Origin of the sequence: Pseudomonas spelaei (assembly GCF_009724245.1) — a bacterium.
GTDB classification, from domain to species: Bacteria; Pseudomonadota; Gammaproteobacteria; order Pseudomonadales; family Pseudomonadaceae; genus Aquipseudomonas; species Aquipseudomonas spelaei.
Genome location: NZ_WNNK01000011.1, coordinates 57,672 through 171,069, shown reverse-complemented (window position 1 = coordinate 171,069; position 113,398 = coordinate 57,672). Strand labels below are relative to the sequence as shown.

The 113,398-nt window shown below is 59.9% G+C and carries 103 protein-coding genes, 2 pseudogenes and 2 riboswitches (1 of these 107 running past the window's edge); of the genes and pseudogenes, 53 read left to right on the top strand and 52 right to left on the bottom strand.

What is annotated here, in order from left to right:
* Positions 1–225: the 5' portion of an Lrp/AsnC family transcriptional regulator gene (locus GNF76_RS15070; protein WP_155583939.1), read on the bottom strand. The gene continues 216 nt to the left of window position 1, outside the view; 225 of the gene's 441 nt are visible here — the first part of the coding sequence; the start codon lies at positions 223–225; its stop codon lies off the left edge, out of view.
* Positions 226–356: 131 nt separating this feature from the next.
* Here GNF76_RS15070 and GNF76_RS15065 point away from each other — a divergent pair, with 131 nt between their 5' ends.
* Both GNF76_RS15065 and glsB read left to right on the top strand, forming a co-directional pair.
* Positions 357–1,250, top strand: coding sequence for a DMT family transporter (locus GNF76_RS15065; RefSeq protein WP_155583938.1), 894 nt, complete (start codon positions 357–359; stop codon positions 1,248–1,250).
* Between the two features lie 69 nt (positions 1,251–1,319).
* Positions 1,320–2,228, top strand: a complete 909-nt coding sequence (gene glsB / locus GNF76_RS15060; RefSeq protein WP_155583937.1) for a glutaminase B — start codon at positions 1,320–1,322, stop codon at positions 2,226–2,228.
* A 53-nt stretch (positions 2,229–2,281) separates the two neighbouring features.
* On the opposite strand, the gene GNF76_RS15055 is transcribed toward glsB, so the two are convergent.
* The 3 genes from GNF76_RS15055 to GNF76_RS15045 all read right to left on the bottom strand — a co-directional run bounded on the left by GNF76_RS15055 (position 2,282) and on the right by GNF76_RS15045 (position 5,526).
* Positions 2,282–2,647: a DUF6124 family protein gene (locus GNF76_RS15055; protein ID WP_155583936.1), complete on the bottom strand. Its 366-nt coding sequence runs from the start codon at positions 2,645–2,647 to the stop codon at positions 2,282–2,284.
* 507 nt (positions 2,648–3,154) lie between these two features.
* Positions 3,155–4,399, bottom strand: a complete 1,245-nt coding sequence (locus tag GNF76_RS15050; RefSeq protein ID WP_155583935.1) for a saccharopine dehydrogenase family protein — start codon at positions 4,397–4,399, stop codon at positions 3,155–3,157.
* Positions 4,400–4,428: 29 nt separating this feature from the next.
* Positions 4,429–5,526 carry a carboxynorspermidine decarboxylase gene (locus GNF76_RS15045; RefSeq protein ID WP_155583934.1) on the bottom strand — a complete coding sequence of 366 codons (1,098 nt, stop codon included), beginning with the start codon at positions 5,524–5,526 and terminating at the stop codon, positions 4,429–4,431.
* 491 nt (positions 5,527–6,017) lie between these two features.
* On the opposite strand from GNF76_RS15045, the gene GNF76_RS15040 reads away from it, so the two are divergent.
* Positions 6,018–6,863 (top strand): LysR substrate-binding domain-containing protein, encoded by an 846-nt coding sequence (locus GNF76_RS15040; RefSeq protein ID WP_246211912.1) that lies wholly within the window; start codon positions 6,018–6,020, stop codon positions 6,861–6,863.
* A gap of 1 nt (position 6,864) precedes the next feature.
* Here GNF76_RS15040 and GNF76_RS29790 read toward each other — a convergent pair whose 3' ends face one another.
* Positions 6,865–6,990 (bottom strand): hypothetical protein, encoded by a 126-nt coding sequence (locus GNF76_RS29790; protein ID WP_281354918.1) that lies wholly within the window; start codon positions 6,988–6,990, stop codon positions 6,865–6,867.
* Between the two features lie 169 nt (positions 6,991–7,159).
* On the opposite strand from GNF76_RS29790, the gene GNF76_RS15035 reads away from it, so the two are divergent.
* The 4 genes from GNF76_RS15035 to GNF76_RS15020 all read left to right on the top strand — a co-directional run bounded on the left by GNF76_RS15035 (position 7,160) and on the right by GNF76_RS15020 (position 12,483).
* Positions 7,160–7,774: a LysE family translocator gene (locus GNF76_RS15035; protein ID WP_155583933.1), complete on the top strand. Its 615-nt coding sequence runs from the start codon at positions 7,160–7,162 to the stop codon at positions 7,772–7,774.
* 106 nt (positions 7,775–7,880) lie between these two features.
* Positions 7,881–10,169, top strand: coding sequence for a 5-methyltetrahydropteroyltriglutamate--homocysteine S-methyltransferase (metE, locus tag GNF76_RS15030; RefSeq protein ID WP_155583932.1), 2,289 nt, complete (start codon positions 7,881–7,883; stop codon positions 10,167–10,169).
* 270 nt (positions 10,170–10,439) lie between these two features.
* On the top strand, positions 10,440–11,822 hold the full coding sequence (locus tag GNF76_RS15025; RefSeq protein WP_155583931.1) for an aspartate aminotransferase family protein: 1,383 nt from the start codon (positions 10,440–10,442) through the stop codon (positions 11,820–11,822).
* A gap of 79 nt (positions 11,823–11,901) precedes the next feature.
* Positions 11,902–12,483, top strand: coding sequence for a DUF924 family protein (locus tag GNF76_RS15020; RefSeq protein WP_155583930.1), 582 nt, complete (start codon positions 11,902–11,904; stop codon positions 12,481–12,483).
* 134 nt (positions 12,484–12,617) lie between these two features.
* Here GNF76_RS15020 and GNF76_RS15015 read toward each other — a convergent pair whose 3' ends face one another.
* Positions 12,618–14,054: an alpha/beta hydrolase family protein gene (locus tag GNF76_RS15015; RefSeq protein WP_155583929.1), complete on the bottom strand. Its 1,437-nt coding sequence runs from the start codon at positions 14,052–14,054 to the stop codon at positions 12,618–12,620.
* Between the two features lie 147 nt (positions 14,055–14,201).
* Between GNF76_RS15015 and yfcF the strand changes: the two genes are divergently transcribed.
* The gene (yfcF, locus tag GNF76_RS15010) at positions 14,202–14,834 is read left to right on the top strand and encodes a glutathione transferase (protein ID WP_178123344.1); all 633 of its coding nucleotides are present in this window, start codon (positions 14,202–14,204) and stop codon (positions 14,832–14,834) included.
* Here yfcF and GNF76_RS15005 read toward each other — a convergent pair.
* A complete protein-coding gene (locus GNF76_RS15005; RefSeq protein WP_155583928.1) occupies positions 14,809–15,078 on the bottom strand; it encodes a hypothetical protein in 270 nt (89 codons plus the stop codon). The genes yfcF and GNF76_RS15005 overlap by 26 nt on opposite strands.
* A gap of 146 nt (positions 15,079–15,224) precedes the next feature.
* Here GNF76_RS15005 and GNF76_RS15000 point away from each other — a divergent pair, with 146 nt between their 5' ends.
* Together GNF76_RS15000 and GNF76_RS14995 are read left to right on the top strand one after the other, a co-directional pair.
* The gene (locus GNF76_RS15000) at positions 15,225–15,866 is read left to right on the top strand and encodes an ATPase (protein WP_155583927.1); all 642 of its coding nucleotides are present in this window, start codon (positions 15,225–15,227) and stop codon (positions 15,864–15,866) included.
* A gap of 30 nt (positions 15,867–15,896) precedes the next feature.
* Entirely contained in the window at positions 15,897–16,238 is a 342-nt protein-coding gene (locus GNF76_RS14995) for a hypothetical protein (RefSeq protein WP_155583926.1), read from the top strand.
* 68 nt (positions 16,239–16,306) lie between these two features.
* Here GNF76_RS14995 and GNF76_RS14990 read toward each other — a convergent pair whose 3' ends face one another.
* Complete coding sequence (locus tag GNF76_RS14990) at positions 16,307–17,056, bottom strand: creatininase family protein (protein WP_155583925.1); 750 nt, start codon at positions 17,054–17,056, stop codon at positions 16,307–16,309.
* Between the two features lie 41 nt (positions 17,057–17,097).
* Positions 17,098–17,796: a murein L,D-transpeptidase catalytic domain family protein gene (locus GNF76_RS14985; protein WP_155583924.1), complete on the bottom strand. Its 699-nt coding sequence runs from the start codon at positions 17,794–17,796 to the stop codon at positions 17,098–17,100.
* Positions 17,797–17,833: 37 nt separating this feature from the next.
* Here GNF76_RS14985 and GNF76_RS14980 point away from each other — a divergent pair, with 37 nt between their 5' ends.
* Positions 17,834–19,405, top strand: coding sequence for a L,D-transpeptidase family protein (locus tag GNF76_RS14980; RefSeq protein WP_155583923.1), 1,572 nt, complete (start codon positions 17,834–17,836; stop codon positions 19,403–19,405).
* Here the strand turns inward: GNF76_RS14980 and GNF76_RS14975 are convergent.
* From GNF76_RS14975 to GNF76_RS14965, 3 genes are read right to left on the bottom strand one after another with little or no spacing between them, the layout of a single operon-like run.
* Positions 19,357–19,911, bottom strand: coding sequence for a P-loop nucleotide/nucleoside kinase family protein (locus tag GNF76_RS14975; RefSeq protein WP_155583922.1), 555 nt, complete (start codon positions 19,909–19,911; stop codon positions 19,357–19,359). The genes GNF76_RS14980 and GNF76_RS14975 overlap by 49 nt on opposite strands.
* A gap of 27 nt (positions 19,912–19,938) precedes the next feature.
* Positions 19,939–20,862 carry a CDF family Co(II)/Ni(II) efflux transporter DmeF gene (dmeF, locus tag GNF76_RS14970; protein ID WP_155583921.1) on the bottom strand — a complete coding sequence of 308 codons (924 nt, stop codon included), beginning with the start codon at positions 20,860–20,862 and terminating at the stop codon, positions 19,939–19,941.
* Between the two features lie 11 nt (positions 20,863–20,873).
* Positions 20,874–21,149, bottom strand: coding sequence for a metal/formaldehyde-sensitive transcriptional repressor (locus GNF76_RS14965; RefSeq protein ID WP_155583920.1), 276 nt, complete (start codon positions 21,147–21,149; stop codon positions 20,874–20,876).
* Between the two features lie 125 nt (positions 21,150–21,274).
* Here GNF76_RS14965 and dapF point away from each other — a divergent pair, with 125 nt between their 5' ends.
* Positions 21,275–22,090, top strand: a complete 816-nt coding sequence (gene dapF, locus GNF76_RS14960; protein WP_155583919.1) for a diaminopimelate epimerase — start codon at positions 21,275–21,277, stop codon at positions 22,088–22,090.
* A 40-nt stretch (positions 22,091–22,130) separates the two neighbouring features.
* A complete protein-coding gene (locus GNF76_RS14955) occupies positions 22,131–23,345 on the top strand; it encodes a TPM domain-containing protein (protein WP_155583972.1) in 1,215 nt (404 codons plus the stop codon).
* Between the two features lie 65 nt (positions 23,346–23,410).
* On the opposite strand, the gene GNF76_RS14950 is transcribed toward GNF76_RS14955, so the two are convergent.
* On the bottom strand, positions 23,411–24,088 hold the full coding sequence (locus tag GNF76_RS14950; RefSeq protein ID WP_155583918.1) for a class I SAM-dependent methyltransferase: 678 nt from the start codon (positions 24,086–24,088) through the stop codon (positions 23,411–23,413).
* 119 nt (positions 24,089–24,207) lie between these two features.
* On the opposite strand from GNF76_RS14950, the gene GNF76_RS14945 reads away from it, so the two are divergent.
* Positions 24,208–24,753 (top strand): GNAT family N-acetyltransferase, encoded by a 546-nt coding sequence (locus GNF76_RS14945; protein WP_155583917.1) that lies wholly within the window; start codon positions 24,208–24,210, stop codon positions 24,751–24,753.
* A gap of 64 nt (positions 24,754–24,817) precedes the next feature.
* On the opposite strand, the gene GNF76_RS14940 is transcribed toward GNF76_RS14945, so the two are convergent.
* A complete protein-coding gene (locus GNF76_RS14940; RefSeq protein ID WP_155583916.1) occupies positions 24,818–25,309 on the bottom strand; it encodes a GNAT family N-acetyltransferase in 492 nt (163 codons plus the stop codon).
* 286 nt (positions 25,310–25,595) lie between these two features.
* Complete coding sequence (locus GNF76_RS14935; protein WP_155583971.1) at positions 25,596–27,011, bottom strand: purine-cytosine permease family protein; 1,416 nt, start codon at positions 27,009–27,011, stop codon at positions 25,596–25,598.
* 251 nt (positions 27,012–27,262) lie between these two features.
* On the opposite strand from GNF76_RS14935, the gene GNF76_RS14930 reads away from it, so the two are divergent.
* Positions 27,263–28,174, top strand: coding sequence for a LysR substrate-binding domain-containing protein (locus GNF76_RS14930; RefSeq protein ID WP_155583915.1), 912 nt, complete (start codon positions 27,263–27,265; stop codon positions 28,172–28,174).
* 136 nt (positions 28,175–28,310) lie between these two features.
* Here the strand turns inward: GNF76_RS14930 and argE are convergent, their stop codons facing one another.
* The 4 genes from argE to GNF76_RS14910 are packed head-to-tail and all read right to left on the bottom strand — an operon-like array spanning position 28,311 to position 31,910.
* Entirely contained in the window at positions 28,311–29,456 is a 1,146-nt protein-coding gene (gene argE / locus GNF76_RS14925; RefSeq protein WP_155583914.1) for an acetylornithine deacetylase, read from the bottom strand.
* Entirely contained in the window at positions 29,453–30,130 is a 678-nt protein-coding gene (locus GNF76_RS14920) for a DUF1028 domain-containing protein (protein ID WP_155583913.1), read from the bottom strand. Before GNF76_RS14920 ends, argE begins: the two co-directional genes overlap by 4 nt.
* Positions 30,131–30,144: 14 nt before the next feature.
* On the bottom strand, positions 30,145–30,555 hold the full coding sequence (locus tag GNF76_RS14915; RefSeq protein WP_155583912.1) for a RidA family protein: 411 nt from the start codon (positions 30,553–30,555) through the stop codon (positions 30,145–30,147).
* 17 nt (positions 30,556–30,572) lie between these two features.
* Positions 30,573–31,910, bottom strand: coding sequence for a flavin-containing monooxygenase (locus GNF76_RS14910; RefSeq protein ID WP_379652566.1), 1,338 nt, complete (start codon positions 31,908–31,910; stop codon positions 30,573–30,575).
* Positions 31,911–32,068: 158 nt separating this feature from the next.
* Here GNF76_RS14910 and GNF76_RS14905 point away from each other — a divergent pair, with 158 nt between their 5' ends.
* Complete coding sequence (locus GNF76_RS14905; protein ID WP_155583910.1) at positions 32,069–32,503, top strand: GNAT family N-acetyltransferase; 435 nt, start codon at positions 32,069–32,071, stop codon at positions 32,501–32,503.
* A gap of 241 nt (positions 32,504–32,744) precedes the next feature.
* Here GNF76_RS14905 and GNF76_RS14900 read toward each other — a convergent pair whose 3' ends face one another.
* The gene (locus tag GNF76_RS14900; protein WP_155583909.1) at positions 32,745–33,221 is read right to left on the bottom strand and encodes a copper chaperone PCu(A)C; all 477 of its coding nucleotides are present in this window, start codon (positions 33,219–33,221) and stop codon (positions 32,745–32,747) included.
* Entirely contained in the window at positions 33,221–33,826 is a 606-nt protein-coding gene (locus GNF76_RS14895; RefSeq protein WP_155583908.1) for an SCO family protein, read from the bottom strand. The genes GNF76_RS14900 and GNF76_RS14895 overlap by 1 nt, the downstream gene beginning before the upstream one ends.
* Positions 33,827–34,006: 180 nt before the next feature.
* On the opposite strand from GNF76_RS14895, the gene GNF76_RS14890 reads away from it, so the two are divergent.
* The 3 genes from GNF76_RS14890 (at position 34,007) to GNF76_RS14880 (ending at position 36,589) form a co-directional block, all read left to right on the top strand.
* Positions 34,007–34,390 (top strand): DUF2946 domain-containing protein, encoded by a 384-nt coding sequence (locus GNF76_RS14890; protein ID WP_155583907.1) that lies wholly within the window; start codon positions 34,007–34,009, stop codon positions 34,388–34,390.
* Between the two features lie 62 nt (positions 34,391–34,452).
* Positions 34,453–35,010 carry a putative natural product biosynthesis protein gene (locus GNF76_RS14885; protein WP_155583906.1) on the top strand — a complete coding sequence of 186 codons (558 nt, stop codon included), beginning with the start codon at positions 34,453–34,455 and terminating at the stop codon, positions 35,008–35,010.
* A 118-nt stretch (positions 35,011–35,128) separates the two neighbouring features.
* Positions 35,129–36,589: a hypothetical protein gene (locus tag GNF76_RS14880; RefSeq protein ID WP_155583905.1), complete on the top strand. Its 1,461-nt coding sequence runs from the start codon at positions 35,129–35,131 to the stop codon at positions 36,587–36,589.
* A gap of 185 nt (positions 36,590–36,774) precedes the next feature.
* Here GNF76_RS14880 and GNF76_RS14875 read toward each other — a convergent pair whose 3' ends face one another.
* Positions 36,775–37,563: a DeoR/GlpR family DNA-binding transcription regulator gene (locus GNF76_RS14875; protein WP_155583904.1), complete on the bottom strand. Its 789-nt coding sequence runs from the start codon at positions 37,561–37,563 to the stop codon at positions 36,775–36,777.
* Positions 37,564–37,724: 161 nt separating this feature from the next.
* Here GNF76_RS14875 and GNF76_RS14870 point away from each other — a divergent pair, with 161 nt between their 5' ends.
* Both GNF76_RS14870 and GNF76_RS14865 read left to right on the top strand, forming a co-directional pair.
* Positions 37,725–42,365, top strand: a complete 4,641-nt coding sequence (locus GNF76_RS14870) for a dermonecrotic toxin domain-containing protein (protein ID WP_155583903.1) — start codon at positions 37,725–37,727, stop codon at positions 42,363–42,365.
* A gap of 7 nt (positions 42,366–42,372) precedes the next feature.
* Positions 42,373–42,535: pseudogene (locus GNF76_RS14865) on the top strand (alpha-hydroxy-acid oxidizing protein); the annotation flags it as partial.
* Positions 42,536–42,723: 188 nt separating this feature from the next.
* On the opposite strand, the gene GNF76_RS14860 reads toward GNF76_RS14865, so the two are convergent.
* Both GNF76_RS14860 and GNF76_RS14855 read right to left on the bottom strand, forming a co-directional pair.
* A complete protein-coding gene (locus GNF76_RS14860) occupies positions 42,724–43,677 on the bottom strand; it encodes an alpha/beta hydrolase (RefSeq protein WP_155583902.1) in 954 nt (317 codons plus the stop codon).
* 98 nt (positions 43,678–43,775) lie between these two features.
* Positions 43,776–44,939 (bottom strand): GGDEF domain-containing protein, encoded by a 1,164-nt coding sequence (locus GNF76_RS14855; RefSeq protein ID WP_155583901.1) that lies wholly within the window; start codon positions 44,937–44,939, stop codon positions 43,776–43,778.
* Between the two features lie 166 nt (positions 44,940–45,105).
* Here GNF76_RS14855 and GNF76_RS14850 point away from each other — a divergent pair, with 166 nt between their 5' ends.
* Entirely contained in the window at positions 45,106–45,696 is a 591-nt protein-coding gene (locus GNF76_RS14850; RefSeq protein ID WP_155583900.1) for an NUDIX domain-containing protein, read from the top strand.
* Positions 45,697–45,730: 34 nt separating this feature from the next.
* On the opposite strand, the gene GNF76_RS14845 is transcribed toward GNF76_RS14850, so the two are convergent.
* The 4 genes from GNF76_RS14845 to GNF76_RS14830 all read right to left on the bottom strand — a co-directional run bounded on the left by GNF76_RS14845 (position 45,731) and on the right by GNF76_RS14830 (position 51,206).
* Complete coding sequence (locus GNF76_RS14845; RefSeq protein ID WP_155583899.1) at positions 45,731–46,540, bottom strand: glycosyltransferase; 810 nt, start codon at positions 46,538–46,540, stop codon at positions 45,731–45,733.
* Positions 46,541–46,971: 431 nt separating this feature from the next.
* Positions 46,972–48,300, bottom strand: a complete 1,329-nt coding sequence (locus GNF76_RS14840; RefSeq protein ID WP_155583898.1) for an OprD family porin — start codon at positions 48,298–48,300, stop codon at positions 46,972–46,974.
* Positions 48,301–48,496: 196 nt separating this feature from the next.
* Entirely contained in the window at positions 48,497–49,846 is a 1,350-nt protein-coding gene (gene gudD, locus GNF76_RS14835; RefSeq protein ID WP_155583897.1) for a glucarate dehydratase, read from the bottom strand.
* A 10-nt stretch (positions 49,847–49,856) separates the two neighbouring features.
* Positions 49,857–51,206 carry an MFS transporter gene (locus GNF76_RS14830; protein WP_178123343.1) on the bottom strand — a complete coding sequence of 450 codons (1,350 nt, stop codon included), beginning with the start codon at positions 51,204–51,206 and terminating at the stop codon, positions 49,857–49,859.
* Positions 51,207–51,479: 273 nt separating this feature from the next.
* Between GNF76_RS14830 and GNF76_RS14825 the strand changes: the two genes are divergently transcribed.
* Positions 51,480–52,190 (top strand): FadR/GntR family transcriptional regulator, encoded by a 711-nt coding sequence (locus GNF76_RS14825; protein ID WP_155583896.1) that lies wholly within the window; start codon positions 51,480–51,482, stop codon positions 52,188–52,190.
* Positions 52,191–52,495: 305 nt separating this feature from the next.
* Positions 52,496–53,083, top strand: coding sequence for a LysE family translocator (locus tag GNF76_RS14820; protein ID WP_155583895.1), 588 nt, complete (start codon positions 52,496–52,498; stop codon positions 53,081–53,083).
* A 1-nt stretch (position 53,084) separates the two neighbouring features.
* On the opposite strand, the gene GNF76_RS14815 is transcribed toward GNF76_RS14820, so the two are convergent.
* The 8 genes from GNF76_RS14815 to gloB all read right to left on the bottom strand — a co-directional run bounded on the left by GNF76_RS14815 (position 53,085) and on the right by gloB (position 63,947).
* Positions 53,085–53,918, bottom strand: coding sequence for an AraC family transcriptional regulator (locus tag GNF76_RS14815; protein WP_155583894.1), 834 nt, complete (start codon positions 53,916–53,918; stop codon positions 53,085–53,087).
* Positions 53,919–54,052: 134 nt separating this feature from the next.
* Entirely contained in the window at positions 54,053–55,660 is a 1,608-nt protein-coding gene (locus GNF76_RS14810) for an ABC transporter ATP-binding protein (RefSeq protein WP_155583893.1), read from the bottom strand.
* A 1-nt stretch (position 55,661) separates the two neighbouring features.
* A complete protein-coding gene (locus GNF76_RS14805; RefSeq protein ID WP_155583892.1) occupies positions 55,662–56,681 on the bottom strand; it encodes an ABC transporter permease in 1,020 nt (339 codons plus the stop codon).
* 1 nt (position 56,682) lies between these two features.
* Positions 56,683–57,756: a microcin C ABC transporter permease YejB gene (locus GNF76_RS14800; RefSeq protein WP_155583891.1), complete on the bottom strand. Its 1,074-nt coding sequence runs from the start codon at positions 57,754–57,756 to the stop codon at positions 56,683–56,685.
* A gap of 1 nt (position 57,757) precedes the next feature.
* Complete coding sequence (locus GNF76_RS14795) at positions 57,758–59,596, bottom strand: extracellular solute-binding protein (protein ID WP_155583890.1); 1,839 nt, start codon at positions 59,594–59,596, stop codon at positions 57,758–57,760.
* Positions 59,593–61,422, bottom strand: coding sequence for an extracellular solute-binding protein (locus GNF76_RS14790; RefSeq protein ID WP_155583889.1), 1,830 nt, complete (start codon positions 61,420–61,422; stop codon positions 59,593–59,595). Before GNF76_RS14790 ends, GNF76_RS14795 begins: the two co-directional genes overlap by 4 nt.
* Before the next feature lie 246 nt (positions 61,423–61,668).
* A complete protein-coding gene (locus tag GNF76_RS14785) occupies positions 61,669–63,081 on the bottom strand; it encodes a lytic transglycosylase domain-containing protein (protein ID WP_155583888.1) in 1,413 nt (470 codons plus the stop codon).
* Between the two features lie 98 nt (positions 63,082–63,179).
* On the bottom strand, positions 63,180–63,947 hold the full coding sequence (gloB, locus tag GNF76_RS14780; protein WP_155583887.1) for a hydroxyacylglutathione hydrolase: 768 nt from the start codon (positions 63,945–63,947) through the stop codon (positions 63,180–63,182).
* A gap of 65 nt (positions 63,948–64,012) precedes the next feature.
* On the opposite strand from gloB, the gene GNF76_RS14775 reads away from it, so the two are divergent.
* Both GNF76_RS14775 and rnhA read left to right on the top strand, forming a co-directional pair.
* The gene (locus tag GNF76_RS14775) at positions 64,013–64,771 is read left to right on the top strand and encodes a class I SAM-dependent methyltransferase (RefSeq protein WP_155583886.1); all 759 of its coding nucleotides are present in this window, start codon (positions 64,013–64,015) and stop codon (positions 64,769–64,771) included.
* 85 nt (positions 64,772–64,856) lie between these two features.
* On the top strand, positions 64,857–65,309 hold the full coding sequence (gene rnhA, locus GNF76_RS14770; RefSeq protein WP_057436798.1) for a ribonuclease HI: 453 nt from the start codon (positions 64,857–64,859) through the stop codon (positions 65,307–65,309).
* Between the two features lie 3 nt (positions 65,310–65,312).
* Here rnhA and GNF76_RS14765 read toward each other — a convergent pair whose 3' ends face one another.
* Positions 65,313–66,263, bottom strand: coding sequence for a glycerophosphodiester phosphodiesterase family protein (locus tag GNF76_RS14765; RefSeq protein WP_155583885.1), 951 nt, complete (start codon positions 66,261–66,263; stop codon positions 65,313–65,315).
* A gap of 135 nt (positions 66,264–66,398) precedes the next feature.
* Here GNF76_RS14765 and GNF76_RS14760 point away from each other — a divergent pair, with 135 nt between their 5' ends.
* Together GNF76_RS14760 and GNF76_RS14755 are read left to right on the top strand one after the other, a co-directional pair.
* On the top strand, positions 66,399–67,313 hold the full coding sequence (locus GNF76_RS14760; RefSeq protein WP_155583884.1) for an AraC family transcriptional regulator: 915 nt from the start codon (positions 66,399–66,401) through the stop codon (positions 67,311–67,313).
* A 200-nt stretch (positions 67,314–67,513) separates the two neighbouring features.
* Positions 67,514–68,086, top strand: coding sequence for a nuclear transport factor 2 family protein (locus tag GNF76_RS14755; protein ID WP_155583883.1), 573 nt, complete (start codon positions 67,514–67,516; stop codon positions 68,084–68,086).
* 10 nt (positions 68,087–68,096) lie between these two features.
* Here the strand turns inward: GNF76_RS14755 and GNF76_RS14750 are convergent, their stop codons facing one another.
* A complete protein-coding gene (locus GNF76_RS14750) occupies positions 68,097–68,402 on the bottom strand; it encodes a DUF2388 domain-containing protein (protein WP_155583882.1) in 306 nt (101 codons plus the stop codon).
* Positions 68,403–68,605: 203 nt separating this feature from the next.
* Here GNF76_RS14750 and dnaQ point away from each other — a divergent pair, with 203 nt between their 5' ends.
* The 3 genes from dnaQ (at position 68,606) to GNF76_RS14735 (ending at position 72,392) form a co-directional block, all read left to right on the top strand.
* A complete protein-coding gene (dnaQ, locus tag GNF76_RS14745; RefSeq protein WP_178123348.1) occupies positions 68,606–69,346 on the top strand; it encodes a DNA polymerase III subunit epsilon in 741 nt (246 codons plus the stop codon).
* Between the two features lie 200 nt (positions 69,347–69,546).
* On the top strand, positions 69,547–71,802 hold the full coding sequence (locus GNF76_RS14740; RefSeq protein ID WP_155583880.1) for an Orn/Lys/Arg family decarboxylase: 2,256 nt from the start codon (positions 69,547–69,549) through the stop codon (positions 71,800–71,802).
* Between the two features lie 20 nt (positions 71,803–71,822).
* The gene (locus GNF76_RS14735; protein ID WP_155583879.1) at positions 71,823–72,392 is read left to right on the top strand and encodes a GNAT family N-acetyltransferase; all 570 of its coding nucleotides are present in this window, start codon (positions 71,823–71,825) and stop codon (positions 72,390–72,392) included.
* A gap of 5 nt (positions 72,393–72,397) precedes the next feature.
* Here the strand turns inward: GNF76_RS14735 and GNF76_RS14730 are convergent, their stop codons facing one another.
* Positions 72,398–73,291: a LysR substrate-binding domain-containing protein gene (locus GNF76_RS14730; RefSeq protein ID WP_155583878.1), complete on the bottom strand. Its 894-nt coding sequence runs from the start codon at positions 73,289–73,291 to the stop codon at positions 72,398–72,400.
* A 247-nt stretch (positions 73,292–73,538) separates the two neighbouring features.
* Between GNF76_RS14730 and GNF76_RS29565 the strand changes: the two are divergent.
* Positions 73,539–73,640, top strand: a pseudogene (locus GNF76_RS29565) (type II secretion system major pseudopilin GspG); the annotation flags it as partial.
* A gap of 4 nt (positions 73,641–73,644) precedes the next feature.
* Here the strand turns inward: GNF76_RS29565 and GNF76_RS14720 are convergent.
* A complete protein-coding gene (locus tag GNF76_RS14720; protein WP_155583877.1) occupies positions 73,645–73,881 on the bottom strand; it encodes a hypothetical protein in 237 nt (78 codons plus the stop codon).
* 227 nt (positions 73,882–74,108) lie between these two features.
* On the opposite strand from GNF76_RS14720, the gene GNF76_RS14715 reads away from it, so the two are divergent.
* On the top strand, positions 74,109–74,666 hold the full coding sequence (locus GNF76_RS14715; protein ID WP_155583876.1) for an NADPH-dependent FMN reductase: 558 nt from the start codon (positions 74,109–74,111) through the stop codon (positions 74,664–74,666).
* A gap of 48 nt (positions 74,667–74,714) precedes the next feature.
* On the opposite strand, the gene GNF76_RS14710 is transcribed toward GNF76_RS14715, so the two are convergent.
* Positions 74,715–75,353: an FMN-dependent NADH-azoreductase gene (locus GNF76_RS14710; RefSeq protein WP_155583875.1), complete on the bottom strand. Its 639-nt coding sequence runs from the start codon at positions 75,351–75,353 to the stop codon at positions 74,715–74,717.
* Positions 75,354–75,454: 101 nt separating this feature from the next.
* On the opposite strand from GNF76_RS14710, the gene GNF76_RS14705 reads away from it, so the two are divergent.
* Positions 75,455–76,309, top strand: coding sequence for a LysR family transcriptional regulator (locus GNF76_RS14705; RefSeq protein ID WP_155583874.1), 855 nt, complete (start codon positions 75,455–75,457; stop codon positions 76,307–76,309).
* Between the two features lie 9 nt (positions 76,310–76,318).
* Here GNF76_RS14705 and poxB read toward each other — a convergent pair whose 3' ends face one another.
* Positions 76,319–78,043 carry a ubiquinone-dependent pyruvate dehydrogenase gene (gene poxB / locus GNF76_RS14700; protein WP_155583873.1) on the bottom strand — a complete coding sequence of 575 codons (1,725 nt, stop codon included), beginning with the start codon at positions 78,041–78,043 and terminating at the stop codon, positions 76,319–76,321.
* Positions 78,044–78,128: 85 nt separating this feature from the next.
* Positions 78,129–79,352, bottom strand: coding sequence for an NADH:flavin oxidoreductase/NADH oxidase family protein (locus tag GNF76_RS14695; RefSeq protein ID WP_155583872.1), 1,224 nt, complete (start codon positions 79,350–79,352; stop codon positions 78,129–78,131).
* 79 nt (positions 79,353–79,431) lie between these two features.
* Between GNF76_RS14695 and GNF76_RS14690 the strand changes: the two genes are divergently transcribed.
* A complete protein-coding gene (locus GNF76_RS14690) occupies positions 79,432–79,836 on the top strand; it encodes a MerR family transcriptional regulator (RefSeq protein WP_155583871.1) in 405 nt (134 codons plus the stop codon).
* Between the two features lie 39 nt (positions 79,837–79,875).
* On the opposite strand, the gene GNF76_RS14685 is transcribed toward GNF76_RS14690, so the two are convergent.
* Complete coding sequence (locus tag GNF76_RS14685) at positions 79,876–80,370, bottom strand: DUF934 domain-containing protein (RefSeq protein WP_155583870.1); 495 nt, start codon at positions 80,368–80,370, stop codon at positions 79,876–79,878.
* On the bottom strand, positions 80,354–82,012 hold the full coding sequence (locus GNF76_RS14680; protein ID WP_155583869.1) for a nitrite/sulfite reductase: 1,659 nt from the start codon (positions 82,010–82,012) through the stop codon (positions 80,354–80,356). Before GNF76_RS14680 ends, GNF76_RS14685 begins: the two co-directional genes overlap by 17 nt.
* A gap of 449 nt (positions 82,013–82,461) precedes the next feature.
* Between GNF76_RS14680 and GNF76_RS14675 the strand changes: the two genes are divergently transcribed.
* Positions 82,462–83,541 (top strand): ABC transporter substrate-binding protein, encoded by a 1,080-nt coding sequence (locus GNF76_RS14675; protein ID WP_155583868.1) that lies wholly within the window; start codon positions 82,462–82,464, stop codon positions 83,539–83,541.
* Between the two features lie 6 nt (positions 83,542–83,547).
* Here the strand turns inward: GNF76_RS14675 and GNF76_RS14670 are convergent, their stop codons facing one another.
* A complete protein-coding gene (locus GNF76_RS14670; RefSeq protein ID WP_155583867.1) occupies positions 83,548–83,766 on the bottom strand; it encodes a DUF2970 domain-containing protein in 219 nt (72 codons plus the stop codon).
* Between the two features lie 289 nt (positions 83,767–84,055).
* Positions 84,056–87,766, bottom strand: coding sequence for a methionine synthase (gene metH / locus GNF76_RS14665; protein WP_155583866.1), 3,711 nt, complete (start codon positions 87,764–87,766; stop codon positions 84,056–84,058).
* 165 nt (positions 87,767–87,931) lie between these two features.
* Here metH and GNF76_RS14660 point away from each other — a divergent pair, with 165 nt between their 5' ends.
* Together GNF76_RS14660 and nfuA are read left to right on the top strand one after the other, a co-directional pair.
* Complete coding sequence (locus tag GNF76_RS14660; RefSeq protein ID WP_155583865.1) at positions 87,932–90,223, top strand: fatty acid cis/trans isomerase; 2,292 nt, start codon at positions 87,932–87,934, stop codon at positions 90,221–90,223.
* A 1,091-nt stretch (positions 90,224–91,314) separates the two neighbouring features.
* Complete coding sequence (gene nfuA, locus GNF76_RS14655) at positions 91,315–91,899, top strand: Fe-S biogenesis protein NfuA (protein WP_003173594.1); 585 nt, start codon at positions 91,315–91,317, stop codon at positions 91,897–91,899.
* A 220-nt stretch (positions 91,900–92,119) separates the two neighbouring features.
* Here the strand turns inward: nfuA and cobM are convergent, their stop codons facing one another.
* From cobM to GNF76_RS14635, 4 genes are all read right to left on the bottom strand, one after another.
* The gene (gene cobM / locus GNF76_RS14650) at positions 92,120–92,866 is read right to left on the bottom strand and encodes a precorrin-4 C(11)-methyltransferase (RefSeq protein WP_155583864.1); all 747 of its coding nucleotides are present in this window, start codon (positions 92,864–92,866) and stop codon (positions 92,120–92,122) included.
* 81 nt (positions 92,867–92,947) lie between these two features.
* On the bottom strand, positions 92,948–93,352 hold the full coding sequence (locus GNF76_RS14645; RefSeq protein WP_155583863.1) for a cobalamin biosynthesis protein: 405 nt from the start codon (positions 93,350–93,352) through the stop codon (positions 92,948–92,950).
* On the bottom strand, positions 93,349–94,050 hold the full coding sequence (locus tag GNF76_RS14640; protein ID WP_155583862.1) for a CbtA family protein: 702 nt from the start codon (positions 94,048–94,050) through the stop codon (positions 93,349–93,351). The genes GNF76_RS14645 and GNF76_RS14640 overlap by 4 nt, the downstream gene beginning before the upstream one ends.
* 11 nt (positions 94,051–94,061) lie before the next feature.
* Positions 94,062–94,250, bottom strand: a complete 189-nt coding sequence (locus GNF76_RS14635; protein WP_155583861.1) for a CbtB domain-containing protein — start codon at positions 94,248–94,250, stop codon at positions 94,062–94,064.
* A 96-nt stretch (positions 94,251–94,346) separates the two neighbouring features.
* A riboswitch (cobalamin riboswitch) is annotated at positions 94,347–94,550 on the bottom strand.
* Between the two features lie 144 nt (positions 94,551–94,694).
* A riboswitch (cobalamin riboswitch) is annotated at positions 94,695–94,895 on the top strand.
* A gap of 94 nt (positions 94,896–94,989) precedes the next feature.
* Here GNF76_RS14635 and cobW point away from each other — a divergent pair.
* From cobW to GNF76_RS14615, 4 genes are read left to right on the top strand one after another with little or no spacing between them, the layout of a single operon-like run.
* Positions 94,990–96,051 (top strand): cobalamin biosynthesis protein CobW, encoded by a 1,062-nt coding sequence (gene cobW / locus GNF76_RS14630; protein WP_155583860.1) that lies wholly within the window; start codon positions 94,990–94,992, stop codon positions 96,049–96,051.
* A 3-nt stretch (positions 96,052–96,054) separates the two neighbouring features.
* Positions 96,055–99,828: a cobaltochelatase subunit CobN gene (cobN, locus tag GNF76_RS14625; RefSeq protein ID WP_155583859.1), complete on the top strand. Its 3,774-nt coding sequence runs from the start codon at positions 96,055–96,057 to the stop codon at positions 99,826–99,828.
* Positions 99,828–100,829, top strand: coding sequence for a magnesium chelatase ATPase subunit I (locus GNF76_RS14620; RefSeq protein ID WP_155583858.1), 1,002 nt, complete (start codon positions 99,828–99,830; stop codon positions 100,827–100,829). The genes cobN and GNF76_RS14620 overlap by 1 nt, the downstream gene beginning before the upstream one ends.
* A gap of 53 nt (positions 100,830–100,882) precedes the next feature.
* Positions 100,883–101,485 (top strand): vWA domain-containing protein, encoded by a 603-nt coding sequence (locus GNF76_RS14615; RefSeq protein WP_155583969.1) that lies wholly within the window; start codon positions 100,883–100,885, stop codon positions 101,483–101,485.
* On the opposite strand, the gene GNF76_RS14610 is transcribed toward GNF76_RS14615, so the two are convergent.
* Entirely contained in the window at positions 101,442–102,428 is a 987-nt protein-coding gene (locus tag GNF76_RS14610) for a DUF1853 family protein (RefSeq protein ID WP_155583857.1), read from the bottom strand. The two genes, GNF76_RS14615 and GNF76_RS14610, sit on opposite strands and share 44 nt — an antisense overlap.
* A 195-nt stretch (positions 102,429–102,623) precedes the next feature.
* Between GNF76_RS14610 and GNF76_RS14605 the strand changes: the two genes are divergently transcribed.
* The 11 genes from GNF76_RS14605 (at position 102,624) to zapE (ending at position 113,315) form a co-directional block, all read left to right on the top strand.
* On the top strand, positions 102,624–103,514 hold the full coding sequence (locus GNF76_RS14605; protein ID WP_003217892.1) for an NAD(+) kinase: 891 nt from the start codon (positions 102,624–102,626) through the stop codon (positions 103,512–103,514).
* On the top strand, positions 103,511–104,485 hold the full coding sequence (locus GNF76_RS14600) for a metallophosphoesterase (RefSeq protein ID WP_178123347.1): 975 nt from the start codon (positions 103,511–103,513) through the stop codon (positions 104,483–104,485). The genes GNF76_RS14605 and GNF76_RS14600 overlap by 4 nt, the downstream gene beginning before the upstream one ends.
* Positions 104,482–105,351, top strand: coding sequence for a rhomboid family intramembrane serine protease (locus GNF76_RS14595; protein WP_155583855.1), 870 nt, complete (start codon positions 104,482–104,484; stop codon positions 105,349–105,351). Before GNF76_RS14600 ends, GNF76_RS14595 begins: the two co-directional genes overlap by 4 nt.
* A gap of 27 nt (positions 105,352–105,378) precedes the next feature.
* Positions 105,379–105,639: a YeaC family protein gene (locus tag GNF76_RS14590; RefSeq protein ID WP_124367263.1), complete on the top strand. Its 261-nt coding sequence runs from the start codon at positions 105,379–105,381 to the stop codon at positions 105,637–105,639.
* Complete coding sequence (locus GNF76_RS14585) at positions 105,636–106,466, top strand: DUF2797 domain-containing protein (RefSeq protein ID WP_155583854.1); 831 nt, start codon at positions 105,636–105,638, stop codon at positions 106,464–106,466. The genes GNF76_RS14590 and GNF76_RS14585 overlap by 4 nt, the downstream gene beginning before the upstream one ends.
* Positions 106,467–106,479: 13 nt before the next feature.
* Entirely contained in the window at positions 106,480–109,137 is a 2,658-nt protein-coding gene (gene pepN, locus GNF76_RS14580; protein WP_155583853.1) for an aminopeptidase N, read from the top strand.
* A 171-nt stretch (positions 109,138–109,308) separates the two neighbouring features.
* Entirely contained in the window at positions 109,309–109,797 is a 489-nt protein-coding gene (locus GNF76_RS14575) for a YbjN domain-containing protein (protein ID WP_155583852.1), read from the top strand.
* A 66-nt stretch (positions 109,798–109,863) separates the two neighbouring features.
* Positions 109,864–110,841 (top strand): LysR family transcriptional regulator, encoded by a 978-nt coding sequence (locus GNF76_RS14570; protein WP_155583851.1) that lies wholly within the window; start codon positions 109,864–109,866, stop codon positions 110,839–110,841.
* Between the two features lie 97 nt (positions 110,842–110,938).
* The gene (locus GNF76_RS14565) at positions 110,939–111,655 is read left to right on the top strand and encodes an HTH domain-containing protein (protein ID WP_178123342.1); all 717 of its coding nucleotides are present in this window, start codon (positions 110,939–110,941) and stop codon (positions 111,653–111,655) included.
* A 52-nt stretch (positions 111,656–111,707) separates the two neighbouring features.
* Positions 111,708–112,049: a nuclear transport factor 2 family protein gene (locus GNF76_RS14560; protein ID WP_155583849.1), complete on the top strand. Its 342-nt coding sequence runs from the start codon at positions 111,708–111,710 to the stop codon at positions 112,047–112,049.
* A 138-nt stretch (positions 112,050–112,187) separates the two neighbouring features.
* Complete coding sequence (gene zapE / locus GNF76_RS14555; protein WP_155583848.1) at positions 112,188–113,315, top strand: cell division protein ZapE; 1,128 nt, start codon at positions 112,188–112,190, stop codon at positions 113,313–113,315.
* The last annotated feature ends 83 nt before the right edge of the window (positions 113,316–113,398 follow it).

Here is a 113,398-nt window from a genome sequence, read left to right as displayed (position 1 = left end):
TCCGGGCAGGGGGCGGATACGCACGATGGCTTGCAACAGGTAGCCGAAGTGCTTGGGTTCGATGTCCACCGTGTAGCTTCTTATGATCCCGCGTTCCTCCAAACGGCGCAGGCGTTCGCCGACGCTGGGGGAGGAGAGGCCGCTGATACCCGCCAATGTCTTCAGGGACAGGCGCGAGTCTTCCATCAAGGCAGCGATCAGTTGTTGGTCAATGGTGTCGATCATGGCGGTCTCGCAAGCTGATAGTGAAGTTTTGCCTTATAAATAAAGGCAGTTTTGCCCTTTCACATTTTTTAGACACTGGAAGCGCTGGCGTCGAGATTGCCATAATTTAGCCTCACTTGAGGAGCTCAATCATGGATAAATCCATACGCCGCGGTTCTTGGGAAATGATCGGCGCCATGCTGATTTCCGGCACGATCGGTTGGTTCGTATGGGTGTCCGGGGTGTCGGTGGTTGAGGTGGTGTTCTGGCGCTGCGTGATCGGCGCCTTGACCCTGGCGCTGATCTGCCTGGCGCTGGGCTACTTGCGCTTCGACCTGCTGACCTCACGCATTCTGGCCTTGGCGATGGTGAGCGGGGTTGCCATCGTGGGCAACTGGCTGTTGTTGTTTGAGTCCTACTCCCGCGCTTCCATCTCGATCTCGACGGCGGTGTATAACGTCCAGCCCTTTATGTTGGTGCTGCTGGCGGCGTTGTTTCTTGGCGAGAAAATCACCGTGCAAAAACTCGCGTGGTTGAGCGTGGCCTTTCTCGGCATGCTTGCCATCGTGACGGCCCATGGCAGCCAGCAGAATAGCGGTGACGATTATCTGGCCGGTATCGCGCTGGCCCTGGGTGCAGCGTTTCTGTATGCGATTGCGGCACTGATCATCAAGCGCTTGACCGGTACGCCCCCACACCTGATCGCGCTGATCCAGGTCAGTACCGGCGCCTTGCTGCTGGCGCCCATGATCGGGTGGCAGGACCTGCCGGTTTCGTCTGGTTCCTGGGCCGCGCTCGCGACCATGGGGGTGGTGCATACCGGCCTGATGTATGTGCTGCTCTATGGCGCGATTCAGAAACTGCCGACCGCCATTACCGGAGCGCTATCGTTTGTCTACCCGATTGCCGCGATCTTCGTCGACTGGATTGCCTTCGGTCACCGGCTGGGCTGGCTGCAATGGCTTGGGGTGGCCGCGATCCTGCTGGCGGCAGCGGGGCTGCAGCGCGGCTGGTGGTGGAGGGCGAAAGCAGCGGTGCCGGCTTGATCACGCGGGCGCTTGATGTATCCTCCGCGCCCGCTCACCGACTTTTCCCGAAGAATGACAGAACTCAACATGCAAGCCCTGCTGGAGTCGATCCTCGACGAGGTCCGTCCATTGATCGGCCTTGGCAAGGTCGCTGACTACATCCCCGCCCTGGCCGATGTGCCGGCGCAGCAACTGGGCATCGCGGTGTATGGTAATGACGGCGCTTATTACTGCGCCGGCGATGCCTGCACCCTGTTCTCGGTGCAGAGCATTTCCAAGGTGTTCAGCCTGGTCCAGGCCATCGAACATGGCGGCGAAACCATCTGGGAACGCCTGGGCCACGAGCCTTCGGGGCAACCGTTCAACTCCATGGTGCAGCTGGAGTTCGAGCGCGGCCGGCCCCGCAACCCGTTCATCAACGCCGGCGCGCTGGTGATCTGCGACATCAACCAATCGCGTTTTGCCGTGCCGATTTTGTCGATGCGCGACTTTGTGCGTCGCCTGTCGGGCAACCCGCAGATCCTGGTCAACAGCGTCGTCGCCGAATCGGAAGCCCAACATGGCGCGCGCAACGCGGCCATGGCTTACCTGATGAAGTCCTTTGGCAACTTTCACAACGATGTGGACGCGGTGCTGCACAGTTACTTCAACTACTGCGCGTTGCAGATGAGTTGCCTGGATTTAGCCAGGGCGTTCAGCTTCCTGGCCAACGAAGGCGTGAGTGCCCACAGCGGCGAGCAGATTCTGACCGCACGCCAGACCAAGCAAGTCAACTCGATCATGGCCACCAGCGGGCTGTATGACGAGGCGGGCAACTTTGCCTATCGGGTCGGGCTGCCGGGCAAGAGCGGGGTAGGGGGCGGGATTGTGGCGGTGGTGCCGGGGCAGTTTACGGTGTGCGTGTGGTCGCCTGAGTTGAATGCGGCGGGGAATTCGTTGGCAGGGATGAAGGCGTTGGAGTTGTTGAGTGAGCGGATCGGGTGGTCGGTGTTTTAAGAAAGTGAAGGATCGTTCCCAGGCAGAGCGTGGGAACGATCTGATTCAGGTGATTAGACCGAGCGCGGCCTTGGATTTGCCCCGCCTGTCTCACTCAATGCGCCCTCCACCAGCAATTGCACGCCTTCCAGCATGCGGCAAATGCCCAAGGCGATATCACGTTGCATCCCGTCGATCTCGAAGGCCAAGTGGCTGGCCATGACACTGATCGAGGCCAGGTCCTGGGACGCATTGACCAACAAGGTTTCGGCGTCTAGATCCGTGCGCACGGTGAATAGCCCATCGAGCGGTGATTCAGCGGGCTTGTGTGTTTGGTTTGCTGGATTCAGGTAGTGGCTGATGGCGCGGGAAGCTGCTTCTTGAAGCAGGTTCGAATCGTAGTTTTGATGAGGCGGGGGATTGGGGCTGTGCTTAATCATGGTGAAGCTCCTGGTAGTGGAGCTGCGACCGTTCGCGGTCAAACGAGTAGGGTGGCAGCTGTACGCGGGTTGACCGACCGGAACCAGTGATCCGGCATACCCGAAGGTATCCCGCGCACAGCTGCCGCGACACGATACCTCAGGAATAAAAAAAACGCCTGAAATAGGTCTTGGGTGCTGTAGCGCACTGGTAGAGTCGGACGGTCAAATCCGGCCGCTGAATTGGCAGCGACGGCAGGGAGGTTAGTCAGTGCCTTTCCGAGGGACAACCTGAAACAGGTGTGGGAATAGTCTGAGTGCTTTTCGCGGATTCTGAAGTACCGGCTTTCTGTAGCCGCTGCCGAGGCACGAGGCTGCGATGGGCTGCGAAGCAGACCCCTGGGGCGGCCCTGCGGTCCGCATCGCAGCCTCGTACCTCGGCAGCGGCTACAGGGTTTCAGCGGGTTTTGGGGGTGTGTAACGATCTGAAGTGCGCCCATTCAGACGCACTTTGTTATCGGGCTGCGATCAGGCGATAGCATCCCAGGCACGATCACCGTTCTCGTCTTTGATCCGAGTCGGCAAACCCATCACGTCCAACGCTTTGAGGAATGGCTCCGCCGGCAGTTCCTCGACGTTGGCCATGTGTTTCACATCCCACACGCCACGCGCTACCAGCAGCGCTGCAGCCACGGGCGGTACGCCGGCGGTGTAGGAGATGCCCTGGCTGTCGGTTTCGGCAAAGGCTTCTTCGTGGCAAGCCACGTTGTAGATGAACAGCTCGCGCGGCTGGCCATCCCTGGTGCCCTTGACCAGGTCGCCGATGCAGGTCTTGCCGGTGTAGCCCGGCGCCAGCGAAGATGGGTCAGGCAGTACGGCCTTGACCAGTTTCAGCGGCACGACTTCCAGGCCTTCGGCGGTAGTGACCGGTTTTTCGGAGAGCAGGCCGAGGTTTTTCAGCACGGTGAACACGTTGATGTAGTGTTCGCCGAAACTCATCCAGAAACGCACGTTGGGCACGTCGAGGTTTTTCGACAGCGAGTGCACTTCATCATGGCCGGTCAGGTACAGATTCTGCGAGCCTACAACTGGCAGGTCGTCTGTACGCTTGACCTCGAACATGGTGTTGCTGGTCCACTGGCTGTTCTGCCAGCTCCACACCTGTCCGGTGAATTCGCGGAAGTTGATTTCCGGGTCGAAATTGGTGGCGAAATATTTGCCATGGGAGCCGGCGTTGACGTCGAGAATGTCGATCGAATCAATGCGGTCAAAATGCTTTTGCTGCGCCAGCGCCGCGTAAGCGTTGACGACACCCGGGTCGAAGCCCACGCCGAGGATGGCCGTGATGTTCTTCTGTTTGCACTCTTCCAGGTGGTTCCACTCGTAGTTGCCGTACCACGGCGGCGTCTCACAGACTTTGCCCGGCTCTTCGTGGATGGCGGTGTCGAGGTAGGCCACGCCGGTATCGATGCAGGCACGCAGTACCGACATGTTGAGGAAGGCGGAACCGACGTTGATGACGATCTGCGATTCGGTTTCGCGAATCAGTGCCTTGGTCGCTTCCACGTCCAGGGCGTTCAGCGCAAAGGCTTGGATTTGGGCGGGTACCTTGAGGCTACCCTTGGCCTTGACGCTGTCGATGATGGCCTGGCATTTGGAGATGTTGCGCGACGCGATAGCAATACGACCGAGTTCGTCGTTGTGCTGCGCGCACTTGTGGGCCACCACCTTGGCGACACCTCCTGCACCAATGATAAGAACGTTCTTTTTCAATTGCTTTAGCTCTCCTTTATCTGTCCGCTTTACGAAAGGCTGGACAGGTAGTCTTCGTAACCAAATTCACGAACCACCTCGACTGTACCGTCGAGTTGTTTCACTACGATGGACGGCATTTTCAGGCCGTTGAACCAGTTTTTCTTGACCATGGTGTAGCCTGCGGTGTCGATGAACGACAGCCGATCGCCGATGGTCAGCGGACGATCAAATTGATACTCACCGAAGATGTCTCCAGCCAGGCATGACTTGCCGCACACCATATAGGTGTGTTCACCCTCGCTTGGCGCCAGCTTGGCGTTGAGGCGGTAGATCAGCAGGTCCAGCAAGTGGGCTTCGATGGAGCTGTCTACCACGGCCAGGTTTTTGCCGTTATAGAGGGTGTCGAGCACCGTGACTTCCAGCGAGGCGCTGTTGGTGATCGCCGCTTCACCCGGTTCCAGGTAAACCTGTACGTCGTACTTCTGCGAGAACGCCTTGAGGCGCTGGCAGAAGGCGTCGATGGCATAGCCTTCACCGGTGAAGTGGATGCCGCCGCCGAGGCTGACCCAATTGACCTTGTGCAGCAGCGCGCCGAAGCGTTCTTCGATGGTGCCCAGCATCTGGTCGAACAGGTTGAAGTCGCCGTTCTCGCAGTTGTTGTGGAACATGAAGCCGGAGATCTGTTCGATCACGCCTTCGATCTTCACCGGGTCCCATTCGCCCAGGCGGCTGAATGGGCGCGCCGGGTCGGCCAGCAGGTAGTCGGAGCTGCTCACTTGCGGGTTGACGCGCAGGCCGCGGGTCTTGCCTTCGCTGCGTTCGGCAAAGCGTTGCAGTTGGCTGATGGAGTTGAAGATGATCTTGTCGCAGTGATCGAGCATCTCCTCGATCTCATCGTCGGCCCAGGCCACGCTGTAGGCGTGGGCTTCACCTTCGAACTTCTGGCGACCGAGCTTGAGCTCATAGAGCGACGAAGACGTGGTGCCGTCCATGTATTCCTGCATCAGGTCGAACACCGACCAGGTGGCGAAGCACTTGAGTGCCAGCAGGGCCTTGGCCCCGGACTGTTCGCGCACGTAGGCGATCTTCTGCATGTTGACCAGAAGCTTCTGTTTATCGATGAGGTAGTACGGCGTTTTGATCATTTTCAGAGCCTGCGGCGGTGCCTGCCAAAAAAGGACACGCATTGTGCCCGCACTTGGTTCAGATCGAAAGGTTAGTGAGCGGATTTTGCGGGCTCGGCTATAAGCTCGCCTGTGAATATGACATCTAGTGGATCAACGTGCCCGCGAAAGACATGTTCGCCAGCGCGGCTGAGGAAGGGCTTGTCGCCTGACGTTGAAACACAGAACTATCAGGCAACACCGATCCCTTGTGGGAGCCGTCGAGCTTTAGCGAGGCCGCGAAGGCGTCGGTACTGCCGATAGAGATGTTGCCTGACACACCGCTATCGCGGCCTCGCTAAAGCTCGACGGCTCCCACATTCGACTTGCGCATTTCACAAGGCGCTCGGCCAGGCTTCCAAGGATCTGGCGTGCGTTGCGTGCTCGTCTTGTACCCGCTCAAACCCGCAGCGCAGTACAACGTTTCCCTGCCGTGCTAACGTCACCTCTCAAATCACACGCCAAAACACGCCATGAAAATGCCCGATATAGACGCCATCCAGGCGTTCGTCCTGGTTGCCGAACTCAAGAGTTTTACGCTGGCTGCTGATGCTATTGGTGGTACTCAGGCGGCGATCAGCCTGAAGATCAAGCGCCTGGAAGAAAGCCTTGGCCGAAAGCTGCTGGAACGCACGCCGCGACAGGTCATCTTGTCGGTTCATGGGCAAGCATTCCTCGCCAGTGCCCGGCGCCTGCTGGATAACTATCAAGATGCCCTGAACTGCTTCGGCCAGCAGAAAAGAACCCTGCGAGTCGGCGTCAGCCATCACATCGTCGGGGCCGATCTCACACTGTGGCTACGGCGTTTGGCGAACACGGACCCGGAGGTGATCGTTGCCTTCAGCCTGGGTACGTCTCGCGACATGCTGCTGAACTACGAGCAGGGTAAGTTGGATGTGGCGATGATTCTGCGCCATGACAACCGCCGTCAGGACGGCGAAGTGGTGGGTGTCGAGCGATTTGGCTGGATGGCGGCGCAGGACTTCGAGCTTCAGTCCGACCGGGCGTTGCCGCTGGCAATCCAGCCTGAGCCTTGCGGCATGCGCAGTATGGTGATGGCGGCGCTGCAGGCGCAGAACCGGCCCTGGGAAGAGGCTTTTGTGGGCAGCGGGATTCTGGCCATTGGCGCGGCGGTGACGGCCGGGATTGGTATCGGCGCAATGGTAGGACGCATGGCGCCGAGTGGTTGTGTCGACGTGGAGCAGCATTTCGACCTGCCACCACTGCCCAATCGTGACGTGGTGCTCTATACCGCGCAGCGGGACACCCAGACTCAGGCGTTGATCCGCACTTTGAGCGCCGATATCCCGAGCCTTTGAACTAGAAGATCAAGCGCCCGGCCCAGGCCAGTAGCAGTGCCAGGCTGCCGATGCCCAGGAGGGCGACGAAGAGGGCGGCGACGTGGATGAACAGGGCGGTCTGCGGTGGTATCCGGCAGGGTTCCATGGTGGGCTTCCTTGAGTGGTCGGGAAGCAAAAGTATGGAGAGCGGGCCGGGGCATAAACAGACGCTGCGGGCTATTTCAGTGATAAGCAAAACGTAAACACAATCGTGCAAGCCCGCCTCAGGGTGCCCTGCGTAGACTCCTTTCATTGGTCTACGACAGAGGTAACGGATGGACATTTTTCTCTACGCGTTCAGTGTGATGTACAGCCCCGGCCCGGTGAATTTCATGGCCTTGAATGCCGGATTGACGGGTCAGTTTCGACGCTCGGTTGGCTTTTTCGTCGGCGTGGGTTGCGCGCTGCTGGTGCTGTTTGTGCTCTTTGGCTATACCGGCGAAGCAATCATTTCTCAACGGGTGCTGCCGTACATTTCCCTGGTGGGCGGAGCCTATACGCTCTACCTCGCGTACCAGATCTACACCGCAAGGACTGTGGTGCCTCAGGAGAGGGAGGCACCCTCGGCCACCTCACAGAAAACCCTCACGTTCTGGAACGGCTTTCTGATCCAGCTGCTCAACCCGAAAGGCATCATGGTGGTACTGCCGATCACCAGTGTGATGATGCCGGCAGCCCATATATCTGGCCTTTCCATTGCTGCGGTCTCGGCGCTGCTGGGTATTGCCGGCGGTGGTGCACCGGGGGTTTATTCGCTGCTGGGGGCTGTGGCGGGGAGACGCATTACCCGTGAGTCCTACTTCACGGTGTTCAATCGGCTGATGGGAGTGGCACTGGCGGTGTGTGCCTACTTCATGTTTCACACGTTCTACCTGCACGTCAGAGGTTGATGTTGTCATGAGAAAAACTCGTGATCATCTGGAATAAAATGAGTTTGTCTCACTATCGATCCCTGCCGACAATAGCTCCCATACCTACACATTGGAGTTTTTTGTCATGGCCGTCGCTCATTCCCTTGGATTTCCGCGCATTGGACGCGATCGTGAACTGAAAAAAGCGCAGGAAGCGTTTTGGAAGGGCGAACTGGACGAAGCCGGCCTGCGTGCCGTAGGCCGTGAGCTGCGCAAGACCCATTGGGACTTGCAGAAGAAAGCCGGTATCGAACTGCTGCCCGCCGGTGACTTCGCCTGGTACGACCAGGTGTTGACTCACTCGCTGATGTTCGGTGTCATCCCTGAGCGTTTCCGCCCGGCCGATGGCAAGGCCACCCTGCAAACCCTGTTCGGCATGGCCCGTGGTGTCAGCGACAGTTGCTGCGGCGGTGCTCACGCCCAAGAAATGACCAAGTGGTTCGACACCAACTACCACTATCTGGTCCCTGAGTTCAGCGCCGATCAGCAATTCCAGCTGGGCTGGGATCAACTGTTCGAAGAAGTAAAGGAAGCGCGTGACCTGGGTCACACCGTCAAGCCTGTCGTGATTGGCCCGCTGACGTACCTGTGGCTGGGCAAGGCCAAGGGTGGCGACTTCGACAAGCTTGACCTGCTGGACCGTCTGCTGCCGCTGTACGGCCAGATCTTCCAGCGCCTGGCGGACCTGGGTGTGGAGTGGGTGCAGATCGACGAGCCAATCCTGGTGCTGGACCTGCCGCAGGAGTGGAAAAATGCCTTTGAACGCGCCTACAACCTGATTCAGCGCGACCCGCTGAAGAAGTTGGTTGCCACCTACTTCGGCGGCCTGGAAGAGAACCTCGGCCTGGCAGCGAACCTGCCAGTGGACGGCCTGCACATCGACCTGGTGCGGGCCCCTGAGCAGTACCCGACGATTCTCGACCGCCTGCCGGCCTACAAGATCCTGTCGTTGGGCGTGGTCAATGGCCGTAACGTCTGGCGTTGCGATCTGGAAAAAGCCCTGCAAACCCTGCATCACGCCCATGAGCGGTTGGGTGATCGGTTGTGGGTTGCGCCTTCCTGCTCGCTGCTCCACAGCCCGGTGGACCTGGGGCGTGAAGACAAGCTGGACGCTGAGCTGAAAAGCTGGCTGGCCTTTGCCGTACAGAAGTGCGAAGAGGTGGCGGTATTGGCTCAGGCGGTCAACGCACCTGAAGCGCCCAAGGTACTTGCCGCACTGGCTGAAAGCCGTTCAGTACAGGCGACTCGCGCCGCTTCGCCACGGATTCACAAGCCTGCCGTCCAGGCGCGTGTCGCCGCGATTACGGCCAAGGACAGCCAGCGTGATTCGCTGTTTGCCGCGCGCATCGCGAAGCAACGTGCTGGCCTGAACCTGCCGCTGTTCCCGACCACCACCATCGGTTCGTTCCCGCAAACCGCGTCGATCCGCCTGGCTCGCCAGTCGTTCAAGGCCGGCAAGTTGAGCGAGGCCGAATACGTCGAAGCCATGCACAGCGAGATTCGCCATGCTGTTGAAGTGCAGGAGAACCTTGGCCTGGACGTGCTGGTGCATGGTGAAGCTGAACGTAACGACATGGTCGAATACTTCGCCGAACAACTGGATGGCTATGTGTTCACCCGCTTTGGTTGGGTGCAGAGCTATGGTTCCCGTTGCGTGAAACCGGCGGTGATTTTTGGTGACCTGAGCCGTCCGAAAGCCATGACCGTGGAGTGGATCCGCTACGCACAAGGCCTGACCAACAAGGTGATGAAGGGCATGCTGACCGGCCCTGTGACCATGCTGATGTGGTCGTTCCAGCGCGAGGACGTGAGCCGCGAAGTGCAGGCCCGTCAACTCGCCCTGGCGATTCGTGACGAAGTGGTGGACCTGGAAGCGGCCGGCATCAAGATCGTGCAGATCGACGAAGCCGCCTTCCGTGAAGGCTTGCCGTTGCGCCGCGCACAGTGGCAGCACTACCTGGATTGGGCCACTGAAGTGTTTCGTTTGTGTGCCTGCGGGGTGCGTGATGAAACCCAGATCCACACCCACATGTGCTACAGCGAGTTCAACGACGTGATCGAGTCGATTGCGGCCATGGATGCGGATGTGATCACCATTGAAACCTCACGCTCGGACATGGAGCTGCTGGACGCGTTCGAAGCCTTCGCTTACCCGAACGACATCGGCCCGGGCGTCTACGACATCCACTCGCCACGGGTGCCGGAAGCTTCGGAAATGGCCAACCTGTTGCGCAAGGCGGCCAAACGCATTCCGGCCGAGCGCCTGTGGGTCAACCCGGATTGCGGTTTGAAAACCCGTGGCTGGCCGGAGACTGAGGCGGCGTTGATTCATATGGTCACTGCGGCGCGTCAATTGCGTTCAGAGTTAGCCTGACACCTGACACCTGACACCTGACACCTGACACCCTGTAGCCGCTGCCGAGGCACGAGGCTGCGATGGGCTGCGTAGCGGCCCCAAGGGCGGTCCTGCGGACCGCATCGCAGCCTCGTGCCTCGGCAGCGGCTACAGGGAGCAGTAAGCCAGTAGCTTTTTCCTTTCCAGCGACAATAAAAATCCTAATTTCGCCATTCCCCGCTTCCTAACACTATGCGGTCAACACCTGCTTGCCAGTACTTATAAAACTGATAATCAAGGAGACCTGCAATGAACATCAGACTCGATGCCCCGCGTAGCACGGCTGAGTACCAGGCACTCGACGCTGCCCACCATATCCATGCCTTTGTCGATCAGAAGGCGTTGAATGCAGAAGGTCCGCGCGTGATTGTGCGGGGTGAGGGCCTGGCCTTGTGGGACAGCGATGGCAAGCGCTACCTGGACGGGATGTCGGGTCTGTGGTGCACCAACCTGGGCTACGGACGCAAGGACCTGGCCGCAGCCGCCAGCCATCAACTGGAGCAGTTGCCGTACTACAACCTGTTTTTCCACACCACCCACCCGGCCGTGGTGGAGTTGTCCGAGTTGCTCTTTAGCCTGTTGCCTGACCACTACAGCCACGCGATCTATACCAACTCCGGCTCCGAAGCCAACGAGGTGTTGATCCGTACCGTGCGCCGTTACTGGCAGATCCTGGGCAAGCCGCAAAAGAAGATCATGATCGGGCGCTGGAATGGCTATCACGGCTCGACCCTCGCCGCCACGGCGCTGGGTGGCATGAAGTCGATGCATGAAATGGGCGGGATGATCCCGGACGTTGCGCATATCGACGAGCCGTACTGGTTTGCCCATGAAGGCAACCTGAGCCCCGAGGCGTTTGGCCTGCGGGCTGCTCGACAGCTGGAAGAGAAGATTCTTGAACTGGGCGCTGAAAACGTCGCGGCATTTGTTGCCGAGCCGTTCCAGGGTGCGGGCGGGATGATTTTTCCGCCGGAGAGCTACTGGCCCGAAATCCAGCGTATCTGCCGTCAGTACGATGTGCTGCTGTGCGCTGACGAGGTGATTGGCGGCTTCGGTCGCACGGGGGAATGGTTTGCCCACGAATACTTCGGCTTTGAGCCGGACACGCTGTCCATCGCCAAAGGGCTGACCAGTGGCTATATCCCCATGGGCGGCCTGATTCTGTCCAAACGCATGGCTCAGGTATTGGTAGAACAGGGTGGCGTATTTGCCCACGGCCTGACCTATTCCGGGCACCCGGTGGCAGCGGCAGTGGCGATTGCCAACCTCAAGGCGTTGCGCGATGAGGGCATCGTCACCCAGGTCAAGCAGGAAACCGGGCCTTACTTGCAGCGCTGCCTGCGTGAAGCCTTTGGCGACCATCCGTTGATTGGCGAGATTCAGGGCACCGGCCTGGTCGCTGCGTTGCAGTTCGCAGAAGACAAAACCAGCCGCAAACGGTTTGCCAACGAGAACGAAATGGCCTGGCAATGCCGTACGTTTGGTTTTGAAGAAGGCCTGATTATTCGTTCTACCCTGGGCCGCATGATCATGGCGCCGGCGCTGGTGGCCAGCCACGCCGATATCGACGAACTGGTGGACAAGACCCGCATGGCTGTCGACCGCACGGCACGCGCTTACGGTCGTCTTTGAGGCGGCGCCGGCTCGCACTCGCGAGCCGGCTTTGTGTGGATTCGAGGGGTGCTCTTGCGTCGTTACGGCGTTACAGTAGTTGTCCGCTCCTGATCCCGAGGCCTCAACCGTGCCCAATGTTGCCCATTCAACTCCTCAGTCGGTCATCGATTTCTGGACCCAGGCCGGCCCGGCCAGTTGGTTCAAAAAAGACGACGCGTTCGATCACCAATTTCGCGACACCTTCCATACTGCCCACTTCCAGGCCGCCAGGCGTGAACTGGAGCACTGGATGGACAGCCCGGAAGGGGCGCTGGCTTTGCTTCTGTTGCTGGATCAATACCCGCGCAACTCTTTTCGTGGCACCGCCCACATGTTTGCAACCGACCCGCTGGCGCGCTTTTACGCACGCCAGATGATCGATGCCGGGATGGATCAACAGGTCGATATCTCATTGCGTGCGTTTTGTTATTTGCCGTTGGAGCATTCGGAAAGCGTGGAGGATCAACAGCGGTCGCTGGTGTTGAACAAACAGCTCGACGCTAACACCTACCGGTGGGCCGAGGAGCATGCGGACATCATTGATCGGTTTGGACGCTTTCCTCATCGTAATGAGGTGCTGGCGAGGACGACCACGGATGAGGAGCGTGCGTTTCTGACGGCGGGTGGGTTTTCGGGTTAAGCCCGATGAATGTGGGAGCTGGCTTGCCTGCGATGGCGTCGGCACTGCTAGCATGGATGTTGGCTGACCCACCGTCATCGCAGGCAAGCCAGCTCCCACAGGGTTTCACTGAGCTTGTTGGATCTTCACAGCCATCAGGCTTCAGACTCCGCCAACGCTTCCCTGGCACCCACCGGGCGAAAACGTCGTCCGCCTCTTAGATCGACCGCCCAGCGCAGCGCTTCGGTGGCCGATGGCCGTTCGCCGTTTACGATTGCCGAATCATCCAGTGTCAATCCGTCGAGGTAGCCGCGTTTACCGCCACGCTCGCTCCAATAGTGGGTATGGCTGAGCCAGGACTTGGCCAGAAACCCTTTCCATTTGCCCACGCTCACTGGCAAGTCGAGCACGCCTGCGCCCATCACCGGCATGACTGGCCCGCCGACAATGTCGCCAAACAGGCCGAAGGGGGCAGGGAAGTAGAGGTTGGTCCAGCGGGTGACGGCGAAGGCGGCGGCGTGGTGCAGGTAGAGTGGCGTGAAGGGTTTTTGGCCCAATATCACGGGAGACTGTGCGTTGTAGCCGTAGCCTTTTTCGTCGAGTGTGGGCGGGCAGGCCGGTGCTTCGCAGCGTGCGATGCGTTGCTTGAAGTCACTCACGCTACGGCCCAGCAACAGGCTGGCGTGGGCCATCGGGCTACCGATGGTGACGAGGTCGGTGATGCGCCAGGGGTTGCCGAGGGCGCGTTGTTCCAGGAAGGCTTCGCTTTGCTGCTCACGAAACTTCAGGGTGTTCTGCAGGCGCCCGTCGAGGCTTCTGCCGGCCTTTGGCAACGTGTCTTGAACCACCGGTTGCAGTTTTTCATGGTTGGCATAACGCTCGACGAGCGCCTGGTTCGCCGGGGTTACGTTGCTCAACTGGTCGTAATGTTCGTACCACAGGTAACCGACGATGTCGTAAGCAATCACACTGCCCAGGCTGTGGCCCACGACGATGATGCGGTCGTAGCCTTGCTGGTGCAATCCGCGCAGCAGTTCAACACCGTCGGCGCGGATCTGTTCGCGGATCACCACGTTCTGCGGGTTGGAACTCAGGTAGCGGGCAGCGTCACCGAGGTAGGACAGCGCGGAAAATTTCAGCGCGATACCGACACCGGCGAGCAGCAGCGGGATCAGCGCAAACGGGTTGGCATCGTGATTAAACCGACCGTAAATCGTTGCGAGTGTGCCACTGGCCACCAGCAACACCAATGCCAGCAACGTCCACCGGGTGGCGCGCCAGATCGGTACGATTGCCTGGGGAATATCCCGACGCGGGCGCTTGAACAGGTCCCACAGCCAACTGAGCAGATGACCCACCTTGGTCCCCTGCATCTTGTGCGCCCAGTAGTACTCGTAGAAATCGGTGGTATTGCGGCCGCGGGATTTCAGTACCCGCAGGTCAAAGTTGCGTGACAATCGGTCGGGCTTGCTCCAGTAGGTGGGCGTTCCCTCGGGCGTATCCGCCGGTACCATCGCCTCCACAAAACCGCGCAGGGTGTCCATTGGGCGCTGCTCGCCGATGCCGTGGATGACGACAACTGCTTGTCTCATGATTTGTTCGTTCCTTGAATAAATCGAGTTGCCATAGTATTGCCATTACTCAACGCATTCCAGCGAGGAATGCCCCTATGAGCATCCTGCATTTTATTTGCGAGGGCGGATCTCGTAGGCTGGGTTTTCACCTCTGGAGATCACGCCGTGAATAACCGCCCGTTACGTCTGTACGTCGATGCTCAGTTCACCAGCCCTTATGCGATGTCGGCCTTTGTGGCCCTGCGCGAGAAGGGCCTTGAGTTCGAAGTGCTCACGCTGGATCTGGATGTCAGCGAAAACAACGCGCAAGGCTTTGCCAGCCTGTCCCTGACCCAACGGGTGCCTACGTTGGTGGAGGGCGATTTCGCGTTGTCGGAGTCCTCGGCGATCACCGAGTACCTGGAAGATGTGTTCCCGCAGACACCGCTGTACCCGGCAGAGCCACGTCAGCGGGCGAGGGCGCGGCAAGTGCAGGCCTGGTTGCGCAGCGACTTGTTGTCGATTCGCCAGGAGCGTTCCACGCTGGTGGTGTTTTACGGCGTCAAGTCAGCGCCTTTGTCACCGGCGGCCAAGGTGGCGGCAGGCAAGTTGATCAGCGCTGCGCAAGCGTTGCTGGCGGACAACCGTGAGTACCTGTTTGGCCAGTGGTCGATTGCTGACGTCGACTTGGCCGTGATGCTCAATCGGCTGATCCTCAACGGTGACAACGTGCCCGCCGAGTTGGTGGCCTACGCCCAGCGCCAATGGCAGCGGCCATCGGTGCAGGAATGGGTCAATCAGCAGCGGCCGGCGCTGTAGTCAACCAGGCCTGCACAACCCGGCGGTCGAGATCTTCCCAATCCGCCATGCCCAGCACCCGGGTTGTGTTCAGTCCGCGCAAGTAGCCGCGCAGTTGCTGGGCGCTGGCGTAGGTCAGGTCGGAGTCTGCGGCCGGGCCTTGCAGGACGCTTTCATACTCGACCAGGTAGTCGGCAACTCTCTCGCGAAACTCCGGTAATACGGCTTCGCGGATTCGGTCGAAGGTTTTCTGGTGGGGCTTCATGGCAGGTTCCTTATAATTTTTTGTTGAGCCGTTAGTTCGACACTATTGGTTCAGATAATAGTCACCATCAAGAAATGCAAGTTCTGTTTTTTCGGGAAACGCGGAAAAATGCTTTCACCGAAGAGGCTACTCAAGGAATTTGCGCGATGAGGACGTTCACCCAACTGGTTTTGATGGCCCTGATGCTGGGCACTGTGCTCGCGGCGCCGGTCTATGCCGATGATGCTCAAAGCTGCCATTTGCTGCCCATTGCTGGCAGTACGACCTCCCTGCAACACACGCAAACGGTGGGTGTGCTCTACAGCGAAAATACCCTCGATAACCTGCACTACCTTGAACGCTATCACGCCATGGCCGAGAATGGCGCCCGGAACGCGCTGGATGGAAGGATTCGCCAGGCATTCGTCAACAGTTCCGACCCGGAACTGGCGATCGACTGGTTGATGAGTTCACTGCGCAGTACGTTCCTGTCGGTGACTGCCTACGACAGCCTTGATGCTCTGGTGCAGGCTCACCCGGATGTAGTGGTGATGCTGGACACCCATAACCAGCTGCTGACCCCGCGTAATAGCCAGGTTCAGGCGCGGTTTGTCGCCACGTTCTATGACGCGAATTTGCAATACATCGCTAAGGCAGAGGGCTCGGTAGAGCAGCAGATGGCTTCGGTCTGGGTACATAACAAAGCGGCACCCGAGATCGCTGTGCAAATCGAGCGCCAGCGTGACGTGCAACTGACCGCGTTGAAGCAGTTCGATGCCTCGCTCAAGTCTCTGGTGGCGGCGGGTTGAAGTGCACCTTTTTTATTTTCAGGAAACTTTATGCGTTCTCTATTTGTGCCAGTGATGGCCGTTGCTTCCCTGTTGCTGGCCGGTTGTGCGTCCGCCCCAAATGATCCGACATTGATCCTGCAGACCAGCAAAGCCCCTGATGTTTATGTTCAGTGTGTGGTGCCCAAACTACAGAAAAACGCCCTGACGCCGACAGTGTCGCAGTCGTCGCGCCACGTCAGGGTTGTGGTGACCAGCAAGATTGCTGCTGACAATGTGTTGGAGGCTTATAAGGTTTCCACCGGCGGCAAGGTGTTTTTGTATGAGCGCAAGCCACTGGCGTCGACGTTCAAGCCCTCCCGGTTCGAGCAGGTGGCACAGGAGTGTTTGTAGGCGGGTAACCTTCCTGTGGCAAGCCTCCTCGCCACAGGGTTAGCGTTCGCTCTTGAATTGCAGGCCTTTCAGTCCGGCTTGGGCTCTCGGCTGAAGGTATCGACCGCCTGCACCAGCCCTTTGGCTGCCAGGGCCACCAGCTCACCGCCTTTTTCCGGTGTCGCCAGGGCCGGGTCCGAGCCCATGCGACCGTCCGGGAAGCGTGCGCGGAAGTCTTTGGCTTCGCGGATTGGGCCGGTGTTGGCAATTTGCGGCGAGTAGTGCGCCGACTTGATCGCGTCCGGATAGGCCCATTGCGTGACGGCGATTTCCGACGGCGTGGCATGGCTGCCATGGCCGGTGGGGAATTGCTTGTGCGCCAGTTCGCCAACGCCTTCCAGGTCCCACCAGTTGAACAGTTTCAGCGCGAACCCGGCCGGGCGTCGGGCAAAGCTGGCTTCGGCGTAGAGTTCCGAGAACGCGGCTTCAATCGAGGCGATGTTGCCGCCGTGGCCATTGAGGAACAGGATTTTCTCGAAGCCATGGCCGGCCAGCGAGCGCACCCAATCCCCAATCGCCGCAATAAAGGTCGAAGGGCGCAGGGAAATTGTCCCAGGGAAGCCGAGATGGTGCTGGGCCATGCCGATATTGAAGGTCGGGCCGATCAGGATGTCGGCGTTTTTCTGTGCCTCATGGGCAATGATTTCCGGGCACATCCAATCGGTGCCCAGCAGGCCGGTGGGGCCGTGCTGCTCGTTGGAACCGATGGGAATCACTACGGTGCGGCTGCGCTGCAGGAACTGCTCGATCTCGATCCACGTGGACTGGTGTAAAAGCATGTGAGGTTCTCTCTTATCAGGCTCGGCTGACGGATACTACCTCAACCGGCACTGGCCATCTGCCGTGGCTTGCAGTTGAGATAAGCCGAGGACTTGAGCCAGCGTTGGTCGGGGTACCAGGAGAACATGAACTGGCCATCCTTGAGTTTGTCCACCACCTGGCGCGCCACTTGCGGGCGCACGGCGGGGCAGCCCTGGCTGCGGCCGATCCGGCCTTCGCGCTTGCTCCACAACGGGCTTACATAGTCGGCGGCGTGAATCACAATCGCCCGGTCCCGGGCACGATCATTGAAGCCCGGCTCCAGGCCGTCCATGCGCAGCGAATAGCCGTGAGCACCTTCATAACTTTCCTGAGTACGGAACAACCCCAGGCTGGACTGATAGCTGCCTTCACGGTTGGAGAACTGGGTGGCGAAGTTTTCTCCGGATTTTTGTCCGTGGGCCACCAGGTCTCGCAGAACCAACTTCTTCTGGCGCAGGTCGAAGATCCAAAGGCGACGAGCGGTCGAAGGCATTGAGTAGTCGATCACGGCCAGGCGCTCGGAGCGTTCAATACCATTGCCGACGGCGCATTGCATGGCGTTCAGGGCTCTTTTCAGGACATCGGGATTGAGTTCTGGAGCCGTACGGGCCAGGCTGCTATACAAGGTAGAAGGGTTGTTGTTGCCGGCGAGCGCGGGATTACACAGCGCGAGCAGGGTGGCGGCGATCAAGCCGAGTCGGCAGCAAAAAGTCAGCATGTACAGAGCATCTCCCCGGTGGATTGGAGTAAAGCCATTGTTCAAAAAACACGCATGTTACTTGAGCATTTGCTTGCTCGTTGCACCACTGGTCGCGACGGCCGAAGACGCGGTCGTCGAGCTGCCATCCCCAGTACAGTTGGCTCTTGCACAATTGTCGAGCGTTTGCCCCGGGTTGGCAGGAAAGGTGGATGCCCCGGGCGAGCGTCGATTGCAGCTTTTTTACCAGCAGCAGGGCAACGTTGAGCTCTGGTCTGACAGCGTACGCCGCTCGGCTTTGCATGCCCAATTACAGCTATTGGCCGACGACGGCCTGGACCCTGCTCACTACCCGTTACCCGTGGACGCGGCCACCGGCAACGTGCTCTGCACTGATATCGGCACCAGCCAACAGTACCTGCAAGCCCTGCAAGACCTGCATTATGGTCGCTTGCAACAAGCCCGTTTCGAACCCCTCTGGCATTCCCAACCGCCGACGCGAGACCCGGAAGCCGAGGTGTTGGCGATCGCCGGTGTGGGGCTCCAGGACATGGTCAAGGGGTTCGATCAGGCCCGCCCGGGCGCCGAGTTGTATCGCAGCCTGCGCAAGGCCTATGCCGCGCAACGCCAGCAACCGTTGCCCCATTGGGGCCCTATCGCTGAGGGTCCCTTGTTGCGTCCGGGCATGAATGATGCCCGCGTTTCCGAGTTGGCGAAGCGGTTGTTCAGTGGAGGCTATCTCAGCAGTATCCCCGCCGGCCTCTCGGGGAAATACACGGGGAGCCTGGTCAGTGCCGTCAAACAATTCCAACAGAGCCATTCATTGCAGGCCGATGGCGTCATCGGGCCGGGCACGGTCACCGAGCTGAACGTCAGCCCGGCGGTACGCCGCGAACAACTGCGTATCAACCTCGAACGCTTTCGTTGGCTGGCCCAGGACCTGGAGCCCGAAGGCGTGCTGGTCAATGTGGCGGCTGCCCAGCTGAGTTTTTACCAGGGGGGCGTGCCGGTATGGCAGACCCGCTTGCAAGTGGGGCGCGCCGAACGCCAGACGCCGTTGTTGAAGTCCCGAATCACGCGGCTGACATTGAACCCTACCTGGACCATTCCGCCGACCATCCTGCGCGAAGACAAACTGCCGGCTATCCGCTTGAACCCTGAATACCTGCGTCAACAGAACCTGCAGGTGCTGGACAGCGCAGGTAACCCGCTGTCCCCTGATAAGGTCGACTGGTCTCGCCCCGGCAATATTTTGCTGCGCCAGGGCGCCGGCCCGCGAAACCCGCTGGGCAGGATTGTGCTGCGCTTTCCCAACCCGTACTCGGTCTATCTGCACGATACCCCCAGCCAGCCGCTGTTCTCCAAGGGGCCACGGGCGTTCAGTTCAGGCTGTGTGAGGGTAGAGGAACCGTTGCATCTACGGGACCTGTTGGTCAGCCCGGCCGAGCGCACCCGTACGGACGAGTTGATTGCCACCGGTTTGACCCACGAATTCAGGCTCGCCGCACCGGTCCCGGTATTGCTGGGTTACTGGACGGTACAGGTGGATAGCCAGGGCGCGTTGCTGTATGCGCCGGATATTTATGGGCGCGATCCGGCGTTGTTCAAGGCGATGGGGAGTGTGCTTTGAGGCGCATGGGCTAAACATTCCTGGGTAATCATCGCTACGGCTTCAGGCGCAGAGACTTGCGCCGTGTCGATGATGAACGGGGTATCCAGCCATGGCTCATACTCGTGACTCATGACTGACTGCCAACTGGGTGGCACCAGCCCCGGAATGTCCCCCTTGCGGGTTTCTACCCGTCGCTGGTGTTCCTGCAGGTCTGAGCAAACCACCTCGATATTGACCAAAGACACGCCTGCGCGCTTGGCCACTTCGCTCCAGCCGTTGCGGCTTTCAATCACCGGGTTGACGCAATCGACGACGACCCGGTGACCCAACCCAAGATTGCTCAGCGCCAGCGCATTGGCGACTTTGTAGCCGCTGGTTCCCACGTCCTGCATGAGAACCTGCGCATCCCGGATAGCCTGCTCAATGCTATCGATGCGCAAGTAAACGGCGCCAATCTCGCGGGCCAGCGCTGAAGCGATCGTCGTTTTTCCGGTGCCGGGAAGGCCGCTGAAAACAATGAGCATCGTGGATCCTTCGGTCAGTGAGCCAGGCTAGACACTACGATATTCCACGGTCAAATGGGTCACTTCATGCACCGGCGCCAGCCGCTCGCGAATGGTGTCGGCGGTGATGCTGGCGTCGCCCAGCACACTCACAATAGCTGCCCGAGCCTGGGGGCCTACCCGCCATACATGCAGATCGGTAATTTTTGCACCACCTGAAGCCTCGAGAATCTCACGTATTTCGTCAGCGACGTGGTCATCCGTACGGTCCAGCAGTACACCCGAAGTATCGCGGATCAAGGTCCAGGCCCAGCGAGCAATCACCAGCGCACCGACAATCCCCATCGCCGGATCCAGCCAGACCCAACCCAGATAACGACCCGCCAGCAAGGCGATGATCGCCAGGATGGATGTCACAGCATCGGCCAGCACGTGGACATAGGCCGAGCGCAGGTTGTTGTCGTGCCCGTGGTGACTATGGCCGTGATCGTGCCCATGCTCATGTGGATGATGATCATGGCTGCCAGACAGCAGCAGGGCGCTGACGATGTTTACCAGCAAACCCGCGATTGCAATCAACGTCGCGGTACCGAAGTCGACCTGGGTCGGCTCGAAGAGGCGCATCAGCGATTCGATACCGATGCCAATCGCCACCAACCCCAGCACCAACGCCGAAGCAAATCCGCCCAGATCACCGACTTTGCCGGTACCAAAGCTGTAGCGGGCGCTTGAGGCATGGCGCCTGGCATAAGCGTAAGCCGCCGCCGCGATACCCAATGCGCCGGCGTGGGTTGCCATATGAAACCCGTCTGCCAGCAGCGCCATGGAACCGGTGAGGTAACCGGCGGCGATTTCCCCCACCATCATGACCACTGTCAGCGCAACCACCCATAAGGTGCGCTTGGCGTTTTCATCATGGGAGGCGCCCAGGAACACGTGATCATGGAGGTGACTGGTGTGCGAAGTGTTCATGTCACGGTGTCCTATTTGGCGTAGCGGCGGATGGCTTCGAGTAATTCCTCTACACCTTTGGCCCGCTCTTCATGGCTTAACTCGGGGTTGGCGACATGCTCGCGGGCATGATCCTCGATGATCTGATCCATCAGCCCGTTGATCGCGCCCCGTGTAGCGGCCACCAGATGCAGGGTCTTGGCGCAGTCATCGTCAGACTCCAGGGCACGTTCCACCGCCTGGATTTGCCCGGCAATCCGTTTGACACGTTTGAGCAGGTCGTCCTTGCCCGATTTGATGTGCGACATACCATACCCCCCCACCCTATATTGAAATAGATGGTTACAGGTTGAGATCCATTGTGCAAGGGTGACGGAATACCCGATGTCTCAGTATCCTTGAGCAAGAGTAATTGGCGGGGACAGGACAACGCATGACCTTGAACTTCGTAAAAATGCATGCCCATGGCGATGATTTCGTTGTAATCGACCTGCGCGGCCAAAGCGATCCAATCACCGCTCAAGTCGCCCGCCGCCTGGGGGATCGACATCGTGGTATCGGCTTCAATCAGCTTGCACTGGTGCTGGACTGCGAGGATGCGGCGGCGCGCATACGATTCTGGAATCCCGATGGTTCTGTGCTCGACACCTGTGGCAGCGCCACCCGTGGCGTTGCCGACATGTTGATGCGCGAAGCCGGCACATCCTCCATTGTACTCAGGACCCAGCGGGGCTTGCTGACGTGCGCGCGAGCGTCGGGCCAACAGGTCTCGGTCGACATGGGCCAACCATTGCTCGACTGGCAAGCGATCCCGCTTGCGCAGGCAATGGACACCTATCATTTACCGCTGCCCGGGAGCCCCGCCGCGTGCAGCATGGGCAATCCGCATTGCACGTTTTTCGTCGAGGATCTGGCATCCATCGATGTCGCAGGCATGGGGCCGAAGATCGAGACCGATCCGCTGTTTCCCAGCAAAACCAACGTGCATTTTGTCCAGATTATCGACCGCAACCGTATCCGGCTTCGCATCTGGGAGCGGGGCGGTGGCATTCCGCAAGGGTCGGGGTCGTGCTGTTGTGGCGCGGTGGTCAATGGGATCCGGCGTGGACTGTTGGATGATACCGTCGAGGTGGCATGTGATGGGGGCACAGTGACCGTGCAATGGGACGGGGTCGGTGGAGTGGTGCTGATCGGTTCTGTCGAAGTCACATTGCGGGGCGCGGTCGCGGATCATCTTCTTGGAAGGTAGAGGCGGCGTTTTCAGGATGAATCGTTCGGGTAAACAAGCGATGGTGATATTTCTGCGGCAATGCGCGCTGTGCGTGCTGGTGGCCTTCCTCGCAAGCTGGGGCTTGATGGCCCAAGCCGATAGCGTGCCGTCAGGCCTGGACAAGGTCGTATTGGACCAGCGGGTGATCGACCTCACAAACACCCTCGACTCGACTACCAAGGCCCAGTTGATCGCGCAACTGGCGGCTCTTGAACAGCGCAAGGGCTCGCAGATCGCTGTATTGCTGGTGCCGGGGACCGATGGGGCCAGTATCGAAGAGTTCGCCAATCATTGGTTCCGCGCCTGGAAGCTGGGGCGTAAGGGCATCGATGACGGCATTCTGTTACTGGTGGTCAAGGATGAACGGAAGGTGCGCATCGAGGTTGGCTATGGCCTGGAGGGAGCAGTCACCGACCTGCTGTCGAACCGTATCATCGAGGAGCACATCAAACCGGCGTTTCGTCAGGATGACTACGCAGGTGGCGTGCAACGAGCGGTGAATGACCTGGTCCTGCTGGTGGACGGCGAAACCCTTCCCCAAGACGCCCCATGGTCCTGGACCCCGGAGGCTTACACGCTGTTCCTGGCCCTGATCCTCGGCGCTGTCGGCGGCGTGCTGGTCAGCGCTCGCAAGCTGCATTGGCGGGGAGCGCTGGCCACCCTCGCGCTGGTGACGACGACGTTGACGCTGGTGGCTGTCATCGGCGGCAGGGAGTGGGCGATTTACCCGCTGGCGGTGCCGTTCCTGATGCTGATGAGCGGTGCGCTGTTCGGTGCCTTGTGGCTGGCAAGAACGGTGTTTTACATGGCGCTGGGCCTGCTGTCGTACTCCACAGGTCTGTTGTTGACCGATCACTACGTGAGGGAGTTGTCCTTTATCTATTGGCTGGTGCTGCCGCTGGCAGGGCTGGTGGTGCTGGGCCTGTATCTGCTCCTGTTTGTCTTGATGAAGACTGCCTGGAGCCAGAGCCGCGTGGCGTTTTTTATCCAGTTGGCGGTTGTCGCCGCGGTATACGCGGTGGCGGGTTTTGTGCTCGACGAAGGGCTTATCGGCTGGCTGCTGGCCTTCCCTATGAGTTCCTGTGCGGCACTGGTTATTTTCGGGAATGTCGCAGGCGGTTCAGACTCAGGGGGCAGTGGCAGTTCGGGGTCGAGTTCAAGCTCCAGCTCCGACGGCGGGTTTTCCGGAGGGGGTGGCTCCAGTGGTGGTGGCGGGGCTTCGGGAAGTTGGTGAGACGGGCTTGCCCAATGCCAGGCAGCGACGCTACCTGGCAGGTTTTTAACAGCGTTGAACGTTGATTAAGCCGGCTTGTAAGCGACCCATCCTTTGAAACTGAACCCCGCATAAAACAGTTCGACATCTTCGAATCCTGCGGCCTTCAACAGCGCTTCATCTGCTTCTGGAGCCAGCACCGGTAATTGGGCGCTGATCGCCGTAATCGCACGCTCCGCGTCTGAAGCGGGTACGCCGGAGTCCACCGCATAGGCCGCATAACGTTTCAGCCAGCGAGCTTTTTCGTTGGGCGACTGGGGAAAACTGTGATGGGCGACAACCAGTGGTGCACCGGGCAACAGGCGGCGCCAGATTTCCTTGAGTGTGCGTAGCCGCTCTTCGGCCGGGATGAAGTGCAAGGTCAGTAGGCAGGTGGCGCCATCAAATGGGCCGTCGGGCGCGGTGTCGATGTAGCCTTCATGCAACTCAACCCGCTCTGCCAGCGGGCCCAATGTCGCTTGGGCAAGTTTGAGCATCTCAGCAGACGGATCAACACCGACGAATCGCCACCCGGGCTCGTTGTCGGCAAACCGCTTCAACTCCAGGCCACCGCCCGCGCCAAGCACCAGCACTTTGCCGGCAGGCGGTACGCTTTCGCGAAGCAGCAGCGTTGTCATCCGCTGCAGGGAATCAAAGCCAGGCACTAGCCTCACAGGACCTTCGGCGTAACGAGCGACAGCGTCGGGGTCTGAAAACCAAGTCATGATGGGGCCTGCTCTTGCTGGAAACGGTTAACCCTACTTCGGCCTGGCAATACTGGCAATCGGCGTACGGCACACTGTGATAAAACGGTGCACTCCTTAACCTTGAAACGGGTCCCTGCATGATCTCCAGTCATACTCCCGATATCCTGATTCGTGATGCAGTACCTGATGACGCGTTGTGCCTTGGCGTACTGGGCATGCAGGTATTTCTCGACACCTACGCCACCCAAGGTATTCGCGGCTCAATCGCTGCCGAGGCGCTGCAAGCCTTTTCCCCCGAGGCGCTCTCCAGGCTGATCGCCCAGCCGGGTATATCCATTATCGTTGCCGAATCGAATGACCATCTCGTGGGCTTCGCGCAGGTTGCGCTGGCCGCCCCCCACGAACTGATCTCGACGCCTGAGGTGGCTGAACTGCAGCGGCTCTACATACAGGAGCGATTCACCGGTCTGGGCATCGGCTACAGCTTGCTGCAAGCAGCCGAAAGGCAAGCCTGCTCGGGTGGAGCCTCGTTGCTATGGGCGACGGTGTGGGTGGGCAACGAGCGGGCATTGGCGTTTTACCCTCGGCGGGGTTATGAGCTTGCGGGGTCGCCTTCCTATACCTTCCAGAATGAAACCCATGAGAACCGGCTCTTCACCAAGCGGTTGGACACCCATGACTGAAAGGTCTCAGAGCGTTTTGCTCATGAACACACGGTGAGTACCTCATCCTCGAACGCTGTCTGTTTTAGATATCCATGACCATCTCGTGCCAGGCCATACCGCCATGGTCAGAGGCAGACGGCTGAACGTAGCGATAACCCATCCGCCGGTACAACTCGACATGCTGGTCTTTGCACATCAGGTGAATGGTCTGCTTGCCCATGCCTTTCATGCGCAGGATAAACGCCTCCATCAGTTGTTTTGCGTAGCCTTTGCCCTGGTGAGCCGGGTCCACCACTACCGACATGATCACCACATTGGGCGCGTCGGCCGAATGGCCCACCAGCTCCTTGAACGACTCATCGGACATGACCACTTCATGGGCGCAGCCGCTGTTGATGAAGCCGACTACCTCGCCATCCACTTCCAGAATCAGAAAGCCTTCAGGATAGAGGTCAATGCGGGTGGCGATCTTTTCCAGGGTGGCGGCTTCGTCACCTTCGTAGGCGCCGATTTCTATGTGGTAACAGCGGGTGGCGTCTTCGGAAACGGCGTTGCGAAAGTGCAGGGTGGGCATTGAGGTGACCGGCTTTAGAGGATCGAGAACATGATCCTAGCGGGTTTTGAGTGATTGAAAAGGGGGACAAGCCCCTAATGCCGATCAGTTAAGGAGTGGGGATCCAGCAACCGAAGCAGATTCAGTGTGGGAGCTGGCTTGCCTGCGATGCAGACACCTCGATACTTCAGGTATATCGAGTTGATCCAATCGCAGGCAAGCCAGCTCCCACATTCGTTCTTCTCTGCCTTGAGCACCGCGTTCGCTTAACTGACTGGCATTAGGGCAAGCCCCCCCTTTGCCACACTCAAACGCTGCCCACTAACTTTCCCCCCTCCATCCGGCGCTTATACGCACTGTCCCGACTCGCCAACCAGAAATACAACGGTGACGTCACCAGCAGCCCCACCACCCAGGACAGGTCAGCCCCGTTGATGTGTGCCGAAATCGGGCCGACATACAGTGGTGTGTTCATGAACGGGATCTGCACCGCAATCCCCACTGCATAGGCCAACAGCGCCTGTGGGTTGTAGCGCCCGTAGATCCCGCCATCGACCCGGAAGATCGAGCCAATATCGTATTTGCCCTTATGGATGGCATAGAAGTCGATCAGGTTGATCGCGGTCCACGGCACCAGCACCACCAGCAACACCAGCACCATGTCCACGAAGTGTCCGATAAAGTCCTTCGAGGCAAACACCGCTGCAATCGAGCAGGCTGCCAACACGATGACCGAGATCACCGCACGCGCCTTGGCCGTCGGGATCCAGCGATACGCAAAGGTCTGCACCAGGGTGATCAAGGATAGCACCGCACCGTAAAGGTTAAGGGCGTTGTGGCTGATGACACTCAGCAAAAACAGCAACAGCATCAGCGGCCCAATGGAGCCAGTCGCCAGTTTGACCGCTTCCATGGTGTCCATGCCGACTGGGGTCGCCAAGACCGCCACGGCGCCGAAGATGAACGACAGGCTGGAGCCGAGGACGGTGCCCAGGTAAGTGGTCCAGAAGGTCGACGCGACGGGCACATCAGCCGGCAGATAGCGGGAGTAGTCCGAAACGTAGGGCGCAAAGGCGATCTGCCACAGCGCGGCCAGGGACACGGTGGCCAGCCAGCCTGAAATGTTGAAGCTGCCACGGGTGAAGAAGTCGCTGGTCTGTACGTGGGTGAAGATGTAGCCGAAGCCCAGCACGATGCCGGCGCCCAGCACCCAGGTACCGATGCGGTTAAGCACGTGGATGAAGCGGTAGCCGATGATGCCGATGATCCCCGAGCCGATGGCGCCGATGACGATGCCGACCGGAACCGGGACGCTGTCGACCACGCCGTGCAGGGATTTGCCGGCCAGGACGATGTTGGAGGCGAAGAAACCGATGTACATCACGCCGGCAATCACCACCACCAGCAGGGCGCCGAGGGAGCCGAACTGGGCGCGGCTCTGGATCATTTGTGGGATGCCCATCTGCGGGCCCTGGGCCGAGTGCAGCGCCATCAGCACGCCGCCCACCAGGTGGCCGACGAGGATCGCGACGATGCCCCAGACCAGGTTCAGGTGGAACAGTTGCACGCCCAGGGCGCCGGTGACGATGGGCAGCGGCGCGATGTTGCCGCCGAACCAGAGGGTGAACAGGTCTCTTACCTTTCCGTGGCGATCTTCCGGGGGCACATAGCCAATCGTGTGTTTTTCGATAAGCGGAGTGGAGGATGTTGCAGTGGTGACCATGACGAACTCCAAGGCAAGGTGAGTACGTGGACGTACTTCGCTGTGCGCCGCATGGGCGACGCTTTTTGTTGTTGGAGTGATCATGTGCAATGGTCACAGGCAGGTAAATTAGTAAGTTTGTTGCTTCAGACCTTAAAAAAAATATCTCGCGGTGTTTTTTGCTCCGGTATGTTGCATGGCAATAAAACCACCAAAAAAGCCGCTTTTCTTGCACTTGTTTGGGGCGAAATCCCACGTTTTCCGAGGTGCCCATGGCTGCCTACAATCTGCGCCAACTCAAATATTTTGTAACCACCGCCGAGTGCGGCAGCGTGGCCGAGGCCTCGCGCAAGCTGTACATCGCGCAACCATCAGTGTCGACGGCCATCAAGCACTTGGAAGAGAGCTTTGGCGTGCAGCTGTTTATCCGTCATCACGCCCAGGGGGTGTCGCTGACGCCCAGTGGCGCGCGGTTCTATCGCAAGGCGCTGGAGCTGCTGCGGGTGGCTCATGAATTCGAGCAGAACGCCTTGGCGGACAATGACGTGGTGGCGGGGCAGATCGATATCGGCTGTTTTGAGACGGTAGCGCCGCTGTATTTGCCACGCTTGATTGCCGGGTTCAAGGAACGCTGGCCGGGGGTGGAAATACGCATGCGCGATGGCGAGCAGCAGGAACTGGTCCAGGCGCTGACGGCCGGTAGTATCGATGTGGCCATGTTGTTTGAGCATGACTTGGGCAGCACCATCGAGACGGTGCCGTTGATGCCGCCGCAGCAGCCGTATGCCTTGCTGCCGGCGGATCATCGCTTCGCCCGGCAGGCCAAGGTGTCATTGGCGGACCTGGTGCTGGAGCCGATGATTTTGTTGGACGTGCTACCTAGCCGCACCTACTTCGTGAGCATTTTCGAGGAGCGCGGGCTGACGCCGCACATCGTGTTCAGTTCACCGTCCATCGAAATGGTGCGGGGCATGGTGGGGCGCGGGTTTGGTTTTTCGATCCTGGTGACCAAGCCGTTTTCGGAATACACCTATGACGGGCAGAAGGTCGTGTGCGTGCCGCTGGCGGAGACGGTGACCGGGTCGGGGCTGTCGGCGGTGTGGTTGCGGCGGGCGCCGTTGACCAAACCGGTGCAGTTGTTTGTGGACTACTGCCAGGAGGAGTTGGCGCGGTTGTTGGCGTAGCCGCAGGGCCAATGTGGGAGCGGGCTTGCTCGCGAATGCGGTGGATCAGCCAATACATCTATTGACTGACACATCGCATTCGCGAGCAAGCCCGCTCCCACCTTTGATCTTCAGTGCTCGATGAGTAGCACCAGGCTCAGGTGCGGACTGAGAGCAACATCCGCCGCAGCATCTCATCGCACCGATCCAACTGCGTCACACTGACAAACTCGTCCGGCTTATGCCCCTGGTCCATGCTGCCAGGCCCGCACACCACGGTCGGGATGCCCACCGCATCAAACAGCCCACCTTCAGTGCCAAACGCCACGGTGCCAAACTCCCGCGAGCCGGAAAACGCCGCAATCAGCTCCGCCGCCTGGCTACGTTCATCGGTGACCAGCCCCGGATACGCCGACAGCTCAGTGAAGCGAATCGCACTCTGCTCGCTGACGGCTTGCATGCGCGGCAACACTTGCTGCTCGGCGTAGGCCTTCAACTCATCGGCCACCACTGCCGGATTCTGCGAGGGCAAGGCGCGTACTTCAAAATCGAAGCGGCAATCGGCAGGGACGATATTCAACGCCTTGCCGCCGGAAATGAGCCCGGTTTGCACGGTGGTGAAAGGCGGATCAAACCGCGCATCCTGATGCCCTTTGAGTCGCTGGCCAATCCGCCCCAGCTCACCGATCAGCTCGGCCGCGTACTCGATGGCATTCACCCCGGACGGCGCATAAGCCGAATGACAGGCTTCGCCATGCACATCACAGCGCATCGCCAGCTTGCCCTTGTGACCCAGTACCGGCTTCAACTCGGTGGGCTCGCCAATGATGCACAGCATCGGTTTGACCGGCCGTTGCTCCAGCACCTTGAGCAGCGAACGCACCCCCAGGCAGCCCACTTCCTCGTCATAGGACAGCGTAATATGCACCGGCATCTGCAACGGCGCATTGACCAGTGACGGTACCAAGGCCAACACGCAGGCGATGTAGCCCTTCATGTCCGCCGTGCCCCGGCCATACAACTTGCCGTCGCGCTCGGTCAGCTCGAACGGCGGGACCGTCCATGGCTGGCCATCCACCGGCACCACATCAGTGTGCCCCGAGAGCACGATGCCCGGTCGATCCGCCGGGCCGAAGGTGGCGAACAGATTGGCCTTGCTGCGCTCATCGTTATAGACCAACTCACTGGCGATACCGAACCCTTCGAGGTAATCGCGGACAAACGCGATCAACTGCAGGTTGGACTCGCGGCTGGTGGTATCAAACCCCACCAGCGTCTTGAGCAAATCACGGCGGGTGCTCATCGATCGTCTCCGGCCACGCCGTAGCCCGGGGATTTGTCGGGAGCCAACGCGCGGTCGATGTAGTCCTGGACTTGCGGGCGATAGGTGTCCCACAGCGTTTGCAGTTTGCCAATCGGATCCTGGTCGGCCCAATCCACCCGCAGGTTGATGATTGGCCAGGTCAATTCACCGACCACCACCATGGCGGCCGAATGCACGGGCCCGGCTTCGCCACCGCCGGCGATGGCGGCGTGCATGGCGGCTAACAGGCGGTCTGCCAGTTGACCTTCGCCATTTTCAAAGGCTGCAACCATGGCCTCGATCACCGAACGGTCCGCCAGCATGTTGCCGGCGGCGACGCATTGCTCACCCGACATGGCGTTGTGCGTGCCCAGGGTTTCGCTGCCGCTGAAATGCACGGTGCGCCCAAGGTGATCAATCGCCGTCAACTGCCGGTACTGGCTGTAACCGTTGCGGGTCAGCACCTTGTCCACCGCGTGCTCAGGTGACAACCCCGACTCAAGCTGGTCGAGCACTTCCGGGCCAAGGGCGGGCAGGGTGATGTTCTGGGTCGCGACAGCGCCCACACCGGGCCGCAGCCACGGGCAGCGGGCGCCCACAGCGATACTCGATGAACTGATAGCGATACCGAGCTGGCCGGTTTCGGCGCAACGGGCGACGATTGAAAAGGTCATGTCCTGCCTCCTGTTTACTCGGGGATGACGGCAATCACATCAATTTCCATCAGCCACTGTGGCTGGCCCAGGGCCGATACCACCAGGCCGGTGGAGATCGGGAACACGCCCTTGAGCCACTTGCCGACTTCCTGGTACACCGGCTCGCGGTAGCGTGGGTCGATCAGGTAAGTGGTGGTCTTGACGATGTGGCTGAGGTCGCTGCCGGCTTCTTCCAGCAGTTGCTTGACGTTGCGCATGGCCTGCTCGGCCTGGGCACGCGGGTCGCCAAGGCCGATCAGGTTACCGTCGAAGTCGGTGCCGACCTGGCCGCGAACATAGACAGTGTTGCCGGCACGAACAGCCTGGCACAGGTCGTTGTCCAGGGTCTGGTTCGGGTAGGTTTCCTTGGTGTTGAACATGCGAATACGGGTGTGGGTAGGCATCTTGAATTCCTTGAGTATCAGGCGCTGACAGGGGAGTGAGTGGTTTCGCGACGCTGCGATGCATCCCGGTAATCGAGGTATTTACGTTGGGTGGCGATATGGTCAGCCACGTGCTTGGCGTCATGCCAGACGCCCCAGATAAACGACGAGCCGCGACGGGACTGCCAGGGCAAACCCAGGAAATAAATCCCCGGCTCGCTGGACACGCCGCGCTGGTGCTGAGGCTTGCCGCTGGCGTCGAAGGCGTCGACTTTCAGCCAGCTGTAATCCACTGCAAAGCCGGTGGCCCAGATGATGGTTGTGACACCGGCCTTGGCCAGGTCCAATTCAAGGATTGGCTGGGTGACGCATTCAGGGTCCGGGAACACGCGGCGGGCTTCAGGCTCCTGCGGCAGGTCGAGGCCATTGCGCTCGATATAGGCGTCTGCCGCCTCCAGCAGCGCCAGGTAGTTCTCGTCACCGCGGGTCAGGTTCTCCACCAGGTTTGGCTGAAAAGTCGCCACGGCGCCATCGAAGGAGTGGGTCAACCCCACCAACGTCATGCCGCGATGAGCCAGCTCGCGAAAATCAATAGTCTTGCCGCCATGGGCACCGCTGACCGCAATGGTCACGTGCTCGCGGCCCGGCTTCATCGCCGCCTGGTCCCACTCGCCCAGCACCCCCAGCCACCAGCAGAAGTCGCGGTTGCGGTAGGCACGGGGAGGGCGGTCATGAGCGCCGACCGATAGATAGACCTGCTTGCCGGCACGCTGCAGTTCATCAGCGATCTGCACCCCTGAAGACCCCGCGCCCACTACCAGTACGGCGCCCTCGGGCAACTGCGCAGGGTTGCGGTAGTCGGCGGAGTGAATTTGTGTGAAGGGCACATTCTGCGGCGCAATGGCCGGGATCACCGGCTTCTGGAACGGTCCGGTGGCTGCGACTACCCGGTTGGCTTCGATCACGCCTTCAGACGTGTGCACGGTGAAGCCCGGGCGACCGACATTGCGTTCCACCGATTTGACTTCAACGCCGGTACGGATCGGCGCGTTGAACTTGCGAGCGTAGGCTTCAAAGTAGTCCGCCACGCGTTCTTTCGCGGCAAAGCCGTCCGGGCTGACGTCATCAAATTCAAGGCCTGGAAAACGGTCATGCCAGGCCGGCCCGTTGGCCACCAGCGAATCCCAGCGCCCGGTGCGCCAGCGCTCGGCAATACGGCTACGCTCCAGCACCAGATGCGGCACGCCCTGCTTGCTCAGATGCTCACTCATGGCCACGCCGGCCTGGCCGGCGCCCACCACAAGGGTGTCTATTTTTGTGGTCTCAACAGTCATGTCTCTATCCTTCTGAACAGCGATGGGATTCAGCTCGGGCATGACTTCAAGGCTAGGGGGCGGGCGGTTATTAATAAAATATTATTAAGTTGGGAAGTGAGCATAAATAACTGATGCAGAGCAGTGCGGGGCCATCAACGTGTAAAGCGGATGCTGCTAGGCTGGCAACCCGGAACATTCATCACGCCAGGCTCACTCCAATGTTCAACATCCGCGTCATGACCATGGATGACTACACTGCCGTCATCGACCTTATGTACAACACCCCCGGTATTTCCCTGCGCGATGCCGACTCCCGCGAGTCGACTGCCCGGTACCTGGAGCGCAACCCTGGCATGAGTTTTGTCGCTGAAGCCGATGGCGTGCTCTGCGCTTGCGTGATGTGCGGGCATGACGGACGCCGTGGCTATTTGCAGCATTTGCTGGTGCTGCCTGAGTATCGGCGCCAAGGCATCGCCAACACTCTTGTGGCGCGCTGTCTTTCAGCACTTGAACAGCAGGGCATCCGGAAGTGCCACCTTGATGTGTTCAAGACCAACGACAGTGCAGCCCGATACTGGCAGGGCCAGGGCTGGCACCTGAGGACGGATATCGACCGGTATTCGTTTACCCGATTGGGTAACGAGAACGCTTGAGAGTTAGGGGTATGCCTTCCGCTCAGGGCAGTGAAGATCAACTGTGGGAGATGTCGAGCTTTAGCGAGGCTGCGATGGCGTCGGCACAGCCAACATCGAGGGTGCCTGACCCCACCGCTATCGCAGCCTCGCTAAAGCTCGACAGCTCCCACAAGAGGTTTACATCTCAGACCTTGAAAGGGCTGGTTCTAAGTATGCCGTTTGCCCTCTGTGGCGAGCGGGCAAGCACCATCACCGCACATCAATGCATCTTGCTATGGTCCATGTGGTCCATACCGTTCAAGGCACGGGCCGGGGCCTTGATCTCGAGGGTCTGCTTTTCGCCTTTGGCGTTTTCCACGGTCAGGGTCAGCGGCACCTGGTCGCCTTCCTTGATTTGGCCGGTCAGGTCGATGAGCATCACGTGGTAGCCCTCAGGGTCGAGCTTCACCGCCTTGCCGGCGGGCAACGCGACGAAGTCCACCGGACCCATGCGCATCACGTCGTCCTTCATGCTCATTTCATGGATTTGCACGGTCTTGGCCACGGGTGAGGCGACGCTCAGCAGCTTGCTGTCGCTGTCGGCGGTGACGGTCATGAAGGCACCGCTGGAGGGCTGGCCCGGTACGGTGGCGCGCACCCAGGCGTCGCTGACCTGGGTCTGGGCGCTGGCGTGGGCGGCGAGGCCCAGCAGGGAAAGGCCCAGGGCGATGCGCTTGAGGGTTTGAACGGCAGTCATTAGCAGACCTCCATGACGGTGAGCAGGTCTTCTGCGCACTCTTTGGCGTTAAGGGATGCCGACAGGCCCAGGCGCAGGTTGCCGCGGGTGTCGAACACAAAACTGGTGGCGGTATGGGACAGGGTATAGCTGTCGCCGGCGGGGATCTTTTCATAAAAGATCCCGAACTCTTTGGCGGCCACGGCGATTTCTTCCGGGGTGCCGTACAGCGCTTCGAAGCTGGGGTCGAAGGCTTTGACGTAGGCGTCGAGTACCTTGGGCGTATCGCGCTCCGGGTCCAGCGTGATGAAGATCACTTGCATGATCTTGCCATCGCGACCCATGAGTTTCTTGGCCTGGGCCATCCGGGCAAGCGTCGTCGGGCAGACGGCCGGGCATTGAGTGAAGCCGAAAAACACCACCGGCATCAGGCCACGGAAGGAGCTGAGGGTGACGGACTCGCCCTCGGTGTTCTTGAGCCTGAAGGTACGGCCCATGATCTTGTCGCTAAGATCCTTGCCGTACTTGAAGTTCAGTCTGGGGCTGTTGTCACAGCCGCTCAGCAGGCCCAGGCCCAGCAGGCCCATGCCCTGGATGACTTTGCGGCGGGTGAATAACGTACTCATCAACGGTGCATCCTGTGAAGCGCCTGGGTCCCGCGAAACGTATCAATCAGGCTTTGAAAAGGAGTGAACGAGGAGGGTACTCATTCTACCAACCCTGGCCGCTCTACGTAATCTGCGACGTTCTGCCGCAGGGCAGGCCGGGCTTCATCCGCCTTAAGGTTCGGTGTTAAAGTCGCGGCCATGAAACTGACCCGCCCGGACCGTTCGCTCATTGCCTGGACCTTGTATTTCTGCGTCCTGTTCAATGTGTTCGTCTGCGGTTTGGGTCATGGGCAGATGATGGGCCTGGAGCTCAATGGCCTTGGCGGGCAGTTTTGCTCGGCATTGGGCAGCAAGGCGCCGGCCCCGGACAGCGGCCTTGGCAGTCCGACGGCGAGCAGTTGGTCGAACTTCTTTGCTTGCCCGGTCTGTTCGGCCGTGACCCTGGCGATCGTCTATCTGTTCTGCCTGGCCTGGCTGCTGAGCCTTGGGCAAACGCCGCGCCCGGGCCATGAGCAGCGCAACAAGACACCTCCCCGATACCTCTGGCCCTCGGCCAATCCTCGTGCTTCCCCGGCATTCTGACGTGTGCTTCGGGCTTCCTGTCATCAGGAGGCGTTCCCTCGTCACGAATATGAGTGCGATCCATGAGTTATCTCCTACCTTCTGGTGCTGCCCGCCTGGTCAGCAAGGCGTCCCGTCGTCCGTTACGCGGCGACCTCCAGTTGCCTGCGGCCGAGTATCCCAGCAACTCCCGTTGTTTCGTGCACCTGGATGCGCGGCTACTGCCTTACTGGCACACCCTGTTTGATATCTGCCCGGCGCTGCTCAAGCTGGATCCACCCGATGGCCTGAACCTGTTTCGCAGCTTCATGACCTGGGCCTACCGCAATCAGCTGTCGCGGGGATGGACCTACTACCTGAGTGTTTGCCGCTGGTTGTTGGGCTCACGGTATCGGGGGCAGATCGATGAGGAGTCGATCGAGGTGTTCATGACCGCAGCCGCCGCGCACTGGATTCATACAGACGACAGTCACGCGCAGGGGGTGGTATTGGCCTGGCAAGGCACGTCGGTCAGGGTTTTTGATTGGAAGGATCGCCCGTACAGTGTGGTGGAGGAACAGCTACCGCCAGTGCCTTGGGACTTCGCCTGGTGCCCATTGTCGGAGAAGACACCATTCCAGCGCTGGCTGTCGGTGCCTTGAGGTGCGAGACGCCGACTACTTGTTTCGAGGTAGAGGAGTGCGTAAATTGCCGCGTCGAGCGAAGTAGTGGCAAAACGATATTTCGCTTTAAGCGTGCCTTATCAAAAACAGGGAAGTTATGACAGTCAATCAAGGCGAAGTGCCGGCATCTGATCCACCCAAACAGACCGTATGGTCTGCCTGCAGGCCAATAGTCATGGTAGTGGGGTTAGGCGGTTTGTTCCTCGTTTTCCTGCTCTGGATGATGCTCTATTTGAGATGTGCTCCGCAGTGGTTCCGAACGATGCATCAGGCATTTGCTGTTGCTCAGGACGCCTCCTTTCTTCACACCATGCACTCTGCAGATTACCCCCAAGGGATGACGGTAGAACAGGTACGTGAGCAATCTTCCGCATTGAGCCAGGAGATGACCCGGCGCTATGGTGGCAACGACACAGTATTTGTACTGTCGTCCGATCCGAAGTTGAAGTTTTTCCTCGCCAACTACAGAAATCGAGAAACCGAGACCTTTGGCTATCAGTATCCTGGCGATGGTACTGAACTTATGAAAAAAAACCCGTTTCTCCCTTTGAGCCTGTTTCGTCGGGCTCTGGGGCTCGATCCGGAGGTGTGGAACCAATACATCACCTATTTGCATTTGTCACACAAACAGCTGTCTGCCAGTGCCGCTACCACTGCTGATGATGGTGGAAAACGTGTTGTCTATATAAGGCCCGAATCAGACCAACGGATGTTTGAGGCGCGCTATGTAGAGGGGGCGCCGCCTTACGAGTTCGAGCTGGAGGAGTTTAACCATTGGGCCTATTTTCATGAGTTTGCTCATGCTCAGGACCGGGATGTCTTGGTACGCCTGTATGTACGTGACGACCGTCTGCTTGGAGTCAAGCTGACCCGGGAAGAAGCCGACCTTGTTTCTGAGAGCATCGCTGATCTTTACGTCGCATTGGTCATGCTGCGACAGACACAAAACAATGACACCTATGATTATTTGATAAGACCTTTTCGTACTTCGTCGGTTAATGACCTGATCCATGCGACTCACTTGCTCATTGACGAGCCCTATCGAGGTTTTTCCTTTGAACAGGTCAAGGGCAAGAGCGACTCGCAGCTGTTGGACGTGGCTATCCTGACCGTCAGCGCAGTGGTTCGCTCGCATATGGATACGGTCCGTGACGACATGAGCGTTTTTACGCGCAGGGCCATTCGTTTCGACGAATTGGCAACGCGTTGTGGCAAGCGTCTCGGTACTGGCTGCCCGGCCTTCAAGGCCGAGGCTTCTATCGCGGATCAACGGGAAGACGGTCGGCGTGCCCTTGCAGACGCCATACGTAATCTTGTTTATCAAGGGAAGCTGGAGCAGAAATCTGATGTCCTCCGCCGGGCTATCAGGGCACACGCCGAGGGGTTTGGTGATTACGAGGTCAGAGATGCGTTGGCCGTAGCCAGCGCCGGCGATCATTTCGATACAGTGCTTTTTTCCCGGGAAATGGGCTTCAGTATCGATTGGAGTGCCCATGGTCGCCGTGCTGAAAACGTTCGTCTGATGAAACAGTACTTCGACCAGGCGATGCCTCACTGAGAGGCCATCATGCCTTGCGTTTCTGGTTTGTTTTTTCTACGCCGTCAGCCGCCCAAGGTCGAATATGCCCTGTCAGGCCTGGGCAAGGAACTGCGGGTGCATATGATTGCGCTGTGGACCTGGAGGGTGGAAAACGCCGAAGGGTTCAGGCGTTCTCGGCAGCCGTTTGATCGTGACCAGGACAATCAATCATCCGCTTGCACCACTTCAATCCCCATTTGCTGATAACTCTCAACGCTGCCTGGGGCCACGGATTGTTCGGTGATCAGTGTGTGAATTCGCGTGCAAGGCGCGACGACAAAGGGTTCCGAGGCCCCCAGTTTATCGGCCAGGGTCACGGCCACCACGTGAGAAGCGCTGTCGAGCATCGCTTGTTTCACCGCGACCTCATTGTAGTGCAGCGAACTGATCCCTATCTGTGGGTGCAGGGCGCAGACGCCGGTGAACAATAAGTCCGCCTTGATGCCCTGAATCAGCCGCACGGCTTCATGGCCGGTGGCGGACATGGTCGCCGGGTTGAGCTGACCACCGGCCAGGATCACCGTAATGTGCGGGTGCTCTGCCAGGGCAACCGCGATCAGGGGTGAGCTGGTCACCGCCGTCAAGGTGAGGTTGCGGGGGAGTGACTGGGCGATTTGCAAGGTGGTGGTGCCTGAGTCGAACAGCACTATCTGGCCGTCCTGTGCACGACTGGCCGCGAGCCGTGCCAGGTGCATTTTGATCTCGTTGGTTTCACTGACGCGGGTGAAATAGTCCTTGCCGGTGTCCTTGGGGCGCGGCAAGGCGCCGCCGTGGACCCGTTGCAACAGGCCTGCATTGGCCAGTTCACCGAGGTCGCGACGGATAGTGTCCTGGGACACGGCGAAGTGATCCACCAGTTCAGAAGCCATGACTTTGCCGTCGCGTTCCAGCAATAACAGGATCTTTTGTTTACGCAGGGAAGGAAGGTCGGCGATTTGATGTGTGTTGTGCATTGTTAAGCCTGCTTATGCTTGTTTATGCAAGATTATCGACGTAGTTCGTAAAAAACAATGCGCTTTTATGCGTTATCTGTGCAGGCAGGCCTATTCATCTACCCCAGCGAGTGAGGGCTCCCACGCTATCGTTTGGCGTTCCATGACACCAGGAATGCCTTATGAGCAAGCCCGAGCTAATGTTTGAACAGATTCGCCTGTCCCGTGATCACGTGGCCGAAGTATTCGCGGACCGTCCTCGGTTGGAGGACGTGGCCGAGTCCCTGATCAATGAGTGGATCAAGGACGGGTACCCGGACTCAACGTTGAAGGCCAGTGCATTGTGGATTGGCGTGATGCAGCGTACGGGCGATGTTGTGGCCTACGATCCACTGATGTCCCTCAGTGAGGCCTTGATCCTGCGCTGCATGAGCAAGCGACCGCTGAACTACACGCCAGGCCATCATCAAGTGCTGGTGGGGGCCGTGCGCGACAGTGTGAAACCGGCCGCTACGCTGATGTCGGTGGATGACCTTGAATTCATGCTCAACACGTTGGCATCCGCACTGGTTCCCGGGTTCCAGGCACGGTTGGTGGAGTACTGGAATGGCATTTCCCAGGAGGACCCCATATCGACCCGCTGGCGCGTGGTCAGCGAGCAGCTGCGCAAGTGCCTGAAGACCGCGCGCCAGACTCCACTGCTCAGTGAATCGCAACAGCGGCGGTTGGGCGAGATTTATCCGCTCAAGGCTGATCGACAGCGGTTCGGTGGGCTCCCTGTCTATCAGGTCTATGCGGCCAGTGGCACGCAGCCTGGACAGTGGCTGGCGCTGCTGGTCTTTCAAATAACCGGGGCGGGCGCCGATGCATTCCATGTTTACAGTCCGGTCACGGATCTGTTCAGGGTCGATTCGCAGGAGCAGTTAGGCCGTTTGCTCCCGCGTTATATGAGTCACTACCCGCCCGGAGAACCCATTCAGTGGTCCCTCAAGGAGCCTGAGGGCGATGTTTTCGATAGCCTGGCCCAGAGCCTGCTGGAGAAACAGCTGCGGGATCTGTCGCTGATCGATTGGACGCAGTTTCCACGGGTCGCCAGTTATAAGCAGTTGTTCAGCACGTTGACGTCACCCCTGGCGTGGTTTGACCCCGACGTTGGCCGGGCGCTCAGCGAAGAGCAACTCCCGTTGTGGTTGCAGACAGGCTCAAGCCTTGATCGGCAGACCTACGGTCATTGGCTTGGGCGGTTGGCGGATGTCCAGCAGCGAGCGAGCGGGGCGGGTTTTCTGGATGGCATTGATCCGATCGATGTTTACGCTCGCAAGGCGTTGCAGCGTCAAATGGCACTGGACCATCCTCAGGAGGGGGTGATCAACCCGGATGATTATGTCCTGACGTTTGTGCGTACCCAGGGGGCGACGGTGGGCTGGACAGAAAGCGTGTCGCGGACGCTGACTCAATGGTCCCTGGAGAACCCGTTTGTAACGCCCTATGCACGTCTTGATATCCGCAACCAGGCATCCCCCGATGGCAAGCCTGCCCGGAAGGTCACCGAGGCGTATCTCAAACGCCTCATCCCCACTGTGGACATTGGCAAACACTATCCGCTGCTGATCAAGGACAGCCTGATCCTCGACCCTGTGGAGTCCGCCCGCCGCCGGCGGTTGTTCGTCGAGCAGATGAGCGTGCAACTGCCGATGTTGGCCCTTGAGTCGGTTATACGCGGACTGGGTGGGCTCACCACGTCCGGCTATCGGGTGGTGCAGGCCATGGTGCAACCCACCGCCGCGTTGCGCGTAGTCGACGGCGAGCCGATTGTGGCTCGCCGCCTGGATATTCTTGAGCATTCCGGCGGGAGGGCGCACCGGGCGTCCAACCTGTTTGTGATCGGCCCTCGGGACAATAGCGCCTTGCCACATATTCTTTATCACCCCTCGAGTGTGCAGGCGTTCATTCAATTCAGCAGTCGCCAGGCGTTGCTGGAGGAAGTCCTGCGCTCGGGCAGTGAGCTACAGCGTATTGTCCTCAGCAGTATGTCCGAGCGCAGCCGGGTGCTGTTCGACAATGGCGGTTTTCTCACTCCTCATTCAGGGCGTTTTCTGCAAGGGGATGAGTATGGGCCTATCGCGTCGACGAGCCCTGCGCTACTCAGTGATCTCGTTATGCCGGAGGGATTCCTCGACGAGGTCTTCAAGGAAAATGCCCGCAGCCTGTGGTTACAAGCCGACCGGCAATCGGTTTCCAATGAAGAGCTGCGCTGGACGCTCTTCAAGAATGATCTCTGGCAGTTGTTTAATGTGCTCTTGCCGCTGTTGCGGGGGCCGGTGGCAGTCGCCGGCTGGTTGACACAGGTACTGGCCAGCACTCAAGCCTTTGTGGCCTTACCCCAGGATGCCGATCAGGCTGAGCGCGCGGCAGTGGTGAGTGAACTGATTGCGAGCCTTTCGGGGTTGCTCATGAGCCGTGTGATGGTGCTGGATGAGCGGCTGGGCCTTAGTGAGGCGAAGCCGGGTATCAGCCGTCTTCCAGAAGCGATTCCAAAGCCGGTTGCCGTGAGTTTCCCATGGCGTCGTATTTCAGGTGATGTCACCGAGATGGACTTTTCATGGGCCAATGCCAACCAGCGATTGTCCTCGTCCCAGATGGCGCAGGTCGAGACGTTCAAATGGCGCCCGGAGCCTGGGCAAGCGTGGCCGAATATTCCCGCCAATATTGAAACAACAGGGCCGGCCCGTGGGCTGGTGCGGGTCAATGTCGGGCCGCAGAAGTGGCATCATCATGCCGTCATTCAGGGCGGGTTCTATCCTGTCGACCTCTTTGAAGGTGAATTGAGGGTGGTTGACCTGAAACAACGAGGGCGCTGGGGGCCTTGGCTCAGGCGGGGGCTTAACGATCTATGGGACTTCGACCTTGGCATGCGCTTGCGCGGTGGCGGGCCGAAGAAGTCTACTGCTGCTGCTCACCATGAGAAGAACCGCCGCTTTAGCGTGGAACTCGACAAGCGTTATCAAGACCTGACCACCCGACTGGTCAATGCCGAGCGTGGGGTCACTGCCGCTCTCAACCTCTATGAACGTGCCCATAAATCCCATCAAGAAGAGTTTACCGACCCGCAACGGCAGGCTGTCGCCACGCGTTATCTGAAGGAATTGCAGGATACAAGTCGGGTTCAGTTCGACAAAATGGACGTGCTCAAGGCGAGAAACACCAACAAACCCATGAGCGGCTTCGAAACTGAATTGATCCAGCAGTTTGAGCCGCAGGTGGAGAATTTGCGCGAGCAAATGGCGTTGTTGATTCTGCAGCGCAAGGCGGCCGGCCCGACTGAGGCGCAACGCCAGGCCTGGATTTCGCAGCTCGATGATGACGATCCGGCACAGGCGCAATCCGCGCACGAAGCGATGCATGGTTACCTGGAGAAAGTCGCCGGGTTCAACGATCAGTTGATTGATCTGAGCGTCCTGGAGTTGGCGCGCTTTGGTGAGTTGCTGAATGTGCCGGGATTCGACCTGGCAGCGAGTCCTTTGGCAAATATTCCTGCGTCGCCGTCAACCCCCCTGGACTGGAAGACCATGCAGTTAAAGGTGTACCAGGGGTTGGTCCTGCGTCGACGTCCACAACCGCAAGAGTATGACGACTTCGTGGACCTCAAGCGGCTGGGCGATCAGGTCGTGCTGGCGGCGTGTTCACAGAAGACCTTGCAAACCTCCGATCTCGTTAGCCTGGAGCAGCGAATCCAGGGGCTGGAGGGGCTGGTGCAGGAGTACACGGATGCCCAGGCGTGGCTGCGTTTTTATGGCGATAGTGTGTCCGACCTGATTGACCGGGAGATGATCAGGGGGCTGTATCGCCAGATTGATGGTGTGCGCCAGGAAGCCCAGCATACATTGGCCCTGGCCCTCACGGAGCAGGCTGCCGAGACCGTTCCCAGGCCCGTTCCCGCGCAGCCCCGAGATGCGAGCAGGCGCCTTGTGCGCGACCGCAAGAATCGGCTTTTGGCGGGGCGTGTACGCCCGCAGACGCCTGATGCGTTGGGCGAGATCGTGGACGTCAGCGATCCCGTGGACCATACACCGCTGGCCAGTTTTCGCCAGGGCCCAGGCCCCGACGAATGGGAGCCGGTCGTCGACGCAGCCAGTCCGGTGGTGCGGCCTGCGCGGTCACTGCGCAAGCTGCAAATGGATGCCCGGATGCTGCTGGACAAAGAGGCGGTTGTCAGTCGCCAGGTGAACAAGGAGGCGCAGTCCTCCAATGCGCCGATCAGTGCGCAAGAACAGTTGGCCCACTTGGCCGGCGCCATGGACGATGTGGCCGCAAAAGTGGGTGACACCCTGAGGGCGCAAGGCAAGCAGCCAGATCCATCGGTGGAGCAACTGCTGGCAGCCCTTGAGCAGGCATCTGCACGGTTGATGGAGCAAGGGCGGCAGGTGCGTATCGCGATCATCCTGCGCAACCCTCCTGAAGAATCCAGGATCGATTACCTCAAAAGCCAGGGGCAGATCGATATCCTGTTGGTGGAGGGCCGCATCAAGCTCAAGCACGATAACGATTACCTGCAGGAGTACGTGATCCGGGACAAGACTAAAAGGGTCGTGGCCTATGCGCATTTTCATTACCCGGCGCAGGATACGCCCAACGCGAACTACAGCGCTGCGCATCTCAAATTGCCCGAGCAACGCTACCTGAGCTTTCGCAGCCTGGTGGATATGCCCGAGAGTCGGGTGGTGGCGGTGTACTACGCGCGGATCAGCACCCGGCTGGCCGAGCCACTGTTTCTGAGTGTCACGCAGTCGATTCCTCGCCTGGGCAGGCAGCAATACTGGTGACCTACGGGGTCGCCGGTTGCTCTCTGGGCTCGGTTCAGGGAGAGGCGGGCGTCGTCAAGGCGCAGGACATCATTGCCCGGGAGTTGGACGTGTCGATGGCGTTGTGTGGGTATAACGATATTCGCCAGGTCACGCGGGATATTTTGCTGCCGGGGACGTTCCCGGAATAAAAACAGCGTAAAAACGTGAAAAGAGTTGTCCACGAAAACCGTGGGTATCTCTGTGGATAACCCTGCCGGAGCCCGGCAGGGATGGCGATTTAACGTCAGGTTAATATTTGATCAACTTCTGCTGCGAGCCAGTATGGCGTGGGCTTACGCTTGACAGGTATCGGCAACATTGGTGCCGGAATGCGGGTTTATGAGTCGCCGGTCGGGCCTGTGGAAGATGCGCGCGCGGGCCCGGCCACTTGTGCGGGAGTCTTTGACTTCATCAGGTTATCCAGCGCCTGGCGATAACTGCGACCCGCCAGGCTCATGCTGTTGTTGTGGCTGGCACCGGGCACCAGTAACAGGCGCTTGGGTTCCTGGGCGGCCTTGAACAGTGCTTCGCTGAAACGCGGCGGTACATAGCGGTCATCCAGGCCGTGGACCACCAGCAATGGCATGTGGATATCGGCGATTTTGTCGATGGAATCAAACTTCTGCGACAGCAACCAGCGCACCGGCAGGGAGGTGTTGGCGACCGCCGTGGCAGCATCCGCCAGCGAGGTGAAGGTGGACTCGATGACCAACCCTCGCACCGGGGCCGGCATATGGTTGTCGGCCGCCTGCTTACCCAGCTCGGCCGCCAGGTCGACGGCCACTGCGCCACCCAGGGAGTGACCGTAGATCAGGCGTTTGTTCGGATCGGGTTGCAGCACCTTGAAGCGCTCCCAGGCGATGCGGGCGTCTTCGTAGACACTGGTTTCTGATGGCAGATCGCCGTGGCTCTGGCCGAATCCACGGTAGTCGATGGCCAGCACCGAGAAGCCGAGGGCATGCAGTTGCTCAATACGGAACAACTGACCGGTGAGGTTCCAGCGCACGCCATGCAGGTAAAGCACTGCCGGCGCATTTTTCTGCGCAGCCGGCCACCACCAGCCATGAATATTCTGCCCCGACTTGAAGCTGGCGGGCTTGAGTTCGAATTCCTGCACGTCCCGTGGCAGGCCGCTGTACCAACTGGCGGTGCCGGGCTCAATGCGAAATACCAATTCCCGTTCTTTGTGCTGAAGAACCGCGCAGCCAACTGGCAAGCCAATGATCAAGACGGCCATGCACAGCAAGGGAAACCAGCGAAGGCCGAGGCGGGCCAGAAGGCGTGAGGACATGAAGGCTCCAGGGCGCAAGCGAAGCACGGGTTTTAACAGATGCCCCGGTCATGCAGGAAACATTTCGACAGTCGTCATCCTGCATTGCTTGCAAAGTGTTACAGCCGCAGGGCAGGCAACGCGGCCACCTGTACCCGGTTGCGCCCCTGATCCTTGGCGCAATACAGTGCCTGATCGGCGTGGGAGAGCAGGCGTGACAGGTCATCGTTCGCCGCTGTTGTGGTCACGATACCAATGCTCACGCTCAGGAAGCCCGGCGCCAGCAGGTCGAGGCTGTAGAAAGCCAGGCGTATGCGCTCGGCCACCTCAATCGCGCGGGTTTCATCGGTATCGGCCAGCAGGCACGCAAATTCTTCTCCGCCAATACGGGCCAACAGGTCGTGCTTGCCCAGGGCTTCCCGTGCCACCTGACTGAACGCGATCAACGCCTGATCGCCCATGGGATGGCCGAAGTTGTCGTTCAACCGCTTGAAACGGTCCAGGTCGCAGAGCAGAAGGGCAACGGGTTTGTCCGCGCGGGCCCGGACGGCCAACAGTTGAATACCGTAGAGCATGAAGGCCCGACGGTTACCAATCCCTGTCAGCACGTCGCTGAAGGCGGCGGCCTTGAACCTGAGTTCGGCCCGCTCCTTGACCATCGCCAGGGTGACGTAAGCGATGCCGATGGCATACAACATGGACTCGAACAACATGAAGGAGAAAAACGGCACGCCTTCACCGCCCACGGTATGTTCGCTTTCTATCGGCAGGCCCGGATCGATCACCGTGCGCACACCGTAGAAACCCGTGTGCAGGAGGGTCAGCACCAAGGCCGGCAGGTAGGCGACTTCGAGGGTATGGCGGTTGCGCCACAGCTCCAGTGCCGACAGCACGCCATAGCTGGCCGCTAGCAGCGAATACAGCGTGACCCGGGCAGACATCGAACCGTAGAACGCTGGTGCGAGGCACATCACCAGCCACAGGCCAGGCCCTGCGAGGATCCCGGGCAGACTGGGCTTGCGCTGTACAAACACACGCATGGCCGTCCAGTTCATCGCCGCGCTCAGCAGCAACACCACGTTGCCAAGGATCAGTGCGACGAAATCCATGCCCATACCGCGCACCACGATAAGCAGCGTACCCAGAGAGGCGAGCAGCAGCATTACGCCCAGGTAGCCCAGCGCTGGCTCCCGTACGCGAGTCCAGGCGTGAACGGTCAAGAGCCCCATCAGGCAAAAAACAAACACCGAAACCATGAGTAGCGTCGGAATGTGCAGCATCATTTCCTTGACCCCGCAAAACGCACTGTGAAGTTAGACCCGTTACGACAGGACAATGGCGCGCGATTGTAGCCGTATACGCGGGCCGCCGCCTGCCTGCGCTATCGATAACTTGACGTTGGCGGGCCTGGACCGACATGCTCCCCACCCCACGACCAAAGGCCTGCCCATGGACAACAGCCCCGTTCGCATCACTGCTGAAGAAACCCTCTCCGACAACTGGTATGTGCTGAAAAAATACAGCTTCGACCTGCGCCGCCGTGACGGCAGTTGGCAAGCGCAGACCCGTGAGGTCTACGACCGTGGCAATGGCGCGACGATCCTGTTGTATAACCGCGAGCAGCGCACGGTATTGCTGATCCGCCAGTTCCGCATGCCGACTTTCGTCAACGGTTACGAGGGTTATCTGGTCGAGGCCGCTGCGGGCTTGCTGGACAATGCCAGCCCCGAGGAGCGCATTCGCCTGGAGGCCGAGGAAGAGACGGGCTACCGGGTGAGTCATGTCGAGAAGATCTACTCGGCCTTCATGAGTCCCGGCTCGGTGACTGAGCGAATCCACTTTTTTATCGGTGAATACCGGCCGGGTGATCGGGTGGGAGAGGGTGGCGGACTGGAAGAAGAGGGTGAGGACATCGAAGTGCTGGAGCTGGGGTTTGACCAGGCGATTGCACAGGTGGCCGACGGCACGATTGTCGACGGCAAGACCATCATGTTGCTGCAGTATCTGGAGCTGCGCTTGCTCAAGGGCGACTTCCTGTAAGGCCGGTGGCCCGGCCTGCCTGCCCTTGCGTGCTTCAGTGAACCCAGAACGGTTGTTTGGGTAACGAGGTCAGGGCCGTCAGTCGCTTATACATTCTGCTGCGTCGGTGATTACCGGCATAACCGCCCATGGCCGCTACCGTTCCGCTCTGGATATGGTCCAGGTAACGGAAAAGCGTACGCGGGGACAGCACGTCGATCCGGTAGCCCAAGGCGCTCATACGGTCTTGCAGTTCGTAGCCGGGGTTGCGGTCATCCATTTGAAAGCGCAGCCCGTGCTGTTTCATCAGTCGGACATTCCACAGGGTACAAAAGCTCTTCAAGTGGGTTTCCTGGAAGGGCTTTGGCTCCCTGGCGTTCAGACCCATTGCCCGCAGGCTGCGGCGGGTGTAGTGCTTGAGAAAGCGCGAGCCCAGGCGCCACGCGCTTCGGAGCAAGCCACGGTCGAGTTGTTCCAGGCAGCCGACGGCGGCCACCTCTTTAGCGCCCTTGCAGCGTTCGAGCATTCGAGTGAATACGCTGGGGTCGTAGATGAAGGTGTCGGTGTGCAGCAGGAACACGTACTCGGTCTCAACCTGCTCCAGCGCGCAGTCCAGCGCTTTGCCATGGGCCATGCTGCCTGCTTCCGGGCCCACACTCTTGCGTTCGATCAACCGGATACCTTGGCGGGTGCGCAAGAATTCGGTGCTGGCGTCGCCCGAGTCGTTGTCCACCACAAAAATCGGTACACCGCTGTGTTGCAGGCCTTCTTGCAACAGGTCGAGGCACATCCTGGTCAACTCCAGGGATTTGTAATTGACCAGGGCGATACTGAAATTGGCTTGGGGGGAGAGGGCGCGGGTCATGGTGGGTCGAGCCTCGGGCAGGAATGATTGATAAGCGTGCAGGCCTGCTGGTCGGGGCTTTGACCTCAGGCTTGGGCGCATCCTGGCTGAGGGAGGGTGGCGGTTCGTTCTCCGGTAGATAAACTTTCTGACAGGGTTGTTTCAGGCCTGCGTTGTGGCTCGTTTTTAAACCTTACGAGAGCTGTTGATGCGGTTATCCCGTTTTTTCGGAATGGATGGCGGAGGTCGGGATGTGTGTAGGGGGTAGCTGGCGCGTCACATTTGGCCAGGGTTGAAGACCTGGCCGGCGAAGTGAAATCCCAGTGGGAGCTGTCGAGCCCCGGCGAGGCTGCGATGGCGTCGGCACAGCCAACATCGATGCTGTCTGACCCGCCGCTATCGCAGCCTCGCCGGGGCTCGACAGCTCCTACAGTTGATCTTCTCCAGCCAACTCAGAAAATATTCAACGGATACTCAGTAATCAGGCGCGTCTGCACCAAATGCCCCCCGGTGGAAGCATCGCCATCGTGCCAAGCCTCCCGCAGGTGAAAGGTCAGCTTTTTGGCCGGACCGCTCTGAACCACGTATTTCACCTCGGCATCGGTTTCGTGTTCCTGGTCGTTGGCACCATAAACCCCAGCGTAGGCCGAGTTGCCTGCGGTATGCGTACCGTCGATGCCAGAACCACGAATATGCCGGGCCATGAAGCTCAAGCCAGGGGCGCCGAAGGTGCTCATGTCCAGGTCATAACGCATCTGCCAGGACTTTTCTCCCGGGCCGTTAAAGTCGGAGTACTGCACCGAGTCTGCGAGGTTGATCGAGTTGCCGAAGCGTCCGGCGCCAACTCCTGCGTTGGTATCCCCAAAGCCGACATAGTCGAACGGCTCGTCACCATGGATCTTCTGCCCGGCCAGGGTGAAGGTTTGTGCGCCCAGGGTATAGGCAGCCGATAGCGAGGCGGCGGTGGTGTCGATGGTGCCGGCCTTGGCGCTGCCGTCGTCCAGGGTGCGATAGAGGTTGAAATCCAGCGCGACGGATTGGTCAACGCTCAACGGATGAACGAGGTTCAAGTTGACGTAGTACTGGTTCCAGATGTCCTCCAGGTGCGCGCCGTACAGCGATGCGCTGAACTCCTTGCTGAACTGGTACTTGCCACCCGCGAAGCTGGCCGACGGAGAGGCTACACCGGCATAACTGGCGAGAATGTCGCCGCTGCGTGAGGTGGTGGTGTTACCGGTGCCGGAGGTGTAATGACCTGCTTCCAGGTTCAGGCCGGCGATCTCATGGCTGTCGACCTGAAAACCCGTGGCGGTCTGTGGCATCAGGTAATTGTCGGCGGTGGCGAATACCGGCGCTGTGGGCTGCAGGTCGCCTGCCTTGAGCGTGGTATTGGAAATGCGAAACTTGATGTCACCACCGGCCTTTGCGTAGCCGTGATCCGGATTGCCGTTGGCATCGGAGGGAATGTTCGGGCCGCCGGCGCGGTCGGTGCTCCCGTCGATGCGCAATGCCAGGTCGGTAAATGCATCAACGCCGACGCCGATCGTGCCTTGGGTAAAGCCCGAGCTGAAGGTCGCCATCAGCGCCTGGCTCCAGTCTCGGGTGTGGGTGCCGCTGCCGTTCTGGTTCCAGAACATGTTGCGGTTGAGGATATTCAGACTGCTGTCTGCGACAAAGCCCTTGGAGTCGGACTGATCGCTGGCATAGCTCAGGGCCGGCAAGGCAAATGCCAGCGCCACGGCCAAGGTATTGAGCTGAAGTGCCGGGTGGCGTTTTTTCATTATTGTTGCTCCAGTGCACGAAATCGTGTGGGAGCATTAAGGCGATAGCCAGGGCCATCAACAAATGAAACTGGATTAAGTTTTTTATACCTGGGGCACTCCCCAAACGCTCCTGCAGCAAGACTTGAGTGTCGTCAAAGGCCTGGGGCAATGTGGTATTGACCGCCTGCGCCAGGCACTACTTGAGGCCAATGGTTCAACGCACCAGGCACGGTCGTTTGTTATCAAAGGTCCAGCCGGGAATCAGGAACTGCATGGCGACGCTGTCGTTGCGCGCACCCAGGCCCATACCTTTGTACAGTTCGTGGGCGTGGGCCACGGCGTCCATGTCGATGTCTACCCCCAGGCCCGGCTTGGCCGGCACCTGGATATGGCCGTCGACAATCTGCAACGGTGCCTGGGTCAGGCGCTGGCCGTCCTGCCAGATCCAGTGAGTGTCGATGGCGGTGATATCTCCCGGTGCAGCCGCTGCCACCTGGGTGAACATCGCCAGGGAAATATCGAAGTGATTGTTGGAGTGTGAGCCCCAGGTCAGGCCCCACTCGTGGCACATCTGCGCCACGCGTACCGAGCCTTGCATCGTCCAGAAATGCGGGTCGGCCAGGGGAATATCCACTGACTGCAACTGGATCGCATGGCCCATTTCTCGCCAGTCGGTAGCGATCATGTTGGTCGCGGTGGGCAGTCCTGTAGCACGACGGAATTCGGCCATGACTTCCCGTCCCGAATAGCCATTTTCTGCGCCGCAGGGGTCTTCGGCGTAGGCCAGTACATGGTGCTGGTCGCGGCACAGGGCGATGGCTTCTTTCAACGACCAGGCGCCGTTCGGGTCCAGGGTAATCCGGGCGTCGGGGAAACGTTCGGCCAAGGCGGTGACGGCTTCGATTTCCTCACCACCGCGCAGTACGCCGCCCTTGAGCTTGAAATCGTTGAAGCCATAACGAGCCTTCGCCGCTTCCGCCAGGCGCACGATCGCCTCGGGAGTCATGGCGTGTTCGTGACGCAGGCGGAACCAGTCGTCTGCCTCGCCTTCGCTGCGATAAGCCAGGTCGGTTTGCTGGCGATCACCGATGTAGAACAGGTAGCCGAGCATCTTCACCGCGTCCCGCTGTTGTCCTTCACCCAGCAGTGCCGCCACCGGCACTTCGAGGAACTGGCCGAGCAAGTCCAGCAGCGCCGCTTCCATGGCCGTGACGGCGTGGATGGTGATGCGCAGGTCGAACGTCTGCTGGCCGCGCCCGGCACTGTCCCGGGCCGCAAAGGTGCGCCGCATGGCATTGAGAATGCTCTGGTACTGGCCGATGGGTTTGCCGATTACCAGGCTGCGGGCATCTTCCAGTGTTTCGCGGATGCGCTCGCCACCGGGCACCTCGCCAACGCCGATATGCCCGGCGCTGTCCTTGAGAATCACGATATTACGGGTGAAGAACGGGCCATGGGCGCCACTGAGATTGAGCAGCATGCTGTCATGTCCGGCCACTGGAATAACGTCCAGGTGAGTGACGATCGGGGCGTTGCTGGCGTGATGCTGGTGTTCTGTGTTCATGGGGTATTCCTTATTTGCTCACGGCGGTGGCGGGTTGCAACACGCGGGTGGTGGTTGGACTGGGCAGGGTCTTGGCGAAAAACACCAGGATGGCCGCCAGGATTGACGTGCCCGCCAAGCCATACAGGCCGCCCTGGATCGAGCCGGTGGTCTGTTCCAGGAAACCAAAGGTGGTCGGCGCGACAAACCCGCCGAGGTTGCCAATGGAGTTGATCAGCGCGATCACCGCCGCAGCGATCCGCGCATCCAGGTAACCCTGGGGAATTGGCCAGAACAGCGAGGACGCTGACTTGAAGCCGATGGCGGCAAAGCAGATCGCGACAAAGGCAAAGACCGGCCCGCCGGTGGTGGAGAGGAACATACCAGCGGCGGCAATCAGCAGGGCGGTGGCGACCCAGGCTTGCTGGAACTTGAACTTGCCGGCGAGGGCGGCGAAGGCGTACATAGCGATGATCGAAATCAGCCAGGGGATCGAGTTGTAGAAGCCCACCTGAATGTCGCTCAAGTCACCCATTTTCTTGATGATGCTCGGCAGCCAGAACGTCGCCGCGTAGATGGTCAGCTGGATGCAGAAGTACAAGGCGCAGAACAGCATGATCTGGCGGTCCTTGAGCAACTTGCCCAGGGTCGGCTTGACGGTGGTGGCCGCGTCGCGCTCACGCTGTTCGCGGTCGATCTCATTGACCAGCGCATCCTGCTCTTCGCGGCTGAGCCATTTGGCGTCATGGGGTTTTGAGTCCAGCCAGAACCAGACGAAAAAGCACAGCAGCACCGAGGCCATGCCTTCGATGATGTACATCCATTGCCAACCGTGCAGGCCCAGGCCGGTGATTTGCAGCAGCACGCCGGACAGCGGCCCGGAAATCAGCGAGGCGAGGGCGGAACCGCTGAGAAAGATAGCAATGGCCTTGCCGCGCTCGACGCCGGGCAGCCAGCGGGTGAAGTAGTAGATCACGCCAGGGAAAAAGCCGGCTTCGGCCACCCCTAGCAGGAAGCGCAGGATATAGAAGTGGGTTTCGTTCTGGATGAACGCCATCAGGGTGGCGGTGATGCCCCAGGTGAACATGATCCGGGTCAGCCAGATACGCGCGCCGACTTTTTGCAGGAGCATGTTGGACGGCACTTCAAACAAGGCGTAACCGATGAAGAACAGTCCGGCGCCAAAGCCGTAGGCCGCTGCACCAATGCCCAGGTCATGTTCCATGTGGGTGCGGACGAAACCGATGTTGACGCGGTCGATGTAGTTGACGATGAACATGATCACGAAGAGCGGGAGCACATGGCTCTTCACCTTCTTGATGGCGCGGGCCAGGATCGGGTCGAGGGCAGGCGCAGCTGTCGCAGGGCTTGAAGGGGTCACGAGGCAAAACTCCCACTGATTATTGTTGTGCGGGGATGTGTTTGGCTGCCGGAGATGTCTGACAACTTGATAGACATCATACAACCTGATTTTTGAAAGTGGCAATCCCCATTTACTTAGATTTCACTGTTGTTTCTAGGCGTTTGTCCGTAATTGGGTCGTGGGCTTTGATTTGAGATGGTGGATATATTGGTTGGTTGTCATACAAGATTGGCGCTGTCGCAGGCCCATGGGAATGCTAGTATTGCCAGGCACTCTCGACCGGACGTCCCGATGCAAAACGAAAGCGGCACCCCTATTCGCAAGCGTTCCCCGGGCCTGGCCCACGACATCGTCACGGCGCTGACCCAGCGCATCCTCCTGGGGCAGATGGTGCCCGGGGAAAAACTGCCATCCGAGTCGGCCATCGTCGGTGAATACGGCGTCAGTCGCACGGTGGTGCGTGAAGCCATTTCCAAATTGCAGGCGGCGGGGCTGGTGGAAACCCGTCACGGCGTGGGCACCTTTGTGCTGGCGCGGGACGAGCGCCATGGCTTGCACCTGACCCACGACACGGTTGCCAGCGTGCGCGGCATTCTGGAGTTGCGCATGGGGTTGGAAACCCAGGCTGCTGCCCTGGCGGCACTGCGTCGTACGGACGAACAATTGCAGCAGATGCGCCAGGCACTGGACGATTATCAGGACTCGCTGGCCAACAACGACAGCAGCGTCGAGCCCGACGTGCGCTTCCATCGACTGATTGCACAGGCCACTGGCAATACCTATTTCACCGATGTCATCTATCACCTCGGTCACTCGGTGATCCCCCGTACGCGGATCAATGCCCAGGAGCGCGGCGACGCAGACCTGATGAAGCTGGGGCAATTGGCGAACCTGGAACACGAGGCCATCCTCAAGGCCATCCGTCGCAGGGACCCGGATGCGGCCAGGGCGGCGATGCTGCTGCACTTGAGTAACAGCCTGGAGCGGATGACGGGGGAGTGAGGGTAATGCCGGTCAGTTAAGCGAACACAGGGCCTCAAGACAGAGGGGATCAAAGGTGGGAGCTGTCGAGCTTTAGCGAGGCTGCGATGGCGGTGGGTCAGGCAACATCAATGTTTGCAGTACCGACGCCATCGCAGCCTCGCTAAAGCTCGACAGCTCCCACACGGGATTGCCTTCGTTTGTCTGACCTTCATTCCTTAACTGACAGGCATTAGGGGAGTGAGGGGCATTTTCTTCAATACGCGCCCCAGGCATCGCTTTACCGTGTTCCCTACTCCAATCGTCAGAACAAAAAGGGAACCGCAATGAGCTTGATACTCTCCATGGCCGCCTTCGCCCTGGCCACTTCGATTACGCCGGGACCGGTAAATGTGGTGGCCTTGAGTTCGGGGGCGCGCTTTGGTTTTGGTGCCAGTCAGAAGCATGTGGCCGGGGCCGCCCTGGGGTTCACCCTGTTGCTGGTGCTGATTGGCCTGGGGCTGCACGAGGTGCTGATACGCTGGCCGTTGCTGACCCAGTTGATTCAATGGGGCGGCGTGGCGTTCCTGTTGTACATGGCCTACAAGCTGGCAGTCGATGACGGGCGGCTGGAGGCTGAAGGAACGGCGACGGCCCCGTCGATGCTCTACGGTGCGGTCATGCAGTGGCTCAATCCAAAAGCCTGGCTGGCCTGCGTGGCGGGGATGGGATTGTTTGTGGCCGATGGCGACGCGCAACAGGTCTGGCTGTTTGCCGCGATCTACCTGGTCATTTGCTACCTGTCGGTAGCGTGCTGGGCTTACGCCGGGACGTTCCTGCGACGCTACCTGAACAATCCCCAGGGCGTGCGCCTGTTCAATCGGTCGATGGCCGCCTTGTTGGTGGCCAGCGTGGGGTATTTGCTGCTGGCTTGAATCAGCTGCGATATTGCCCTGGCGTAGCGGCGAAGTGTTGTTTGAAGGTGCGCTGGAAGTGCGCTTGATCAGCGAAGCCGGCCGCCAGCGCAACATCGGCGATCAACTGGCCGCTGCGCAGTTGGGTGCGGGCAAACTGGATCCGCCGGTTGACCAGGAATGCATGGGGCGTCATGCCGTAATACAGCTTGAACGCGCGGATCAGGTAGGACGGTGACAGCTCTGCCGCCAGGCAAATATCTTCCAGTTTCAAGGCTTCGGTACAGTGCTCGCGAATGTACTCGGCAGCCCGTTCCAGCTTGTGATTGACCTCCCGGACCACCGTCTGGGCCGGGTTCAGGCGCTGTTGCACCTCCGTGAAGAAGCTCACGATGGCACTCTGTTTTTGCAGGTGTTCGGCCTGCTCGTCCACCAGTAACTGATACAGCTCGATCAAGCCGGCATACAGCACACTGTCCCGGGTGTGGGTGGTGGTGAAGGGGCGAAAGCCCAGGTCGGTACTGAAACCCAGTTGGTGCTGTAGATCAATCAGCCAGGGCGTGTCGATGTACAGCATGTGATAGGACCAGGGCTGGTCGTAGAGGGGATTGCAGGCGTGAACGTCACCGGGGTTCATCAGCACCACCGTGCCGGCGCTGATCTGGAAAGTATCCTGGCCGTGTAGATACAGGCTTTGCCCGGCCGTGATCGCACCAATGGAAAAGTGCTCGTGGGAATGGCGCGTGTAGCAAACCTTGCGGCCATCGGCGATGGTTCGCGCTTCGATGAATGGCAGCGTGTCGTCACGCCAGAAAAGCGGCTCCCGGGACGACTGATCAGTGGGGTTCAGCGACATGCCTGTAGCTCCCTCTCACACAATTTCGAGCTGAGATCATTGCACAGTTATGCGTACTTTGCAGGCCGTAGCAGCTGTCGAGCCCCAGCGAGGCTGCGTAGGCCGCCCGGCCCGCTCAAGACGATATCAGTGGGTCAGGCAGGGCCAGGCACCAAAAACGCCGCCTCCAGCAACTGCCGGGTATAGGCATGCTGAGGATCGGCAAAGATCGCCTTGGCATCCCCTTGCTCTACCACCTGCCCATGCTTGACCACCATCAACTGGTGACTCAATGCCTTGACCACCGCCAGGTCATGGCTGATGAACAGGTACGTCAGGTTGTATTTGGTCTGCAAGTGACGCAGCAGCTCCACCACCTGGCGCTGCACAGTGCGGTCCAGGGCCGAAGTGGGTTCATCCAGCAGAATCAGCCGCGGCTTGAGCACCAGGGCACGGGCGATGGCGATACGTTGGCGCTGTCCACCGGAAAATTCATGGGGGTAGCGATGACGGGTTTGCGGGTCCAGGCCGACTTCCTTGAGGGCGGCAATAATGGCCGCCTCCTGTTCGGCGGCGCTGCCCATCTTGTGGATGCGCAGGCCTTCACCGACGATTTCACTGACGCACATGCGCGGGCTCAAACTGCCGAACGGGTCCTGGAACACCACCTGCATTTCCCGGCGCAGCGGTCGAACCTGCTGCTGACTCAGGCGGTCCAGTTGATGGCCTTCGAAACGGATCCCGCCCTTGCTGCCGATCAGGCGCAGGATGGCCAGCCCCAAGGTGGACTTGCCGGAACCGCTTTCACCGACGATGCCCAGGGTCTGGCCCTGTGGCAGGCTGAAGTTGATGCCGTCCACGGCTTTGACGTAGTCGATGGTGTTGCGCAAAAAGCCTTTCTTGATCGGGAACCAGACCTTCAGGTCATCGACTTCCAGTAACGGCGGTCCAACCTCATTGGTGGCCGGCAAGCCGCTGGGCTCGGCGGCCAGCAGCTCCTGGGTGTAAGGATGCTGCGGCGACTGGAACAGCGTTTCGCAATCGGCCTGTTCGACAATGCAACCGCGTTGCATCACGCACACCCGGTGGGCAATGCGCCGCACCAGGTTCAAGTCGTGGCTGATCAACAGCAGCGCCATGCCCAGGCGGGCCTGCAACTCTTTGAGCAGTTCGAGGATTTTCAGTTGCACGGTCACGTCGAGGGCGGTGGTCGGCTCGTCGGCGATCAACAGTTCCGGCTCATTGGCCAGGGCCATGGCGATCATCACCCGTTGGCGTTGGCCGCCAGACAGCTCGTGGGGCAGGGCTTTCAAACGTTTGTGAGGCTCGGGAATGCCCACCAGTTCCAGCAGTTCCAGAGTGCGTTGGGTGGCGACTTTACCCGTCAGCCCTTTGTGCAAACCGAGCACTTCGTTGATCTGCTTCTCGATGGAGTGCAGCGGGTTCAACGAGGTCATCGGCTCCTGGAAGATCATCGCAATGCGGTTGCCGCGAATATGCCTGATGGTTTTTTCTTTCAGGGTCAGCAGGTCGTGGTTGGCGTACTGGATCGTCCCCGAAGGATGACGCGCCAGCGGGTAGGGCAGCAGGCGCAGGATCGAGTGAGCCGTCACGGACTTGCCGGAACCACTTTCGCCCACCAGCGCGAGGGTTTCGCCGCGCTTGATATCGAAGCTGACGTTCTCCACCACACGCTGGTGGCTGGTGCCTACGACGAACTCGACGCAGAGGTCGCGGACTTCGATCAGATTGTCCTGATTCATCTCATTTCCTCGGGTCGAAGGCATCGCGAGCAGACTCGCCGATAAACACCAGCAAACTCAGCATGATTGCCAATACGGCAAAGGCACTCATGCCCAGCCACGGCGCTTGCAGGTTGGATTTGCCCTGGGCCACCAGTTCACCCAGGGACGGCGAGCCGGCGGGCAGGCCAAAGCCGAGGAAATCCAGGGCGGTCAGGGTACCGATGGCGCCGGTCAGAATGAATGGCATGAAGGTCATGGTCGAGACCATCGCATTGGGCAGAATGTGGCGGAACATGATCGCGCCATTCTGCATGCCCAAGGCGCGGGCTGCCCGTACATATTCCAGGTTACGCCCACGCAGGAACTCGGCGCGCACCACATCCACCAGGCTCATCCAGGAAAACAGCAGCATGATCCCCAGCAGCCACCAGAAGTTGGGTTGCACGAAACTGGCGAGGATGATCAACAAGTACAGCACCGGCAAGCCGGACCAGATCTCCAGGAAGCGCTGCCCGGCCAGATCTACCCAACCGCCATAGAAGCCCTGCAGGGCGCCGGCGATCACGCCGATGATCGAGCTGAGCACCGTCAGGGTCAGGGCAAACAATACCGAGACCCGAAAGCCATAGATCACCCGCGCCAGCACGTCACGGCCCTGGTCGTCGGTGCCCAGCAGGTTGTCGGCGGAGGGCGGGGCAGGGGCCGGGACTTTCAGGTCGTAGTTGATGCTCTGGTAGCTGAAGGGGATTGGTGCCCAGAGGGTCCAGGCATCCTTGGCCTTGAGCAATTCGCGGATATACGGGCTCTTGTAGTTGGCTTCCAGAGGGAATTCGCCGCCAAAGGTGGTTTCCGGGTAGCGCTTGAGAGCCGGGAAATACCAACTGCCGTCGTAATGCACGGCCAGCGGTTTGTCGTTGGCGATCAGCTCGGCGCCGAGGCTCAGGCCGAACAGGATCAAAAACAGCCACAGCGACCACCAGCCACGCTTGTTGGCCTTGAAGCGTTCGAAGCGTCGGCGATTGAGGGGGGATAGATTCATCTCAATGCTCCCGGCTGGCGAAGTCGATGCGCGGATCGACCAGGGTATAGGTGAGGTCGCCGATCAGTTTCACGACCAGACCCAGCAGGGTGAAAATAAACAGCGTGCCGAACACCACCGGATAGTCACGGTTGATCGCCGCTTCAAAGCTCATCAGGCCCAGGCCGTCGAGGGAGAAGATCACCTCCACCAGCAACGAACCGGTGAAAAAAATGCCGATGAATGCCGAGGGGAAGCCGGCAATCACCAGCAGCATGGCATTGCGGAACACGTGGCCATAGAGCACACGGTGGTTGGTCAGGCCCTTGGCCTTGGCGGTGACCACGTACTGCTTGTTGATCTCGTCGAGGAAGCTGTTTTTGGTCAGCAGTGTCATGGTCGCGAAGTTGCCGATCACCAGGGCGGTAACGGGCAGGGCCAGGTGCCAGAAATAGTCGAGGATCTTGCCGCCCCAGCTCAACTCATCAAAGTTGTTGGAGGTTAATCCACGTAAGGGAAACCAGTCGAAATAACTGCCGCCGGCAAACACCACGATCAGCAAGATGGCAAACAGGAACGCCGGAATGGCATAGCCGACGATGATTGCCGAACTGGTCCAGACGTCGAAGTGGCTGCCATGGCGGGTGGCCTTGGCGATCCCCAGCGGAATCGACACCAGGTACATGATCAGGGTGCTCCACAATCCGAGGGAGATGGACACCGGCATCTTTTCCTTGATCAGGTCGATGACCTTGGCATCGCGAAAGAAGCTGTCGCCAAAGTCCAGCCGGGCGTAGTTCTTGACCATGATCCACAAGCGTTCCGGCGCCGACTTGTCGAAGCCGTACATCTTTTCGATTTCCTTGATCAGCGCCGGGTCCAGGCCTTGGGCGCCGCGGTAGCTGGAACCGGCCACCGAGACTTCGGCGCCGCCGCCGGCAATACGGCTGGTGGCGCCTTCAAAGCCTTCGAGTTTGGCGATCATCTGTTCCACCGGGCCACCGGGGGCGGCCTGGATGATCACGAAGTTGATCAGCAAGATGCCGAACAGGGTCGGAATAATCAGCAGCAGTCGACGAAAAATATAGGCCAGCATCTCAATCGCCCCCGCTCGCCGGATCGGCGCTTGCATCAGAGTCTAGAGGCACGGCCGGCTTGGCGTCGGGTTTGCTCCACCAGGTGGCGGTGCCGACGTCGTACAGAGGCGAGACCTTTGGATGACCCAGATGATCCCAATAGGCCACGCGGTAGGTCTTGATGTGCCAGTTGGGGATCACGTAGTAGCCGAACTGCAGTACGCGGTCCAGTGCCTTGGCATGGGCGATCAGGCTTTTGCGAGAGTCGGCGTCGATCAGCTCTTCCACCAACTGGTCGATGGCCGGGTCTTTCAATCCGATGTAGTTACGGCTGCCCGGCTTGTCTGCGCTGGAGGATTTCCAGAACTCACGCTGCTCGTTACCCGGCGATGAAGATTGCGGGAAACTGCCCACCACCATGTCGAAATCCCGCGAGCGGATGCGGTTGATGTACTGCGAGACGTCGACCCGGCGAATTACCAGGTCGATGCCCAGGTCCGCAAGGTTGCGTTTGAACGGCAACAGGATACGCTCGAACTCGGTCTGGGCCAGCAGGAACTCAATGGTCACCGGTTTGCCGGTGGCATCGACCATCTTGTCGTCGACGATGCGCCAGCCGGCCTCTTGCAGCAGTTGGTAGGCTTCGCGTTGCTGGGTGCGAATCATCCCGCTGCCGTCGGTCTTGGCGGGTTCGAAGGCTTCGGTAAACACCTGGGGCGGGATCTTGTCACGCAGTGGCTCGAGAATCGCCCGTTCATCCGGGCCGGGCAGGCCGGTGGCGGCCATGTCGGAGTTTTCGAAATAGCTGCGGCTGCGGGTGTAGGCACCATTGAACAGTTGCTTGTTGCTCCACTCAAAGTCCAATAACAGGCTGATGGCCTTGCGCACCCGTACATCCTGGAACATAGGCTTGCGAATATTGAAGACGAAGCCCTGCATCCCGGTGGGGTTGCCGTTGGGAATCTCTTCCTTGATCAGGCGCCCCTGGGCCACGGCGGGAATGTTGTAGGCGTTGGCCCAGTTCTTCGCGCTGATCTCCAGCCAGTAATCAAACTGTCCGGCCTTGAGGGCCTCCAGGGCGACGGTGTTGTCGCGGTAATAGTCGGTCACGCGGTAATCGAAGTTATAGAAGCCCTGGTTGATCGGCAGGTCCTTGCCCCAGTAATCCTTGACCCGTTCATAACGAACCGAGCGGCCGGCCTTGACCTCGGCCACCTTGTACGGGCCGCTGCCCAATGGAATCTCCAGGTTGCCCTTGCTGAAATCGCGGGTGGCCCACCAATGTTTGGGCAGTACCGGCAGTTGACCGAGGATCAGCGGTAGCTCGCGGTTATTGGTGCGCTTGAACTTGAACAGCACTCGCAGAGGGTCTTCGGCCACCACTTCATCGACGTCGGCATAGTAGGTGCGGTAGATCGGTGAGCCCTGCTTGATCAGGGTCTCGAAGCTGAACACCACGTCCTCGGCGCGCATGGGGTGGCCGTCGTGGAAGCGGGCTTCAGGGCGCAGGTAGAAGCGCACCCAGCTGTTGTCGGGGGCTTTTTCGATCTTGCCCGCCACCAGGCCGTATTCCGTGATGGGTTCATCCAGGCTTTGCTGGGCCAGGGTGTCGTAGATCAGGGTGATATTGTCGGCCGGCACGCCCTTGCTGATGAACGGGTTGAGGCTGTCGAAACCGGCCATGCTGGACTCGCGAAACGTCCCACCCTTGGGTGCGTCGGGGTTTACATAGTCCACGTGCTTGAAGTCGGCGGGGTATTTGGGCGGTTCGTTGTAGAGGGTCAGGGCATGTTGCGGGGCGGCATTGGCCACCGCGCAAAACAACAGGCCGCCAAGAATCGCAGTACGCAAAGGCATCATTGGGCTTTCTCCGAAGCTTTCAGCCACCATGCGCTCAGGCCCAGGCTGTAGGGCGGCGTGGTGACGAAGGCGAACCGGTTGCGGTACGCCAGGCGATGATAGTTGAGGTACCAGTTGGGAATGCTGTAGTGCTGCCACAGCAGGACCCGGTCCAGGGCCCGGCCGGCGGCCAATTGTTCTTCTCGGGTTTGCGCCGCCAGCAGCTGTTCCAGCAGGTGGTCGACCACCGGGCTGGCAATGCCCGCGTAATTCTTGCTGCCTTTGATCCCGGCCTGGCTGGAGTGGAAGTACTGCCACTGTTCAAGGCCTGGGCTCAGGGTCTGGTTGAGGGTCATCAGAATCATGTCGAAGTCGAATTGATCGAGGCGCTGTTTGTACTGTGCCCGGTCGACCGTGCGCAAGCGGGCGTCGACGCCGATGCTCGCCAGATTCTCTACATAAGGTTGCAGGATCCGCTCCAGGTTCGGATTGACCAGCAGGATCTCCAGGCGTAACGGCTGCCCGTCGCTGTTGAGCAGGCGCTGCCCAGACAGCTTCCAGCCGGATTCGGCCAGCAAGGCCAGGGCGCGACGCATCGTGTCCCGAGGAATGCCACGACCATCGGTCTGGGGCAAAGTGAACGCCTGGGTGAACAGATCGGCCGGTAACTGATCGCGGTAAGGCGAGAGCATCAGCCATTCATGGCCTACCGGCACCCCGGTGGCGGAGAATTCACTGTTGGGGTAGTAGCTCAGGGCGCGTTTATAGGCGCCGCTGAACAGTGTGCGGTTGGTCCACTCGAAATCGAACATCAGCCCCAAGGCTTCGCGGACTTTCGTCTGGCTGAAGGCCGGGCGCCGGCTGTTCATGAACAGGCCCTGGCTCTGGGTTGGAATCTGGTGGGCGATCTGCGCCTTTATCACCTCGCCGCGATTGACCGCCGGGAAGTTGTAGCCGTTAGCCCAGTTCTTTGCCTGGTGCTCGATATAGATATCGAATTCACCGGCCTTGAAGGCTTCGAAGGCCACGTCGCTGTCGCGGTAGAACTCCACTTCGACCTTGTCATAGTTATAGAGCCCCCGGTTGACCGCCAGGTTCTTGCCCCAATAGTCCTTGACCCGTTCAAACACCAGTTGCCGGCCAGGCGTCACCTTGCTGATGCGATAAGGCCCACTGCCAAGCGGCGGTTCGAAGGTGGTGGCCTTGAAATCGCGGTCTTTCCAGTAGTGCTGGGGCAGTACCGGTAACTCCCCAAGGCGCAGGATCAGTAGCGGATTGCCGGCCCGCTTGAATACAAAACGGATGCGGTGGGAGTTAAGCACGTCAACCCGTGCGACTTCTTGCAGGTTGGTACGGTATTGCGGGTGGCCTTCAGTCAGCAACGTGCGGTAGGAAAATGCTACGTCGTCGGCGGTAATGGGCTTGCCGTCGTGGAAGCGTGCCTCCGGGCGCAGATTGAACACCACCCAGCTACGGTCTTCGCTGTACTCCACCGACTGTGCAATCAAGCCATAACTGGAAGTGGGCTCATCGCCGGAAGGGGCGTACTGGCCGGTGCCGACCATCAGCGGCTCATTGAGCTCGTTGACCCCGTATTGCAGGAAGTTGGCGGTGGAAACCGGGCTTGAACCCTTGAAGGTATAAGGGTTGAGGGTATCGAAGGTGCCAAACGCCATGACCCGCAAGGTGCCAGCTTTGGGCGCGGCGGGGTTTACCCAATCGAAGTGGGTGAATTTGGCCGGGTACTTGAGCGTGCCGAACTGCGTATAACCGTGGCTCTCGGTGATGGTCGCGTTCGTGGAAAAGCTCAAGGCCAGACTTATTAGTAGAAGGAGGGGACGCTTCAAGTCAGAGATCCGATCCAGGCGGCTTGGGCTTTATGATCGGTACAGTAACAGCTTGTTCCGAATGGAAAAAGCATGTCGCCGTGGAAGGGATCCTATAGGTTTATCCGGTATAGAGGGGCATGGTGATCAAATGTGGGAGCTGGCTTGCCTGCGATGCAGACGACTCGGTACTTCTGCAAGACCGAGGCGATGCAATCGCAGGCAAGCCAGCTCCCACACAAGACAGCCCTTGGTGTTTTTAAGGCCTTACCGAGGCCCGGAAACCACCAGCATCTGCCCTGGCTTCAACGCCTGGCCAGTACGCGGGTTCCAACGTTTGAGATGTTGCATCTCGACGTTGAAGCGCTTGGCGACGATATACAGCGAGTCACCCTTCTTGACCTTGTACTGCACTGGCTTCTTGCTACCAGCCTTGGCCACCAGCTTGCGGGTGTCCTGCATTACCAGGGTCTGGCCAACCTTGAGGGACTGGCCGTTGAGCTTGTTCCAGCGTTGCAGGTCGTGCACTTCGACCTTGTTGGCCTTGGCGATCATCGTCAGGTTGTCACCGCTCCTGACCTTGTAGCTGCGCGAACGTCCAGCCACGGACTTGTGTTCAACTTCGTCGAACACCGCCTTTTTCGGGCGCATGCTGAGAAGTTCTTCAGGGTTCATCGCCGAGAGGCTGCTGGCCAGCAATTGCGCCTTGGAGGTCGGTACCAGTAAATGTTGCGGGCCGTCCAGGGTGGTGCGTTGCTTGAGGGCCGGATTGAGCTGGAACAACTCGTCTTCATCGATCTCTGCCAGCGCGGCGACCCGTGACAGGTCCATGCTTTGCTTGACCTCGACCACTTCGAAGTACGGCGTGTTGGCAATCGGGTTCAGGTTGACGCCATAGGCCTCGGGCGCCAGCACCACCTGGGACAGCGCCAGGAACTTGGGCACGTAGTCTTTGGTTTCCTGGGGCAGTGGCAGGTTCCAGTAGTCGGTTGGAAGGCCGAGCTTCTCGTTACGCTCGATGGCACGGCTGACCGTGCCTTCACCCGCGTTATAAGCCGCCAGGGCCAGCAACCAGTCGCCGTTGAACATGTCATGCAGACGTGTCAGATAGTCCAGGGCGGCGGTAGTGGAGGCGGTGATGTCGCGGCGGCCGTCATAGGCGCGGGTCTGGCGCAAGTTGAAGTAGCGCCCGGTGGAAGGAATGAACTGCCACAAACCGACCGCATCGCTGCGCGAATAGGCCATTGGGTTGTAGGCACTTTCAATCACTGGCAGCAGCGCCAGTTCCAGGGGCATGTTGCGCTCTTCAAGGCGCTCGACGATGTAATGAATGTAGAGGCTGCCGCGTTCGCCGGCATTCTCCAGGAAGGACGGGTTGCTGGCGAACCACAAGCGCTGTTGCTCGATGCGCGGGTTGACGCCCAGCCCGTCCTGCAATTGGAAACCCTGGCGCATACGTTCCCAGACATCCTGGGGCACCTGAGGGCTTGGCTTCTCTGATAGCCAAAGAGGTTTTTGCTTGATCTTGGCAGCAAGATTCGGTTTGGGTTGCACGGTGGATTGTGCAGCGAAATTAGTCGTTTGGCAGCCCGCCAGAGTAGCGGAAACAGCCACCGCTATGGCTTGAGCCAAGCGGGTCAATGCGTCTGAATGGTTGGATTTACGAATAGATGACGACATTGGCTGGAAGTAAGTTCCGGGCAAAAATGTCGGGCGATTCTAGAAAGCGCTTTGGTTCCGGTCAACCATTCAGAAATTGCGTATCAAAATCCTGCTTCTTAGAACGTATCTTTCCAAGACCGTAAGCTAGCAAACACCTCACTCCCGGACCGGTTATCACGGCCATTCCGTTCGTCCGCTTTTTCTTTAACGGATGTTTCAGCCGTACGCAGGAAAGGATTGGTGAGTTTTTCCAGGGCCAGGGTCGAAGGCAGGGTCATCTTGCCGTTGGCCCGCAGTTGGCGGACTTTTTCCACGCGCTCGGCGATGTCCGCGTTAGTCGGTTCCACGGCCTGGGCAAATCTCAGGTTACTTTGTGTGTACTCGTGGGTGCAGTAAACCAGCGTGTCGTCAGGCAATGCGGCCAGACGTTCCAGAGACGTGTGCATCTGCTCGGGCGTGCCTTCGAACAGGCGTCCGCAGCCGGCGGCGAATAATGTGTCACCGCAGAACAGCAAGCCATGATGATAAAAGGCTATGTGGCCCAAGGTATGGCCGGGCACGGCAAGGACGTCGAAGTCCCAGCCCAGCACGGTGATGCGGTCGTTATCGCGCAGGGCGACATCCCGGGCCGGGATCTTTTCGTTCGCCGGGCCGTATACCGTCGCGCCGCAAACACTTTTCAGTTGCTCCACGCCACCGACATGATCATGGTGGTGGTGTGTGATCAGGATGTCACTGAGTGCCCACTCGGGGTGTTGCTTGAGCCATGCCAGGACAGGCGCGGCATCCCCAGGATCGACCACTGCACAGCGATGGCTGCGATGATCCTGTAACAACCAGATGTAGTTATCGGTGAAGGCGGGCAGGGCACTGATCTGTATCATTCTTCGATTCGCCAAGCTGAACACATTGGTGCATCTTAGAACGTCTTGGCGAGTTGGAGAATGCAATGACTGATAAAGCGTTCGCCCAGGCCGATCCCGAGTGGCTGGCCTTGATCAGCGCGGCCCGTGAATGGCTGTCCGGACCCATCGGGCAATTCCTGCTGGATGAGGAGCGGCGCATGCTCGAAGACGAGCTGGGCCGGTTCTTTGGTGGTTACCTGGTGCATTACGGGCCTTCGGCACAAACCCCGCCGGCGGCACCTCAGGTCCAGCGCAATGTGCGACTGGGCGCGCCGTTGCCGGGCGTGGAGATTGTCTGTGAGGAGCAGGCCTGGCCATTGAGTGAACACGCAGCCGATGTAGTGGTGTTGCAGCACGGCCTGGATTTTTGCCTCTCGCCCCACGGCTTATTGCGTGAAGCCGCCAGCAGTGTGCGTCCGGGTGGGCATTTGCTGATCGTCGGTATTAACCCTTGGAGCAGTTGGGGCCTGCGCCATTTCTTCGCCCATGACGGGTTGCGCCAGGCGCGGTGTATCTCGCCATCGAGGGTGGGTGACTGGTTGAACCTGCTGGGCTTTGCGCTGGAGAAACGCCGCTTCGGGTGCTATCGTCCGCCGCTTGCGTCTGCCAAATGGCAAGGGCGCCTGTCTGGCTGGGAACGCAAGGCTGGCGGCTGGCAGTTGTCCGGCGGTGGTTTCTATCTGCTGGTGGCGCGCAAGATCGTGGTCGGGTTGCGACCCGTGCGCCAGGTGCGGCGTGAACCAATGGGCAAGCTGGTACCGATGCCGATGGCCAAGGTCAATCGCCGGCACAGCGAACAGTAAAACTCTCTTTTTGGTGTCAGGCCGGGTTGCTCGGCCTCGGGGCCTGTCGATCATTTATCGGCAGCCTTTTCTAATGGATATTGCAATGACCGATAGCGTAGAACTCTTCACCGATGGCGCCTGCAAGGGCAACCCTGGCCCCGGCGGTTGGGGCGCCTTGCTGGTGTGCAAGGGCGTGGAGAAGGAACTGTGGGGCGGCGAGCCCAATACCACCAACAATCGCATGGAGCTGATGGGCGCCATTCGTGGTCTCGAAGAGCTCAAGCGCCGTTGTGACGTGTTGCTGGTGACCGACTCGCAGTACGTCATGAAAGGCATCAATGAGTGGATGGTCAACTGGAAGAAGCGTGGTTGGAAGACTGCGGCGAAGGAGCCGGTGAAGAATGCCGATCTGTGGCAGTTGCTCGACGAGCAGTGCAATCGCCATAACATCACCTGGAAGTGGGTGCGCGGGCACATCGGCCATCCCGGCAACGAACGGGCTGACCAGTTGGCCAACCGTGGGGTGGATGACGTGCGCGGTTACAAGCAGAGCTGACGGTCAGTTACACCGCAGCGGCCGTTCGAGCCGCTGCTTCACATCCCGCATCGTGCGCGGCGAGTCAACCAGTACCGCATCGACCTTCAAGCAAGCGGCAGCCCGATAATCGTCTTCGCTGTTGATCCCGATCGCCAAAATGTTCAATTTGCCATTGGATTGGAAGCAGTTGATGGCCTGGGGTGTCCACAGTTTGGCATTCACCGGTGAACGGGCTTCACCCAGGGTGAAGGTTTCCACCAGTTCAACCTTACGCTGGTATTCAAACGCCACCCAGCTACCGGCTTGCGGTGCCGGATTGCAGCTGTGCGCCAGGGCGACGTTTGCCAAACGGTCACGCGTCCCGTCCCGGGACTCGAACAGTCGGGCCTGAGGGTATTGAGCGAACGCCTGCTGGTAGCTGGCATCGGTGGAGTAGATCAGCACTCGGCTCCAGGCGTGGTTTTGCTCCAGTATCCGGGCGACAGCCTTGGCCTGCGGGGCGGCCGGCAGGGCTTTCATGTCGAGGATAATGGGAATTGTGGCAGGAATGACGGTCAGTGCCTGTTGCAATGAGGGCAGCGATACGGCCTGGGTGCGGTAGGGATACGTCACCTGGCCATCGGCTGCTGTTTGCTTGAACTGCCAGCCCGCGTTGAGTTGCTGCAACTGGGCCCAGGTTTTCCCGGCTACCGCGCCCGAGCCCTGGGTGTTGGCACTCAGGTCAGTCGGCCGATACAACACGGGGACATCGTCACTGCTCAGTTGTACAGTGAGCCAGAGCATGTCGACGTTATTGCGCAAGGCATTGTCGATCGCCAGCAACGTGTTCTCCGGAAAGTCTGCCGTGCCACCTCGGTGTGCCACGATCAGCGGCAGGTGCTCGCCCGAGGTGTTGGAGGCTGGCAGGGATGCGCACCCGCTCAGGAGGAGGCTGGTGATCAGCAGTGTGCTGGCATATCGAGTTTCAATCATTGGGGTTCGCGTTCTCTGGGGTATGCCCGGCATACTGTCCGGGCAGGGAAAATGGCGTAATGACTGGCCTGATTGATAAACGAAAGTAGCGGCCATTTAATTAATACCTTACCGAATTTCACCCGGGAGCGCCGGATGTCCTCTTCACCCCATGCCGATGTTCAGGCGTTTCTCGACGAAGCGGTGGAGAGCGAGCCCGAAGGCCTGACGTACACGCCGCCGGGGATTTCGCAAGTGATCCACCGTGCGTTGCCGCCCTGGGGCGCTATCGAGTGCGTGCAGGTGGCGCATCGTCCTCACCAGTTTGAAATGCGCCGCCAACAGCACCAGTTTGTGCTTTATCGGCAAGGTTCGGTCAGTGATGGCGAGGTCAGTATCGACGGCTTGCGACAAGCCGGTGCCCGGGCTCTGGATCAGGTCATTGACTTTATTCCGGCCGGGGCATTGTTCGAAGGCTGGACCGGGGGGCGCGCCAGGATTGGCTATGTACTGGTGTCGGTTGATGAGGACCAGTTGGCCGAGGTCTGTCCGACCTATCGCGCCCAAAAGGATCTCAGGCCGCTGATCAGCTGTCATGACGGATTCCTGCGAGGGCTGCTTGAGCGCCTGGATCAGGTGGTACGTGACGGCAAGACCGATATGTTGTACCTGGAAACGCTGGTCATGCTGTTGATGCAGGAAGTGCGAGCACTGCAGCAGTTGCCCGATACCTCGCCGAGCAACACGGGTGAGTTGGGTCTGGTGCAACGTCAGCGCTTGACCGAATACATTGAAACGTCCCTGGCCAATGAGGTGCGTCTGGCCGACTTGTCGAACATCGTTAACCTCAGCCCCTACCATTTTTCCCGAGTATTCCGACGCACCTTCGGGATGTCACCGTACCAGTACCTGTTGCTGTGTCGGGTCAACCGGGCCAAGCACTTGATTACTACCACTGACCGCAGCCTGCTGGACATTGCCCTGGACACCGGGTTTGCCGGTGCCAGTCAATTTTCTAGAGCGTTTCGCCGGATTGTCGGGCAGTCCGCCAGTGAGCTGCGTCGTCCCTAGACGCCGCTCACTGCGCAAGAAGCGTCAACACAACAGCAGGCAGGGTAAAGCTGCCGGCGGATCAGCTCGTTAATCTGGCTTCAACAACGGGCCAGCTATCCACTTCCTCACGTGCTGTCAGTCGATGACTTCCTCGGGAAAGTTGCGCCCGCAATAAAACCGAATCAACCCGTTAGTCAATCGAGAGTGAGGTAATAAACATGATGAGTCTTCGTGGATGGTTACTGGGCGTGCTGGTCACCACGGCAGTCTTCGCCGCCGGGGTTAATGCCCAACCCAAAGCCGCAATCAAGGAGCAGGGCGGCTTTTACTACCTGTCGCCGGGTTACACCAAGGCCGACGTGGCTGACTTCTACTGGCGTAGCCTGGATGGTTGGTCGGAGCATCCTGCCGAAATGGCCAAGTACTACACGAAGGATGGCGCTTACGAGCTGGCCTATGCGCCAGTGGATGACTTCCCTGGTGTGGGCTTCAAGCGCGTGAACAAGGGGCGCCAGGAGATGACCGACTACTTCACCAGCTTCAGCAAGCAACTGGGCAATTTGACGTACAGCGATCCCAAGACCTGGACCCTGCTTGAGACCACTGAGAAAGGGACTTATGTGTTTGAGTACACCAGCGATGGTGTCATTCGTTCAAGCGGTAAGCCCTACCACCAGACCTTCATCGCTATTCTGCACATGGCCAAGGACGGGCAGATCCAGTCTGTGCGCGAGTACTGGGACCCCTACGTAGCCCTGCGGGATTTTAACCTGATCAAAAAGACCCAGTAATCGACATCGGTCACAGGATCAGGATCGCACGGGCGAGTTGCTCGTCCGTGCACTGTAAATCCACCAGGGTGTGGCGAATGTGCTGGAACGCCGATTCCAACTGGACGCCGCGTATTTCACCTTGGCTTGCGACAAACGATGCGGCGTCGGTCTTGGCCGCCAGCACGACTTTGTCGTCCTTGAAGCTGCTGCTGGTGCCTTTGGTGGCACTCATCGACAGGCTGACCAGGGCGTCAGTCGTCATGACAAAGCTGGTGGCCTGCACACTGGCGGCGCCGAACAGGCACAACGTGAACAGCCATTTTATGTTGAACATGAACCTGAGTATTCCGTATCGGAGAGAGGCATGCAGGCTAGCAACGACGCGTGTAGCAAACAGCAGCAGGTTTGCTAAACCTTGTAAAGAACTGTTGGGTGCGCGCCCATGGGCTTCTGCCATGGGTCGCTTCGGTTATAGAGCGTGCTAATATCTCGCCCTTTGAAATGCACCGAACCGTTGAGAGCTGAACCCTGATGGCCATCCGATCTGTTGTACTCGATACCGAAACCACCGGCATGCCGGTGACCGACGGCCACCGGATCATTGAAATCGGTTGTGTCGAACTGCTGGGTCGCCGCCTCACCGGCCGCCACTTCCACGTGTACCTGCAACCGGACCGGGAAAGTGACGAAGGCGCCATTGGTGTCCACGGTATTACCAACGAGTTCCTGGTGGGCAAGCCACGTTTTGCCGAAGTAGCCGATGAGTTCTTCGAGTTCATCGACGGCGCGCAGCTGATCATCCATAACGCGGCGTTCGACGTCGGCTTCATCAATAATGAATTCGCCCTGATGGGCCAGACGGACCGTGCCGATATCACCCGGCACTGCTCGATCCTCGATACCCTGATGATGGCGCGTGAGCGTCACCCAGGCCAGCGCAACAGCCTCGATGCCTTGTGCAAACGTTATGGCGTCGACAACTCCGGCCGTGAACTGCACGGCGCCTTGCTCGACTCCGAGATCCTCGCCGACGTCTACCTGACCATGACCGGTGGCCAGACCAGCCTGTCCCTGGCCGGTAACGCCTCGGATGGCAACGGTTCGGCGGAAGGCTCGGGCAATCGGCCTTCGGAGATTCGTCGCCTGCCGGCTGACCGCAAGCCGACCACGATCATTCGTGCCAGCGAGCAGGACATGTTGGAGCATGCGGCGCGGTTGGAAGCGATTGCCAAGTCTGCCGGGGCTCCCGCGTTGTGGAGCCAATTGACCGAGCAATAAGCCTGGTTAAACCGGATTAAAATGTGGGAGCGGGCCTGCTCGCGAAATCGGAGTGCCAGTCACAGAATATGTCGACTGAAGCGCCGCTTTCGCGAGCAAGCCCGCTCCCACATTAACCGCATTCATTTGAGCATCTTCACTCGCCACAACCGTTCTGAGCTTCTACCCTGAGTACATAAATCTCAGGACGCCCAGCACTCATGTACAAAGACCTGAAGTTCCCTGTCCTTATCGTGCACCGTGACATCAAGGCCGACACTGTGGCAGGCGACCGGGTCCGGGGCATTGCCCGGGAGCTGGAACAGGAGGGCTTCAGTATTTTCTCGGCGGTGGACTACGCCGAAGGCCGACTGGTTGCCTCGACTCATCACGGCCTGGCCTGCATGCTGATCGCCGCCGAGGGCGCCGGGGAAAACACCCATTTGTTGCAAAACATGGTGGAGCTGATTCGACTGGCACGGGTGCGGGCGCCAAACCTGCCGATCTTTGCCCTGGGTGAGCAAGTCACCCTGGAAAACGCCCCCGCCGATGCCATGAGCGAACTCAATCAGTTGCGGGGCATCCTCTACCTGTTTGAAGACACTGTGCCGTTCCTCGCAAGGCAAGTGGCCCGCGCCGCTCGCAGTTACCTGGATGGCCTGTTGCCGCCATTCTTCAAGGCTCTGGTGCAGCACACGGCCGATTCCAATTATTCCTGGCACACCCCCGGCCATGGCGGTGGCGTGGCGTACCGCAAGAGTCCGGTGGGGCAGGCGTTTCATCAGTTCTTCGGGGAAAACACCTTGCGCTCGGACTTGTCCGTGTCGGTGCCGGAGCTGGGCTCGCTGCTGGATCACACCGGCCCTTTGGCCGAGGCCGAAGCGCGGGCGGCGCGTAACTTCGGTGCCGACCACACCTTCTTTGTGATCAATGGCACTTCCACGGCGAACAAGATTGTCTGGCACTCCATGGTCGGCCGTGATGACTTGGTACTGGTGGACCGCAACTGCCACAAGTCGGTGCTGCACTCGATCATCATGACCGGCGCTATCCCACTGTACCTATGCCCGGAGCGTAATGAGCTGGGGATCATCGGGCCGATTCCCTTGAGCGAGTTCAGCCGCGAATCGATTCGCGCCAAGATCGACGCCAGCCCACTGACCCGTGGTCGACCGGCGAAGGTCAAGATGGCCGTGATCACCAACTCCACCTACGACGGCCTGTGCTACAACGCAGAGCTGATCAAACAGCAACTGGGCAACAGCGTCGAGGTGTTGCATTTCGATGAGGCCTGGTACGCCTACGCGGCCTTTCATGAGTTCTTTGCCGGGCGCTATGGCATGGGCACCTCGCGCACCCCGGACAGTCCGCTGGTGTTCACGACGCACTCCACCCATAAGCTGCTGGCAGCGTTCAGTCAGGCGTCGATGATCCATGTACAGGATGGCGGTGCCCGGCAGCTGGATCGTGACCGCTTCAACGAAGCGTTCATGATGCATATCTCCACCTCGCCGCAGTACAGCATCATCGCTTCTCTGGATGTCGCATCGGCAATGATGGAAGGTCCGGCGGGGCGCTCGCTGCTACAGGAGATGTTCGACGAGGCCCTGAGCTTTCGTCGGGCCCTGGCGAACTTGCGCCTGCACATCGCCGCTGAAGATTGGTGGTTTTCGATCTGGCAGCCGCCGCTGGTGGCGGGTATTGATCGGGTCGTCACCGCCGATTGGCTGTTGCAACCTGAAGCGGACTGGCACGGCTTCGGTGATATTGCCGAAGACTATGTGTTGCTCGACCCGATCAAGGTGACGCTGGTGATGCCGGGACTCAATGCCGGTGGAGCCCTGAGCGAGTGCGGAATTCCAGCCGCGGTGGTCAGCAAATTCCTTTGGGAGCGTGGGCTGGTGGTGGAAAAAACCGGGTTGTATTCCTTCCTGGTGCTGTTCTCCATGGGGATTACCAAAGGCAAGTGGAGTACCCTGCTCACCGAACTGTTGGAATTCAAACGCAACTACGACGCCAATGCCAGCCTGGCGAGTTGCTTGCCCTCGGTCTTTCAGCAGGGTCCGGTGCGCTATCAGGGGCTGGGGTTGAAGGACCTGTGTGATCAGTTGCACAGCTGTTATCGCAGCAATGCCACGGCCAAGCACCTCAAGCGGATGTACACCGTTTTGCCCGAAATTGCGATGAAGCCCGCCGATGCCTACGACCAGTTGGTACGAGGTGAGGTCGAGGCGGTGCCCATCGATGCCTTGCCAGGTCGTATCGCAGCGGTGATGCTGGTGCCTTATCCTCCGGGTATTCCATTGATCATGCCGGGGGAGCGTTTTACCGAGTCGACACGTTCGATCATCGATTACCTGGCCTTTGCGCGGGAGTTCGATAGCAGCTTCCCGGGGTTTGTCGCGGATGTTCATGGGTTGCAACACGAAGATGACGGCAAGGGTCGTTGTTACACCGTCGATTGCATCAAGGTTTAGGGATAGCTATGCAAGCTGTGATGAATCCGAAGTATCCAGGGCTCAGCGTGCGAGTCGCCGATGAGGGGTTTGAAGCCTACGTGTGGGGTAATGACTTCAGCTTTGAGGTCAACGCCTACGGTGTGCCGCAGATCGGCAAACCGGTCGAGCAGTGGGCGGTGGAGCAGGTCTTGCCGTACCGCAAGTGCTACGGCATCGATCCGCAGGAGTTTGCCAGCTACCGGGATGCCGCCGACAGTGCGGTGTTCATGGCCTATCTGGATGACCGGCCCGTTGGGCATATTGTGGTCAGCACCAACTGGAACGGCTTTGCCCATGTGGATGAACTGGCGGTGGTGTTACCGGCTCGTCGTCATGGTGTGGCCAAGGCGTTGCTGGATGTGGCGCAGTTCTGGAGTCGCAAGAAAAGCCTGCCGGGCATGATGCTGGAGACCCAGAACAACAACCTCGGTGCCTGCCGCTTGTATGAGCGTTGCGGGTATGTGATGGGTGGGATCGATCACTTGCGCTATCGCGGCATCGATCCACAGACCAGGGAAGTGGCGATTTTCTGGTATCGATTGTTCAAGACTGAGCTGGAAGCGGTCTGATCCAATCAGAGGGACAGCAGGCTTTCGGTCTTTTCCGTGACAATCTCCAGCAAGGCCTTCAAGGCCGGAGACGTTGTACTGTCCTTCAGCGTTAACGCATACAACGTCACGATGATGGGGGGTGACAAGGGGCACGCATCCAACCCGGCCTCGCGCGCGCCCGTCGCCGTGAACGGGTCAACAATTGCCAGGCCTTCCCCGGCTTCCACCAGGCTGCGCATCATCTGGTAGGTCTGTACCCGCGTCTGAACCACTGGCAGTGGGCGCAGGGCCTGCAACTTGCTGTCCAGCAGGCTGCTCAGCGGGTCCTGGCCCTCCAGGCCAATCATCGATTGCCCGGCCAACTCCTGCAGCGTGATGTACTTCTGCCGAGGCTTGAGCCAGCCGTGGGGCGCCAGCAGTTGCAGCTTGCCTTGGCCCAGGGCGATGCCTTGAATTTGCGGGTGTTCGGGATCGTGCAGGCTCAGGCCGATATCAGCCTCATGCAACAGCAGGCTCTTGACGATATCGCGGGTGGGGTGGCTCGACAGCGTGCACGGTGTGTCCTGAAAGCGTCGACGCAATACTGCAATACTTTGCGGTAACAGTTGATTAGCCAGCGGTGGTGTACACAGCGCACGCAGTGGTGGGGCGTGATGGTGTTTCAGGCTGCTGGCCAGGCGCTGCAGGGGGTCGAGGGTTTCGTAGAGACGGGCAATTCCACCCTGTAACTCGAGGGTCTCGCGGGTTGCCTGCAGCCGTCCCCTGACGCTGGCGAACAGCATGAAGCCCAGTTGCTGTTCGGCATCTTTGAGGATGGTATCCACATCGGCCACGGGCAGTTGCAGCCATTCGGCGGCGGTGCCGAGATGTCCGGTCTGCAAGATGGCCTGAATCACTTCGATATGACGTAAACGCATGGCTGGAGTCTATGTTCAGCAAGGTCTGTATTCAATGGTTGAATCCGAAGCTTGGGCAAATCCATGGTTGGGCCAGACGCGATTGGCTAGGGTTATGCCTAGACCTATGCGTTCAAGACGCAGAGCCTGTTAACCAACTGACCCGAGGGGAGGGCACGACAGATGCCTGGTAAAACCCAACCAGCAGGCAGCAGGACGAACCGCCGGGGAATGACGCGCTGGGGGCGTTTCCTGTCAATATCACTACCCGGCGACCCAGGCCAAAACCGCATTTGACCTGTTTTCGTTTGGCAAGGATCGGACGTTGGGTGGTGTAGGCGATAACGTGGATATCGCCTTTGGAGAATGAGGGCTTATGAAGCGTGGGTGGTTTGCGATTCGCGGGTGATGATGGTGCCCGACTGAATCAACCGGAACTCGTCGCCATCCAGTTTTTCTACACGATCGCCAATGGCCAGCTTGTAGGTAATGGTGGGCGCCGAGCCCACCAGGTCGCCCTGCACCGGGTTGGATTCCTGGAACTCATGCACGGAATAAACGCGGCCTTCCGCGTCTCTGGCATGGAACTGTCCGACAAGTACTGCTGCCATCTGTTTAGAACCTCTGGAGATAAACACTCGATTTGCGGTTCTGTAGACCGTCTTGGAGCGGGGTAGTTTACCTATGGAAAAAAAATACTATTCGTTGACTTTTTCAGATGTTACTTACAAGACGCGGTGCATCTTGAACGCCATGGGCGTTGTAAAAACCTGTTGGTGATCGGGTCGCGAAAACTCTATAACTACACGTTCCTTTAGTCAGACGTCAGGAAACCTCAATGAGCAAGGTCTACACGATTGCCGTACTGGTTGGCAGCTTGAGAAAAGAGTCGATCAACCGCAAGGTTGCCCTGGCATTGGCCGAGCTGGCGCCCGCCAACCTTAAATTGAACATTGTCGAAATCGGCGATTTGCCGCTCTACAACGAAGACATTGAAGGTGCTGGACTGCCGGCAGCCTACAGTACTTTCCGCCAACACGTGAGCTCATCCGACGCGGTGTTGTTCGTGACCCCGGAATACAACCGCTCCGTGCCCGCCGCGTTGAAGAATGCCATTGACGTCGGCTCCCGTCCCTATGGTCAAAGTGTCTGGAGCGGCAAGCCGGGGGCGGTGATCAGTGTGTCGCCGGGGGCCATCGGTGGCTTTGGTGCCAATCACCATTTGCGCCAGTCCCTGGTGTTCCTCGATGTGCCGTGCATGCAGCAGCCGGAAGCCTATCTGGGTGGGGCCGGCAGTGCGTTTGATGAGTCGGGCAAGGTGACGGAAAAGACCAAACCGTTTTTGCAGGCATTTATCGATGCCTACGGCAAATGGGTAGAGAAACTGAAGGGCTGATATTGACCTGCAACACCCAGCCGTGTCGGCTGGGTGTTTTGGGGGCGGTCAGGTCAAACGGTCTGCCAGTTGCAACGCCTGCTCATTGGATGTGCGCCGCGACGCCAGATCCACGTCAGGCCCCAGAATGGTTTTTTCCACATACAAGGCGTGCACATCGGTGATGCCGATGAACTTGAGCCAGGCTTCCATGTAGGGCTTCTGGAAGTCCATGGGGTGCTCGGCCGCCGCCGCTCGATCAGAAAAGTCCATGCCACGCGCATACACAGTGACTGCGCTCTTGCCGTGAAGCAGCCCTTGCAGGCCGTGTTCCGGACTGAAGTCGAACAGCACGTCTTTCTGCGACACCACGTCGATAAAGTGCTTGAGCTTGTAGGGCACGGCGAAATTCCAGAGCGGTATGGAAAACACCAGCACGTCCGCCTCATGGAGGTAGGCCGCAAGGGATTTCACTGCCCGCCAGGCAACTTCCTGTTCTTCGGTCAAGGCCGTTCCGTTCAGGCCCGCGTACTTGGCGTCCATCACTGGTCCGTCAAATTCCGGCAGGTCCAGGCTCCATAGATCCAGAGTAACCACTTCGGTGTCGGGGACGTTCTGCTGATAGCGGTCGATAAAGTGGCGGGCCACTTCCAGGGAGGCGGAACGCTGTTTGCGCGGGGAACATTCGATGTGCAGCAGAAGGGTCATGGTGTGCCTCAATGAGGGGAGGAGGTGACCGCGTCATTGCAACATAGAGCCATGCGGAATATAAATCGTATATAAATCACCTATTGATCACGAATCTATCTATGTTCGATGTGCAGTTACTTAAAACCTTTGTTGCGGTGGTTGATGAGGGCGGATTCAGCCGCGCCGCAACCCGCCTGCACCTGACCCAATCGGCCGTCAGTGGGCATTTGCGACGCCTGGAGGAGCAGGTTGGCAAACCGTTATTGGCCCGCACCACCCGCTCGCAGCAATTGACTGCCGATGGTGAACGCTTGATGGCGTATGCCCGGGGGATTCTGGCGCTGAACCGTGATGCCTGGGCCGAACTGACCCGCTCGGCGTTTCACGGTGACCTGCGCATCGGTGTATCTGAAGAGTTCGCCGATGCGCGCTTGTTGCGTGATTTGCAGGTGTTTGCCGCCGACTATCCCGGCCTGCAGATCAAGGTACAGGTGAGCATTCCCGGTTCGCTGCTGGCCTTGATGAGGCAGGGCGAACTGGACGTTGTGGTCGGTTCGTTGTGCGAGTCCAGCGAGCCTGGCCTGGCGCTCTGGCAGGAGCCGCTGGTGTGGGCGTGGTCGGCACAAGGGGTCGGTACATTGCCGACACCTTTGCCCCTGGCCTTGTTTCCAGAGCCTTGTCCTTATCGGGAAGCTGCGCTGAGCCGCCTTGCACAGGCAGGTATTACGCAACGTACGGCGATGCTCTGTACCAGTTATGCAGGATTGCACGCGGCGGCCCTCGCCGGATTTGCCGTTGCGCCCATGACGCGTAGCCAGGTGTCTCACGGGTTGGTGGAACTCGGTGCCGAGCAGGGTTTGCCAGCGCTGCCCGATGCCGAGTTCCGCCTGTTCAGTGCGCCGGATGCTGACCCGGTCATCGTCGCAGCGGTGACCCAGGTGATCGTTCGTTACGGCGCCTCTCGCCATTACTGACGAGATGGATCAGCGAAACCAGTTGGTCCGCGCCAACTCGATCACCTCATCACCACGGCCGCTCATCACCGCCTTGAGCATGTACAGGCTGAAGCCTTTGGCTTGTTCCAGCTTGATGCTGGGCGGCATGGCCAATTCCTGGGTGGCGGTGACCACATCGACCAACACCGGACCGTCATGGGCCAGGGCGCGGCGCAAGGCAGGCTCCAGGTCCTCGGACTGTTCCACACGAATACCGAGGATACCCATCGCATTGGCCATGGCGGCGAAGTCCGGGTTCTTCAGCTCGGTGCCGGTGTCCAGATAGCCGGCCGCCTTCATTTCCATGGCGACGAACCCCAGTGAGGCGTTGTCGTACACCACTACTTTCACCGGCAATTTCAACTGCACCAGGGAAATGAAGTCGCCCATCAACATACTGAAACCGCCGTCGCCCGACAGCGAAATGACCTGTCGACCGGGGAATGCTGCCTGGGCGCCGATAGCCTGAGGCATGGCGTTAGCCATGGAACCATGGTTGAACGAGCCGATCAGCCGACGCTTGCCATTCATTTTCAGGTAGCGCGCGGCCCAGACTGTGGGCGAGCCAACGTCGGCGGTGAAGATCGCATCGTCGTCAGCCAGTTCACTGAGCAGGCGGGTCACGTACTGTGGGTGGATCGGACGGTTGGCGGCAGACGGCTGCGCCAGGTCATCCAGGCCCTGGCGGGCTTTTTCGTAATGCTTGAGGGAGGTGGCAAGGAAGCTGCGATCGGTCTTGCGGGTCAGGCGTGGCAGCAGGCCTTGAATGGTTTCGCTGACGTCGGCGGCGATGCCCAGGTCCAGGGTGGCGCGACGCCCCAGCGCCTGTGGGTTACGGTCAACCTGGATGATCTTTGCGTCGGTGGGGTAGAACTGGCGATAGGGGAAGTCGGTGCCGAGCATGATCAGCGTGTCGCAGTTGAGCATCGCGTGATAGCCCGAGCTGAAGCCGATCAGGCCAGTCATGCCGACATCAAAGGGGTTGTCCCACTCCACATGCTCTTTGCCTCGCAGCGCATGCACCACCGGCGCACCCAAGGCGTCGGCCAGCGCAACCACCTCATCGTGGGCGCCGGCGCAACCGCTGCCGCACAGCAGGGTCACGGATTTGCTTTGATTGAGGAGCGCGCTCAGACGCTGCAGGTCCTGCTCTGCCGGCAGGGTGCGTGGCGCCATCAGCGCGGGCCATGGCTTGAATTTGTCGTCCACTTCCAGCAGCGATACATCCCCCGGAATGACCACTACCGCCACGCCGCGATTGAGGATGGCCGAGCGCATGGCGCGATGCAGCACGTGAGGCATTTGCGCCGGGTTGGTCACCAGTTCGACAAAGTGACTGCACTCCTTGAACAGCTCCTGAGGGTGGGTTTCCTGGAAGTAGTTCAGGCCGATTTCCGACGAGGGAATCTGCGCGGCGATGGCCAGTACGGGTACGTGGTTGCGATGGCAATCAAAAAGCCCGTTGATCAAGTGCAGATTGCCCGGCCCGCAACTGCCGGCGCATACCGTCAGTTCGCCCGTTGCAGCCGCTTCGGCGCCAGCGGCGAAGGCGGCGACTTCCTCATGGCGCACATGCATCCACTCGATGCTGTCCATGGTGCGCAGGGCATCGGTCAGGCCGTTGAGGCTGTCGCCGGTCAGGCCCCAGACGCGCTTGATGCCTGCCTGCTCAAGGGTGGTCGCCAGCTGTTGGGCCAGGGTGATTTTCGCCATGAGGAACTCCATCGTCAGTGAGGTTAAAAACCGCAGATCAATAGAGGACAACCTCAGAACGCTGAATACTCACCCACTAACATGACTAATTGTTCATCGCCGCGCGGTACTGACGGGTGCGTTTAGCGATGAACAGTTGATCCTTGATCAGCGCGAGCAGCGGCGCGATACCTGGTTTCGGCCGACGCCCCTGACTCAGTCGACGCAACTGATGGTGCACCACCGCCATGGTCGCCAGGGCGGCCAGTGGTTTGCGTTTCCAGCGAATAGGCGGTATTTGCGGGTTGAGGTCACAGCCTTCGCGCCATTGCTTGATTAACTGTGGCTCCAGGGTCAGGGCCGTGGCGATCCCGGCCATGGCGATGCCGCTGTCCAACACCTGCTGGACCACCGGCAAGCGGCGGATGCCCCCGGTCACCATCACCGGCATATGCGCCAGGCGTGCGAGTTCGCTGGCCATTTCGAGGAAATACGCTTCGCGGGCCAGGGTTCGACCGTCTCGTGCTTCACCTTGCATGGCCGGTGCTTCGTAACTGCCGCCGGACAGTTCCAACAAATCAAGGGGTAATGCATTGAGCCGTTCGACCACACCGCGGGCGTCGTTGGCATCAAAACCACCGCGTTGGAAATCTGCTGAGTTGAGTTTAACCGCCACGCAAAAATCAGGGCTGACAGCCGCCCGTACGGCCTTCACCACCTCCAGCAACAGACGCGCGCGGTTTTCCAGGGAGCCGCCCCAGCGATCCGTGCGCTTGTTGCTCAAAGGGGAGAGAAATTGACTGAGCAAATAGCCGTGCGCCGCATGAATCTGTACGCCGGTGAAACCCGCTTTTTCAGCCAGGCGTGCGCTGGTGGCAAAACGTGCGATCACTTCCTCAATCTCTTCCTCGCCCATGGCTTTGGGTTGGGCAAACATCTTTGAAAAACCACCGAGGTCCAGGGCTACCGCTGAAGGCGCCCAGGCCTGTTGGCCGAGGTTGGCCTGGGTCTGGCGGCCTGGATGGTTGAGCTGGATCCAGAAGTGCGCACCTTTGGCGCGTCCAATGGTGGCCCACTGGCGAAACTTGTCCAGGTGTTCCTCGTTTTCCAGCGCAACCCCACCAGGGCCGGTCATGGCGCGGCGGTCGATCATCACATTGCCGGTCAGCAACAGCCCTGGCTCGCCGTCGGCCCAGGACTGGTACAGGCGCATGAGCGCTTCAGAGGGCGCCTGGTGCAGATCGGCCATATTCTCTTCCATCGCCGCCTTGGCGATGCGGTTACCGATGGTCTGGCCGTTGGGCAATGGCAGGGCTGAAAAGGGCGACATGGTTGAGTCCTCGTTGACAGAGGCCTCAGGCTAAGCTTAAAGCTAACTTTAATGTCAAGCAGGTAAGAAGGACGCAGCGATGAATATTGGCGAATTGGCAAAGCTCAGCGGGTTGGCGGCGTCGCGCATTCGGTTTTACGAAGCGGAAGGGTTGATCAGTCAGGTAGGGCGCCAGGCCAATGGATATCGGCGTTATGCGCCGCAGGCACTACAGACCCTGCAGTTGATCCAGAGCGCACAACAGGCCGGGTTTACGTTGCAGGAGCTTAAAGCGTTGATGCCGACCGAAGGCGAGCACAAGCGTGAGGCGCTGATTGAGGGCCTGGAACGTAAAGTGGCGCAGATCGAGGTGATGCAAACGCAGTTGGCGCACAGCAAGGCGCAGTTGTTGGGCGTGATCGAGGCGGTACGGGCGCAACCGGAAGGCGTGCCGTGTTCCATGGGGCAGAAGCAGGTACTGGCGTCGATCAACATCAACCCATGAAAAAACCCTGGCATGCCAGGGTTTTTTATACGCTGACGCTTAGCGGCGGCGGAACAACGGCAACGGTTCGTCAGTCGCCGCCTGGTAGGTCACCGAGAAGTCCTTGAGACTTTCCAGGGCTTCATACGGGTCTTTGTCAGCGCGCAAGGCGTAGGCATCGAACCCGCAGCGGTGCAGGTAGAACAGTTGGTCGCGCAGCACATCGCCAATCGCCCGCAGCTCGCCCTTGTAACCATAACGGTCACGCAGCAGGCGGGCGTTGGAGTAGTTGCGACCGTCGGTGAAGGCCGGGAAGTTCAGGGCGATGACCTGGAAGTTGGTCACATCATCAGCGATTTCTTCGGCTTCTTCATCGGCGTCCAGCCATACACCCAAGCCGCCGTCGCGGGCCTTGAGGGCGTGAGCATGATCGCGCCACAGGGCCAGCGGCACGATCAGGTCGTCGCAGTTGGAGATGCCATCGAGGGTCGCGTCCTTGGGCAGCAGGTGCCAGGTTTCGTCGACCACTTCGTTGTTTTTAATGATTCGCTGCATAGACGCGCTCCTTGAACAGGTCAATGCCGATGCGCTGGTAGGTGTCGATGAAACGCTCATCTTCGGTGCGCTGTTCAATGTACACATCAATCAGCTTGCCGATCACTTCAGGCATGGCTTCCTGGGCGAACGACGGGCCGAGGATCTTGCCCAGGCTCGCGTCGCGGCTGGCGCTGCCGCCCAGGGACACTTGATAGAATTCTTCGCCTTTCTTGTCCACCCCGAGGATGCCGATATGGCCGACGTGGTGGTGACCACAGGCGTTCATGCAGCCGGAGATGTTCAGGTCCAGCTCGCCGATGTCGAACAGGTAATCCAGGTCATCGAAACGACGCTGGATCGACTCGGCAATCGGGATCGACTTGGCGTTGGCCAGGGAGCAGAAGTCGCCACCCGGGCAGCAGATGATGTCGGTCAGCAAGCCAATGTTCGGCGTGGCGAAACCTTGCTCGCGCAACTCGCCCCACAGGGTGAACAACTGGCTCTGCTCGACGTCCGCGAGGATGATGTTCTGTTCGTGGGAGGTGCGCAGTTGGCCGAAGCTGTAGCGCTCAGCCAGGTCAGCGACACCGTCCAGCTGCTTGTCGGTGATATCGCCCGGCGCTACGCCAGTCGGCTTGAGCGACAGGGTCACGGCGACATAGCCTGGCTTCTTGTGCGCCAGGGTATTGCGCACACGCCAACGGGCAAAGCCTGGGTGTTGTTGATCGAGCTCGGCCAGTTCGGCATCCAGATTGCTCAGGGCCTTGTAGTCCGGATCGACGAAGTGTTTGGCGACGCGATGCACTTCAGCTTCGGTCAGGGTGGTCTGGCCGCCGCGCAGGTGTTCCATCTCGGCGTCGACTTTCTGGGCGAAGACCTCAGGGGTCAGCGCCTTCACCAGGATCTTGATGCGTGCCTTGTACTTGTTGTCACGACGGCCATAGCGGTTGTAGACCCGCAGGATAGCGTCGAGGTAGCTCAACAGGTCTTGCCATGGCAGGAATTCATTGATGAAGGCCCCCACCACCGGGGTACGGCCCAGGCCGCCACCCACCAGTACACGGAAACCCAGTTCGCCTGCTGCGTTGTGCACCGGCTCCAGGCCGATGTCATGGACTTCAATGGCTGCACGGTCCGAGGTCGAGCCATTGATGGCGATCTTGAACTTGCGCGGCAGGTAGGCGAACTCCGGGTGGAAGGTGGTCCACTGGCGGACGATTTCACACCATGGGCGCGGGTCGATCAGTTCGTCGGCAGCAACGCCGGCGAATTGATCGGTGGTCACGTTGCGCAGGCAGTTACCGCTGGTCTGAATCGCGTGCATCTGCACGGTGGCCAATTCAGCGAGGATGTCCGGCACATCTTCCAGGGCCGGCCAGTTGAACTGCACGTTCTGGCGGGTGCTGATGTGGGCGTAGCCCTTGTCGAAGTCACGGGCAATCCTGGCCATCATTCGCGTCTGGCGCGAGGTCAGTTGGCCATAAGGCACGGCAACCCGCAACATCGGCGCAAAGCGCTGAATATAAAGGCCATTTTGCAGGCGCAGAGGGCGGAACTCTTCTTCGCTCAGTTCGCCTGCCAGATAGCGTCGGGTCTGATCACGGAACTGCTTGACGCGGTCCTCGATGATGCGCTGATCGTATTCGTCGTATACGTACATATAGGTCCTGTTCTCGGCAAATCTGCGCGCACGGCCGCGCACTCCCAACGGAGCCGGCGCACGATACCAGTTTGCGTTTATGCGCAAAAGTGATGTTTGAGTATATGCAAAGAACCAAATCGACTAATGAGACTGGTTATCGAATTACCCACATTTGTCATACGGGCAACCATGAACTTTACTGTGGTCGAGTCTTAGTGCAATCACCTATAAAACCGACAAGAGGCGATGCGATGAGCAATTCAACCAAAGCCCGAAAGAGCGACAGTACCGTGGACGCTTGGGCGATTCTGTTCCTGATTATTCTGGTGGTTTCAACCGCTGTGTTCTGGGTCAGTCATCAATGAGAGGCTGCCCGGTCCTGAATTGTCCGACAATTGACGATTAGCCGAGATTGTCAGGCGAATTGCCACTATGATGGGCGGTGATTTCTCGGGGCTAGGGCAGCAATGTTGAAGGTTCTCTGTGCGTGTGTGTGGGTGATGGGGGTGACGTTCGGGGTAATGGCCCATGCAACGTCTGTGGTTTTTCTCAACCCTGGCACCTCCACCGAAACCTTCTGGGTCAGTTACTCGCAATTCATGCAGGCCGCCGCCAAGGACCTCGGCCTGGATTTGCGTGTGCGTTATTCCGGGCGCGATCCGCAGAACACTCTCCAACAGGCACGGGAAACCTTGCAAGGTTCGCCGCGGCCGGATTACCTGGTGCTGGTCAACGAGCAGTACATCGCCCCGCAAATTCTGCGCCTGTCCCAGGGCAGTGGCGTCAAGCTGCTCATCGTCAACAATGCCCTGACGGTTGATCAGATGCAGTTGCTGGATGCTGGCAAGTACTCCAATTGGATCGGCAGCATCGTTGCCGATGACGAGCAGGCCGGTTACCTGATGCTCGAGGACATGCTGCGCCAATACGGTGAGACCAAGCCTGGTCAGTCCCTTGACCTGCTGGCTTTTTCCGGCGTCAAGAACACCCCTGCGGCACAACGGCGTGAAGAGGGTATGCGCCGTGCCCTGGGCGAACATCCCGACGTGCGCTTGCGTCAGGTGGTGTACGGCGAATGGAACCGCCAGCGTGCCTTTGAGCAGGCCACGCAGTTGTTCAAGCGTTATCCGCAGACAGCACTGGTGTGGTCGGCTAACGATGAAATGGCCTTGGGGGCCATGCAGGCTGCGCAGGAGGCCGGACGCACACCCGGCAAGGACGTGTTGTTCAGTGCGGTCAACAGCTCGTCCGAGGTGCTGGGTGCACGCATTGACGGTCGGTTGAGCACGCTGGTAGCCGGGCATTTCACCACGGGGGGCTGGGCGATGGTGCTGCTCGACGACGATGCCCACGGTGTGGACATCAGCTTGCATGGCGGCCGTGATCGTGAGGAAGCGCTGTTCCAGTTGATCGAGCCGGAACAGGCTCGGCGCCTGCAAGCCATCAACGCCAGCCAGCAATACAACGTGGATTTCCGTGCGCTGTCAGCCCAGGGCAAGCCCGAGTCCTACCGTTATCCCTTTAGCCTGCAACTGCTGATGCACTGACGCCGTTTATACGCCGGCCAGGTGCAGCACCAACTTGACGATGCCAAACAGTGCCAGGGCGAAGATCGCCGTGAACAGGATCCCCAGCACCACGAAATGGCTGGGTTTGCCGTGGGTAAAGTCCCGGGCGCGGTTCTTGCCGCTTTGCACGCCAAAGGCGGCCGCCATCACGCTGTGGAGCATTTGCCAGAAGGTGGGCGGCTTGTTGTCGACTGGATCGTCCATACATCCCTCGCTACAAGGTGTGTGAGGACAGCATAGTCGAACAGCGAAAGCAGGGCGGTCAGCGTTCTGTGGGGAGCCGTTGGACATAGGTATCTACACATTTCTTGAAACCTCCGAAAATCCGTAGCCGCTGCCGAGGTACGAGGCTGCGATGCGGGCCGCAGGACCGCCCTCGGGGTCGCTTCGTCGGAATGCCGCACCAAACCCATCGCAGCCTCGTACCTCGGCAGCGGCTACAGAAATCAGGCCCTGCACAATTGTGTAGATACCTATAGGGTCGCCGGTTTTATTAGTTGTCGTAACCCAGGTTCGGCGCCAACCACCGCTCGGTCACGGCCAGGTCCTGGTCCTTGCGTGCGGTGTAACTCGCGACTTGATCCTTGTCGACCTTGCCCACGGCAAAGTACTGCGCCTGCGGGTGGGCGAAGTACCAGCCGCTGACCGCAGCGGCCGGGAACATCGCATAGTGCTCGGTGAGGAACACGCCACTGCGGCCGGCGTGCATTTCGCGAGCTTGCGGGTCCAGCAGTTGGAACAGCTGGGCTTTCTCGGTGTGATCCGGGCACGCCGGATAACCCGGGGCAGGGCGGATACCGCTGTATTGCTCCTTGATCAGCGCCTCGTTATCCAGTTGCTCATCCTTGGCGTAGCCCCAGTAGTCTTTACGCACTTGCTGGTGCAGCCATTCGGCACAGGCCTCGGCCAGACGGTCGGCGAGGGCCTTGACCATGATCGAGTTGTAGTCGTCGCCAGCGTCCTGGTAGGCCTTGGCCACGGCTTCGGCGCCGATGCCGGCGGTGGTGATAAAACCACCGATGTAGTCGGTCACGCCGCTGTCCTTGGGCGCAACGAAGTCCGCCAGGGAGAAGTTTGGTTTGCCGTCGGTCTTGATGATTTGCTGGCGCAGGTGGTGCAGTTTGGCAATCGGCTGACCGTCCTCGCCGTAGACTTCCAGGTCATCGTCCTGCACTTGGTTGGTCGGCCAGAAACCGAATACGGCGCGGGCGCTGATGAGTTTTTCGTCGATCAGCTTGGCGAGCATCTCCTGGGCATCGGCGTACAGCGCAGTGGCGGCTTCACCTACGACTTCATCGGTGAGGATGCGTGGGAATTTGCCAGCCAGGTCCCAGGAAATAAAGAACGGCGTCCAGTCGATGTATTCGGCCAGCACCTTGAGGTCGATATTGTCCAACACCTTGGAGCCGGTAAACGTTGGTTTGACTGGTGTGTAGCTGCTCCAGTCGAACTGCGGCTTCTTGGCGATGGCCGCCGGGTAGCTCAGGCGTTCGGTGCGGGCGCTGCGATTGGCGGTGCGTTCGCGTACGTCGATGTATTCCAGGCGGGTTTTTTCGACGAAACCGGCCTTCAACTCCTTGGACAGCAACTGCGTGGCCACGCCCACGGCGCGGGAAGCGTCGGTGACGTAGATCACTGCATCGTTGCTGTACTTGGGTTCGATCTTCACCGCCGTATGGGCCTTGGACGTGGTCGCGCCACCGATCATCAGCGGCAGGTGGAAGTCCTGGCGCTGCATCTCGCGGGCGACATGCACCATCTCATCCAGCGACGGAGTAATCAGGCCGGACAGGCCGATGATGTCGCACTTCTGTTCCTTGGCCACTTGCAGGATCTTTTCGGCAGGCACCATCACACCCAAATCGACAATGTCATAGCCGTTGCAACCGAGCACCACGCCGACGATGTTCTTGCCGATGTCGTGTACATCGCCTTTGACGGTGGCCATGAGAATCTTGCCCTTGGCTTCCGGTTTGTCGCCTTTTTCCAGCTCGATGAACGGGATCAAGTGAGCCACGGCCTGCTTCATCACGCGGGCGGATTTCACCACCTGGGGCAGGAACATCTTGCCGGCGCCGAACAGGTCGCCGACGATGTTCATGCCGGACATCAACGGGCCTTCAATCACTTCGATTGGGCGTGCGAAGGACTGCCGGGATTCCTCGGTGTCTTCAACGATATGGGTGGTGATGCCCTTGACCAGCGCATGTTCCAGGCGCTTGTTGACCTCCCAGCCACGCCATTCCTCGGTCTCGGCTTCCTTGACGCTGCCGTCGCCCTTGTACTTGTCGGCGATGGCGAGGAGGGCGTCGGTGCCTTCCGGGGTGCGGTTGAGGATCACGTCTTCCACGGCGTCACGCAGCTCTGCCGGGATCTGGTCGTAGATCTCCAGTTGGCCGGCGTTGACGATACCCATGGTCAGGCCGTTGCGGATCGCGTACAGCAGGAACACCGAGTGAATGGCTTCGCGCACCGGGTTGTTACCCCGGAACGAGAACGACACGTTGGACACGCCGCCTGAGGTCAGTGCGTACGGCAGGTGGTCGCGGATATAGGCACAGGCGTTGATGAAGTCGACGGCGTAGTTGTTGTGCTCCTCGATACCGGTCGCGACGGCGAAGATGTTCGGGTCGAAGATGATGTCTTCCGGCGGGAAGCCGACTTCATTCACCAGGATGTCGTAGGAGCGTTTGCAGATTTCTTTCTTGCGCGCTTCGGTGTCGGCCTGGCCGGCTTCGTCGAACGCCATCACCACCACCGCAGCACCGTAGCGCTTGCACAGCTTGGCGTGGTGAATGAACTGTTCGACGCCTTCCTTCATGCTGATGGAGTTGACGATGCCCTTGCCCTGGATGCACTTGAGGCCGGCCTCGATCACTTCCCATTTGGAAGAGTCGATCATGATCGGTACGCGGGAGATGTCCGGTTCACCGGCAATCAGATTGAGGAAGGTCACCATCGCCTTCTTCGAATCGAGCATCCCTTCGTCCATGTTGATGTCGATTACCTGGGCGCCGGCTTCCACTTGCTGCAGGGCGACTTCCAGCGCTTCGGTGTAGTTGTCTTCACGGATCAGTCGGGCGAAGCGCGCGGAGCCGGTGATGTTGGTGCGCTCACCGACGTTGACGAACAGCGAACTGCGGTCGATGGTGAACGGCTCAAGGCCAGACAGGCGACAAGCCTTGGGGATATCCGGAATCTGGCGCGGCGCATAACCGGCCACGGCCTTGGCGATGGCTTCGATATGGCCCGGGGTGGTGCCGCAGCAACCGCCGACGATATTGAGGAAGCCGCTCTGGGCGAACTCTTCGATGACCTTGGCGGTTTCCACCGGCAGTTCGTCGTACTCGCCGAACTCGTTGGGCAAACCGGCGTTCGGGTGAGCGGAAACGTAGGTGTTGGCCTTGTTCGACAGCTCTTCCAGGTATGGTCGCAGTTCGCTGGCACCCAGGGCGCAGTTCAATCCGACGGAAATCGGCTTGGCGTGGCTGATGGAGTTCCAGAATGCTTCGGTGGTCTGGCCCGAGAGGGTCCGGCCGGAAGCGTCGGTGATGGTGCCGGAAATCATGATCGGCAGTTCGACGCCCAGCTCTTCATACACGCCCTGCACAGCGAAGATCGCGGCCTTGGCGTTGAGGGTGTCGAAGATGGTTTCGATGAGGATCATGTCCGCACCGCCTTCGATCAGGCCTTTGGTGGCCTCGGTGTAGTTTTCCACCAGTTCATCGAAGGTCACGTTGCGGTAGCCGGGGTTGTTCACATCGGGCGACAGCGAGCAGGTACGGCTGGTAGGGCCGAGCACGCCGGCGACGAAACGTGGCTTGTCCGGGGTTTCGAGGGTTTTTGCGTCAGCGACCTTGCGCGCGAGGCGGGCGCCTTCTACGTTCAATTCATAGGCCAGCCCCTCCATGCCGTAATCGGCCTGGGACACTTGGGTGGCGTTGAAGGTGTTGGTTTCGAGGATGTCGGCACCGGCATCCAGGTAAGCCTTCTCGATCCCGCCGATCACGTCCGGGCGGGTGAGGATCAACAGGTCATTGTTGCCCTTGACGTCGCTCGGCCAGTCGGCGAAGCGTTTGCCACGGTAGTCCTCTTCCTCCAGTTTGTAGCTCTGGATCATCGTGCCCATGCCGCCGTCGAGGATCAGGATGCGTTCCTTGAGGGCTTGGTGGAGGGCTTGCAGACGAGCACTACGATCGGACATGGGACTACTCTGGTCAGGCGATTACGGAGGGCGTGGATCATAGCAAACCTGTGCGCTTTTAGAGCATGTTCGGAATTTGCATGAATATCGCTCATGTTGGCGGGGGCTGTAGCCCGGTAGAATCGCCCGGGTTTTTATCGCACGTATTGAATCGAGACCGGGAACATGTCGTATCGCCTCATCATCAGCGCTCTTCTATTGCTGATAGCCAGCAGCACACAGGCCCAAGGTCCCGCCCCGGCGATTTCCTATACCCGTGATATTCAACCGATCTTTACCGAGAAGTGTGTGGCCTGCCATGCCTGCTATGACGCGGCCTGCCAGCTCAACCTGGGCAGTGGCGAGGGCGCCGCCCGAGGCGCGACCAAGGTGCCGGTCTACAATGGCGAGCGCAGCACGGCCACGCCGCCGACCCGTTTGTTCTACGACGCCTTCGGCAAGGCTGCCTGGCAGCGCCAGGGGTTTGGCTCTGTGCTCGACGCCCAGGGCAGCCAGGCGGCACTGATGACGCGCATGCTTGAGTTGGGGCATAACGCGCCCTTGCAGCCTAATGCCAAGTTGCCAGACGACATCGTCCTGGGCCTGCGCCGCGAAAATATGTGCCCGATGCCCGGCGAGTTCGACGCCTATGCCGGTGCCCATCCCAAGGAAGGCATGCCGCTGGCGGTCACCGGCCTGACCGATCAGCAATACCAGACCCTGCAACGTTGGCTGGCCTCCGGTGCGCCTATCGACGAGCAGGGTCTGGCCCCGAGCGCCCGGGAAGTCTTGCAGGTCCAGCAATGGGAAGCCCTGTTCAACCAGCCTGGCGCCCGGGAAAGCCTGGTGGCGCGCTGGTTGTATGAGCATCTGTTCCTGGCCCATATCTATTTTGAAGGTGGCGAGCCGGGGCATTTCTTCCAGTGGGTACGTTCCCGTACCCCCAGCGGTCAGCCGATTGACCTGATCAACACCCGCCGTCCCAACGACGACCCGGGCACCCAGGTGTACTACCGTTTGTGGCCGGTGCAAGGGGTGATTGTGCACAAGACCCACATCACCTATCCGTTCAGCGCCGAGAAAATGGCCCGCATCAAGTCGTTGTTCTATAGCGGCGACTGGCAGGTGCATGCGTTGCCGGGCTACGGGCCTGGGCGCCGGGCTAATCCATTCGAGACCTTCGAAGCCATCCCGGCCAAGGCGCGTTACCAGTTCATGCTGGATAACGCCGAATACTTCGTGCGCACCTTTATTCGCGGGCCGGTATGCCGTGGGCAGATCGCCACGGACGTGATCCGCGACAACTTCTGGACCCTGTTCCAGGATCCCGACCACGACCTGTACGTCACTGATGCCCGCTATCGCGGCCAGGCCACGCCCTTGCTGGCGATGCCCGGACAGAACGATGACGTGGGCAGTGTGCTGAGCCTGTGGCTGGCCTACCGTGACAAGCGCAACGCCTATGAAGCCCTGCGTCGCGACAGTTATGCCGATATTGCAGCGCCCAGTTGGTCGAGCCTGTGGGCGGGCAATGACAATGCGCTGCTGTCGATCTTCCGTCACTTCGACAGCGCCTCGGTGACCAAGGGGTTGATTGGTGAGGTTCCGCAGACGATGTGGCTGTTTGACTATCCGCTGTTGGAGCGTACGTATTACCAGTTGGCGGTCAACTTCGATGTCTTCGGCAATGTCTCGCATCAGGCGCAGACTCGGTTGTATTTCGACCTGATCCGTAATGGTGCCGAGCAGAACTTTTTGCGTCTGATGCCTGCGGATTCGCGGGACGGCTTTCTGGATGACTGGTATCAGAACAGTGGCAAGGTCAAGTTGTGGATGGATTATGAGGCGATTGACGACGACAAGCCTACGGGGCTGAACCTGGATGAAAAGGATCCCAAGCGTGATTTCGCCAATCAGTTACTGGCTCGTTATGGTGACCTGAATGCCAGCCCGGATCCGATCAACCGGTGTGTCAGTGCCTATTGCTCGCGTCCGGGGATCGATCCGGCGCTGCGGGATGCGGAACAGGCCTTGAGCCGACTGACCTCGCGACCGGCGGCTGGGCTGAAGGTGATTGAGCAACTGCCTGAGGCTACGATGCTGCGGGTCGAAACCCGCAGTGGTCAGCGTGAGGTCTATAGCCTGTTGCGCAACCGGGCGCACAGTAATGTGGCGTTTATGTTGGGTGAGGCTTATCGGTATCAGCCGGGGCTGGATACGGTGACGATTTATCCGGGAGTGCTCAGCAGCTATCCGAATTTCATGTTCAACATTCCGGCGCAGGAGGTGCCGGAGTTTGTGGCAGCGATGGAAAGTGCCAAGGATGCCAAGCGGTTTGAGGAAATTGTGGATCGGTGGGGGATTCGTCGGAGTCATCCGTTGTTCTGGCAGTACTTTCATGACTTGTCGCGGTATATCCATGAGACTGCGCCGGTTGAGGAGGGGGTGTTGGATATGAATCGGTATGAGAATTTGTAGGGGGGGCTTCTGGGTACATATCCGTTGCTGCGGCTACGGCGGCTATTGGTTCCGCCCTTACGGCGGGTCACTTTTGAAAAGAGCCCAAAAGTAACCAAAAGGCTCTTGCCCCACCACTCGGCACCTCGCCCAGGCTCGGTGTGCCCTCACTCCGGCATTACTCCGTGGGCCGCCGCGACGGGCCATCCATGGCCCAACGCGGCTATCCCGGCATCCATGCCGGGATGCCCACTGCGTAATACCTGCGTTCGGCCATCGTGGTTTAACGGGGCGCCTAAGATCAAAATCAAAAGCACGGCGGCCTGAAAGCCGACCTGAGTGGTAGAAGCAAAGGCAAGGGCCAGAGCGAAAGCAGATCTGCTTTTCTGTGGGAGCTGGCTTGCCTGCGATGGGCATAGGTATCTACACCATTGCGCAGGAGCCTGATTTTTGTAGCCGCTGCCGAGGTACGAGGCTGCGATGCGGTCCGCAGGACCGCCCTAGGGGCCGCTACGCAACCCATCGCAGCCTCGTACCTCGGCAGCGGCTACAGGTTTTTTGCAGGATTCAAAAAATGTGTAGATACCTATGCTGCGATGGCATTACCTCGGTGTTCCTGAAAGACCGAGTTGTCTGCATCGCAGGCAAGCCAGCTCCCACAGTCGACCGTGCCCGCTTTTGATCTTGCCTTTGCTTCACACCACTCAAGCCGGCCGGTAGGCCGCTGTGCTCTTGATCTGCTTTTGACTTTGATCTTAGGCGCCCCGTTAAACCACGCTGGCCGAACGCAGGCATTGGTCCGTGGGTAAACCGGCAGGACGCCGGTTTAGCCGCACTGGGCCAGGGATGGCCCATTGCGGCGGCCCACGGAGCAATGCCGGAGTGAGGGCATGCCGAGCCACAGCGAGGCACCGAGTGGTGGGGCAAGAGCCTTTTGGTTACTTTTGGGCTCTTTTCAAAAGTGACCCGCTGTAAGAGCGGAACCAATACCCGCCGCTACCGCAGCAACGGATATACACCCACCCCCAAAGCCTATCCCGACAAAAACACTAGGACTTTGTACCTCCGTAATAATTTGGCGTAAACTGCGGGCAAGCCTGTGAGGAGTTTCCATGACTGCCATAACCATTACCGACGCCGCCCACGATTACCTGGCTGATCTGCTGTCCAAGCAGAACACCCCAGGCATCGGCATCCGCGTCTTCATCACCCAGCCCGGCACTCAGTACGCCGAGACGTGCATTGCCTACTGCAAGCCGGGCGAAGAAAAACCCGAAGACACCGCCCTGGGGCTGAAAAGCTTCACTGCGTACATCGACGCCTTCAGCGAAGCCTTCCTCGACGATGCGGTGGTCGATTACGCCACCGATCGCATGGGCGGCCAATTGACCATCAAGGCGCCCAACGCCAAGGTGCCAAACGTCAACGCTGACAGCCCGGTCAACGAGCGCATCAACTACTACCTGCAAACCGAAATCAACCCGGGCCTCGCCAGTCACGGCGGTCAGGTCAGCCTGATCGATGTGGTCGAAGACGGTATCGCCGTATTGAAATTCGGCGGTGGCTGCCAGGGCTGTGGCCAGGCGGACGTGACCTTGCGTGAAGGCATCGAGCGCACCCTGCTGGAGCGGATTCCCGAGCTCAAGGGTGTACGTGACGTGACCGACCACACGCAGAAAGAAAACGCCTACTACTAAGTAAGGCGTTCGCTGCGAACAAAAACGGCGCCCCGTGAGCGCCGTTTTTTTATGCAGCTAATTCAATAGATTACGTTTGATTTATGATGTTAAAGATTAAGTGTGGGAGCCGGGCTTGCCCGCGATAGCGATAGGACTGCCAACATCAATGTGGGCTGTGCCACCGTCATCGCGGGCAAGCCCGGCTCCCACAGGATTTTGCATGGGTTTCAGCATTTGCTCAGGGGCGGTAGAGGTGGGCATGCCCCGCACGGTACAGCGATGACTCACTGAAGCTGTCACTGGCCAACACCCGGCCCACCACAATCAACGCCGTACGCCTGAAACCTTTGGCCACCACCTTCTCGGCGATATCCGCCAATGTCCCGATAGCCCAATCCTGATCTGGCCACGTCGCCCGATGCACCACGGCTATTGGGCAGTCCGCGCCATAGTGAGGCAGCAGCTCAGCGACGATTTTTTCCAGATGGTTGACCCCCAGGTGAATCGCCATGGTCGTGCCGTGTTGGGCCAGGCTGCTGAACGCCTCACCTGTGGGCATTGCGGTTTTATCGGCATAGCGAGTCAGGATCACGCTCTGGGCGATGTCCGGTAGCGTCAACTCGGTCTCCAGCAGCGCGGCGCAAGCCGCCACCGCCGTCACGCCCGGGATGATCTGAAAGGGAATACCCAACTCGCGCAGACAGCGGATCTGCTCGCCAATCGCGCCATACAGGCTGGGGTCGCCGGAATGCACCCGCGCAACATCCTGGCCTTTTTCATGGGCGACTTTAATCAGCTCGATGATCTGTTCCAGGTGCAGTTCAGCGCTGTTGACCACCTGTTCCGCCCGATGACCTTCCAACACCGCCGCCGGTACCAGGGAACCGGCATAGATGATCACCGGGCAACTGCGAATCAGCCGTTGGCCCTTGACGGTGATCAGCTCCGGGTCGCCGGGGCCGGCGCCGATGAAAAAGACGGTCATGGATACTTTCCTGTGCAAACGCGTGCGAGCAAGGCTTCAGATGAAGATTGCTCATGATCGAGGGGCACGATTATCGGGAATTTAGTCGGCACACGCCAATGCAAAGGTGGCCTGGGCGTTTTTTTGGCGGGTGATCAGCAGTGAAGCAGGGGCCTGGGCCATGCGTTCGGCCAGGGCCAGGGCAGCGCTTTCGGCGATGCCGTAGCAGCCGGTATGGGCATGGGCGATCAGCGACTTATGGCTCAGTCGCGCTTCATAAACCGCTAATTGCTCGGCACTGAAAAACTGCAGTGGCAGAGCCAGGACCGTGGCCAACGCCAACAATCCCGGCTCATCCCGCTTGCGGTCGATACTGGCCAGGGCAATCACGCGCTGGCGTGCGATTCCCTCGGCATCGAGGGCCGCATTGAACAGATTGAGCAGGGTGTCGACGTCACAGCCCCGCTGGCAACCCAGGCCAACCACCAGGGTTGGCGCGGTGTTCATGCCGAGTACTGACTGTCGCGGTGACGACGAAACAGCCAGGCACTGATCAAGCCCAAGGCGAGCCAGAACGCGACGTTAGTCAGCTGCGAGGCAATCTTGAACTGCGCTTCCAAAGCTTCAGGCGCCAGCATCGAGTGGACCTCCGGTTGCGGCGCGCCGATTACGTGGGGCACCACCAGAATGGCCACGCCCAGCACTTTCAGCAGCCAGTTGCGACCGAACACGATCAACGCGATACCTGCAGCCGTGGAGGCCGCAGTGCCGATCCACCAGATTTGCCGTTGCGCCAGGTCGGCGGCAGCGGTGCCCGGCAGTTCAGGTGGAAGGCCCAGTGTCGGCGCCAACACGAAAGTGGCGTAACCGGCCAAGCCCCATAACAGGCCCTGGGCCGTGCGGGTTGGGGCGCGCAAGGTGTAGAGCCCGGCCAGCATCAGGGCGAAACCTACGGCGACTACCAGGTTACCGCCGGTGGTGGACAGTACGCGCTGCCAGCCGTCTGCCGGCTCCCAGGCTTCGGCATCGTGGCTGTGAGCAGCTGCCGCGCCATCGGCGTGTTCATGCACCTCGGTGGCGGGGGCTTTCTCGAAGGTTTCCGCCTGGAGAATCAGCGGGGCGACCCAGAAGCTTTGCAGCAGGGTCAGCAGCAGGGCGGCCAGCAGGCCGGTGAAACCTGCGGTTTGCGCAATACGCTTGATCATGTCGGCAGGTCTCAGTGGCACGGGAACGCGGCGCTGTGGCGGGTATCGTGGGCGGCGTTATGCACGGCCTCGATATGGGAGAAGCCGGCGAAATACACAAGGCACGCCCCGAGGATCGACGCGCCAATGGCGGCGGTCAGGCGTTGGCTCAAGGTAGCGGTGCTGCTGGTGGTGTGCGAGGTGCTGCTGATGATCGACATGGCGCGTCCCTTTCGAGTGTCAGGGTGAAGCGAGCGCATGAAAACCCCGCGAGCCGGGCACGCAGGGTCTTAACAGCGCCCGCCCACCGCGGGTTTGTTATCTGATTTTTTCGGGCCGGTCTCCGGGCTTGCGAGGGACTTGACGTCAAAAAGCGTCGCCTTCCCATGCCGTACAGGCACAGTGGATCTGACGCTTCGCTCGCTTACCGTTGCGGGGGCAGCACCGGACTTGTCATAAACCCATGACTCACCGGTTTCCCGTTTCACCCTGTGAAGGGCACCCGAAACAAGATGTGTAGGAGAGCATGGGCGGGGGATTCGCGTCAATCGTGTAGCCGCTGCCGAGGCACGAGGCTGCGATGCGTGTCCGCAGGACCGCCCTCGGGGGGCGCCTCGCAACCCATAGCGGCTACAGTGGGAGATTGACCGGCTCCTGCGCACTGCGTAGCCTTGCACCCTCGAGGTTCTTCGGCCCAGGCCGAAGCTAAGAAGGGAACGCGGTCAATGCCGCGGCTGCCCCCGCAACTGTGAAGGGTTTATCTGACTGCCACGCCACTGCCTGAACAGGCGGGAAGGCGCAGCCAGCGCCGGTCGAATGACCGGCAAGCCCCAAGCCAGGAGACCTGCCTCGCAACTGTTTCTCAACTTTCAACCGGGCGGGGTGATCCGGTGGCGAAATGAGCTGCTGCGCACTGCCGCAGGGCCAGTCGTCCCGTATGCCCGCCCCAAAGGGCATCCGATGAAAACACTGGCCAAACTCCCCGTCACCATCGTTACCGGCTTCCTCGGTTCGGGCAAGACCACCTTGCTGCGCCACATGCTGGACAACGCCCAGGGTCGTCGCATTGCGGTGATCGTCAACGAGTTCGGCGAGTTGGGCATTGACGGCGAAATCCTCAAGCAATGCTCCATCGGCTGCACCGAAGAGGAAGCCAACGGCCGCGTTTACGAGCTGGCCAACGGCTGCCTGTGCTGCACAGTCCAGGAAGAGTTCTTCCCGGTGATGCGCGAATTGGTGGCCCGTCGCGGTGACCTTGACCATATCCTCATCGAAACCTCAGGGCTGGCCCTGCCAAAACCGCTGGTCCAGGCCTTCCAGTGGCCGGAAATTCGCAGCGCCTGCACCGTTGACGCGGTGATCACCGTGGTCGACAGCCCAGCCGTAGCCGCCGGCACCTTCGCCGCGTTCCCGGATCAAGTGGATGCCCAGCGCAAACTCGACCCGAACCTGGACCACGAATCGCCGCTGCACGAGTTGTTCGCCGATCAACTGGCCAGCGCCGACCTGGTGATCCTCAACAAATCCGACCTGATCAGCCCCGAAGACCTGGCCCGTGTGCGCCTGGAAGTCGCCGAAGAACTGCCGCCAGCCGTGAAGATCATCGAAGCCAGCAGTGGCCGTTTGCCGCTGGACGTGTTGATTGGCCTGGGTGCCGGCTCTGAAGAGCACATCGACGGCCGTCACAGTCATCACGATCATCACCACGACGGTGAAGACGATCACGACCATGATGCTTTCGACTCCATCTCCATCGAACTGCCGCAAGCCGACGAAAGCCTGCTGCTCGACGCGTTGACCCAACTGGTGGTCCAGCACGGCATCCTGCGGGTCAAGGGCTTCGCGGCGATCCCCAACAAACCGATGCGCCTGCTGATCCAGGGCGTGGGTACCCGTTTCGACAAGCACTTCGACCGCGCCTGGCGTGCCGATGAGCCGCGCGCGACTCATCTGGTGCTGATCGGCCAGGAACTGGATGCCACCTTGCTCGAAGCGCAACTGCGCGCAGCCCTCAGCGTTTAAGCCATGCACCTGCTCAGGACCCAGCCCGGCGGTTTCGTCTCGGATGACAACATTGCCGACCTTGGACAAACCCCGGCCGAGCTGGTGGTTCTGTGCAGCGGCGACTCCAGCCTGGCGCTACTGGCCGAGGCTGCCCAGCAGTTGCCCGAGGATTACCCGAGCCTGCGTCTGGCCAACCCGATGCAGGTGCAGAATCATGCTTCGGTCGACTTGTATGTGGATGAGGTGCTGCGTCACGCCAAGGTCATTCTGATCTCGCTCCATGGCGGGATTGCCTATTGGCGTTACGGCATCGAGCGCCTGGTCGAGTTGGCGCAGCGTGGCGTTCAACTGATTCTGGTACCGGGGGATGATCGTCCGGACCCGGAACTCAGTGAACTCAGCACTGTGGGTATCGAGGCGCGTGACCGTCTCTGGCACTTCCTGCGCCAGGGCGGCATGGGTAACGCCCTGGATTTCTATCGCTGCCTGGCCACGACTTATCTGGGGCGTGATTACGCCTGGGCCGAGCCGCAGGCCCTGCCACGCACGGCGATTTATCACCCGCATAAGGCCAATGCCAGCCTGAGTGATTGGCAGGCTGACTGGCAGGCCGGACTCCCGGTGGCAGCGGTGCTGTTCTATCGTTCCCACTTGCAGGCGGCCAATACCGCTTTTATCGACGTATTTTGCCAGCGCCTGCAAGCGGCGGGTCTTAACCCGTTGCCGATAGCAGTCGCCAGTTTGAAAGAGCCCGGCTGCCTGACGGTGGTCGAGGATTGGCTGGATGAAGTGCAAGTATCGGTGATTCTCAACACCACCGGCTTTGCCCAATCCAGCCCCGAAGCCCCGCATTTACGACCGTTTCGCCGTAATATCCCGGTGATTCAGGCCATTTGCGCCCAGGACAACGAACCCGGCTGGCAAGCCAGTGAGCAAGGCCTTGGCCCCCGTGATCTGGCGATGCACATTGCGCTACCGGAGCTGGACGGGCGGATCATCAGCCGGCCCATCAGCTTCAAGGACCTGGCCTGGCGCAGCGAGCGTAGCCAGTCTGACGTGGTGTGCTACCGGGCCCAGCCTGAGCGCATGGACTTTGTCGCCGAACTGGCGCGACGTTGGGTCGACCTGGCACGGGTGCCCAATAGCGAGAAACGCATTGCGCTGATTCTTGCCAATTACCCGACCCGTGATGGACGCATCGGCAACGGCGTGGGCCTCGATACCCCGGCGGCGGCACTGAATATCCTTCGGGCGCTGCAAATTGAAGGTTATCCGCTGCCAAACGAGCTGCCGGCAAGCGGCACAGCCTTGATTCAAGCGTTGTTGGGGGGCGTCAGCAACGACCTCGACAGCCTCGACCTGCGTCCTTGCCACCAAAGCCTGGGGCTGGACGACTACGAGGCGATGTTCAAGCGTCTGCCCGAGGCCAACCGCCAAGCCGTAGTGGAGCGTTGGGGCTCGCCCCACAACGATCCGATGTTCCGCGATGGCCGCATGATGATCGCCGGCCTGCGTTTTGGCCTGACCTTCGTTGGCATTCAGCCGGCCCGGGGTTATCAGGTGGACGCCAGCGCCGTGTACCACGACCCGGACCTGGTACCGCCTCACGGTTACCTCGCGTTCTACTTCTGGTTGCGCCAGACCTACGGCACCCATGCGGTGATCCACGTTGGCAAACACGGCAATCTGGAGTGGCTGCCGGGCAAAGGCGTCGGGCTTTCGCAGAACTGCTGGCCGGATGCGTTGCTGGGGCCGCTGCCGAATATCTATCCTTTTATAGTCAACGACCCGGGCGAGGGTGCGCAGGCCAAGCGGCGTACCCAGGCGGTGATCATCGACCACCTGATGCCGCCGCTGACCCGTGCCGAAACCTACGGGCCGTTGCGCAACCTGGAATTGTTGGCAGACGAGTATTACGAAGCACAACTGCTGGATCCACGCCGTGCCCAGGAGTTGCAAAAGGACATTCTCACGTTGGTGCGGGAAACCCGTATCGACCAGGAACTGGCGCTGGACGAAAACCTCGACAGCGACGCCGACGCAGCCATCTGGTTGCCGCGCCTGGACACGTACCTGTGTGACTTGAAGGAATCGCAGATCCGTGACGGCCTGCACATTTTCGGTGAGTCGCCCGTGGGGCGATTGCGTATCGACACCCTGCTGGCGTTGCTGCGCATTCCGCGGGGCGATGGCCGAGGGCCGCAATCGAGTTTGTTGCGGGTGTTGGCCAAGGCGTTTGAACTGGGCTTCGATCCGTTGGATTGCGCGTTGGCCGAGCCGTGGACCGGGCGTCGTCCCGAGGTCTTGCAGAAGATTGACCCACAGTTGTGGCGCACGGCGGGCGACACCCGTGAACGTCTGGAACTCTACGCTGCGCGCCTGATCGAGCAATCCCTGGAAGGCGCCCTTGAGCAGCTTGAAGAACCGGGCTGGCAAGACGTCAAGGGTGTGATCGAGAGCCTGCGTATTGTGGTCGCGCCGCGTCTGGATGCCTGTGGCCCGGCGGAAATGCGCGGTTTGCTGGATGCCCTGTGCGGGCGCTTCGTGCCGGCCGGTCCCAGCGGCGCACCCAGCCGTGGCCGTCTGGACGTGTTGCCGACCGGGCGCAACTTTTTCTCGGTGGATGTGCGCAACCTGCCCACCACCACGGCCTGGCGTATCGGTTTCCAGTCGGCCACCCTGATTCTTGAGCGGCATTTGCAGGATCACGGTGACCACCTGCGCCAACTTGGCCTGTCGGTGTGGGGCACCGCCACCATGCGTACCGGGGGCGATGACATTGCTCAAGCCATGGCACTGATGGGCGTGCGTCCGGTATGGGCCACGGGCAGCCAGCGGGTGGATGACTTTGAAATCCTGCCTCTGAGCCTGTTGGATCGCCCGCGTGTCGATGTGACGTTGCGGGTGTCTGGATTCTTTCGGGATGCCTTCGCCAACCTGATCCGCCTGTTCGACGCAGCAGTACAAGCGGTGGCGGCGCTGGATGAACCGGATGACATGAACCCTCTGGCAGCCAAGGTGCGCAATGAACGCGAAGCCTTGCGCCTGTCCGGGATGGATGAAGAGGCGGCGGCGAAACAGGCTGGCTGGCGGATCTTTGGCGCCAAACCCGGTGCTTATGGCGCGGGTGTGCAAGGCGCGATTGACGGTCGGTTGTGGCAGAGCCGGGAAGACCTGGCCGAGGTTTACCTCAACTGGGGTGGCTACGCCTATGGTGGTTCCGACGAAGGCACCGCCGCCCGCGAACAGTTTGCCCAGCGTTTGAGCCAGGTCCAGGCAGTACTGCAAAACCAGGACAACCGCGAGCATGACGTGCTCGATTCCAATGATTACTACCAGTTCCAGGGCGGTATGCTCGCTGCCGTGGAAACCCTGAGCGGCGACAAGGCCGCCAGTTATCACGGCGACCACAGCCAGCCCGATTTGCCGAAGATCCGTACCTTGAAAGAAGAGCTGAACCGGGTGATCCGTGCCCGGGCGGCCAATCCGAAGTGGATTGAAGGGGTCAAGCGCCATGGCTATAAAGGTGCGTTCGAGATGGCGGCGACGGTGGACAATCTGTTTGCCTTCGACGCCACCACGGCGCTGATTGACGATCATCAATATGCGTTGCTGGCGGATGCCTATTTACTGGATCCTGACACCCGCGAGTTTGTGCGCCAGCACAACCCCGCCGCCTTGCGCGATATGACTGAGCGCATGCTGGAAGCTCAGCAGCGAGGCATGTGGCAGGAGCCGGGGGCCTATCGCGAGGCGTTGGAAAACCTGTTGTTGGATATAGAAGAAGACAGTTGATGACCGAGCTCCCTCATTTCCCGCTGTCCGCCGTCGTCGGTGCCGACGACCTGAAACTGGCCCTGTGCCTGACCGCTATCGACCCGAAAATCGGCGGCGTGCTGATCGAAGGCCCTCGTGGCATGGCCAAATCCACCTTGGCCCGCGGCCTGGCAGATTTGTTGGCCAGCGGCCAGTTTGTCACGCTGCCCCTCGGTGCCACCGAAGAACGCTTGGTGGGCACCCTGGACCTGGACGCCGCGCTGAGTGAAGGGCGCGCGCAGTTTTCCCCCGGCGTGCTGGCCAAGGCGGATGGGGGCGTGTTGTACGTCGATGAGGTCAACTTGCTGCCCGACCATCTGGTGGACCTGCTGCTGGATGTGGCGGCCAGCGGTACCAACCTGATCGAGCGCGACGGTATTTCCCACCGCCATTCGGCGCGCTTTGTACTGATTGGCACCATGAATCCGGAAGAGGGTGAATTGCGTCCGCAGTTACTCGACCGTTTTGGCTTCAATGTGGTGTTGAGCGGGCAAACACAGCCTACTGAACGTGGGCAGATCATTCGCCGCAGGCTGGACTTTGACAGCGACCCTCAAGGTTTCTGCTTGCAGTGGGCTGATCAACAAGCCGCGTTGCGTGAGCGCTGCACCCAGGCTCGCGCGCTACTGGAAAGCATCCCGTTGGATGATCAGGCATTGGGGCACATCACCGAGCGCTGCTTTGCGGCCGGTGTCGACGGTTTGCGCGCTGATCTGGTCTGGCTGCGCGGCGCGAGAGCGCATGCGGCGTGGCGTGGGGTGACGGCCATCAGTGAGGAAGATATCGATACGGTGGCCGAGTTTGCCCTGCGACATCGACGTCAGGCGCAATCCAATCCTGTGACCCCGCCCAATACCCAGCCACCCAAGCCCTCTGACCCATCGCCTTCCGAGGGGCAGGGCCAGTGGGGCGACATGCCTGCCCCCGCCTTGCCGGTGGGCGCCCGCCGAGAGGTGCCCGCCTGGCCAAAAAAGCCCTAGGCATTCGCCCTCGACCTGACGCAGGGGCGGATGCCCGGCCCAAATCGGGCCGACTGGACAAGGGCAGGCAAGGACGGGCACGCGCCGCCGCCGAAGGTTCGGTGAATTGGCCGGGGACTTTGCTTGGTGGGCGGCCGCAATGCCGTGAAGACGTGTTGTACCGCCTGCGCAAGCGCTCAGCCCATGAGTTATGGCTGGTGATTGTCGACGCCTCGGCCTCCACCCGGCGGCATCAGGCCCTGAGTGATGCCAAGGGTTTTCTGGCTCAACTGTTTGATGATGCGTATCGACATCGGGCACGGATGGCATTGCTCACGGTAAGCGGGCAGTCGCCAGCGTGGCAGGTACAGGGGCTGAAGGCGGCGAAAGGCTTGAGCCGATGGCTTGACGGGCTGGGGGCGGGCGGTGGTACGCCATTGCTGGCGGCGTTGGGTGAAGCCAGTCACTGGCTGGCGGCCCGGCGTCAGCGTTATCCGGCGGAGCAGCAGCGCTTGCTGGTGATCACCGATGGGCGGCTCAAGGATGTTGAGCCATTGCCGCGGCTCGATTGCCCGGGATTACTGGTGGATATAGAGCGCGGGCCCATTCGCCTGGGACGGGCAAAAACCTTGGCTACTGGGTTGCAGGTTGATTATCGGCATATCGATAGCCTGTAAGCGCCGGCACGTTCGGCCACAGATCAGCCACCAGAAACAACCGTTCGGCCTCTTCCCATTCGCCTTCGTTATTTTCAACCAGCCGCACCATTAATTGGGCCGGCGCCATGGGGTCCAGTTCAGTCAGCCAGTGCTGCATTTTGGTCGGCTCCCATGTCTGATCCGCCGGATAGTGCGCTGGAGCCAGCCAGGCATGGCGGGGCAGGGGTTGCCAGCGGCCCGCCGGGCTTTGCATGACAAACTTCAACCAATCCCGTTGATGCAGCCAGCGCCCATTCAAATGCTGCGGATGGGCGCCAAGTGGCGCTTGCGCGGTGCCGGGCCATGGATACAGCAGATAGCCACCCAGCCACAGGTGCGCATCAAAGTGCTGGATACCCAGTGCCGCCAGGGCTTCGCGGCTTTCCGGGCGGGCGGAGATCGGCAGTTGATGCTGGGCCAGATGGGCCAGCTTGCGGTCCAGCCGGTCATGGCAACCAGGGCCCAGCCATTTGGCCGTGTCGCGCCCATCGCCTGCCTGAGGCCCCAGATACAGTTTGATCGCCAGTTCGAGATGGTGCACGCCGTCACGGTCGCGCAGCAGCATGTCCAACTCACCCAGGGTATGCCCGGCCCGGCGGATAGGCAGGTTGGCGGCCAGCAACTCCACGCCAGGTGCATGCTGCACGGCAAATTGCCACAGACGCTCGTAATACAGCCCCAGTCGGCGGGTGCGGGCCAGGCTCAGCCAGTGCTGCAAGGGGCTGCTGTCCTGGTCCAACTGCCGTAGCCAATGTTCGAGCAGGTGCGGCGCTTGCACCCAGTCGCTGCCGGTCAACGGATGACGCTGTGGCCAAGGCGTTTGCGCCAGCATCGGCGGGGCGAGCATCACCCACGCCAAGTCGCGCACCTCGGGGTGGCGCAGCTGGCGGGGCAGGTGCTGTAAATCAGGGAACAGGGTCATTGTGCGAGTGTAGCCGCTGCCGAGGCACGAGGCTGCGATGGGCTGCGAAGCGGCCCCTTAGGGCGGTCCTGCGGACACGCATCGCAGCCTCGTGCCTCGACAGCGGCTACAGGGCGACGACAAAGCATTTTGTCTAATGCCTCCTTTCGCCCATAATCGTTCTTTTTGTCGCCACGCAAACCCCGCAGGAGCCCCATGGAGCAATTTCGCAATATCGGCATTATCGGTCGCCTGGGCAGTACTCAGGTGCTGGACACCGTCCGCCGGCTGAAAAAGTTTCTGCTCGAGCGCCACCTGCACGTGATCCTCGAAGACACCATTGCCGAGATTCTGCCGGGCCATGGCCTGCAGACCTCGTCGCGCAAGATGCTCGGCGAAGTCTGCGACATGGTGATCGTGGTCGGCGGCGACGGCAGCCTGTTGGGCGCCGCCCGCGCTCTGGCCCGGCATAACGTGCCGGTGCTGGGGATCAACCGTGGCAGCCTGGGTTTCCTCACCGACATCCGTCCCGATGAGCTGGAAGTCGAAGTGGCCAAGGTGCTGGATGGCCACTATTTGGTGGAAAACCGTTTCCTGTTGCAGGCCGAAGTCCGTCGTCATGGCGAAGCCATCGGCCAGGGCGACGCCCTCAACGACGTGGTGCTGCACCCCGGCAAGTCGACGCGGATGATCGAGTTCGAGCTGTATATCGACGGCCAGTTCGTTTGCAGCCAGAAGGCCGACGGCCTGATCGTTGCCACGCCTACCGGTTCCACGGCCTACGCGCTGTCCGCCGGCGGTCCGATCATGCATCCCAAGCTCGACGCCATTGTGATCGTGCCGATGTACCCCCATATGTTGTCCAGCAGGCCCATCGTGGTCGACGGCAACAGTGAGCTGAAAATCGTGGTTTCCAAAGACATGCAGATTTACCCGCAAGTCTCCTGCGACGGGCAGAACCATTTCACCTGCGCCCCCGGTGACACCATCACCGTGAGCAAAAAAGCGCAGAAGCTGCGGCTGATCCACCCGCTGGACCACAACTATTACGAAGTCTGCCGGACCAAGCTGGGCTGGGGCAGCCGCTTGGGGGGTGGAGGCGACTGATGCTCGATCCCGCGCGTAGCTACGACCTGATTGGTGACGTGCACGGTTGCGCTCATACCCTTGAGCACTTGCTCGACCGGTTGGGTTACCACAAGCAGGGCGGCACCTGGCGCCACCCCACACGGATGGCGGTGTTCCTCGGCGATATCATCGACCGTGGCCCGCGTATTCGCGAGGCGCTGCATATCGTCCACGACATGGCTGTGGCCGGCCAGGCGTTGTGCATCATGGGCAACCATGAATTCAACGCCTTGGGCTGGAGCACACCTGCGCCGCCCGGCAGCGGCAAGCAGTTTGTGCGTGAGCACACGCCGCGCCATGCCCGGTTGATCCACGAGACCCTGACCCAGTTCGAACAGCATCCGGCCGATTGGCACGACTTCCTCGGCTGGTTCTACGACATGCCGCTGTTTGTCGATGCCGGGCGTTTCCGTGTGGTCCACGCCTGTTGGGATGACGGCTTTATCGAGCCTCTGCGCTCGAGCTTCCCGGACGGCTGTATCGACCAACACTTCTTGCAGGCGGCCGCCGTACCGGGCAGTTTCGCCAGCAATGCCTTCGACCGTTTGTTGCGCGGTACCGACATGCGCCTGCCGGACGGCTTGACGCTGACCGGTGGCGATGGCCTGACCCGTTCATTCTTCCGCACCAAGTTCTGGGAAGACGACCCGAAAACCTACGGCGATATTGTCTTCCAGCCCGATGCGCTGCCGGAACCGGTGGCCGCGACGCCGTTGTCATCCAGCGAAAAAAACTCCCTGCTGCGCTATGGCGTCGACGAGCCGTTGCTGTTCGTCGGCCATTACTGGCGCAGTGGCAAACCGGCGCCGATTCGCCCGAACCTGGCCTGCCTGGATTACAGCGCGGTGTTGTATGGCAAGTTGGTCGCTTATCGGCTGGACCAGGAAACTCGCCTTGATCCACGTAAATTTGTCTGGGTGGATGTCGAGCGTCCCGAGGTGATTTCATGAGTGCTGTTGCGGTATTGCGTCTGCCCCTGAGCGTGGACCTGGCCGGTTTCGTCAAGTTGCTGCAGCGCATGCAAGTGCCCCATCGCGTCAGCGAGGAAGCGGGGGAGCAGGTGCTGTGGGTGCCCGATAACATCAGCGAAGACGTGCGTGTGTTGTATCAACGCTTTCCGGCGGGTGATCCGGACCAGCAACTGGACATCCCGCAGCAACCGGTGGCTCAGCGTGCCGGCTTTGTCCAGCAACTGCGCCATAGCCCGGTGACTGCGCTGATTCTGTTGCTCAGCGTGATCGTCGGTGCGGTGACGATGCTGGGTGACAATCTGCAAACCATGAGCTGGCTGACCTTCCTGCCATTCCAGGTGGTAGGTGAATACCTCCACTTCACACCGTTGGCCGACAGCCTGGCGGCGGGGCAGTGGTGGCGCCTGGTGACGCCGATGCTGATTCACTTCGGCATCCTGCACTTGGCCATGAACGGCATGTGGTACTGGGAGTTGGGGCGGCGCATCGAAGTGCGCCAGGGCAGTATCAACCTGCTGGGCCTGACCCTGCTGTTCAGCCTGGTGTCCAACTACGCTCAATACTATTTCGGTGGTCCCGGTCTGTTCGGCGGCTTGTCCGGCGTGTTGTACGGCTTGCTGGGCCACTGTTGGATCTATCAATTGCTTTCGCCAAACCCGGCTTATCGTCTGCCCCGTGGGGTGCTGGTGATGATGCTGGTGTGGCTGCTGCTGTGCCTGTCGGGCCTGGTCTCGATGATCGGCTTTGGCGAAATCGCTAACGCCGCACACGTCGGCGGGCTGGTGGTCGGTTGCCTGACGGGCTTGCTGGGCGGCGTGTACAGCCGTCGCAAACACGCCCTTTGAATCTCCTATTCGTTAAGGAAGAGCCTTATGTCCTCTTTTGCTGAAATGATCGAAAACATCACCCCTGACATCTACGAGAGCCTCAAGCTCGCCGTGGAAATCGGCAAGTGGTCCGATGGCCGCAAGCTCACCGCCGAGCAGCGTGAACTGTCCCTGCAAGCGGTGATCGCCTGGGAACTGCAGAACCTGCCGGAAGACCAGCGCACCGGCTACATGGGCCCACAGGAGTGTGCCTCCAAGTCGGCACCGGTGCCGAACATCCTGTTCAAGTCGGATGCCATCCATTGATTGAGATTGGCCGTGGTGCAGTCAGCAAGATGTCGGCGCAGTTGGGTGAGCCGACCGTTCAATACGCCTTTCGCCTGGGTGAGACCGAGGTGCCGGTCAACCCGTTGATCGGCACCACCGTGCGCCTGGAATACCTGGGTGCGATTCATTGCACCCATTGTGGCCGCAAGACCAAGACCAGTTTCAGCCAAGGGTATTGCTACCCGTGCATGACCAAGTTGGCCCAGTGTGACTTGTGCATCATGAGCCCCGAGCGCTGCCATTACGACGCCGGCACCTGCCGCGATCCGGCCTGGGGCGAGAAGTTCTGCATGACCGATCACGTGGTCTACCTGGCCAACTCGTCGGGGATCAAGGTCGGTATCACTCGCGCCAGTCAGTTGCCAACCCGCTGGCTGGACCAAGGGGCGAGCCAGGCATTGCCGATCATGCGGGTGTCTACCCGTCAGCAATCGGGCTTTGTCGAAGACCTGTTCCGCAGTCAGGTGGCCGACAAGACCAACTGGCGCGCATTGCTCAAGGGGGATGCTCAGGCGGTGGATCTCAAACAGGTACGCGATGAGCTGTTTGCTTCCTGCGCCGAAGGCTTGCTTGGGTTGCAAGAGCGCTTTGGCCTACAGGCCATTCAGCCGGTGACCGATATCGAACCGCTCGAAATCCGCTACCCGATCGAGCAGTATCCAACCAAGATCGTCAGCTTCAACCTGGACAAGAACCCGATTGCCGAAGGCACACTGATGGGGATCAAGGGCCAATACCTGATCTTCGACACCGGCGTTATCAATATTCGTAAATACACGGCCTACCAGCTCGCCGTGCATCAGTAGAAGGATTCGACGCATGCGCACCGAACAACCGAAGATGATTTACCTTAAGGACTATCAGGCGCCCGAGTACCTGATCGACGAGACGCACCTGACCTTCGAGTTGTTCGAGGACCACAGCCTGGTCCATGCGCAACTGATGATGCGCCGCAACCCGGCCCGTGGCGCAGGCCTGCCGCCGCTGGTGCTGGATGGCCAGCAGTTGGAGTTGCTGTCGGTCAGCCTGGCCGACCGCGAGCTGACAGCGGCTGACTACCAGTTGAGCGAAAACCACCTGACGCTGCACCCGACGAGCAACAGCTTTACACTCGACACCAGCGTCAAGATCCATCCGGAAACCAACACCGCCCTGGAAGGCCTGTACAAATCCAGTGGCATGTTCTGCACCCAGTGCGAGGCCGAGGGTTTCCGCAAGATCACCTATTACCTCGACCGCCCGGACGTGATGAGCAAGTTCACCACCACGGTGATCGCTGAGCAGCACAGCTACCCGGTGCTGCTGTCCAACGGCAACCCGATTTCCTCAGGCCCTGGCGAAGACGGCCGGCACTGGGCGACCTGGGAAGATCCGTTCATGAAGCCGGCTTACCTGTTTGCGCTGGTAGCGGGTGACCTGTGGTGCGTCGAAGACACCTTCACCACCATGACCGAGCGCACTGTGGCGCTGCGCATTTACGTCGAGCCGGAAAACATCGACAAGTGCCAGCACGCCATGACCAGCCTGAAGAAGTCCATGCGTTGGGACGAAGAGGTCTATGGCCGCGAGTACGACCTGGACATCTTCATGATCGTCGCGGTCAATGACTTCAACATGGGCGCAATGGAGAACAAGGGCCTCAATATCTTCAACTCGAGCGCCGTGCTGGCTCGTGCCGAAACCGCCACCGATGCCGCACACCAGCGCGTCGAGGCGATCGTTGCCCACGAATACTTCCACAACTGGTCGGGCAACCGCGTGACCTGCCGCGACTGGTTCCAGCTGTCGCTCAAGGAAGGCTTCACCGTATTCCGTGATTCGGGCTTCTCTGCCGACATGAACTCGGCCACGGTCAAGCGCATCCAGGATGTGGCCTACCTGCGCACCCACCAGTTCGCCGAAGACGCCGGCCCCATGGCCCACGCCGTGCGCCCGGACAGTTTTATCGAGATCTCCAACTTCTACACCCTGACGGTGTACGAAAAGGGCTCGGAAGTGGTCGGCATGATCCATACCTTGCTCGGCGCTGAAGGCTTCCGTAAAGGCAGTGACCTGTACTTCGAACGCCATGACGGCCAGGCCGTGACCTGTGATGACTTCATCAAGGCCATGGAAGACGCGAATGGCGCCGACCTGACCCAGTTCAAGCGCTGGTACAGCCAGGCCGGTACGCCACGGTTGGCGGTCAGCGAGTCCTACGATGCTGCGGCAAAAACCTACAGCCTGACCTTCCGTCAAAGCTGCCCGGAAACCCCGGACAAGGTCGAAAAACTGCCGTTCGTGATTCCGGTGGAGCTGGGCCTGTTGGACCGCAAGGGCGCCGGTATTGCCCTGCGCCTGGCGGGTGAAGCAAAGGCGGGCGCTATGTCTCGGGTGATTTCGGTGACCGAAGCCGAACAGACTTTCACCTTCGTTGATATCGCCGAACAGCCATTGCCTTCGCTGCTGCGTGGCTTCTCGGCGCCGGTGAAGCTGAGCTTCCCCTACAGCCGCGATCAGTTGATGTTCCTCATGCAGCACGACAGCGACGGTTTCAATCGCTGGGACGCCGGCCAGCAATTGTCGGTGCAGGTGTTGCAGGAGCTGATCGGTCAACATCAACAGGGCAAGGCGCTGGTGCTGGATCAACGCCTGATCAGTGCACTGCGTAGCGTGTTGAGCGACGAAAGCCTGGACCAGGCGATGGTCGCCGAGATGCTGTCACTGCCGAGCGAAGCCTACCTGGCTGAAATCAGCGAAGTGGCTGACGTCGACGCCATCCACTCGGCCCGTGAGTTTGCCCGCAAGCAGTTGGCCGACAGCCTGTTCGAGGGTTTGTGGCTGCGTTACCAGGCCAATCGCGAGCTGTCCAGGAAAACGCCTTACGTGGCGGCTGCCGAGCATTTCGCCCGACGCGCGTTGCAGAACATCGCCTTGTCGTACCTGATGCTCAGCGGTAAGCCCGAAGTACTGGCAGCCACCCTGGAACAGTTCGATGCTTGCGACAACATGACCGAACGCCTGACGGCGCTGGCGGTGTTGGTCAACTCGCCGTTCGACGCTGAAAAGGCCAACGCCCTGGCGGTGTTTGCCGAGAACTTCAAGGACAACCCGCTGGTCATGGATCAGTGGTTCAGCGTTCAGGCCGGCAGCGGTTTGCCGGGCGCACTGGAGCGGGTCAAGGCGCTGATGCAGCACCCGGCGTTCAATATCAAGAACCCGAACAAGGTTCGGGCTCTGGTGGGCGCATTTGCCGGACAGAACCTGATCAACTTCCACGCGGCAGATGGTTCAGGCTATCGCTTCCTGGCGGACCTGGTGATCGAGTTGAATGCCTTCAATCCGCAGATTGCCTCGCGGCAGTTGGCGCCGCTGACCCGCTGGCGTAAATACGACAGTGCCCGTCAGGCACTGATGAAGGCCGAACTGGAGCGGATTCGCACCTCCGGCGAGCTGTCCAGCGATGTGTTTGAAGTGGTCAGCAAAAGTCTCGCTTAACGTCCCCGTCGAACGGCCCGTTTTTTACGAAACGGGCCGTTTCTCCTTATACCTTGTCAATTTTTCAGCTCGGTCGAGCAGACTGGAAAATTCCGGCTAGCCTATGAAGGTCCGCCTTGGGATAACCTCAAGGTGGCCATCGTTCAGCCCATGACAAGGAAAGCATTCACGATGACCTCCCCAGCATTGATCACCAGTGTTTCCGCCGACAGCCTGACCGAAGTCCTGCAAGGGGCTGGTCTACGGGTCAACCGTTCCGAACAGAATTCTGTCGTACAACTGCTCAGCGCCAGCCAGGGTATTGGTTATGCGTTGCGCTTTGGCAACCCTGGCACGGAAGCCGGCCATTACGTTGATTTCACCTTCAGCTGTGCGTTGCGTATTCAGGGCGAGTTGCCGGCCGGGTTAGCGGAGTTCTGGAATGCCTCGCGACGTTTCGCTCGTCTGTCGGTCCAGGGCGAGTTCCTTGTGATGGAGATGGATGTGCTGGCAGCGGGTATTACCCTTGACCATTTGCGCGGTAGCCTGGAGTTGTGGGATCGGTTGCTGCAGGAGTTCATTGTCTACCTGCGCGATTACAGTCAGAGGGCCGCGCAGTTGCAGGAGCAGGCCGGGGCGGGTGAGGCCGTGGCGCCGGACACGGAGTCGACGCACGCTTGATAGACCGACTGGAGTGAGGGTGTAATCGCCCTCGCTCTATCCCAGGCCAACGACAGGAAGTCATTGATGGCAATGTTTCAAATCCCGAGCGTCGAGGGGCCGGCTCGTATTCCGCTTGCGAGTCATCCTCGTTCATGGACGAGCCTGGCAGCCACGGTTGAGCCCCGAGTGGCCGAATATTTTCTGGTCAGTGCGCGTTGCGGCTGCTTCAAGCAGGCGGCACGCCACCTGAATATCCGCGCGCCCCTTTTACGTCGGCAACTGGCGCAACTGGAAGAAACGGTGGGACGGACGCTGTTCTCCTATCAGGGCAGTACGCTGGCCCTCAGTCGTGAAGGCCTGCAATTACAGGCGCAGTTGATGGCTCTGGTGCCACAACGCACCACGCAGGTGGTCAGCCAGCCGTTGGTGCGCCTCGCGATTGCCGCACCGATCCTGCATGACATTTTGAGCCGTGACCTCATTGCTTTGTTGCGGCGCGATGCCAGCGTACGGCTTGAAGTGATCGCCGTGGACAACAACCAACAGTCGTTGCAAGCGGCCAATGCCGACGTGGTGTTATGGCTGTCGGACTCCGGCGTGGTATCCACCAGCCCGGGCTTTGCGATTCGCGAACCTCAACATTTGGCCAGCCTTGATTACCTGCCGCATATGGCCAAGCGCTATTCCCGAACCATTGCTCGTCCGGAACACTTGGAGGGGCTGGCTGACTATCTGTTGGTGCAGTGGCAGCCTGAGCGGCAGGTCAAGGTGTTTGCGCCCTGGAATGCGCAGATCGACCGGCGCGAGGCCGGGGTGGTGCATGCGCATACCTACGAGCTGATGCTGGAGATGATCCGGAGCAGTGCCTGCATTGGTTTGTTACCCGCCTATATGAGTCGGTTTGATCGGACCCTGACGCCGTTGCCCGGTCTGTTCGATGCACCCATGCAACGGCAAGTCTGGGTGGCACTGAATGCCCAGCTCGAAGTATCGGAAGCAGTGCAGGTGATTGTCGACTTGATCGTGCGCACCTTTGATGAGCGTCGCGAATGGTTTGAGTGAAACCGCCTGCTGTAGCGCGGGGCGACCTTGCTCCTGACACTTTCTGACAGGGCCCTCTGCTAAGCTGCGCTCACTTTTCTTCTCGAGCGTGATGACCGTGTCGCGTACCAGTCGTCTACTGACCTTGTTACAAGTCTTGCGGGGCAAGAAACGTCCGGTGACTGCAGCCATCCTGGCGGCTGAGCTGGAGGTTTCCGAGCGTACGCTTTACCGGGATATCGCTGAATTAACCGCACTCGGCGCACCGATCTTCGGTGAGGCGGGGGTCGGCTATGTGCTGCGTAGCGGGCTGTTCCTGCCACCGTTGATGCTCAATGCCGACGAGACCGAAGCCATCGTCCTGGGTTTGCGCTATGTCGATCAGCGGGGCGATGACGTGTTGAGTCACGCCGCTGCCAATGCGTTGGCGAAAATCGCCGCAGTATTGGACCCCGCCGCCCAGGAAGCCTTACGTAACCCCACGCTGTTACCGGGCCCGCGAGGGTATGGCTACCCGGAAAACCGAGTGCCACTGAATGTGTTCCGTGATGCCATTCGCAGCCAGGCCAAGTTGCATATCGATTATGCCGACGCCAGCCAGACCCCCAGCCAACGCCTGATCTGGCCCCTGGCCCTTGGTTTTCTCAATGAGGCGCGGGTGATCGTGGCCTGGTGCGAATTGCGCGAGGCCTATCGTACCTTCCGTACCGACCGGATTGCCGCCGCGACTGCCCAGGGCGAGCGTTATCCGGGGCGGCGCAGTGACTGGCTGCGGGCCTGGCGCAAGTTGATGGAGCAGAACGAATCCGGGCCTTTCACTCCTGACAAGAACTGACACAACACTGCCTTAGGATGACTCTGGAAATCACCAACAAGGAGTTGTCAGCATGTCCCAACCCACCCCTGAACTGGCCCCGGCGATTGTGGCTTACATCGCGGCGGCCAATGCCAGAGACACCTCGGCTGTGACTCACTGTTTCGCCGAAGATGCCAATGTGTTCGATGAAGGTGAGCACCAGGCTGGTACGGTAGCCATTGCCCGCTGGATGGAAGACACGGGGCGTCGTTACCAGCCGAAGGTCGAGGTACTGAACGTCCAGCACCGTACCGGCAAGGTACTGGTCAGCAACCTGATAACCGGCAGCTTTCCGGGCAGCCCCCTGGAGTTGCGCTACACCTTTCGGCTGAATGAGGCCGGGAAGATTTCGCGGCTGGATATTTCCCTGTAACCGGTGTAGCCGCTGTCGAGGTACGAGGCTGCGATGCGTGTCCGCAGAACCGCCGTCCTGGGGCCGCTACGCTGCCCATCGCAGCCTCGTACCTCGACAGCGGCTACAGGAGCGCTAGGTCATGGCATACTGCCTCGCATGACTTTCGACTCGCCACTTGCCGCCTACCAGCATGCCATCGCCCAGGACGGCTTCATCGCCGATGACGCCCAATGGCGGGCGGTGCAAGCCCTTCAACAGTGTCACGAAGCCTTGCACCAGGGCCGCACGCCGATCACCGGGGTGTACCTGTGGGGGCCGGTTGGTCGTGGCAAGACCTGGTTGATGGATCAGTTCTACGAAACCCTGCGAGTGCCGGCACGGCGCCAACATTTTCACCACTTCATGGGTTGGGTGCATCAGCGCTCGTTCCAGTTGACGGGTACCCACGACCCATTGCAGGCCCTGGCCCGAGAGCTGAGCCAGGAAGTGCGGGTGTTGTGTTTTGACGAATTGTTCGTCAACGACATCGGCGACGCCATCATCCTTGGCCGGCTGTTTCAGGTGATGTTCGAGGAAGGGGTGGTGATGGTTTGCACGTCCAATCAGCCGCCGGACCAGTTGTATGCCGATGGTTTCAACCGTGACCGGTTCCTGCCGGGTATCGAGGCAATCAAGCGGCATATGCAAGTGGTGGCTGTGGACGGGGGAGAGGATCATCGCCTGCACCCTGGCGTCGGCGTGCAGCGTTACTGGGTCGATCAGCCCGAGGCGCTGGCCGAGGTGTTCAGGCAACTGAGCAATGGGCAGGCGGTCAGCAGTGCCCCGGTCGCCGTTGGTTATCGCTCCGTCGTTGCGGTGCAGTCCAGCGATACGGTGCTGTGGTGCCGCTACTGTGATCTGTGTGAACAACCCTTGGCTGCCATGGACTTCATGCTGCTGTGCGATCGCTTCAAGGTGATATTGCTGGGAGATGTTCCCAACCTTAGTGCACAAAAGCGCCCGGGGCGGATCGCCCGTGGCACCGAGGACGCCGCGCAGCGTGTGGATGCCGGTGATCGGGAGCTGCCCGAGTTGTCGGTGCATGACGACAGTGTCCGGCGTTTCATCGCCCTGGTGGACGAGTGCTACGACCGCAAGGTGCCGCTGTATATCGAGGCCAAGGTGGCGCTGGAAAGCCTCTATACCGAGGGCTATCTGGAGTTCCCGTTTCGCCGGACCTTGAGCCGTTTGCAGGAAATGCAGTTGCAGCGTTTTGCCGCTCCTGTGTCCGAAAATACGCAGTAGCGGGCAGAACACGGACCTCCCTATGGGGCAAATTCGTGCTTTCACGCAGATGGATGTAGTTAATCTCCTTCATCTAACGCGCG

Bases quoted from the DNA above. Each gene is read 5' to 3' on its own strand.
- GNF76_RS14815 (WP_155583894.1), bottom strand. From the start codon at position 53,918: ATGTCGCTGAACCCCACTGATCAGTCGTCCCGGGAGCCGCTTTTCTGG.
- GNF76_RS15025 (WP_155583931.1), top strand. From the start codon at position 10,440: ATGAACATCAGACTCGATGCCCCGCGTAGCACGGCTGAGTACCAGGCA.
- GNF76_RS14880 (WP_155583905.1), top strand. From the start codon at position 35,129: ATGACAGTCAATCAAGGCGAAGTGCCGGCATCTGATCCACCCAAACAG.
- GNF76_RS14935 (WP_155583971.1), bottom strand. From the start codon at position 27,011: ATGGTCACCACTGCAACATCCTCCACTCCGCTTATCGAAAAACACACG.
- GNF76_RS14705 (WP_155583874.1), top strand. From the start codon at position 75,455: ATGTTCGATGTGCAGTTACTTAAAACCTTTGTTGCGGTGGTTGATGAG.
- metE (WP_155583932.1), top strand. From the start codon at position 7,881: ATGGCCGTCGCTCATTCCCTTGGATTTCCGCGCATTGGACGCGATCGT.
- GNF76_RS15005 (WP_155583928.1), bottom strand. From the start codon at position 15,078: ATGAAGCCCCACCAGAAAACCTTCGACCGAATCCGCGAAGCCGTATTA.
- GNF76_RS14620 (WP_155583858.1), top strand. From the start codon at position 99,828: ATGACCGAGCTCCCTCATTTCCCGCTGTCCGCCGTCGTCGGTGCCGAC.
- GNF76_RS14575 (WP_155583852.1), top strand. From the start codon at position 109,309: ATGACCTCCCCAGCATTGATCACCAGTGTTTCCGCCGACAGCCTGACC.
- zapE (WP_155583848.1), top strand. From the start codon at position 112,188: ATGACTTTCGACTCGCCACTTGCCGCCTACCAGCATGCCATCGCCCAG.
- GNF76_RS14895 (WP_155583908.1), bottom strand. From the start codon at position 33,826: ATGAGTACGTTATTCACCCGCCGCAAAGTCATCCAGGGCATGGGCCTG.
- GNF76_RS14995 (WP_155583926.1), top strand. From the start codon at position 15,897: ATGCGTTCTCTATTTGTGCCAGTGATGGCCGTTGCTTCCCTGTTGCTG.
- GNF76_RS14765 (WP_155583885.1), bottom strand. From the start codon at position 66,263: ATGATTGAAACTCGATATGCCAGCACACTGCTGATCACCAGCCTCCTC.
- GNF76_RS14840 (WP_155583898.1), bottom strand. From the start codon at position 48,300: ATGAAAAAACGCCACCCGGCACTTCAGCTCAATACCTTGGCCGTGGCG.
- GNF76_RS14950 (WP_155583918.1), bottom strand. From the start codon at position 24,088: ATGACTTGGTTTTCAGACCCCGACGCTGTCGCTCGTTACGCCGAAGGT.
- GNF76_RS14825 (WP_155583896.1), top strand. From the start codon at position 51,480: ATGCAAAACGAAAGCGGCACCCCTATTCGCAAGCGTTCCCCGGGCCTG.
- GNF76_RS14845 (WP_155583899.1), bottom strand. From the start codon at position 46,540: ATGACCCGCGCCCTCTCCCCCCAAGCCAATTTCAGTATCGCCCTGGTC.
- GNF76_RS14930 (WP_155583915.1), top strand. From the start codon at position 27,263: ATGGCTGCCTACAATCTGCGCCAACTCAAATATTTTGTAACCACCGCC.
- GNF76_RS14860 (WP_155583902.1), bottom strand. From the start codon at position 43,677: ATGTCCTCACGCCTTCTGGCCCGCCTCGGCCTTCGCTGGTTTCCCTTG.
- GNF76_RS14940 (WP_155583916.1), bottom strand. From the start codon at position 25,309: ATGCCCACCCTGCACTTTCGCAACGCCGTTTCCGAAGACGCCACCCGC.
- GNF76_RS14670 (WP_155583867.1), bottom strand. From the start codon at position 83,766: ATGGACGATCCAGTCGACAACAAGCCGCCCACCTTCTGGCAAATGCTC.
- GNF76_RS14730 (WP_155583878.1), bottom strand. From the start codon at position 73,291: ATGCGTTTACGTCATATCGAAGTGATTCAGGCCATCTTGCAGACCGGA.
- GNF76_RS14560 (WP_155583849.1), top strand. From the start codon at position 111,708: ATGTCCCAACCCACCCCTGAACTGGCCCCGGCGATTGTGGCTTACATC.
- GNF76_RS14795 (WP_155583890.1), bottom strand. From the start codon at position 59,596: ATGATGCCTTTGCGTACTGCGATTCTTGGCGGCCTGTTGTTTTGCGCG.
- GNF76_RS15055 (WP_155583936.1), bottom strand. From the start codon at position 2,647: ATGATTAAGCACAGCCCCAATCCCCCGCCTCATCAAAACTACGATTCG.
- GNF76_RS14590 (WP_124367263.1), top strand. From the start codon at position 105,379: ATGTCCTCTTTTGCTGAAATGATCGAAAACATCACCCCTGACATCTAC.
- GNF76_RS14660 (WP_155583865.1), top strand. From the start codon at position 87,932: ATGTCGTATCGCCTCATCATCAGCGCTCTTCTATTGCTGATAGCCAGC.
- GNF76_RS14570 (WP_155583851.1), top strand. From the start codon at position 109,864: ATGGCAATGTTTCAAATCCCGAGCGTCGAGGGGCCGGCTCGTATTCCG.
- GNF76_RS14855 (WP_155583901.1), bottom strand. From the start codon at position 44,939: ATGATGCTGCACATTCCGACGCTACTCATGGTTTCGGTGTTTGTTTTT.
- GNF76_RS14965 (WP_155583920.1), bottom strand. From the start codon at position 21,149: ATGTCGCACATCAAATCGGGCAAGGACGACCTGCTCAAACGTGTCAAA.
- GNF76_RS14610 (WP_155583857.1), bottom strand. From the start codon at position 102,428: ATGACCCTGTTCCCTGATTTACAGCACCTGCCCCGCCAGCTGCGCCAC.
- dapF (WP_155583919.1), top strand. From the start codon at position 21,275: ATGACCTTGAACTTCGTAAAAATGCATGCCCATGGCGATGATTTCGTT.
- GNF76_RS15015 (WP_155583929.1), bottom strand. From the start codon at position 14,054: ATGAGACAAGCAGTTGTCGTCATCCACGGCATCGGCGAGCAGCGCCCA.
- GNF76_RS14875 (WP_155583904.1), bottom strand. From the start codon at position 37,563: ATGCACAACACACATCAAATCGCCGACCTTCCTTCCCTGCGTAAACAA.
- GNF76_RS14850 (WP_155583900.1), top strand. From the start codon at position 45,106: ATGGACAACAGCCCCGTTCGCATCACTGCTGAAGAAACCCTCTCCGAC.
- GNF76_RS14715 (WP_155583876.1), top strand. From the start codon at position 74,109: ATGAGCAAGGTCTACACGATTGCCGTACTGGTTGGCAGCTTGAGAAAA.
- GNF76_RS14635 (WP_155583861.1), bottom strand. From the start codon at position 94,250: ATGTCGATCATCAGCAGCACCTCGCACACCACCAGCAGCACCGCTACC.
- GNF76_RS14775 (WP_155583886.1), top strand. From the start codon at position 64,013: ATGACTGATAAAGCGTTCGCCCAGGCCGATCCCGAGTGGCTGGCCTTG.
- GNF76_RS14890 (WP_155583907.1), top strand. From the start codon at position 34,007: ATGAAACTGACCCGCCCGGACCGTTCGCTCATTGCCTGGACCTTGTAT.
- GNF76_RS14975 (WP_155583922.1), bottom strand. From the start codon at position 19,911: ATGCTCATTGTTTTCAGCGGCCTTCCCGGCACCGGAAAAACGACGATC.
- cobW (WP_155583860.1), top strand. From the start codon at position 94,990: ATGAAAACACTGGCCAAACTCCCCGTCACCATCGTTACCGGCTTCCTC.
- GNF76_RS14710 (WP_155583875.1), bottom strand. From the start codon at position 75,353: ATGACCCTTCTGCTGCACATCGAATGTTCCCCGCGCAAACAGCGTTCC.
- GNF76_RS14905 (WP_155583910.1), top strand. From the start codon at position 32,069: ATGTTCAACATCCGCGTCATGACCATGGATGACTACACTGCCGTCATC.
- GNF76_RS14645 (WP_155583863.1), bottom strand. From the start codon at position 93,352: ATGAACACCGCGCCAACCCTGGTGGTTGGCCTGGGTTGCCAGCGGGGC.
- GNF76_RS14785 (WP_155583888.1), bottom strand. From the start codon at position 63,081: ATGTCGTCATCTATTCGTAAATCCAACCATTCAGACGCATTGACCCGC.
- GNF76_RS14735 (WP_155583879.1), top strand. From the start codon at position 71,823: ATGAATCCGAAGTATCCAGGGCTCAGCGTGCGAGTCGCCGATGAGGGG.
- GNF76_RS15040 (WP_246211912.1), top strand. From the start codon at position 6,018: ATGAAAATGCCCGATATAGACGCCATCCAGGCGTTCGTCCTGGTTGCC.
- metH (WP_155583866.1), bottom strand. From the start codon at position 87,766: ATGTCCGATCGTAGTGCTCGTCTGCAAGCCCTCCACCAAGCCCTCAAG.
- nfuA (WP_003173594.1), top strand. From the start codon at position 91,315: ATGACTGCCATAACCATTACCGACGCCGCCCACGATTACCTGGCTGAT.
- GNF76_RS14605 (WP_003217892.1), top strand. From the start codon at position 102,624: ATGGAGCAATTTCGCAATATCGGCATTATCGGTCGCCTGGGCAGTACT.
- glsB (WP_155583937.1), top strand. From the start codon at position 1,320: ATGCAAGCCCTGCTGGAGTCGATCCTCGACGAGGTCCGTCCATTGATC.
- GNF76_RS15035 (WP_155583933.1), top strand. From the start codon at position 7,160: ATGGACATTTTTCTCTACGCGTTCAGTGTGATGTACAGCCCCGGCCCG.
- GNF76_RS15000 (WP_155583927.1), top strand. From the start codon at position 15,225: ATGAGGACGTTCACCCAACTGGTTTTGATGGCCCTGATGCTGGGCACT.
- GNF76_RS14755 (WP_155583883.1), top strand. From the start codon at position 67,514: ATGATGAGTCTTCGTGGATGGTTACTGGGCGTGCTGGTCACCACGGCA.
- GNF76_RS14810 (WP_155583893.1), bottom strand. From the start codon at position 55,660: ATGAATCAGGACAATCTGATCGAAGTCCGCGACCTCTGCGTCGAGTTC.
- GNF76_RS14760 (WP_155583884.1), top strand. From the start codon at position 66,399: ATGTCCTCTTCACCCCATGCCGATGTTCAGGCGTTTCTCGACGAAGCG.
- GNF76_RS14915 (WP_155583912.1), bottom strand. From the start codon at position 30,555: ATGCCTACCCACACCCGTATTCGCATGTTCAACACCAAGGAAACCTAC.
- pepN (WP_155583853.1), top strand. From the start codon at position 106,480: ATGCGCACCGAACAACCGAAGATGATTTACCTTAAGGACTATCAGGCG.
- GNF76_RS14945 (WP_155583917.1), top strand. From the start codon at position 24,208: ATGATCTCCAGTCATACTCCCGATATCCTGATTCGTGATGCAGTACCT.
- GNF76_RS14920 (WP_155583913.1), bottom strand. From the start codon at position 30,130: ATGACCTTTTCAATCGTCGCCCGTTGCGCCGAAACCGGCCAGCTCGGT.
- GNF76_RS29790 (WP_281354918.1), bottom strand. From the start codon at position 6,990: ATGGAACCCTGCCGGATACCACCGCAGACCGCCCTGTTCATCCACGTC.
- GNF76_RS14720 (WP_155583877.1), bottom strand. From the start codon at position 73,881: ATGGCAGCAGTACTTGTCGGACAGTTCCATGCCAGAGACGCGGAAGGC.
- GNF76_RS14685 (WP_155583870.1), bottom strand. From the start codon at position 80,370: ATGCAGCGAATCATTAAAAACAACGAAGTGGTCGACGAAACCTGGCAC.
- GNF76_RS14990 (WP_155583925.1), bottom strand. From the start codon at position 17,056: ATGCTTTTACACCAGTCCACGTGGATCGAGATCGAGCAGTTCCTGCAG.
- GNF76_RS14695 (WP_155583872.1), bottom strand. From the start codon at position 79,352: ATGTCGCCCTTTTCAGCCCTGCCATTGCCCAACGGCCAGACCATCGGT.
- GNF76_RS14675 (WP_155583868.1), top strand. From the start codon at position 82,462: ATGTTGAAGGTTCTCTGTGCGTGTGTGTGGGTGATGGGGGTGACGTTC.
- GNF76_RS14740 (WP_155583880.1), top strand. From the start codon at position 69,547: ATGTACAAAGACCTGAAGTTCCCTGTCCTTATCGTGCACCGTGACATC.
- GNF76_RS14820 (WP_155583895.1), top strand. From the start codon at position 52,496: ATGAGCTTGATACTCTCCATGGCCGCCTTCGCCCTGGCCACTTCGATT.
- cobM (WP_155583864.1), bottom strand. From the start codon at position 92,866: ATGACCGTCTTTTTCATCGGCGCCGGCCCCGGCGACCCGGAGCTGATC.
- dmeF (WP_155583921.1), bottom strand. From the start codon at position 20,862: ATGAACACTTCGCACACCAGTCACCTCCATGATCACGTGTTCCTGGGC.
- GNF76_RS14690 (WP_155583871.1), top strand. From the start codon at position 79,432: ATGAATATTGGCGAATTGGCAAAGCTCAGCGGGTTGGCGGCGTCGCGC.
- GNF76_RS14640 (WP_155583862.1), bottom strand. From the start codon at position 94,050: ATGATCAAGCGTATTGCGCAAACCGCAGGTTTCACCGGCCTGCTGGCC.
- GNF76_RS14750 (WP_155583882.1), bottom strand. From the start codon at position 68,402: ATGTTCAACATAAAATGGCTGTTCACGTTGTGCCTGTTCGGCGCCGCC.
- gloB (WP_155583887.1), bottom strand. From the start codon at position 63,947: ATGATACAGATCAGTGCCCTGCCCGCCTTCACCGATAACTACATCTGG.
- GNF76_RS14870 (WP_155583903.1), top strand. From the start codon at position 37,725: ATGAGCAAGCCCGAGCTAATGTTTGAACAGATTCGCCTGTCCCGTGAT.
- cobN (WP_155583859.1), top strand. From the start codon at position 96,055: ATGCACCTGCTCAGGACCCAGCCCGGCGGTTTCGTCTCGGATGACAAC.
- argE (WP_155583914.1), bottom strand. From the start codon at position 29,456: ATGAGCACCCGCCGTGATTTGCTCAAGACGCTGGTGGGGTTTGATACC.
- poxB (WP_155583873.1), bottom strand. From the start codon at position 78,043: ATGGCGAAAATCACCCTGGCCCAACAGCTGGCGACCACCCTTGAGCAG.
- GNF76_RS14805 (WP_155583892.1), bottom strand. From the start codon at position 56,681: ATGAATCTATCCCCCCTCAATCGCCGACGCTTCGAACGCTTCAAGGCC.
- GNF76_RS14800 (WP_155583891.1), bottom strand. From the start codon at position 57,756: ATGCTGGCCTATATTTTTCGTCGACTGCTGCTGATTATTCCGACCCTG.
- gudD (WP_155583897.1), bottom strand. From the start codon at position 49,846: ATGAACACAGAACACCAGCATCACGCCAGCAACGCCCCGATCGTCACT.
- GNF76_RS15065 (WP_155583938.1), top strand. From the start codon at position 357: ATGGATAAATCCATACGCCGCGGTTCTTGGGAAATGATCGGCGCCATG.
- GNF76_RS14955 (WP_155583972.1), top strand. From the start codon at position 22,131: ATGGTGATATTTCTGCGGCAATGCGCGCTGTGCGTGCTGGTGGCCTTC.
- GNF76_RS15045 (WP_155583934.1), bottom strand. From the start codon at position 5,526: ATGATCAAAACGCCGTACTACCTCATCGATAAACAGAAGCTTCTGGTC.
- GNF76_RS14595 (WP_155583855.1), top strand. From the start codon at position 104,482: ATGAGTGCTGTTGCGGTATTGCGTCTGCCCCTGAGCGTGGACCTGGCC.
- GNF76_RS14910 (WP_379652566.1), bottom strand. From the start codon at position 31,910: ATGCCCGAGCTGAATCCCATCGCTGTTCAGAAGGATAGAGACATGACT.
- GNF76_RS14885 (WP_155583906.1), top strand. From the start codon at position 34,453: ATGAGTTATCTCCTACCTTCTGGTGCTGCCCGCCTGGTCAGCAAGGCG.
- rnhA (WP_057436798.1), top strand. From the start codon at position 64,857: ATGACCGATAGCGTAGAACTCTTCACCGATGGCGCCTGCAAGGGCAAC.
- GNF76_RS14900 (WP_155583909.1), bottom strand. From the start codon at position 33,221: ATGACTGCCGTTCAAACCCTCAAGCGCATCGCCCTGGGCCTTTCCCTG.
- GNF76_RS14680 (WP_155583869.1), bottom strand. From the start codon at position 82,012: ATGTACGTATACGACGAATACGATCAGCGCATCATCGAGGACCGCGTC.
- GNF76_RS14985 (WP_155583924.1), bottom strand. From the start codon at position 17,796: ATGCTGACTTTTTGCTGCCGACTCGGCTTGATCGCCGCCACCCTGCTC.